Below are 113583 nucleotides of genomic sequence, written 5' to 3'. Positions count from 1 at the left end.
TCGCGCCCGGCTTAAACATCCAGTCGTAGCTGTAGTTCACCCACTTCCCGTCCGGCTGTTTTTCCTGAGTTTCATTCCAGTCGGTATAGGCAATCAGCTGCACCAGATTGAGATCCATCCCCATCTTCGGCTCCAGCTCAGTTTTGATGCGCTTCAGTTCCGCGGCATCGAAACATTGCAGGAAAACCTTATCCTGCTTGCTGGTGTAGCCGTACTTTTTCAGTACCTCCAGCGTCTTCGCGGCAATGTCCTTCCCTTCCTGATGGTGGAACCATGGGGCTTTGATTTCCGGGTAGATGCCGATGTTTTTACCGGTGGAGTGGTTCAGTCCCTGAACAAACTCAATCTCTTCCTGGAAGGTATGGATCCGGAAGTCAGATTTGCCCATCGGGAAACGTCCCGGATAGACCTGCACCTTCTTGCCGTTTTCAATCTCGAAGCCTTCGGTGAACTTCAGGGAGCGGATCTCCGCCAGCGTGAAGTCGATAGCGTAGTAGCGACCATCTTTACGGGCGCGATCCGGGAAACGCTCCGCCACGTCCGTGACGCGGTCAAGATAATGGTCGTGCAGGACGACCAGCTGGTCGTCCTTCGTCATCACCAGATCCTGCTCCAGATAATCCGCGCCCTGGGCATAGGCCATCGCTTTTGCCGGCAGCGTATGCTCCGGCAGATAACCGCTGGCGCCACGGTGGGCGATCACGATCTTATCTGCCGCCAGCGCGGAGCCTGTCATCAGGCCCGCCAGCAGCAGGCCGGTTGCTAACTGAGTTAATTTCATCGCAATGCTCCTTATTGACGACGCGCCAGCACTTCGGCGTGGTGACGTTTTTCACCAATCATCACAACAACCAGCAGCAGTACCGCCAGCACGCTTCCGCCGATCATCACCATAAAGCCGCCGTCCCAGCCGAAGAAGTCAACGGTATAGCCCACAATGGCGCTCGCCGCGACCGAACCGCCGAGATAGCCGAACAGACCGGTAAAGCCCGCAGCCGTGCCTGCCGCTTTCTTCGGTGCCAGCTCCAGCGCGTGCAGGCCGATCAGCATAACCGGACCATAAATCAGGAAGCCGATGACGATCATACAGGCCATATCCACACCCGGATTACCCGGCGGGTTGAGCCAGTACACTACCGTCGCGATAGTCACCAGGGTCATAAAGAAGACGCCCGTCGCACCGCGGTTGCCCTTAAACACCTTGTCCGACATCCAGCCGCAAATCAGGGTGCCCGGGATACCGGCGTATTCATACAGGAAGTACGCCCAGGAGGATTTATCCAGCGCGAAGTGCTTCACCTCTTTCAGGTAGGTCGGAGACCAGTCCAGAATGCCGTAGCGCAGGAGATAAACGAACACGTTGGCGACCGCGATGTACCACAGCAGCTTGTTCGGCAGGACGTACTTCATGAAGATTTGCTTCGCGGTCAGCTCTTCTTCGTGCTTCTCGCTGTAATCATCCGGATAGTCATTTTTGTACTCTTCAATCGGCGGCAGGCCGCAGGACTGCGGCGTATCGCGCATCAGGGCGAAAGCAATAATCGCCACCAGAATGGCACCAAAGGCAGGCATATAGAGCGCCGCGTGCCAGTCGTTGAACCAGGCCATCCCCAGCAGGAACAGCAGCGGCGGAATACCGCCGCCCACGTTATGGGCGCAGTTCCACACCGACACGATGCCGCCGCGCTCTTTCTGCGACCACCAGTGCACCATGGTGCGTCCGCACGGCGGCCACCCCATTCCCTGGAACCAGCCGCAGAGGAACAGCAGCACGAACATGATGGCAATGCTGGAGGTTGCCCATGGCACAAAGCCCATAAACAGCATCACCGCTGCCGCCAGGATCAGACCGGCAGGCAGGAACACGCGCGGATTCGAGCGATCCGACACGGAACCCATGATGAATTTGGAAAAACCGTAGGCGATGGATATCCCCGACAGCGCGAACCCCAGATCGCCGCGGGAGAAGCCCTGCTCTACCAGGTACGGCATGGCGAGCGCAAAGTTTTTACGTACCAGATAGTACGCCGCATACCCGAAGAAGATCCCGAGGAAGATTTGCCAACGCAGACGGCGGTAGAGAGGATCAATCTCTGCCTCTGGCAGTCGCGCCCGATGTGGCGCAGGTTTAAAGATACTGAGCATAACAGCCTCCGTGGCCTTTCAAAAAATGACCGGGCATCTCGCGCCCGGCTACAGAGGCGGCGATGTTAAGAAATCACGGTGAATGTTACTGTGAATCAACGCACAGATTGTTACAGAAATATGACAGAATGCGCAAAAAAGCGCATGAAATCACGTTTCACTTTCGAATTTCGCGCGTTTATGTTCGAAATCAAACAAACCACACGATCAATGTGGCTAAATGCAAAAAAACGAACATAGAGGAAAGGCAATGACAATTCACGATCCACGCTTCAGCGATGTGATTATCATTGGCGGTGGCGCGACGGGTGCCGGCATCGCACGCGACTGCGCCCTGCGGGGATTGAGCGTCACGCTTCTGGAACGCCACGATATCGCCACCGGCGCGACGGGACGTAACCACGGTCTGTTGCACAGCGGCGCCCGCTATGCGGTCACTGACGCTGAGTCAGCGCGCGAGTGTATCGCTGAAAACCAGATCCTCAGGCGCATCGCCCGCCACTGCGTTGAACCGACCAACGGTCTTTTTATCACCCTTCCAGAAGACGACCTCGGCTTTCAGCAAACCTTTATCACCGCCTGCACGGCGGCAGGCATTCAGGCCGAGGCGATCGATCCTGCGCAGGCGCGCCGTCTTGAACCCTCGGTAAACCCGGCGTTACTGGGCGCGGTAAAAGTACCGGACGGAACCGTTGATCCTTTCCGCCTGACCGCCGCCAATATGCTCGACGCGCGGGAACATGGCGCCCAGATCCTGACCGGGCATCACGTCACCGGGCTTATTCGCGAAGGGAATACCGTGCGCGGAGTGCGCGTGTTTGATGCGCAGTACAACGAACACCGCGAGCTGTATGCCGCCGTCGTGGTCAACGCGGCGGGGATCTGGGGCCAGCGCATCGCGGAATACGCGGACCTGTCGGTGCGCATGTTCCCGGCGAAAGGCTCGCTGCTGATCCTCGACCACCGCATCAATAACCATGTCATCAACCGCTGCCGTAAACCGTCTGACGCCGATATCCTCGTGCCGGGGGACACCATTTCGTTAATCGGCACGACCTCAATGCATGTGGACTACAGCGAAATTGATTACAACCGCGTCACCGCTGAAGAGGTGGATATCCTGCTGCGCGAAGGGGAAAAGCTGGCCCCGGTGATGGCGCAGACGCGTATTCTGCGTGCCTACGCGGGCGTGCGTCCCCTCGTCGCCAGCGATAACGATCCGAGCGGGCGTAACGTCAGCCGCGGCATCGTACTGCTCGATCACGCCGAACGTGACGGCATGGACGGATTTATCACCATTACCGGCGGCAAGCTGATGACCTACCGGCTGATGGCCCAGTGGGCCACCGATGCCGTCTGCCGTAAGCTCGGCAACACCGCGCCGTGCGTGACGGCGGAACAGGCCCTGCCCGGCTCGCAGCAATCGACAGAAAAAACGCTGCACAAAATCATTTCACTCCCTGCCCCGCTTCGCGGTTCGGCTATTTACCGCCACGGCGACCGCACCCCGACCTGGCTCGGTGAAGGGCGACTCAGCCGCAGCCTGGTGTGCGAATGCGAAGCCGTGACCGCAGGCGAGGTGCAGTATGCCGTGGAAAACCTGACGGTGAACAACCTGCTCGATTTACGCCGCCGCACGCGCGTCGGGATGGGCACCTGTCAGGGGGAGCTGTGCGCCTGCCGTGCCGCCGGGCTGCTGCAACGTTTTCACGCCACCACGTCAACCCAGTCGCTTGCCCAACTCAGCGATTTTTTAAACGAGCGCTGGAAAGGCATTCAGCCCGTCGCCTGGGGCGATGCCCTGCGCGAAAGCGAATTTACCCGCTGGGTCTATCAGGGGCTTTGCGGTCTGGAGAAGGAGCACAACCATGAAATTTGATACCGTGATTGTGGGTGGGGGGCTGGCGGGCCTGCTGTGCGGCCTCAAACTGACGCAGCGGGGTCTGCGCTGCGCCATTGTCACTCGCGGTCAGAGTGCTCTGCACTTCTCCTCCGGCTCGCTGGATTTACTGGGCGCGCTATCGTTCGCCGATCTGCCGCCTGAACATCCCTACCGCCTGACGGGCGCAGAGAATATGGCCCGCTTTGCCTGCGAAACCGAACACCTGCTCACTGCCTGCGGCGCACGCATGCAGGGTGACGCCGAGCAAAACCATCAGCGCGTCACGCCACTCGGCACCCTGCGCGCCGCCTGGCTTAGCCCGGAAGAGGTGCCTGTCGCTCCCATCGCTGCCGAGCGCGTGCGGGTGGTGGGGATCAGCGGTTTCCTTGATTTCCAGCCACATCTGGCCGCCGCGTCTCTCAGACAGCAGGGTGTTCAGGTGGATACGGCGGAGATTGATCTCCCCGAACTCGACGTGCTGCGCGAAAACCCCAGCGAGTTTCGTGCGGTGAACATTGCCCGCCTGCTGGATAATGAAAGTTACTGGCCGCAGCTGTACGCGGCGCTTCAACCGCTCGGCGAGACCTGCGACGCCCTGTTTATGCCCGCCTGTTTTGGCTTAACGGACAACCGGCTCTGGCGCTGGCTCTCGGCGCGCCTGCCCTGTACGCTCGGTTTACTGCCGACGCTCCCCCCTTCCGTGCCCGGCATTCGTCTGCATACCCAGCTTCAGCGTCAGTTTGTCGCCCAGGGTGGCGTCTGGATGGCAGGCGACGAAGTGAAAAAAATCACCCTGGCTGAGGGCGCGGTAAGCGATATCTGGACCCGCAACCACGGCGACATCCCGCTTCGCGCACGCTATACGGTGCTGGCAAGCGGCAGTTTCTTCAGTAACGGTCTGCTAAGCAGCCGGGATGGCGTGCGTGAGGCAATACTCGGGCTGGATGTCCGGCAAAGCGCTTCCCGCGCGGACTGGTATCAAAGCGATTTCTTCACCCCGCAGCCCTGGCAGCAGTTCGGCGTGATCGTCGACAGCCAACTGCGCCCGCGGCTGGGCGGGGAACCGGTTGAAAATCTTTACGCCATCGGCTCGGTTCTGGGCGGGTACGATCCCGTGGCGCAGGGCTGCGGTGGCGGCGTCTGCGCCGTCACCGCGCTGCATGTCGCGGAGCAGATTATCCAGCGCAGGGAGAGAGCACAATGAACGACACCCGATTTGAAAGCTGTATCAAATGCACGGTCTGCACCACGGTTTGCCCGGTCAGCGGCGTCGATCCGCGCTATCCCGGCCCGAAACAGGCCGGTCCCGACGGGGAGCGTCTGCGCCTGAAGGATGGCGCGCTCTACGACGAGGCGCTGAAATACTGCATCAACTGCAAACGCTGCGAAGTTGCCTGCCCGTCGGACGTGAAAATAGGCGATATCATCCAGCGCGCCCGCGCCCGCTACAGTACGAAAAAACCGACGCTGCGTGACGCGATACTGAGCCACACCGATCTAATGGGCAGCCTCTCGACGCCTTTCGCACCGGTCGTCAATGCCGCCACCGCCCTGAAGCCGGTGCGCAGGCTGCTGGATGCGACGCTCAAAATCGACCATCACCGCAGTCTGCCGAAATATTCTCACGGCACCTTCCGCCGCTGGTATAAATCCGTGGCGGCAGAACAGGCGCAGTTCGCTGAGCAGGTCGCCTTCTTCCACGGCTGCTACGTGAACTACAACCATCCGCAGCTGGGGAAAGACCTGCTGAAAGTGCTTAACGCCATGGGGACGGGCGTTCAGCTGCTGAGCAAAGAGAAGTGCTGCGGCGTTCCGCTGATTGCCAACGGTTTTACCGACAAAGCGCGCAGGCAGGCGAAAAGCAACGTCACCTCTTTACGCGAGGCGATCGTCGACAAAGGGATACCGGTACTGGCGACGTCGTCAACCTGTACCTTCACGCTGCGCGATGAATATCCGCATCTGCTGGATGTGGATAACACCGGCCTGCGCGAGCACATTGAGCTGGCGACCCGTTTTCTCTGGCGCAAGCTGGACAGCGGGCAGACGTTACCGCTGGGCAAATTGCCGCTGAAGGTGGTGTATCACACGCCATGTCATATGGAGAAGATGGGCTGGTCGATCTATACGCTTGAGCTGCTGCGGCTGATCCCGGGGCTGGAGCTGACGGTGCTGGACTCACGCTGCTGCGGCATCGCTGGCACCTACGGATTCAAGCGTGAAAACTACCCAACGTCACAGGCCATTGGCGCGCCGCTGTTCCGGCAGATTGAAGAGAGCGGCGCAGATATCGTGGTGACGGACTGTGAAACCTGCAAGTGGCAGATCGAGATGTCCACCAGCAAACGCTGTGAACATCCCATTACCTTGCTGGCAAAAGCGCTGGCGTAACCGTTGCCGGGGACACTGCCCCGGCACACTCTCACTCTACGAACAGCGATTCCACGACGTTGATCCAGCCGTGCTCACTGGCGACCTCTTTCCCGTTCAGCCAGCGGCGCAGCATGTTCAGCGCCATCATCGCGCACACCTCCTGACGTACGGCCAGGCTGTGGCGGGTAATGCTCATCCTGACGCGCAGGGCGTGCGTTCCTTCCGGCGTTGCCAGGGCAAAGTTGAGGTGCTCCTCATCCAGCCCGCCCACAAACAGCGCCAGTCCGGCGAAATGCTTCACTCTGCGCTCGGATGCCCAGCGCGCCGTCTGCGCCAGCGTCTCCTGCTGGAACGGCACCACTTCACTGGCCAGCAGCGGCGCACCCGCCCGGGTAAGCTGAAGCGCCAGAAGCCCACCGGTAAACTGCTCGCTTAACGTCACGCTCAGCTGGCGGGACTGCAAATGCGCTGCGATCTGCGCCGGCAGCCCTTCCGTTCCTTCGAAAATCAGGCTTTCCCCGGCGACGCGCCGCACTTCCGGCCACAGTGCCAGCATAGCGGCTTTCTCTGACGCCGGTCCGGTCAGCTTCAGTTCAATAATCGGCATGGAGGAGCGATAGCCCATCGACACGCCGGGAGGCAGTTGCAGGTGATCGAGGCTCTGAGCCAGATCGCTTTCCGAGCGACCAAAGGTGGTCAGACGCAGGCACAGCGGCGGTTCAGGCAGCGTAAAGCGCGCGCGCAGGCGCGGCAGGATCTGCTGCTCGACCATCACTTTAAATTCCGACGGCACACCCGGAGTGAAGAACATCAGGCAGCGGTTCAACTGAACGGCAAACCCGCAGGCGGTGCCGACCGGGTTATCAATCAGTTCCGCGCTGGCGGGAATTTCAGCCTGCTTGCGGTTGCTGGGGGCCATCACGCGGCCACGCCCGGAGAAAAAGCGCTCCATCTGCGCCAGCCACGCCTCGTGCAGGACCAGGCCTTCGCCTTTGGCCGTGGCGGCGGCCAGCGCGCTGAGATCGTCGCTGGTGGGTCCCAGCCCGCCGTTCACAATCAGCACGTCGCAGCGTTCGCTGCGCTCGCGCAGAACGTTGACCAGCGACTCAAGGTTGTCACCTACGGTGTTGCGGCGCGTTAACGGTAATCCTTGCTCAAAGAAGAGATCGGCGAGCCAGGCGGCATTGGTATCAATGATTTGCCCATGAAGCACTTCGTCGCCAGTGGATAACATTTCCACGTTTATCATTGTGTTCTCCCATTTCAATGGTCAAAACACTATAGCGCAATCAAAGACTGGGGGAAGAGAGAAACTGGCGCGACTGAACGCCGCGCCGAGAGGATTAGAAACCGGCGCTAACGCCAACGTACGGGCCGTCTGCCAGGGCGTTGTCGCGGTTGCCGTCTTTACCGGCCAGGTTCAGATAGCGATAACCCGCTTCGATGGTGATTGGACGCACGATGGTCCAGCGCGCGCCGGCGTTAGCTTCCTGATAGCTGTCGATGCCGCTGGAGAGGGAATCAGGAGAGTAGTAGTACTCACCGAACAGGCCAAAGCTGTCGCCAATTTTCCACTGCAAGCCGCCGCCCACTGCCGCCGCGTAGCCTTCGTCGCCGTCGTTCGGGTTGGTGTAAATGCCTTTACCGCCGACGGTCGCCAGGAAGGGACCCAACGGCACGTTGAAGCCGAGGCCCAGGCTTGCCGCATCGCCGTCGTCGTCGTTATGCGTCCAGCCGCCGGTCATTGCCAGGCCTGCGCTGTCCGTGCCAAGACCGAAGCCCAGATGGGTATAATCTTGTCCCGCCGAGCCGTTGAAGGAAATTGCGTTTGCCGCTGCTGAAACAAACATCAGGCCGCTTAAGCCCATTAATGCCACTTTTTTCATTGTCGTGATCCCGCACAATTTATTCAGAGATGTCCAAAAACCGCGAGATTTTAACCTGCCTGCCTGTGTGATCAATGGACTCCGCGTGCGGCAGGCAATTAGTTTGTAACGATTTGATAATAACGGCATTTATATCAGCATCAGAAAGCGCATTTTCACGCTCAGCCCACCCAGATTTTCACTGGGCATCAGCTGAAGATGGCTGCGGTGCAGGCGGGCAATATCGTTAGCCAGCGCCAGGCCAATGCCGGACCCGGCGGCATCACCCACGTTTTCCAGACGATGAAACGGCAGCATGGCCTGGGAGATTTGGTCTTCAGCAATACCCGGTCCGCTGTCCTCCACGCTCAGCTCAACGGCATCGTTAGCCGTGCGCAGGTACACCGTCACGATGCCCTGCTCCGGCGTGTATTTGATCGCGTTCTCCAGCAGGTTGGCGCAGAGTTCACCCAGCAGCACGTCATCACCCTCAATCATTACCGGCTGCTGTACGCCGTCATAACCGAGATCGATACCCTTGCTGCGCGCCTGCGCCAGCCGGGAAAAGCAGCAGTTTTGCACCACCTGCACCAGATCGACAGGGGCAAACTGTCGCTCCCCCTGCTCTTTTCGCTTCACCGCTGAAAGCTGCAACAGCCTTTCCGTCAGCACGATGGTGTTATCCAGCGTGACGTTCATCGCCCGTAAGCTCTCCTGCCACAGGGCCGGATCGTTACGCGTCAGGGCAACCGATACCTGGGTTTTCAGCACCGCCAGCGGCGTTTTGAGCTGGTGTGAGGCGTCAGCATTAAAGCGCGCCTGTCGCGAAAGCACGCCGCGTAACCTGTCGATATAGCGGTTAAATGCCACAATCAGCAGCCGCGTTTCCGACCAGGGCAGCAGCTCCGGCAGCGGGGCCAGTAGCCCGGGCTCACGGCGCACCATCAGCGAAGAGAGCTGCCGCATCGGGCGCAGCACGCGACGCAGCAGCCACGCGGTCAGGACCAGCGTCAGCAGCACCAGCAGCCCCTGCGACACGAGCGAGGAAAACAGCAGCTGAGTGGCCAGATAGCGCCGCGACTGCAACGTTTCGGCGACGTAGATTTCCGCCATGCCGAACACACTCTCCTCGTTAACCGGCTGGAGCAGCTTCGCCACGCGGATCGCCTGCCCGCGATACTCGGTATGATAAAACCACGCCAGCGCCGGATAGTGGGAGGTCCGCGACGTGGAGGGGGGCATATTCGGCAGATCGTCATAGCCGGAGATCGTCCGCCCGTCAGGGTCCACGACCTTGTAGTAGAGGCGATCGTTCATGTTCAGCTCGAAGCTGTCGAGCACGACCCACGGCACGTTCACCTGGAGCTTGCCGTTGTGCACCACCAGCCGCTCTGACACCGTGCGCGCCGAGGATAACAGCGTGCGGTCATAGGCCTGCGTCGCCGCCTGTAGCGCGCTAACGTAGCTGTTAAAGGCTGACAGCCCCCATAACAGCAGCAGCGGCAAACCCAGAAAAAGCAAAAGTTGCAGGTAAAGCGACTGCGGCTTAACCCACTTCATCGCCGCACTCCAGCACGTAGCCCAGCCCCCGGAGGGTGGTGATCCGCACGCCGTTGCCGGTCAGCTTCTTACGCAGGCGGTGAATATAGAGATCGATGCTCTCGGGGCTGACGTCGTCGTTCAGGCTGAACACCTGGTCGAAAAGCTGTTGCCGGGAGACGGGACGGGTCCGGCGGTGCATCAGCACCTTCAGCAAAGAGAGTTCGCGCGGCGTGAGGGAAAGGGGTTCATCGCGCAGCAGAAAAAAGCCTTCATCATCGTACTCCAGCTCTCCCAGCCGCTGGCGCTCCTGGGTTCGCCCTTCACTGCGGCGCAGCAGCGCACGCAGGCGGGCATCAAGCTCCTCCAGCTCGAACGGTTTCGGCAGGTAGTCATCCGCCCCGGCATTCAGCCCCTTAACCCTGTCTGCCACGTTGCTGCGGGCGGTAAGAAACAGCACGGGCAACGTCTGCCCGCGCTTTCTCAGCCGATGCACCACCTCCAGCCCGTCGAAACCGGGCATGCCGATATCAAGGATCGCGACGGCATAGTTTTCTCCCTGCAAAAGATGATCGGCCGCCCGTCCATCGTTGACGCAATCCACGGCAAATCCGTTTTGTACCAGCGCTTTTTCCAGCCAGTGAGCCAGCTCACGATTATCTTCCGCGAGTAAGAGACGCATATCACATCCTGTAAAGTTGGTGTCGCAGTGAAAGGGAAATGAAAGGTTATTGTTTTAACAATCACGCAACGGAACCGCTACAAGGTGGTTCACATAATCAGAAAAAAGACACCCGTACCCGTACTCCCGGTTCTCCGGCGTGAGGATAAACGATGAAAAAACAATTACTTTCTACCCTTGCTGCAAGCGTATTGCTGTTGAGTGCCTCTGTCGTCCAGGCGCAGGACGCGCCATCCCGTACCGAATGTATCGCCCCGGCCAAACCCGGCGGCGGCTTCGACCTGACCTGTAAGCTGATTCAGGTCAGCCTGCTGGAGACGAAGGCCATTGAGAAACCGATGCGCGTTACCTACATGCCCGGCGGCGTGGGCGCGGTAGCCTATAACGCCATCGTCGCCCAGCGCCCTGCCGAAGCGGGCACCGTGGTGGCGTTCTCCGGCGGTTCGCTGCTGAACCTGTCACAGGGGAAATTTGGTCGTTATGACGTGAATGACGTGCGCTGGCTCGCCACCGTAGGCACCGATTACGGCATGATCGCCGTGCGCGCGGACTCTCCGTGGAAATCCCTCAAAGATCTGCTTACCGCCATGGAAAAAGATCCGAACAGCGTGGTCATTGGCGCGGGCGCCTCTATTGGCAGCCAGGACTGGATGAAAGCCGCGCTGCTGGCGCAGCAGGCCAAAGTGGATCCGCACAAGATGCGTTACGTGGCCTTTGAAGGCGGCGGCGAGCCGGTGACGGCGCTGATGGGCAATCACGTCCAGGCGGTATCGGGCGATCTCAGCGAAATGGTGCCCTACCTGAGCGGGGATAAGATCCGCGTGCTGGCGGTCTTCTCAGAAAACCGTCTGCCGGGCCAGCTGGCAGACGTCCCAACCGCCAAAGAGCAGGGTTATAACCTGGTCTGGCCGATCATCCGCGGCTTCTTCGTCGGGCCAAAAGTGACCGACGCCGAATACCAGTGGTGGGTGGATACCTTCGCAAAACTTCAGCAAACCGAGGAGTTCAAAAAACAGCGCGATCTGCGCGGGCTGTTTGAGTTCAACCTGAACGGCAAGCAGCTGGACGAGTATGTCAAAAAACAGGTGAATGACTACCGCGTACAGGCGAAAGCCTTTGGTCTGGCGAAATAACCGGAGGCGCTATGAGCGATCGCATTTTTGCCGGGATATGGCTGCTGCTCTGCATTGGCGGCATGTTCGTCGCCTGGCAGATCCACAGCGAATACAGCTATGAACCCGTGGGGCCACGCCCCTTTCCCGTCGGCATTGTCGGCCTGATGCTGCTCTGCTCGGTAGCGCTGCTGCTGCGCCATCCGGATACCGTGGAGTGGCCGCCACGCCGAACGCTGCAACGTCTGCTGGTAATGGTGATTGTCCTGCTGATGTACGCGTGGGGCTTTGAATGGCTCGGCTTCCCGATTGCCACCGCCCTGCTGACGATGGTGATTGGCATACTATTTAACGCCTCGCTGCCTGCGGCGGGGATCTCCGGGGTCGTACTGGGCATTTTACTCTGGTACGCCTTCGACCGCCTGCTGGACGTGACCCTGCCGCTTGGCGCATGGTTTAACTAACGGAGCACGCTATGGATACCTGGATCTATCTCTCTCAGGGGTTCGCGGTAGCGATGACCCCGGAAAACCTGGTGATCGCCCTGATCGGCTGTTTCGTCGGGACCATCGTCGGCCTGCTGCCGGGCCTTGGACCTATCAACGGCGTGGCGATTTTACTGCCGCTGGCCTTTGCGCTGCACCTGCCTGCGGAATCGGCGCTGATCCTGCTGGCGACGGTTTATATCGGCTGCGAATACGGGGGGCGTATTTCCTCGATTCTGCTTAACGTGCCCGGCGATGCCGCCGCCATTATGACCGCGCTGGATGGCTATCCAATGGCGCAGCAGGGACGCGGCGGCGTGGCGCTCTCTATTTCCGCCGTCAGCTCGTTCTTTGGCTCCCTGATCGCCATTGGCGGCATCATCCTCTTCGCCCCGGCGCTGGCCCAGTGGTCGCTGGCGTTTGGTCCGGCCGAGTATTTTGCCCTGATGGTGTTCGCCATCGCCTGTCTCGGCAGCATGATGGCGCAGAATCCGCTGAAGTCGTTTTTGTCTGCGTTGATTGGCCTCAGTCTGGCCACCGTCGGCGTGGATGCCAACACCGGGGTTTATCGTTTTACCTTCGACAGCGTTCATCTCTCCGACGGCGTGCAGTTTATCGTCGTGGTGATTGGTCTGTTCTCTGTCTCAGAAATCTTACTGATGCTGGAACATACCAGCAGCGGGCAGACGCTGGTGCGTAAAACCGGACGTATGCTCTTTAATGCCAAAGAGGGGGCGCAGTGTGTGGGTGCCACCCTGCGTTCGTCGGTGATCGGTTTCTTCGTCGGCATTCTGCCCGGCGCGGGGGCTACTATCGCCAGCGCCATCACCTACATGACCGAGAAAAAGCTGAGCGGTAACAGCGACAGCTTCGGCAAAGGCGATATCCGCGGCGTGGCGGCGCCGGAGGCGGCGAATAACGCCTCGGCCTGCGGCTCGTTTATCCCGATGCTGACCCTCGGCGTGCCGGGCTCCGGCACCACGGCGGTAATGATGGGCGCGCTGACGCTCTATAACATCACCCCGGGTCCGGCGATGTTTACCGAGCAGCCCGATATCGTCTGGGGTTTAATTGCCGCCCTGCTGATCGCCAACGTGATGTTGCTGGTAATGAACATCCCGCTGATCGGCCTGTTCACCCGCATGCTGACCATTCCCCTGTGGTTCCTGGTCCCGGCCATCGCCGCCGTCTCTGCGGTTGGGGTGTACGCGGTGCACAGCACCACCTTCGACCTGGTGTTGATGGTGCTGCTCGGCGTGCTGGGCTACATTCTGCGCAAGATGCACTTCCCGATGTCGCCGCTGATTTTAGGGTTTGTGCTGGGGGAAATGCTGGAGCAGAACCTGCGCCGCGCCCTCTCCATCAGCAACGGCAACATGGGGATCCTGTGGGAGAGCAGCGTAACGAAGATCCTGCTGGCAATGGCGATTATGGTGATTGTCGTGCCGCCGGTGCTGCGCTGGATCCGCCGACGCCAGCACAAACCGCAGCCGGATATCGGCTGATTAGCCCCTCAACAGGGCATTGACCCACTGCTTTAACGCCTGGCGGGAGATTTTAATCCCGCCATTTTTCAGTTCTGACGGCAGCGCTAGCCAGTGTACCGGCTGCTCAAAGCGCGCCAGCCTGCGCTGAACCCACTCCGGCAGCAGCGTGATATCCGTGCCCGGCTCGCATTCCACTACCGCCACCGGACGTTGCCCGTACTCAGCATCATCCAGCGGAACGACAAACGCCTGGCTTACCTGCGGATGCGTGGCGATAACGCGCTCCAGCGCTTCCGGCTGGATCCCTTCTCCGCCGCTGAAAAAGAGATTGTCCATTCGGCCCAGAATGGTCAGGCGTCCGTCATGCCACTCGCCGCGATCGCGGGTGGCGAACCAGCCCTGCGCATTGACCAGCGGCAATAATGCGCCGTCTCGCCAGTAGCCCGCCGCCATGCTTTCCGCCCGGATCCAGACTTCACCGTTTACCACCTGAACGTCTCTGCCCGGCAGCGCGCTGCCCACGTCCGGCGCGCCGTCGGCCTCTTTGGCGCAGACGGTGGAGGCGAACTCGGTCAGACCGTAGCCGCAGAATGTACGGATCCTCTGCTCGCGCGCCTGTTCGGTCAGCGCAACGGGGATTTCCGCCCCGCCGAGCAGCACGGCTTTCAGCGCGACGGGATGGTGTGAATTAAGCAGCCGCCACAGCTGCGTTGGCACCAGCGAGGCGTGGGTACAGCCCTGTAGCGCCTGCTCAAGCGGCTGTTTTTCGCGTACGGTGAGACGGCCTCCGCCCTGTAACCAGCGCCACAAAATCCCCTGACCGGAGACGTGAAACAGCGGCAGAGAGAGCAGCCAGTCGTCGCTTTCGCCGTAAGGCATCAGCGCCAGCACCCCTTTTGCGCTGGCAAGGTGGGCGGCACAGGTGTGCACCGCCGCTTTTGGCAAACCGGTGGAGCCGGAGGTGAGCGTCATTGAGGCCAGTCGTTCTGCCCGCCACGTCACGCCCCCCTGCCCCTCGCCCTCTCTTAATGCCAGCGCGGGCAGACCGTCATACTCACCGTTAAGCACCAGCGCAAAACGCAGGGTCATCTGCGGCAGGAGGACGTCCAGCAGCGGACGGGGAAGCTGAGGGTTCACCGGCAAAATGCGGGCGCCGCACTGAAGCAGAGCCAGCCAGGCCAGCAGGGTCTGCGGGTGGTTGTGGGCGAGCAGCATGACGCCGTCACCGTCAGCAACGCCCTGAGACTGAAAACCGGCTGCCAGACGATCGATACGCTTGCCCAGCTGAGTCCAACTGAGCGTTACATCGTCTAAACGCAGCGCGGGTTTATCGGCACGCCGGGTGCGCCAGTGCCGCCACGGCCAGTCGGTAAAACTCATCGCAATGGCTCCAGCGCCCCGACGTCGAGGCACGGCAAGGTGCTGCCAGGCCACTGGCGAATCAGCTGGGCCTGCATCAGGTTTAGCGTATCGAGACCGGGAACGGTGTCCGGCGTTAACCATGCAGCGATGCGCGCCAGCTGCGTCAGGCCGAGGCTGGATTCGATGGATGAACTGATCACCGCCGTCAGCCCTGCGGCATGGGCCGCCGCAACCTGCTCGCGCACCTTGTCGAGGCTGCCGGTCAGCGTTGGCTTAATCACCACGGCCCTGACGCCCGGCTCGGCGGCAAACGCGAAATCGGCTTCGCGCAGGCTCTCATCCCAGGCGATGGCGATGCCGGTTTCCCGGGCGAAGGCGCGAGAGTCGTCGCGCGTTTTGCACGGCTCTTCGAGAAACGCGATGCGGCTGCGGTACGCCGGGTTGACGTACTTCGCAAACTGCTGCGCCCTGAGCGGTGTCCAGGCGCGGTTGGCGTCCAGGCGCAGGTGCAGATCGGGAATGGCTTCCAGTAACAGATTAACCACCATCCCGTCGCGCACCGCTTCGTACAGGCCGACCTTTATTTTCGCCACCTTCTCGCCAGGCATCGCGGAAAGGAGCGCGAAAAGTTCATCCGGATCGCCAGTACAGAGCGGCGCGGCGCGATAGTTCGCCGCCTCCGGCAAACTGCCGTCCAGCTCTGCCAGCGCGCAGCTGATGCCGAACGCGACGGAAGGAACGTCCGGCAGCGCCGGATCTTCTCCCTCGCGCCAGGGGTGCGTCCAGGCCATCAGCGCGGCCTGCGCCTCGTCGAGCGTTTCCAGGCTAAAGCCCGGAAGCGGGGCGATTTCGCCCCACCCTTCCCGCTCGCCCTGCCGGAGATGCATGAAAAAGCCGTCACGGGTTTTTAACCGCCGTTCACGCAGCACCACGCCCGCGTCCATCGGTATCTGCCAGCGGTAAACCTGCGCTCGACGCATTACGGGTTCCGTTTGTATTTGCTGAAGTCCGGCTGGCGTTTTTCGTTGAACGCGTTGCGCCCTTCCTGACCCTCTTCGGTCATATAGAACAGCATGGTGGCGTTACCTGCCAGCTCCTGAAGGCCCGCCTGACCGTCACAGTCGGCGTTGAGGGCCGCTTTCAGGCAGCGCAGCGCCATTGGGCTGTTTTGCAGCATTTCGCGACACCAGCGCACGGTCTCTTTTTCCAGATCGGCGATCGGCACCACGGTGTTAACCAGCCCCATATCCAGCGCTTCCTGCGCATTGTACTGACGGCACAGGAACCAGATTTCGCGGGCTTTTTTCTGGCCGACAATGCGCGCCATATAGGACGCGCCCCAGCCGCCGTCGAAAGAGCCGACTTTCGGGCCAGTCTGACCGAAAATGGCATTTTCCGCCGCGATCGTCAGGTCACACATCATGTGCAGCACGTGACCGCCGCCGATGGAATACCCTGCCACCATCGCGACCACCGGTTTTGGACAGGTGCGGATCTGGCGCTGGAAATCCAGCACGTTCAGGTGGTGCGTGCCCGCATCATCCTGGTATCCGCCGTAGTCACCGCGGACTTTCTGATCGCCGCCGGAGCAGAAGGCTTTCTCCCCTTCCCCGGTGAGGATGATGACGCCGACAGTGTCGTCATAGCGGGCATCCGCCAGCGCCTGGATCATCTCTTTTACGGTCAACGGACGAAACGCGTTGCGCACCTGTGGACGGTTGATGGTGATTTTGGCGATACCATCGGCGGATTTGTGGTAACGAATGTCGGTATAGCCTTCGGAGCAGTCCTGCCATTCAACCGGCGCGTAAAGCATGTGTTCATCAGGATAGATCATAGCGTGTCCTTTGTTCGATAACGCAGTATCTGAGCCAGACTCGCGGCAACCGCTTCCGGGTTGTCCCGGTGGGCGTTGTGTCCGGCGTGAGGGATAGCATGACGCGTGGCGTTAAGTTCAGCGGCGATAGCTGCAAACTTCCCGTCACGTTCGCCATAGAGATAGTCAAAAGAAAAATCACGCGCGGTGAGCGCGGGACGTAAATCAGGCTGAACGGCAAGCGAGGTGGCTTCCAGCATCTCTGCCAGCCTCGGGCCGTTGTTCCGGCTGCGCAGCGCGATCAGCGCCTTGCGCTGTTCATCAGTAAGGGAGGCAAAGACCGGCTGTTGATACCAGTCGGCAAAGACGGCCTCCAGCGGCTCACTGCGTAAACGTGATGCCCAGCGGCGGTCAGAGGTCAGCCGCGCCTGGCGCGCATCGGGGTCTTGCAGGCCCGGGTGTCCACCTTCCACAATAACCCCGTCTAACCCCGCTGGATGCTGGCAGGCATGGAACATCGCAATGCGGCCGCCGAGGGAGTACCCTATCAGCCAGCACTTTAGTATGTTGTAACTAAAAAGGGTATGCGTGAGCAAATCGCTCACCTCTGCAAACCCCGTCACGTCAGTATCCGCTGAACCACCGTGCCCGGGCAGGTCAAGGTAGAGCCGGGGGTAGTCATGCAGCGACGCCCCGACAGCCTGCCACTCGCGACAGTCGCCGGAAAAACCATGCAGGAAAACCAGCCAGGGGTAGCCTGGATTTCCTGGCTGGGTGACGCCTGCGAGGATCACAGGTGACTCACCTGCGCCAGCAGATGTTGCAGCTTCTGCGCGCCGTCAGCATCGTTTACCACCAGCTCAATGAGCGTCGCGCCAGGCTGCCGCCAGGCGGTGCTCAGCGCCGTTTCCAGATCGTCCCAGCTTTCCGGGCGATGGTATTTAAGGCTGAACATGGCGGCGGCGTGTTCGAACTGCACGTTTTGCGGCATCAGATAGAAGCGCTCACGTTCGCTTTGCGGCGTCGGCAGCAACGAGAAAATCTGCCCGCCGTTATTGTTCACAACAATCAGCACGAACGGGGCCGACGCCTGACGCAGGAGCGCCAGCGCGTTGAGATCGTAGAGGGCTGAGAGATCCCCCACAATCGCCAGCGTGGATTTCGCGCTGGCCCTCTGTACGCCAGCGGCGGTGGAGATCAGGCCGTCAATGCCGCTCGCGCCCCGGTTGCTGTACACCGGATAACCCGCCGGCAGCTGCGAAAAGGCGTCAATCAGGCGCACCACCAGGCTGTTACCGACAAAAAGTTGTCCCTGCTCGGGAAGATATTTGCGGATATGGTGCGCCAGCCCGGCTTCACTGAACGCCTCGCACTGCGCTTTGGTGAGTTCCCACGCCTGACGTGACAGCGCCGGGATCTCCACCGCCCAGGGTTTGCGTTTTTCCGCCGGATGCAATTCCAGCCAGCTGTTAATATCGCTCACCAGGCGGCGGCCACGATGGTGCGCCGGGTCAAGGCGTCCTTCGAGCGGGTCCACCAGCCAGTACTCTTCAGGCGTACAGGTGGCCTGCCACTGGAGCAGACGCTTCCCCGTCAGGCTCGATCCCAGCTGGACGACAATCTGCGCCTGCGCCAGCTCGGTGACCGCTTTCGCGTTCCCCAGCCAGAGGTCGGCGCAGGGCAGCGGCTGGCCCGTCTGGGAAAGCACGTCACCAATCAGCGGCCAGCCAAGCGTTTGTGCCCACTCCGCCGCAAGCTTACCTTCCGCCGCACTCATCCGCCCGGCTATCACCACGCCGCGCTTCTGACGCCAGAAGAACCAGTCGCGCTGTTTAGCGCTTTCCAGATGCGTCTGCTCGCGCAGCCAGGTTTTTTCGCTCTCCCACCAGTCTCCCAGCTGCTGTTGCCAGACGAGGCCAGTATCGTTCATTTCACCGTACAGCGGCTCGGCAAACGGGCAGTTAATGTGTAGCCCGCCGCTGCGCAGTGCGTTCATGGCGTGGTCGAGGGTTGAGACCAGCCAGCTGGCGGGAATGTCCTGGGTGGGGCGCGGCAACGAGACCGTCTGTGAAGGATGCGAGGCAAAAATGCCAGGCTGACGAATAGCCTGGTTAGCGCCGCAGTCGATAAGTTCCGGGGGACGGTCGGCGGTGAGTAAAATCAGCTTTTCACCGGTTAATCCCGCTTCAATCAGCGCCGGATAGAGGTTCGCCACCGCCGTGCCGGAGGTGACGATCACCGCCACGGGCGCTTTACTGACTTTCGCCAGCCCGAGCGCCAGATGGCCCAGACCACGCTCATCAAAATGGGTGTGGTGAATAAAAGCCCGGTTTTCCGCGGCAGCAAGGGTGAGCGGCGTGGAGCGAGAGCCCGGGGCAATACACACATGCCTGACACCATGACGGGTCAGGGCTTCAAGGATCACCGCCGCCCAGCGTCGGTTAAAAGAACTTACTGACATGAGATTGTCCAGTATCAAGAATGCGACACAGTATAAATAATAGAAAAAGTCAGAATTTTGATATGAATCGGGATTGCACGAATCAGTATTAATCCCTTAGGAGAAGGGAACGCAGCCCGGCGGCCTTGTTTTCGATCTCCTGCCACTCCTGCTCAGGATCGGAGCCGCTGACGATGCCCGCCCCCGCATAAAGACGCAGCGCAGCGTTGTGAACGCGGGCGGAGCGTAATGCCACACAGAATTCGCTCTGATCGCGCGATAAATAGCCCGCCGAACCGGCGTACCACTCCCGGTCAAACGGCTCGACTTTCGCAATAAATTCTCGGGCCGCCTGTCGCGGCAGCCCGGCCACCGCCGCCGTCGGTTGCAAAATATGCAGACACTGTTCGTCGTCAGGCTGTTTAAGTTCGGTCCAGATACAGCGGCGTAAATGCTGCACCTTGCGCAGACGCAGCACCTGCGCCGGCAGGATCTCCAGCGTCCGGGTATGGTGCTGAAGACGCTGGCAGATATCTTCCACCACCAGCATATTTTCCCGCTGATTTTTATCGTCGTTCATCAGCCAGTCGCCCAGACGCTGGGCCTGCTTATCGTCAGAATGGCTGGCGACGGTGCCTGCCAGCGCTTCAGTGCGCAGCAGCGTGCCGCGTCGCCGCCACAGCCGCTCGGGCGTCGAGCCGAGGAAGGCATTGCTGGCGTCAAAGACCATACAAAAATGATAGCAGTTGAGGTTTAGCGCGCGGCTGGCAGCCATCAGCGCGATGGCGTTCACGGGCTGCTGGCACTGAACGTCTGTAGCACGTGCGAGCACCACTTTCTCAAAATCACCGCGAGCAAGGGTATCCGTCGCCTGACGAATCAACGCCAGCCAGTCCGGTTTTTCCGGATGATGGGTTTCCTGCACAATCTGCACGGACAACGGGCGGATCGGCGCGGCGTCGCGCAGGTTATCGACAAAATTCAGCGCCTCACGGGCATCTTCCCGCAGCGACGTTTCGCTCCACAGTTGCAGACGCAGCGTGGCGACCCCGCCAGACCGTCGCCAGAGAAGGCGCGGTAAAAACAGCTTGCCCTGCGCCGGGTTGAAGGCGTTCAGGCCGCAGATACGGGTGTCATTGGCTACGTCATGGGCATGCAAAAACCGCGAGGCCGAAGCCAGAGAATCAAACTGGGCGAGGCTTCCGAGCGCGGCAAGTTCTTCATCGCCGCTGCGCTGTTGCCAGTAAAACTGAGGATAGCATCGCTGCACACCCAGCCAGGCCAGCGGATCGAAGGCGTCGTTTAACGGGAAAGAGACATCGAAATGGCGTAAACCGGGTATAGCAGGCAATGCTTGCGCAAGCTGAGTGCGCAGGCTTTGCAGCGCGAGGAAAATCGAGTGCACGCGAACCTCTCCCTGTTAAAGCCTTATATTATACGGGGTACTGACGATAAATAGCAGTACCCACGTGTAGGGAGTGGTTTACCGGCTTAACGACGGGCTAACAGCAGACCCAGCACCAGCCCTACGGCCGCACCGACCCCAATGCCCTGCCACGGTTTTTCATGCACATAATCGTCGGCACGATAAACCGCCTGTTTGGCGCGGTAGTAATAATTGTCGGAGGCGTTACTGACGCGGTTTTTCACGTCATGCAGCGCCTGCTCGGCGCGGGCTTTGAGCTCAATGTACTTCTGATCGGCAGGATCGCCTGAAGAGCGCAGCACTTCTTCCAGCGTTTCGCTTAGCAGCGTCAGGTCGTCGTCGACTCGGGTATCCCAGGATTGAAATGACATATTTTTCTCCATGTTAGTACACCAGTCCGGTAACTATAGACAACGTATTGCTATTGCGCCTGTTTCGCTTCGCGTGCCATGCCGATGTGTGGGATGCCGTCTTCGTCGTAAATGTCCGTGACCGGGGTAAAACCAAAATGGCCATAGAATGATTGCAAATGCGCCTGCGCGCCCAGGTATAACGCCTTGTCCGGCCACTGTTTCTGGCATGCGTCCAGCGTTTTTTCCATCAGCTGATAGCCCAGCTTTTCACCGCGCGCGCGGCCACTGATAATGACGCGCCCAATGACGACAGGGTCAAATTCCTCTTCGCTTTTCAGAATCCTCGCATACGCCACCAGCTCGTTATCGCGCCAGCCGAGGATGTGCCGGTTCTCGCCGACCAGGTCATCGCCGTCGATATCCTGATACGGGCAGGTTTGTTCAACCACGAAGACTTCACAGCGCAGTTTGAGCAGGGCGTAGAGTGACTGCACGGTCAGTTCGCTGTGGTGTAGATCTTGCCACTGGATCATGTGTTTCTCCTTCCTGGGGTTCATCACGTTATACTAAACCCCTTCCCATTCGGCAAAGGGCTGATTGCGTTATGGAACTGATTTTTCTGGGTACGTCCGCCGGGGTGCCAACCCGCTCACGAAACGTGACGGCGATTCTGCTGGATCTTAAGCATCCTACCCGCGGTGGGCTGTGGCTGTTTGACTGCGGCGAGGGTACGCAGCATCAGATGCTGCATACTTCATACCACCCGGGGAAAGTGGATAAAATATTTATCACCCATCTGCACGGCGACCATCTGTTTGGCCTGCCGGGCCTGCTGTGCAGCCGTTCGATGGCCGGTAACGCTAACCCGCTGACCATTTATGGCCCTGCGGGTATTCAGGAATTTGTTGAAACCACGCTGCGCCTGAGCGGCTCGTGGACCGATTATCCGCTGGAGGTGGTGGAGATCGGCGAAGGTCTGGTGTTCGACGACGGAGATTATCAGGTGCGCGCTTACCCGCTTAACCATCCGGTGGAATGTTACGGCTATCGCGTTGAGGAGCATGACAAGCCCGGTGCGCTGAACGCCGCCGCGTTGCAGGCCGATGGGGTGAAACCTGGCCCGCTGTTCCAGCGTCTGAAGCACGGCGAGACCGTCACGCTGGAAGACGGGCGCGTCATCAACGGTCAGGATTACCTCGCGCCGCCGCAGCCAGGCAAAAAACTGGCTATTTTTGGGGATACCGCCCCCTGCCCTTCGGCGCTCAGGCTTGCCGGGGGTGTGGATGTGATGGTGCATGAGGCGACGCTGGAAGCGGCGATGGAAGAAAAAGCCAACAGCCGGGGGCACAGCTCAACGCGTCAGGCGGCGCAGCTGGCGCGTGAGGCTGGCGTCCGGAAACTGATTGTTACTCACGTCAGCTCACGCTATGACGTCCGCGGCGCTGAAAGCCTGCTGGCAGAGTGTCGGGAAGTATTTCCGGCATGCGAGCTGGCGGAAGATTTTGCTCAGGTCAGCGTTTAGTCCTTCATTTTTCCCTCAGCGTGCCGATAACGATTAAAAGGCCAGCATTTCTCTTGAGGGTAGAATGGATAATTTCCAGAAAGATATTGATGACAGGGCGAACCTGACCCTGTCCAACCGTTTTGAACTGTTGCTGTTCCGTCTTGGCACTTCTCTGAACGAAAATAAATCCGAGCTGTTCGGCATCAACGTGTTCAAATTGCGCGAAATTGTGCCGATGCCGACCTTCACCAAACCGGCGGGAATGAAGTCTCCACTGATGGGGATGGTGAACATTCGCGACCAGGTGATCCCGGTGATCGATCTGGCCGCCGTCGCCGGCTGCAAGCCAGCCACCGGGCTGAACATCCTGCTGATCACCGAGTATGCCCGCAGCGTGCAGGCGTTTGCTGTGGAATCGGTGGAAAACATCATGCGTCTGGACTGGAAGCAGGTGCATGCTGCGGAAACTGCCGTCAGCGGTCGCTACATTACCAGCATTGCCTGCCTGGACGAGAAGACGGATACCAACGATCTGGCGATGGTGCTGGACGTGGAGCAGATCCTGTACGACATCACCCCGGCGAACCACGATCTGCACGCCACCCATCTGGAAACCACCAAATTCAACATCAAGCCTGGCTCTGTCGCGATTGTTGCAGAAGATTCGAAAGTGGCGCGCTCAATGTTGGAGAAGGGATTGCAGGCGATGGAGATCCCGGCCCAGCTGCATATCACCGGCAAAGACGCGTGGGAGAAAATCACTCAGTTGGCCGCGCAGGCTCAGGCTGAGGGCGTCCCCGTTACCGATAAGATTGCCCTGGTATTGACCGACCTCGAAATGCCGGAGATGGACGGCTTTACGCTGACGCGCAAAATCAAAACCGACCCGGTACTGAAAGATATTCCGGTGGTGATCCACTCGTCTCTTTCCGGCAACGCGAACGAAGATCATATTCGCAAAGTGAAGGCGGACGGCTATGTGGCGAAGTTTGAGCTAAATGAGCTATCGTCGGTGATTGAAGAGGTGCTGGACCGCTCGATGAAGAAGATTGAAGGGCCGCTTATAAGCAGGAAGCAGTTAGCTTAGTCGGGTGACGCTTCGCTTACCCGACCTACAAGACCCGTATGCCCTGCAAGCGTAGCGCCCTGGGCATGTTTTACTCTATGCGGGCTGGTGCCCTCACCCCGGCCCTCTCCCACGGGGAGAGGGAGAAAACAATAAAAAACCCGCCGAGGCGGGTTTTTTGTTTTTACATCAGCGGCATCGCTCGCTGCACGATATCAATCAGCGGCTGCGGATAGATACCGAAGATCAGCACCAGCAGCGCGGAGATTAGCACCACGATACCGCCGGCGCTGTACTGCCAGTTGGACGGCGCATCGCGGTTGAGCTGCTGAGGCGCGCTCAGGTACAGGCTCACGGCAACGCGCAGGTAGTAGTAGAGACCAATCGCGGAGCCGATAACGACACCCGCCGTCAGCCACCACAGACCCGCCTGCACACCGACGGCCAGCACGTAGAACTTACCGATAAAGCCCAGCGTCATTGGGATACCCGCCAGAGAGAGCATCATCACGGTCATTACCGCAGACAGAATCGGACGGTGCCAGAACAGTCCACGGTAGGAGAACAGGGAATCTGCATCCGGACCACGGTACGGACTGGACATCAGGCTCACCACGCCGAACGCGCCGAGGCTGCTGAACAGGTAACCGGCCAGATACACACCCACGGTTTCCATCGACATTTCACCGCTTTGCAGCGCAATCAGCGCCACCAGCAGGTAACCCAGATGGGAGATAGAGGAGTAGCCCAGCAGACGCTTGATGTTGGTCTGGCTCAGCGCCATCAGGTTACCGAAGATGATAGAAACGAACGCGATAATGCCCAGCACCACGCGAACCGCTTCGCTGTCACCCACCGGGGCGTACAGGAACAGACGCATAACCACGCCGAAGATAGCGATTTTACTCGCCGTCGCCAGGAAGGTAGAGACCGGTGCAGGCGCACCCTGGTAGACGTCTGGCGTCCACAGGTGGAACGGAACCAGAGAGAGTTTAAAGCCAAGGCCAACAATCATCATGCCCAGACCCGCCAGCAGCAGCGGCTCATGCATCATGCCGTCGCCGAGGCTCTTACCGATGGCCAGGAAGGAGAGGTTACCCGTCTGTGCATACAGCAGCGCGATACCGAACAGCAGGAACGACGACGCGGCAGCAGACAGAATGGTGTACTTGATAGCCGCTTCCAGAGAGCGCTTCTGACGGAAGGCGTAACCAATCAGGCCGAACAGCGGCAGTGAGATCAACTCAATACCAAGGAACAGCGCGGCCATGTGGTTCGCGTTCGCCAGCAGAATGCCGCCCAGTGCAGCAATCAGTACCAGCAGGTAAAACTCTTCTTTGTTGTCGTTGTATCCTTCGAGCCACGGGTACGCAAAGGTACAGGTTGCCAGGCTCGCCAGCAGCACCAGACCGGTGTAGAGCATGGCGTAGCCGTCAACGCGCATCAGCGGCGTGACGTCCATCGCTCCCGCCTGGCCAACAAACCAGAGGGAGACTAACGCAGCGTTCAGACCCAGAACGGACAGGGTCGCATTCAGGAAGTGATTGCGTCGCCACGCAATGGAGAGCATCACAACCACCACCGTCAATCCGACGATCAGCAGCGGTAGCAGCGCGATCAGTTGTTGTGGAGTTATTGTCATGGCGAATTACGGCCTTGTAGTAGAAGCAGAATTAACAAACCACTGCTGGATGTTACCCATCGCGGAGTGCGAGGTATCCAGAATCGGCTGCGGATAGAAGCCCAACAGCACCAGCAGTACGACCAGCAGCAGGATGATGAACAGCTCTCGCAGCGACATCCCCGGCAATTCTTGTGCAGCAATTTCACTCTTCGCTTTACCGAAGTAAGCGCGGTGCAGCATCGCCAGCGAGTACACGGAGGCAAACACCAGACCAAAGGTGGAGATGACGGTGATCGTCGGTACCACGTTGAAGCTGCCGAACAGGATCATAAACTCGCCGACGAAGTTACCGGTACCCGGCATACCCAGAGTCGCCACCGCGAAGAACATGGAGAGCGCCGGCAGCCATTTCATTTTGCCCCACAGACCGCCCATCATACGCATGTCGCGGGTATGGAGACGTTCGTACAGCTGACCACACAGGATGAAGAGACCGGCAGCGGACAGGCCGTGCGCAATCATCTGGATCACCGCGCCCTGGTACGCCAGCTGGCTGCCGGTGTAGATGGCAATCAGCACGAAGCCCATGTGGGAAACGGAGGTGTAAGCAATCAGACGTTTGATGTCGTACTGCGTGAAGGCCATCCATGCACCGTAGAAGATACCGATCACGCCCAGCCACATGGCAATCGGCGCGAACTCTGCGGAGGCGTTCGGGAACAGCGGCAGGGAGAAACGCAGCAGACCGTAAGCCGCGGTTTTCAGCAAGATGCCCGCCAGGTCAACGGAACCTGCCGTTGGCGCCTGAGAGTGCGCGTCTGGCAGCCAGCCATGCAGCGGAACCACCGGCATTTTAACCGCGAAGGCGATAAAGAAGCCCAGCATCAGCAGGTATTCCACGCCGTGGGACATCGGGGTCTTCAGCAGGTCTTCGTAGTTGAAGGTCCAGACACCGGTCGCGTTGTAATGCACAAACACCAGCGCCAGGATGGCAATCAGCATCACCAGACCACTCGCCTGGGTATAGATGAAGAACTTGGTGGCCGCCGTGATACGCGTTTTACCGTCGGATGCCTTGTGACCCCACAGCGCGATCAGGAAGTACATCGGCACCAGCATCATCTCCCAGAAGAAGAAGAACAGGAACATGTCGATGGCCAGGAACACGCCGATCACGCCGCCCAGGATCCACATCAGGTTCAGGTGGAAGAAGCCCTGGTATTTTTCGATTTCTCGCCAGGAGCAAAGTACCGCCAGAACGCCGAGCAGACCGGTCAGCACCACCATCAGCAGCGACAGACCGTCAATCGCGAGGTGGATCGTGATACCGAAACGTGGGATCCACGGCAGGATAAACTCAGACTGCCACTGCGGAAGGCCCGCAGACTGGGTCAGTGAGTAGCCACCCTGCAACCACAGTTGCAGGCCAAGCGCGAGCGTCAATCCCATGGTGATCAGCGCGATCCAGCGCGGCATCTTCACGCCAAAGCGTTCGGTCTGCCAGCACAGGAAGCCGCCGATGAAGGGAATTAATATTAGCCAGGGTAGTAACATGGCGATTTACATTCCTTTTTAAGGCCCCCAGCAGGGGCCTGATTTTCAACGAATTCGAATAAAATTCACTTTACGATCAACGCAACACCATCAGCAGCGCCAGCACGACAACCGCACCGATGCTCATGGACGCCACATACCAGCGCAGATAACCGTTCTCGCTAAACAGCAGGCCTTTACCTGCAAAGCGAGAGAGGATCGCCGGGATATTCATCAGGCTGTTCAGTGGATCGCGCTTCAGCAGCCACGCAATGCCCAGGAACGGCTTCACGAAGATCATGTCGTACAGCCAGTCGAAGCCCCACGCGTTGTACCACCAGGTGCCCAGCAGACGGCCCGGCGCGCTGTTGGCAACGGCAGTTACCAGCGTGCGTTTGCCCAGCCACAGCCATGCGGCAATCAGGATGCCCGCTATAGCCACTACGCCGGAGGTGATTTCAAGCGTCAGAACGCGACCGTGCTCAAGCTCGGTTGTTGCCGGCAGTACACCCTGCAACGGTGGCACAATCATCGCGCCAACGAAGGTGGACAGGACCAGCAGCACAATCAGCGGCAGGTGGTGGGTAATCCCCTTCCCTGCGTGAGCGTGAATTTGTTCTTTACCGTGGAAGACGATGAAAATCATACGGAAGGTGTACAGGGAGGTCATGAACGCACCGACCAGACCCGCAACCATCAGATTGATATGACCATTCGCCATGGCGCCCGCAAGGATTTCGTCCTTACTGAAGAAGCCCGCGGTAATCAGCGGCAGTGCCGCCAGCGCCGCGCCGCCCACCAGGAAGCAGACATAGACCAGCGGGATGGACTTACGCAGTCCGCCCATTTTGAAGATGTTCTGCTCGTGGTGGCAGGCCAGGATCACCGAACCGGATGAGAGGAACAGCAGCGCTTTAAAGAACGCGTGCGTCATCAGGTGGAAAATGGCTGCGTCCCACGCCTGAACGCCCAGCGCCAGGAACATGTAACCAATCTGGCTCATGGTGGAGTACGCGAGAACGCGTTTGATGTCGGTCTGCACCAGCGCGGCAAAGCCTGCCAGCACCAGCGTAACCGCACCGACAATACCCACCAGATGCAGAATTTCCGGGGTCATCAGGAACAGGCCATGGGTACGCGCAATCAGGTAGACACCGGCGGTAACCATGGTCGCGGCGTGGATCAGCGCGGAGACAGGGGTTGGACCCGCCATCGCGTCGGCCAGCCATGTCTGCAACGGCAGCTGCGCGGATTTACCCACGGCGCCACCCAGCAGCATCAGCGTTGCCCACCACAGCATGTTGTTGCCTGCTTCGAAGTGCGCCGGCGCCAGTTCCACCATTTCGCGGAAGTTCAGCGTGCCCAGTTCGTTGTAGAGAATGAACAGCGCGAAAGCGAGGAAGACGTCACCCACGCGGGTCACGACGAACGCTTTCATGGCCGCTGCGCCATTCTTCGGATCGGTGTAGTAGAAACCGATCAGCAGGTAAGAGCACAGACCCACGCCTTCCCAGCCCAGATACATCAGCAGCAGGTTATCGGCCAGCACCAGAACCACCATGCTGGCGATAAACAGGTTGGTGTAGGCGAAGAAGCGGGAGTATCCCTCTTCACCGCGCATGTACCAGGAGGCGAACATGTGGATCAGGAAGCCGACGCCGGTGACCACGGAGAGCATGGTCAGAGACAGACCATCCAGCACCAGGTTGAAACCGATGTTGAAGTTACCGACCGACATCCAGTTCCACAGCGGTACGCTGTAGGCCTGACGTCCATTGTTAAAGAAGTCGATACCCGCATACGCTGTGACCAGCGCAGCCAGGCCGATAGAGCCAATGCCCACGGTGGCAGACAGATTCTCAGACCAGCGGCCGCGAGAAAACGCCAGCAGCACGAAGCCAATCAGCGGAAAAATAATGGTTAAGGCAAGCATGTTCATCCACGCAACTCACTTACTGAATCGATGTTCAGGTTCTGGCGGCGACGATGGAGCTGTAGCAACAGCGCCAGGCCAATACTCGCTTCAGCAGCCGCGAGGCTGATGGCGAGAATGTACATCACCTGACCATCGGTCTGGCCCCAGTAGCTGCCGGCGACCACAAAGGCCAGCGCGGAAGCGTTGATCATGATTTCCAGACCGATCAGCATAAACAGCAGATTGCGGCGGATAACCAGACCGGTTAAGCCCAGAACGAATAAAATCGCAGCGAGGATCAGTCCATGTGTTAAGGGGATCATGCGCGTTCCTCCGTTTTTCTTTTCGCGCGGTCGTCAGTGCGGTTGCTCAGCACCTCGCCGACACGCTCTTCGCGGCCAACGTGGAAGGCCACAACCAGACCCGCCAGCAGCAGCATCGAGGCCAGCTCAACCGCCAGAACGTACGGACCAAACAGGGTGATACCCACGGCTTTCGCGCTGATTGGCGTCCCGTCGATACCCTGGTCGTTGACGCCCAGAATGGCGTAAACAATCACCGCCAGCATGATGGCCGACAGAATCGCCGGGCCAATCCACACCTGCGGTTTTAACCACTGACGTTCCTGCTCAATTTCAGAGCCGCCCAGGTTGAGCATCATCACCACGAACACGAACAGCACCATGATGGCCCCGGCGTAGACGATGATTTCCAGCGCACCGGCGAAGTGCGCGCCCAGCGCAAAGAACACCCCGGAAATAGCCAGCAGCGAGATGATTAAATACAGCAGCGCATGCACCGGATTGGTGTGCGTGATCACTCGCAGCGTAGCCAGGATGGCGATAAGGCCACAGATATAAAAAGCGAATTCCATTGCCCTCTCCTTACGGTAACAGGCTCTTGACGTCGATAGGCTTAGCTTCGTTCTCTGCTTCGCCTTTATCTTTGCCGTCGATTGCCATACCCGCCATCCGGTAGAAGTTATATTCCGGGTATTTGCCCGGACCGGAAATCAGCAGATCCTCTTTCTCGTACACCAGATCCTGACGCTTGTACTCACCCAGCTCAAAGTCTGGAGTCAGCTGAATCGCCGTGGTTGGGCACGCTTCTTCACACAGACCGCAGAAAATGCAGCGTGAGAAGTTGATGCGGAAGAACTCAGGATACCAGCGGCCGTCTACCGTCTCTGCTTTTTGCAGAGAGATACAGCCCACCGGACACGCTACCGCACACAGGTTACAGGCAACGCAACGCTCGGAACCGTCCGGGTCGCGCGTCAGCACGATACGTCCACGGTAGCGCGGCGGCAGATATACCGGCTCTTCCGGGTACATCCGGGTTTCGCGTTTGGCAAACGCATGCAGGCCGATCATCCAGATACTGCGTACCTGGGTGCCGAAACCTACCAATAATTCTTTTAAGGTCATGATCTCAAAGCCCCTTATGGCTGCTGCCAGAGAATGACAGCCGCCGTTACCAACAAGTTGACGAGCGTCAGCGGCAGGCACACTTTCCAGCCGAAGGACATTACCTGGTCATAACGCGGACGCGGTAACGCTGCGCGAATCAAAATGAACATCATCATGAAGAACGCGGTTTTCAGCGCGAACCAGATGAACGGCGGTAAGAACGGGCCATGCCAGCCACCGAAGAACAGCGTTACCATCAACGCCGAAATGGTGACGATACCGATGTACTCGCCCACGAAGAACAGACCGAACTTCATACCGGAATATTCAATGTGGTAACCGTCGGCCAGTTCCTGTTCGGCTTCTGGCTGGTCAAACGGGTGACGGTGACACACCGCCACGCCCGCGATGGCAAAGGTAATAAACCCAAAGAACTGCGGGATAACGTTCCAGATGTCGGCCTGGTTGTTGACGATGTCGGTCATGTTAAATGAACCGGCCTGCGCCACCACGCCCATCAGGGAGAGACCCAGGAACACTTCGTAGCTCAGCGTCTGCGCGGAAGCACGCATCGCACCCAGCAGCGAGTATTTGTTGTTACTGGACCAGCCTGCGAACAGCACCGCGTAAACCGCGAGGCCTGCCATCATCAGGAAGAACAGAATGCCGATGTTCAGGTCAGCGACCACCCAGGTCGGGCTGACCGGAACGATAGCAAACGCCAGCAGCAGCGAGGTGAAGGCGATCATCGGCGCCAGCGTAAAGATCACGCGGTCCGAGAAGCGCGGAACCCAGTCCTCTTTAAAGAACATCTTGATCATGTCCGCGACCAGCTGGAGTGAACCACCCCAGCCCACGCGGTTCGGTCCGTAACGGTTCTGGAACAGACCGAGCAGACGACGTTCACCAAAGCTCATGAACGCGCCGCAGGTGACGACCACCAGCAGAATCACAACCGCTTTCAGAATGCTCAGCAGGATGTCGATAAGATCCGGCGTTAACCAACTCATGCTTTTGCCTCCTGAAGGTTATCAAGATGCGCACCCGCCAGGACCGGCGCGATGCCAGGCATACCCATCGGCAGACCCACCTGCCCTGCTGACAGGCGTTCAGAAATAATCAGCGGCAGGCTGATCGTCTGGCCGTCGTAGCTAAAGGCAATGTTCGCACCCGCGTTAACGCCAAGCTTCGCGGCATCCGCCGGGTTGAGCTTGATGTACGGCTGCGGCATACGCTGCTGGAATACCGGAGAACGCTGGGACATTTCGTCGCTACCGAACAGATGGTAGTACGGTGCAATGCGCCAGTGACCTTCCTGCGCCTGGAAGCTCGCCGGAACGGTGGTGAAGAAGTCCAGACCGGTTTCGGAGGCTTCAATCAGACGCACGCCCGGATCGCCGTGGCGCAGGTGACCGCCCACTTCAGCCTGGAATTTGTTCCATGCCTGCGGGGAGTTCCAGCCCGGTGCCCATGCAAACGGGATTTGCGAACGCGGCGCAGACGGCTGGTTGTTCCCTTCCATCGAGAAGGCGAACATGGTGTCTTTATCCTGCGGCTGACGCGGTTCGTGCACGCTGATGTTGGCGCGCATCGCGGTACGACCGCTGTAGCGGTGCGGCTCACGCGCCAGTTTCTGGCCGCGAATGCGGAAGCTTGCATCCGGCGCGGCATCTTTAATACCCGCCAGCTGAGGCAGTTTCTCAACAACCGCGTCGATAACGTGGTCGAGCTGCGTCCAGTCAACTTCACGGCTCTGCACGGTGCTGTGCAGAGAGTGCAGCCAGCGCCAGCTTTCCAGCATCACGGTGTTGCTGTCGTAGTAGGCCGGGTCATAAACCTGGAAGAAACGCTGTGCGCGGCCTTCGTTGTTGATCACCGTCCCGTCGCTTTCTGCGAAGCTTGCCGCAGAGAGTACGAGATGCGCTTTGTCCATGATCGCGGTGCGCTGATGGTCGATAACCATCACCAGCGGCGCTCTGGAGAGCGCGGCGTCAACGCGAGCGGCAGAAGCGTGGCGATGCAGGTCATTTTCCAGCACCACAACGGCGTCAGCGGCACCGGATTCCAGTTCGCTTAACGCGTCTTCCAGCGAGCCGCCGCCAATCATACCCAGACCGATGCTGTTCACCGCACGGGCAATCATGGTCACACCAACGTCAGCGCCGCGGCCCTTCAGGGCTTTGGCAACGTTCGCTGCGGCCTGAATGATTTCAGCGCTACCGGCGTTGGTACCGGAAATAATCAGCGGTTTCTTCGCCCCCGCCAGCGCCTGAACAATCACGTCGACCTTGTTTTGCAGATCGCGATCCAGTTCAACGGCCGGCGAGTTGCTGTCCAGCGCGTGGGCAATGGCAAATCCGAGGCGCGCCTGATCTTCAACCGGCGCGCAGTAGGTCCACGCTGCGATATCGTCCAGACGGGTGTTGTCGACGTTAGTCACAAACAGAGGATGCTTCGCGCGCTGACCGATGTTGAGAATGGCCGCAATCTGCCAGTCAGCCACTTTCTGCGCCGCTGCCATTTCACGTGCTTTGCCTTTCACCGCCTGACGAACCGCCAGGGCCGCGCGTGCGCCGGTCTGCGTCAGGTCTTCACCCAGCACCAGAACCGCATCATAAGATTCGATTTCGCGCAGCGCAGGCGTGTGAATGCCGCCTTCACGCAGCACTTTCAGCACCAGCTGGAGACGTTCCTGCTCGCCCTGGGCGATACCGGTGTAGAAGTTTTCCGCCCCAACCAGCTCGCGCAGCGCGAAGTTGCTTTCGATGCTGGCGCGCGGGGAGCCAATGCCGATCACTTTCTTCGACTGACGCAGAATATCTGCCGCGCCCTGCATCGCCTGCTCAGCGTTGAGGGTAATGACGTCATCGCCACGGCGCTGAACCGGCTGACGCGGACGGTCTTTCAGGTTCACATAGCCATAGCCGAAACGACCGCGGTCGCAGAGGAAGTAGTGGTTAACGGTACCGTTGTAACGGTTTTCGATACGACGCAGTTCGCCGTAACGTTCACCCGGGCTGGTGTTACAGCCGAGGGAGCACTGCTGGCAGATGCTTGGCGCAAACTGCATGTCCCATTTACGGTTGTAACGTTCAGAGTGGGTTTTATCCGTGAATACGCCGGTCGGACAGATTTCTACCAGGTTACCGGAGAATTCGCTTTCAAGGGTACCGTCTTCCGGACGACCGAAGTAGACGTTGTCATGCGCGCCATATACGCCCAGATCCTGACCGTCTGCATAATCTTTGTAGTAACGCACGCAGCGGTAGCAGGCGATGCAGCGGTTCATTTCGTGAGAGATGAACGGCCCCAGATCCTGGTTACGGTGGGTACGCTTGGTAAAGCGATAGCGACGGAAGCTGTGACCGGTCATGACGGTCATATCCTGAAGGTGGCAGTTACCGCCCTCCTCACACACCGGACAGTCGTGCGGGTGGTTGGTCATCAACCACTCCACCACGCTTTCACGGAACTGTTTGGCTTCTTCGTCATCAATCGAAATAAAGGTGCCTTCGGCGGCTGGCGTCATACAGGACATCACCAGGCGACCACGCGTGTCTTCCGCGTTTTGATATTGCTTCACCGCACACTGGCGGCAAGCACCGACGCTGCCCAGCGCCGGATGCCAGCAAAAGTACGGAATATCGAGGCCAAGAGACAGACAAGCTTCCAGCAGGTTGTCCGCCCCGTTGACTTCGTATTCTTTGCCGTCTACATGAATCGTAGCCATTAGCATGCTTCCAGTTGGCTCGGCCGAAACCGAGCGTTAATCAAAATTCTGTTTTTACCAGCGCGCTTTCAGCAGGTTCGGCTGAATACCATTGATCGAATGGGTATTGCTGAACGGCTGCTTGATGCCTGCTTCGAATTCGTCGCGGAAATATTTAATCGCGCTTTGCAGCGGCTCGACGGCGCCCGGTGCGTGGGCACAGAAGGTTTTACCCGGTCCTAAGAATCGACACAGTTGCTCAAGTGTCTCGATATCGCCAGGCTGGCCTTCGCCACGTTCGATAGCACGCAGGATCTTCACGCTCCACGGCAGACCATCACGGCACGGTGTGCACCAGCCGCAGGACTCGCGGGCGAAGAACTCTTCCAGGTTACGCACCAGGGATACCATGCCGATCTCGTGGTCGACGGCCATCGCCAGCGCGGTACCCAGACGGCTACCTGCTTTACCAATGCTTTCGAACTCCATTGGCAGGTCAAGGTGGGCTTCGGTCAGGAAGTCCGTCCCTGCCCCACCCGGCTGCCAGGCTTTGAATTTCAGGCCATCGCGCATGCCGCCGGCGTAGTCTTCAAGAATTTCGCGGGCGGTGGTACCGAACGGCAGTTCCCAGACGCCAGGATTTTTCACGCGGCCGGAGAAGCCCATCAGCTTGGTACCGGCATCTTTACTTGAGGAGATGCCCTGATACCACTCCACGCCGTTGGCGAGGATAGCCGGAACGTTACACAGGGTTTCGACGTTGTTCACACAGGTCGGTTTACCCCACACGCCGGAGCTTGCCGGGAACGGCGGCTTGGAACGCGGGTTCGCACGGCGGCCTTCCAGGGAGTTAATCAGCGCGGTCTCTTCACCGCAGATATAACGCCCTGCACCGGTGTGCACGAACAGCTCGAAGTCAAACCCGGTGCCGAGAATGTTTTTGCCAAGCAGGCCCGCTTCGGTCGCTTCGGCAATCGCGCGACGCAGGTTTTCCGCCGCTTCGATGTACTCACCGCGCAGGAAGATGTAACCACGGTATGCTTTCAGCGCGAACGCGGAGATCAACATGCCTTCCACCAGCAGGTGCGGCAGTTGCTCCATCAGCAGACGGTCTTTATAAGTACCCGGCTCCATTTCATCCGCGTTACACAGCAGGTAACGGATGTTCATGGATTCATCTTTCGGCATCAGGCTCCACTTCAGACCGGTGGAGAAGCCCGCACCACCGCGGCCTTTCAGGCCAGACTCTTTCACCGCGTTAACGATGTCGTCCGGCGCCATGCCGCCAAGGGCTTTACGCGCACCGGCATAGCCGTTTTTGCTCTGATATTCGTCGAGCCATACCGGCTGTTTGTCATCACGCAGACGCCAGGTCAGCGGATGCGTCTCAGCAGTACGAATTACAGTTTTCATTTGTACTGCTCCAGCAGGTCAGGAATCGCTTCCGGCGTCAGATGGCTGTGAGTGTCCTCATCAATCATCATGGTCGGCCCCTTGTCGCAGTTACCCAGGCAGCAGGTTGGCAGCAGAGTAAAACGTCCGTCGAACGTGGTCTGGCCAGGCTTAATATTGAGTTTCTTCTCAATCGCAGCCTGAATGCCCTGATAACCGGTGATGTGGCAGACCACGCTGTCACAGTAGCGGATCACATGGCGGCCTACCGGCTGACGGAAGATCTGGCTGTAGAACGTGGCTACGCCTTCTACGTCACTTGCCGGAATGCCCAGCACTTCTGCGATCGCATAGATCGCCCCATCCGGCACCCAACCACGCTGTTTCTGTACGATTTTCAGCGCTTCAATGGACGCCGCACGCGGGTCTTCGTAGTGGTGCATCTCGTGCTCAATGGCGGCACGCTCTGCTTCACTCAGCTCAAAAGCCTCGGTTTGTGGTTGTTGATTCTCGTGCATAATTAGCGGTCCACATCTGACATAACAAAATCGATACTACCCAGATACACAATCAGGTCGGAGACCAGACTGCCGCGAATGGCGGCCGGGATCTGCTGCAAGTGCGCGAAGCTTGGCGTACGCACGCGGGTGCGGTAGCTCATGGTGCTGCCGTCGCTGGTGAGGTAGTAGCTGTTGATACCCTTGGTCGCTTCAATCATCTGGAAGGATTCCTGTGCCGGCATGACCGGGCCCCAGGAAACTTGCAGGAAGTGGGTGATCAGGGTCTCGATATGTTGCAGCGTGCGCTCTTTCGGTGGCGGCGTCGTCAGCGGGTGATCCGCCTTGAACGGGCCTTCCGGCATGTTGTTGAGGCACTGCTCAAGGATGCGCAGGCTCTGGCGCAGCTCTTCCACTTTCAGCATCACGCGGGTGTAGCAGTCGGAAACACCGCCGCCAACCGGGACTTCAAAGTCGAAGTTCTCGTAACCAGAGTAAGGACGCGCTTTACGCACGTCGAAATCAATCCCGGTCGCACGCAGGCCAGCACCGGTAGTCCCCCACTCCAGCGCTTCTTTCGCGCCGTAGGCAGCAACGCCCTGGGAACGGCCTTTCAGGATGGAGTTACGCAGCGCAGCTTTCTCGTAAGACGCCAGACGTTTCGGCATCCAGTCGAGGAATTCACGCAGCAGACGGTCCCAACCGCGCGGCAGATCGTGCGCCACACCACCGATGCGGAACCAGGCTGGGTGCATACGGAAACCGGTAATCGCTTCTACCAGATCGTAGATTTTCTGACGGTCGGTAAAGGCGAAGAAGACCGGCGTCATCGCGCCGACGTCCTGAATGAACGTGGAGATGTACAGCAGGTGGCTGTTAATACGGAACAGTTCAGACAGCATTACGCGAATCACGTTAACGCGATCCGGGACGGTGATGCCTGCCAGTTTCTCAACGGCCAGCACGTATGGCATTTCGTTCACGCAGCCGCCGAGGTATTCGATACGGTCGGTATACGGAATGTAGCTGTGCCAGGACTGACGCTCGCCCATCTTCTCGGCACCACGGTGGTGGTAGCCGATGTCAGGCACGCAGTCGACAATCTCTTCGCCGTCAAGCTGAAGGATAATACGGAAAGCACCGTGCGCAGACGGGTGGTTCGGACCGAGGTTGAGGAACATGAAGTCCTCGTTTTCGGTGCCGCGCTTCATGCCCCAGTCTTCCGGCTTGAAGGTCAGCGCTTCCATCTCCAGATCCTGCTTGGCTTTGGTTAGCTCAAACGGGTCGAATTCGGTGGCGCGTGCCGGGTAGTCTTTACGCAGCGGGTGGCCGGTCCAGGTCTGCGGCATCATGATGCGCGTCAGATGCGGGTGGCCGTCGAAGGTCATGCCGAACATTTCCCAGGTTTCACGCTCGTACCAGTTGGCGTTCGGGAAAAGTTTGGTGATCGTCGGCAGATGCATGTCGTTTTCAGACAATGCCACCTTGAGCATGATATCCGTGTTGCGGTCTATTGAGATCAGGTGGTAGAAAACGGAAAAATCCGCGGCAGGGAGACCCTGGCGGTGCGTTCTCAGACGTTCGTCCATGCCGTGTAAGTCAAACAGCATGACGTAAGGTTTTGGCAATTTCTTGAGGAAATCGACAACTTCCAGTAATTGCTCACGCTTCACCCAAACAACGGGTACCCCGGTGCGGGTGGCCTGAACAGTAAAGGCATCCGGCCCAAAACGGTTGCGCAGTTCGCCAATGACCGGGTCATCGAGATGATCCCGAGTCTGCCAGGCGGCTTCTTGCGCGGTTAAGTCGGTCATATTGTTCACCATTGCAAATGGTCCGTGGTGACTGTTAAGCCTGGCTTCGCGCTATTTGAGTAGTGATATGCGAAGGTGTTCTCCAGGCCCACAGGCGCAAATTAAATTTCGTCAGGCGTACGCAGGTTGGTGACGGCAATACGTTCACCACGTTTACGCTCGCGCTCAGACTGCATGTTCGCGCGATAGACACCCTGATCGCCAACAACCCATGAAAGCGGGCGGCGTTCTTTACCAATTGACTCCTGGAGCAGCATCAGCGCCTGCATATAGGCCTCTGGACGCGGCGGGCAACCCGGGATGTACACATCCACCGGAATGAACTTATCAACGCCCTGCACAACGGAATAAATGTCGTACATACCGCCGGAGTTTGCACATGCGCCCATGGAGATAACCCATTTTGGCTCCAGCATCTGGTCATAAAGACGCTGAATAACCGGTGCCATCTTGGTAAAGCAGGTCCCTGCCACCACCATCAGGTCAGCCTGACGCGGAGAAGCACGCAGTACCTCGGCCCCAAAACGCGCAACGTCATGCACCGCAGTGAATGACGTCACCATTTCAACGTAGCAGCAAGAAAGGCCAAAGTTGTATGGCCAGATGGAGTTCTTACGACCCCAGTTGACCATGTCGTGCATGGCATGTTCGAGCTTGCCCATGTACACGCTTTTGTTGACTTCTTGCTCCAGGGGGTCGGTTACGATCTCCTGTTTTTGCAGGGGGTAACGGTCATTCTCACCGTTAGGATCTATGCGGGTGAGCGTATAATCCATCTTATTGCCTCGCTGTTACTGCTGACGATTAGAGATACTGTTTTCCGGGTTGATGTGTTCACGGCGTGAACGCACAGGTGTCCAGTCCAGCGCGCCAATACGCACCAGATAAACCAGACCGGCCAGTAACACTAAAATGAAAATTGCGGCCTCGACAAAGCCCACCCAACCACTTTCGCGAATGGAGGTAGACCACGCGAAGAGGTAAAGCGCTTCCACGTCAAAAATGACGAAGAACATGGCTACCAGGTAAAACTTGGCAGACAGGCGTAAGCGAGCGGTACCTACTGAATCAATACCTGATTCGAAAGGTGTGTTTTTGTGCCTTGCGCGGGCGCGACCGCCCAGGAACCAGCCGCCGACTAACATCAGGCAGCACAGGCCAATGGCTACAATAAGAAAGATTGCGAATGCCCAGTGATGAGCGATGACTTCTGTGGATGTTGACATACTCATTGCTTACTCATCAAAAGTGATACCGACGACACTGCTCTTGCTGGCAGATGGGCATCACATCGATTCATGGGGAGGAACAAAATAACCTTACACTAACTGTCAGAAATGAGACATAGACAGCAAAATGATGGGGTTTTTTACTCCTTTCTATAACCTTTTGTCAACTTTAACAAAGGTTTCTTCACATTAAATTACAACGTGCGATTCTCATTAACATTTGGTGCCCTTTAACCCTGGTGGGTACATGACTTTCCGTCAAATGCATCTTGTTGAATCGTGTCCGTTTTGGAAGTAAAAAAAATAACCCTCCTATTTTGACAGGATTTGCCAACGATTCCTCCCCCCAAATGGGAGTATTTTCTTGATCTGAGACACGCTTTTGTTAATTCAATCAAAAAAAACAGCAACATATTTCCTGTTTTTTTAACATCGGTGGGGTATGAGGTAAGTTAGAACAGGTCTTGTTTACATCTTAATCAAAAGCATTTTCTGCATTGATAAATAAGCGGTATTTGCTTTATCCCTGCTCCGCACGCGGTTATGAATAGCAAAAAAAACCACTCGCAGGAAAAAATCATGCGAGTGGCTCTTTTTTGCACTTACATTTTGTTACGAGAATTTTGAGGGAATGATCACTCAAAATCCCCTTCCACAATCAGGGAGTCATCCCCTCCTTCGGGAGTAACAGCCGCGTACTGCCATGGATTGTGGTAGTTTTCCATTGCCTCGAATACCACTTTTGCCAGCTCGTTGGTGCTGGCGGCGTTATGGCACAGCAGGTACTCCGTATCCGGCAACGACGGGAGTCCCTCGGATTGACCCAGCACACGCAGATCGGGGCTCATCATTTCCACCGGACGGGCCGTTACGCCAAGCCCAGCCTTCACCGCCGCTCGCACTGCGGGCAAGGTTGACGCCACGTACGCCAGGCGCCATGGAATACTGGCTTCGTTGAGTGCTGCCAGCACCATATCGCGGAACGGACTGGGATCATCCAGCAGGACCAGGGGTATCGGCTCACCTTTCTGCAATACATACTCCGCGGCACAGTACCAGTGCGTTGGAGAAGTACGCAGCGTCAGGCTGTCAAACTGGCCAGGTCGATGCGTGGTGACCACCAGGTCAACCTCGTTTTCTGTCAGCATCTCAACCATGAAGGCATTGCGTTTAACGCTAACGTCCAGGGCAAGCTTCGGATAAACCGAGCTAATTCGGTTGAGAAGGAAGGGTAAAATGGTATCTGCTGATTCATCTGACGCCCCTAATGTTAACACTCCCTGAAGGTTGCTAAACATTAATGACATACAGGCTTCATCATTAAAGCGCAGTATCTTTCTGGCATAACCCAGAAGCTGAATACCATGTTCTGTTAAAAGCTTATTACGCCCATGACGCGCAAAAAGCTCTTTACCAACCAGTTGTTCCAGCCGCTGCATTTGCTGACTCACGGCGGACTGGGTACGGCAAACGGCGGCAGCAGCTGCTGCAAAAGTGTTGAGATCGGCGACCGCAACAAACGTTCTCAGCAGATCGAGGTCGAGATTCATTATCGGACGATTTGCATTTATCATATCTTTTCACTTTCAGGTTGCTCGTGCGGAGCTGCCCGGGTTGAAGCTGTGTGTAACAGTTAAGCAATTCCTTCTGAAGAGTTTCCCTCGCATCCCGGCCCGGCAGACTGCCTGACAGATAGTTATTGTACTGCGGTATATCACCAGTCAGAAATCACGTTTCATGACGTTATTTTTATTCTCTTGCGTCCAGGATATTTCTTTGTTTGCAGGTCGATGTAAATACCATAAAGAGTAAGACATGTTTTCTGCCATCTATATCGCAGCGTTGCCAGCGTAGCAAGATGTGACTTACCCAATCAGCCAGAGATAACTTTAACAATAACAATCGATTAATACAGAAAAGCAGAAGCCGATATACGTAACAGGCCTATCGCTATGCTGCATTCCCGAAACACATCTTAACCCAAATCCACTATATTTATAAGTCTTATTGCAATATTAAGGAGTTACCGCCAATGATAAGCAACTACACTCTTTTTATTAAAATTAACGAAAGTTGCATTTTCGTCGTTAATAATAAATAAAGTTTAATTTAGATTCAGGCCATTCATTAATAACCCTTAACATTAATTTCACATGAGTAACTTTTAGCCTGGCTTTGCTAATATGGCAATCGGTATCTCAGCATTCAGGTTTTACGAATGATCACTCAGGGGACTAATGCATCAGCCCGAATCGTCTTTTTATTTACACCAGAATAAAATTCCTAGTTACATGCAATTTTTAGCATAAAAAACCCATTAATAACCTTTATTACGATAAATTCAGGCACAAAATCACTCCCTCGTTAGAGTAAGCGATCACAGCGACATTCCCCGGTGGAACGAAATCTTCTTCTGTGCGCCCTTCAAAACGAAGCGCGGGGGGAGTACATTGTTCTGTGCACACTTCCACGGCAGGAAGTTGCAATAATAGCGAAAAGGTTAAAGGTTCATGTCCCCTATCGAAAAATCCAGCAAGCTCGACAACGTCTGTTACGACATCCGTGGCCCGGTACTCAAAGAGGCAAAACGCCTTGAAGAGGAAGGCAATAAGGTTCTGAAACTCAACATCGGCAACCCCGCGCCATTTGGTTTTGAAGCGCCGGATGAGATCCTGGTGGATGTGATCCGTAACCTGCCCACTGCACAAGGCTACTGCGATTCAAAAGGGCTTTACTCCGCCCGTAAAGCCATCATGCAGCACTATCAGGCTCGCGGTATGCGCGACGTCACCGTTGAAGATATCTACATTGGCAACGGTGTCTCGGAGCTGATCGTTCAGGCGATGCAGGCGCTCCTGAACAGCGGCGATGAAATGCTGGTTCCTGCCCCAGATTATCCGCTGTGGACGGCTGCGGTGTCCCTGTCCAGCGGTAAAGCGGTGCACTACCTGTGCGACGAATCCTCTGACTGGTTCCCGGATCTGGATGATATTCGCGCCAAAATTACCCCGCGCACCCGGGGTATCGTGATCATTAACCCGAATAACCCGACGGGCGCGGTCTATTCAAAAGAGCTGCTGATGGAGATCGTCGAGATCGCCCGCCAGCACAACCTGATCATCTTTGCCGACGAGATTTACGACAAGATCCTGTACGACGCGGCGCAGCACCACTCTATCGCCGCGCTAGCACCCGATCTGCTAACGGTCACCTTTAACGGACTGTCTAAAACTTACCGCGTTGCCGGTTTCCGTCAGGGCTGGATGGTACTGAACGGTCCGAAAAAACATGCGAAAGGCTACATTGAAGGGCTGGAGATGCTGGCATCCATGCGTCTGTGCGCCAACGTACCGGCGCAACATGCGATCCAGACAGCACTCGGCGGCTATCAAAGCATCAGCGAGTTTATCGTCCCAGGCGGCCGCCTGTATGAACAGCGCAACCGTGCATGGGAATTGATTAATGATATTCCGGGCGTCTCCTGCGTGAAGCCTAACGGCGCGCTGTACATGTTCCCGAAAATCGACGCGAAGCGCTTTAATATTCACGACGACCAGAAAATGGTGCTCGACTTCCTGTTGCAGGAAAAAGTGCTGCTGGTTCAGGGTACGGCGTTTAACTGGCCGTGGCCGGATCACGTGCGTATCGTCACCCTGCCGCGCGAAGACGATCTCGAAATGGCCATCAGCCGCTTCGGGCGCTTCCTCTCCGGGTACCATCAGTAGCGCTGACTATCCGCCGGGTAGCACTGCGCTTACCCGGCCTGCAACATCCGCAAATTTGCATCTTCCCTCCCCTCCCCGCACAATGAAGTCTGTCGCAGTGAAGACATAAGGTAACCTATGAGTCAGAGTCATTTCTTTGCCCACCTCTCCCGCCTGAAACTCATCAACCGCTGGCCGCTGATGCGCAACGTGCGCACTGAAAATGTGTCTGAGCACAGTTTACAGGTTGCCATGGTCGCGCACGCGCTGGCCGCGATTAAAAACCGCAAATTCAACGGGCAGGTGAATGCCGAACGTATCGCCCTGCTGGCGATGTACCACGATGCATCGGAAGTGCTGACCGGGGATCTGCCTACGCCGGTGAAATATTTCAACTCGCAGATTGCCCAGGAATATAAAGCTATTGAGAAGATTGCCCAGCAGAAGCTGATCGACATGGTGCCTGAAGAGCTGCGCGATATCTTCGGGCCGCTCATCGACGAGCATCAGTATACGGAAGAGGAGAAATCCCTGGTTAAGCAGGCCGATGCGCTGTGCGCCTACCTGAAGTGTCTGGAAGAGCTGTCCGCCGGGAATAACGAATTTTTACTGGCAAAAACGCGTCTGGAAAAAACGCTGGAATCTCGTCGCAGCGAAGAGATGGACTACTTTATGCGCGTGTTTGTGCCGAGCTTCCATTTGTCACTGGATGAGATTAGCCAGGATTCGCCGCTGTAGTTTTTTGCCGGGTGGCGGCTCCGCCTTACCCGGCCTACGTTTCTGCACTCACGCTAAAACGGGAATAACACCGGAATTAACACCACGCACACCACCATCACCAGCACGGTGAACGGCACACCCAGCTTCACGAAATCACTGAACCTATAATTCCCGGGCCCCAGCACCAGCGTATTGACCGGGGAAGAGACCGGCGTCATAAATGCCGCGGACGCCGCCATCGCAACCATCATCGCAAACGGATACGGCGAAACACCCATCGATTTTGCCATCGCCAGTGCAATGGGCGCCATCAGCACCGCCGTTGCGGTATTGGAGATGAACAAACCAATGGTGGCGCACATGACGAACAGGCAAACCATCATCAGGTACGGACCATATCCCCCGCCCGCGTCCATTAAGCCTTTTACGATCAAATCCACCCCGCCGGTTTTCTGTAGCGCCAGGGCGAAGGGCATCATCCCGACGATGAGAATAATGCTCGGCCAGTGAATCGCTTTGTAAGCGCTTTCGGCGTCGATACAGCGGAATTTGCCCATTAACAGACAGGCGATTATTGCCGCCACCGGGTTAGGGATCTCGTCCGTCAGCATCAGGGCAACCATCAATACCAGGCAAAAAATTGCATGGGGCGCCTGGCTGTGCGCCGGTGATGCATCGCTCTCTTCAATCGGCATATTTAGCACCACAAAATCGCGGCCTTTCTGCCCGAGCTGGCTAATCAGTTTCCAGTTGCCGACCACGAGGAAGATATCCCCCAGCAGGATCGGCTCATCCACCACCGCCCCTTCAAGGGCTACGCCATCGCGCTTCAGGCCTACCACGTTGAGGCCATAGCGGGTACGAAAGCCGATTTCACGCACGGTTTTGCCCAATAACTCCGATTCCGGGATCAGCGACACCTCGGCCATTCCCACATCCAGCGCCTGGTCAGAGAAATACTCGCCGCGCAGGACCATCGGCTCCAGCAGCTGCTCACTACAAAACTCCCGCAGATCCACGTCTGCGGTGGACATATCAATCAGCAGGACGTCACGCGCGCGAAACTCTGACACCCCGTTCACGTTAACGATCACCCGACGAAAACGACGCCAGCGCTCAACCCCGATGACGTTCGCGCCATAGCGTTCGCGTAGCTTAAGGTCATCCAGCCTCTGCCCCACCATAGGCGACCCCGGGCGGATAGCCAGACGTCGGGCACGCCCGGTCAGACGATACTCTTTAATCAGATCGCGGAAAGAGCGCCGCTTCCAGCCCTCTTTGGCTTTATCCTGCTTCTCCCCTTTCAGCGCAAAACGGGTCAATAGCATATAGATAATGCCCATCACCAGTACCACCAGCCCGATCGGCGTAACGCTGAAAAAGCTAAACCCCTCAAGCCCCTCACGGATCAGTTCGCTGTTCACGACGAGGTTCGGCGGCGTCGCGACCAGCGTCATCATGCCGCTGATGAGCCCGGCGAAGCTCAACGGCATCATCAGCCGCGAAGGGGAGATCTGCATCCTCATGCAGACGCTCAGCACGACCGGAATAAAGATGGCCACGACGCCCGTAGAGCTCATAAACGCGCCCAGCCCGGCGACCGTCAGCATCAGGTAAATCAGCATTTTGGTTTCGCTGCTGCCCGCCACTTTCACCAGCCACGACCCCATCATCGTCGCCACGCCGGTGCGTACCAGCCCGTCGCCAATAATAAACAGAGCGGCAATCAAAATAACGTTGGGATCGCTAAACCCGGAAAAGGCTTCCGGCAGGGAAAGGGTACCGCTCAGAACGAATGCGACAATCACAAACAGGGCGACGGCATCCATGCGCACCTTGCCCGTGGCAAAAAGAATGATGGCGATTAACAGCAGGCTCAGGACCCAAATCAGTTCACCGTTCACAACATGTCCTTGTCAGTGGAGGAGAAGCAATTCTGCCATAAAAAAGCCCCGGTAATGCGGGGCTATATCATGGGATTACATTTTTAGCGAGACGGTTACAACTCCGTCTGACGCCTTCGAGACGTCGATGGCGGTCAGGGTGTTAAGCACGAAATCCGCCTCCTCCAGCCGGGGGGAACCCGCCGGGACGTTAACGGCAATGACGTGGCTGCCGGCGTTCAGCCCGGCCAGCACGCCTGCCGCCGCGTCTTCCACCACCACGCACTCTGCTGGCGCAAGGCCGAGCAGTTCAGCGCCGAGCAGGAACGCATCCGGTTCAGGCTTGCCGCGCTTCACGCGCTCAGCGGTAATGAAGACGTCCGGCGTCGGCAAACCTGTCGCCTTATGGCGTGCATGCGCGACGGGAACCGAGCCGGAGGTGACGATAGCCCACGGGATCTGCGCTTCATTCAGGTGCTCAAGCAGTTCGCGCGCACCGGGCAGCGCGGTGATACCCTCGGTATCGGTAGCTTCAATCTGCTCAAGATAGCGGAACTCCGCCTGAATCTCTTCCTCAGAACGTCCCGCAAGGAAGTGCCGCAATGAGGTAATGGCCTGTTTGCCATGGATGAAATTTAGTACGTCCTGATGGTCAATGCCGTGCCGGTCGGCCCAGTGGCACCACGAGCGCTCCACCACCGGCAGCGAATCCACCAGCGTACCGTCCAGATCAAACAGAAAACCTTTACACTGCACACGCACCTCCGTCAGGCATTAATGATTTGTTGAATTTCGTTGCTGCTTAAATGGTACTGGCGCGGACAGGCGTGCCACGCGCTCAGCATACGTTGATACTTATCCCACATCGGGGTCTGGGCGTTGAAGCCGTGCGTACCCGCATCAAAATGGGTGTAGCGCCCTTCGGTATTCACCATAAAGCGTACATAGCTCAGATAGCGCGCTTCCGTCGCAGCATCAAAGCCCAGGAACGTCACGCGGCGCTCGTCAATGGTCTGCTGGTCCTTCAGATTGGTCCAGGACACATGCAGCGCATGGTACATCTCCATGATGTCGATAACGATACGGCAGGTTTCCTCTTTCAGTTCGCCAAATTCGCGATCCAGTTCGCGCATCTGCAAGCCAAAACCACGTTCAACAATGGTTTGCAGGCGGCTGTAGCGCGCAGCGTTATCGGGATCAAGCATAGTCATCATCTTGTACTGGTTAGACAAAATCAGACGTTGAGCATGGGTCATTTCCATCTTTCGACTCCTGTAGCGCATTGCACTGTAAAAAAAAGACACGGTAACTGATTGTTACTGTGCCTTCTTTTGGTCGTCGTTTCGATGATCAATCACAAGTCATCGAGGAATGTTTTATCAAGCTGTTTAAACGCACGCTTGAGGGTATCCGCCAGCGCCTGATAGTCCGGCTTACCTTCAACCGGTGCCAGCGCCTGGCCAGCCTCTTCCAGTTTTCCACGCACTTCATAAAACCAGTGTAAAATAGAAGGCGGAAGTGGCGTGACGGAACGTTTACCTAACCACCATAGCCCCTGCATCGGCAGGCTTAACGCAAAGAGCGCCGTCGCGACGGCAGGGCCAAGCTGTCCACCTAACGCTATCTGCCAGCACAGGGTAAAAACGGCAATCGGGGGCATAAAGCGAATCGCATAGCGCGTGGCGCGAATAGTGCGATTTTCAATAAACATGGGCGCGAGGCGCTTTTCCATCGGCCATGTCTTTGCGTAATGCTGTCCCCGACGAAACAGACTAAAAAAGTTCACGGACGGGATTTCGGGTGTCGACATGGCTGTACCTCAACTTCACGTATAAAAATTAAAATTTTCGTGCAAAACCACAACAGGCTATGACAACGTTCAAAATATTTTGTCATCGCTACCCCGTATCGGGTATCCTGTGCCAGCCTGATACGGCCGTAGACGATAAGCGTTAACTCGTCAAATTATCGCATATTATGCCATTGTCTGAAAAATGTTCAAAATGGCTTAAAATCATAGGTATTTCTTTCATCCTGCCAGAATGTTCGTTTGGCATGATGTTAATCATAAATGTCTGGGTCAGCATGCGTTACGCTTTTAGACTCACTGACGTTTTTTTAGCCACGTATCAATAATAGGTACTTCCATGTCGAGTAAGTTAGTACTGGTTCTGAACTGCGGTAGCTCCTCACTGAAATTCGCCATCATCGATGCGCTCAACGGTGACGAGTACCTCTCTGGTTTGGCCGAATGTTTCCATCTGCCTGAAGCACGTATCAAGTGGAAGATGGACGGCAGCAAACAAGAAGCGGCTTTAGGTGCAGGCGCCGCTCACAGTGAAGCGCTGAACTTTATCGTTAACACTATTCTGGCACAAAAACCAGAACTGTCTGCTCAGCTGACCGCAATTGGTCACCGTATCGTCCACGGCGGCGAAAAATACACCAGTTCCGTGGTAATCGACGACTCCGTGATTCAGGGTATCAAAGACTCTGCGTCTTTCGCACCGCTGCATAACCCGGCTCACCTGATCGGTATCGCTGAAGCACTGAAATCCTTCCCGAGTCTGAAAGACAAAAACGTGGCCGTGTTTGATACTGCGTTCCATCAGACCATGCCGGAAGAGTCTTACCTCTATGCCCTGCCATACAGCCTGTACAAAGAGCACGGCGTCCGTCGTTACGGCGCTCACGGTACCAGCCACTTCTATGTGACTCAGGAAGCCGCAAAAGTGCTGAACAAGCCGGTTGAAGAAGTCAACATTATCACCTGCCACCTGGGCAACGGTGGTTCTGTTTCCGCTATCCGCAACGGTAAGTGTGTTGACACCTCTATGGGTCTGACCCCGCTGGAAGGTCTGGTGATGGGTACCCGTTCCGGTGATATCGACCCGGCGATCATCTTCCACCTGCACGACACCCTGGGCATGAGCGTTGACGACATCAACAAAATGCTGACCAAAGAGTCTGGCCTGCTGGGCCTGACCGAGGTCACCAGCGACTGCCGTTACGTTGAAGACAACTACGCAGAAAAAGCTGACGCTAAACGTGCAATGGACGTTTATTGCCACCGCCTGGCGAAGTACATCGGTTCTTACACCGCGCTGATGGAAGGCCGTCTGGATGCTGTTATCTTCACCGGTGGTATCGGTGAGAACGCGGCAATGGTACGTGAACTGTCCCTGGGCAAACTGGGCGTTCTGGGCTTCGAAGTTGATCATGAGCGTAACCTGGCTGCCCGCTTCGGCAAGTCTGGCTTCATCAACAAAGAAGGCACCCGCCCTGCTATCGTTATTCCAACTAACGAAGAGCTGGTCATCGCGCAAGACGCACACCGCCTGACTGCCTGATTCCACACCGCCAGCAATGCTGGCGGTGCTGTTTTGTAACCCGCCCAACGCGGCGGTAACGAAAGAGGATAAACCGTGTCCCGTACTATTATGCTGATCCCTACCGGAACCAGCGTCGGCCTGACCAGCGTCAGCCTCGGCGTGATCCGCGCTATGGAACGCAAAGGCGTTCGTCTGAGCGTCTTTAAGCCTATCGCCCAGCCACGTGCCGGTGGCGATGCGCCAGACCAGACCACCACCATCGTTCGCAAGAACTCCAATCTGCCAGCGGCTGAACCGCTGAAGATGAGCCACGTTGAATCTCTGCTCTCCAGCAACCAGAAAGACGTGCTGATGGAAGAGATCATTGCCAACTACCACGCAAACGCGCAGGACGCGGAAGTGGTGCTGGTTGAAGGCCTGGTCCCGACCCGTAAACACCAGTTTGCCCAGTCTCTGAACTTTGAAATCGCGAAAACCCTGAACGCAGAGATCGTTTTTGTAATGTCTCAGGGCACGGATACCCCAGAGCAGCTGAAAGAGCGTATCGAACTGACGCGCAGCAGCTTCGGCGGTGCGAAAAACACCAGCATCACCGGCGTGATTGTTAACAAGCTGAACGCGCCAGTAGATGAGCAGGGCCGTACGCGTCCTGACCTGTCCGAAATTTTTGACGACTCCTCCAAAGCGAAAGTCATCAAAGTTGACCCGGCTAAGTTGCAGGATTCCAGCCCGCTGCCTGTTCTGGGCGCGGTGCCATGGAGCTTCGATCTGATTGCCACCCGTGCAATCGATATGGCGCGTCACCTGAACGCCACCGTGATCAACGAAGGCGATATCAACACCCGCCGCGTGAAGTCCGTAACCTTCTGCGCACGTAGCATTCCACACATGCTGGAACACTTCCGCGCAGGTTCCCTGCTGGTGACCTCTGCTGACCGTCCAGACGTGCTGGTTGCAGCGTGCCTGGCTGCGATGAACGGCGTGGAAATCGGTGCAATTCTGCTGACCGGCGGCTATGAAATGGACGCGCGTATCAGCAAGCTGTGCGAACGTGCGTTCGCCACTGGCCTGCCAGTCTTCATGGTGAACACCAACACCTGGCAGACCTCCCTGAGCCTGCAAAGCTTCAACCTCGAAGTGCCGGTTGATGACCACGAGCGTATCGAGAAAGTTCAGGAATACGTTGCGGGCTACATCAATGCGGACTGGATCGAATCCCTGACGGCGACCTCCGAGCGCAGCCGTCGTCTGTCTCCTCCAGCCTTCCGTTACCAGCTGACCGAGCTGGCGCGTAAAGCGGGCAAACGCGTGGTTCTGCCAGAAGGCGACGAACCACGTACCGTTAAAGCGGCAGCCATCTGTGCAGAACGCGGTATCGCGACCTGTGTGCTGCTGGGTAACCCGGATGAGATCAACCGCGTTGCGGCGTCTCAGGGCGTTGAGCTGGGCGCTGGCATTGAGATCGTTGACCCGGAAGTGGTTCGCGAAAGCTACGTTGCTCGCCTGGTTGAACTGCGTAAGAACAAGGGCATGACCGAAGCCGTTGCGCGCGAGCAGCTGGAAGACAACGTCGTGCTGGGTACGCTGATGCTGGAGCAGGACGAAGTTGACGGTCTGGTTTCCGGTGCGGTTCACACCACCGCGAACACCATCCGTCCACCGTTGCAGTTGATCAAAACCGCACCGGGCAGCTCTCTGGTCTCCTCCGTGTTCTTCATGCTGCTGCCTGAACAGGTTTATGTTTACGGCGACTGCGCGATCAACCCGGATCCAACCGCAGAGCAGCTGGCAGAAATCGCTATCCAGTCTGCGGACTCCGCGATTGCCTTCGGTATCGAACCGCGCGTCGCGATGCTCTCATACTCCACCGGTACCTCTGGTGCAGGCAGTGACGTAGAGAAAGTCCGTGAAGCGACCCGCATTGCGCAGGAAAAACGTCCGGATCTGATGATCGACGGCCCGCTCCAGTACGATGCCGCGGTAATGGCTGACGTGGCGAAATCCAAAGCGCCGAACTCGCCGGTTGCAGGTCGCGCTACCGTGTTCATCTTCCCGGATCTGAACACCGGTAACACCACCTATAAAGCGGTACAGCGTTCAGCAGACCTGATCTCCATCGGGCCAATGCTGCAAGGCATGCGCAAACCTGTGAACGACCTGTCCCGTGGTGCGCTGGTAGACGATATCGTCTACACCATCGCGCTGACGGCGATCCAGTCTTCGCAGCAGCAGTAATGTTTTGCCGGATGGCGCTTCGCTTATCCGGCCTACAGGACCGTAGGCCCGGTAAGCGCCAGCGCCACCGGGCAACAAAAAGGCGACCACACGGTCGCCTTTTTTTATTACAACAGCTCCCGCGCCGCCGACACAATGTCATGTGCCGTCAGGCCATACTCCTTTTGCAAGAAGTCCTGCGTGCCCACCTGACCATATCGTTCCTTCACCCCCACCCGACGCAGGGGCACCGGACAGGTTTCCACCAGCACTTCCGCCACCGCCGACCCCAGCCCGTTGTGAATGCTGTGGTTTTCGCAGGTCACAATACGCCCGGTTTTCTCGGCATAGTTTTTCACCAGCATCCGATCGATAGGCTTCAGGGTAAACATGTCGATGACCGCTGCGCTTACCCCCTCCTGCTCCAGCTGGCGCGCCGCCTCCAGCGCTTCCGCCACCATAATGCCGTTAGCAATCAAGGTAATATCGGTTCCCTCGCGCAGCACGTTGCCCTTGCCGATGGTGAAGGTTGACCCCGGGGCATACACGCTCGGGGCCTGTTTACGGATGGTCCTCACCCAGTAGAAGCCTTCCAGGTCGATAAGCTGACGCAGCACATCTTCGAACATCACCGCATCGGTCACCTCCAGCACCACTGAATGCGCCAGACCGCGCACGATGCCCATGTCCTCGAACGACATATGCGTCCCGCCGTTGTGGCAGGCCGTCACGCCGGCATCCGAGGCAATCACCTTCACGTTATTGCGCTGGTAGTCCAGGGACATAAACAGCTGGTCGAAGCAGCGACGGCTGGCAAAGGCGGTAAAGGTATGGACGAACGGCTTACGTCCGGTGAGCGACAGCCCGGCGGCCGTCCCAATCACGTTAGCCTCCATAATGCCACAGTTGATGACGTGCTGTGGATAATCACGCGCTACGCCGTCCATCGCCATCGAACTCATCAGATCCGCTTCGAGCGCAATAATCTCGCTCCCGGCCTCAATCTGTTTTGCCACAAAACCCGCGTAGACCTTACGCATCTCAACGGCATCTTTCTGTCCTGTCGGTGCAACCTTAATCATGTGAAGCCTCCAGTTGGCGAATCGTCTCGTTGAGCGCCGCTTTGCTCTCCTCAGTTAATCGCAGGTGATGCGAGTTGCTGAGCTGTTCCAGGTATGGCACCCCCTGCCCTTTGATGCTGTCGAGGATCACCACCCGCGGACGCGCATCGGCCGCAGGGATCGGCGCGGTCACCTCCAGCAGCGCCGGAATGTCATCCCCTTTCACCGTCACCACGTCAAAACCAAAGGCGCGGAATTTGCCTTCCAGGTCGAAGGCGCTGATGATTTCGTCCAGCTCGCCGTCGAGCTGCTGTTTGTTCCAGTCCACGAATACCGTCAGGTTGTTCAGTCGATGGTGAGCAATAAACTGGAAGGCTTCCCAGCACTGTCCTTCGTTCAGCTCCCCGTCACCGACGATGCAGAACACCCGGTTTGGCCTTCCTGCCAGCTTGTGCGACAGCGCCATGCCGCCAGCGATGGAGATCCCCTGCCCCAGTGATCCGGTGGTGGCATCCACGCCGCGTGTTTTCAGGCGATCCGGGTGACTTGGCAGACGCGTCCCGTTCTGGTTCAGCGTGCTCAGCTCTTCAATCGGGAAGTAGCCCTTAATCGCCAGCGTACTGTACAGCGCCGGGCCCGCATGGCCTTTCGACAGCACAAAGTAATCGCGCTCTGGCCAGTCCGGATCGGCCGGGTCAATTTTCATCACCGCGCCGTACAGCACCGCCAGCGTTTCAACGACTGACATGCTGCCGCCGTAGTGCCCAAAACCCAGCTGCGTAAGGGATTTCAGCGTCTCAAGGCGAATCTGACGCGCCAGTTCGGTTATTTCATTCTCATTCATGATTTGGCTCCGGGGTTTTCCTGCGCGTTACCGCTGGCAGGTTTGTTTTTAGCGAAGACGTTGTAGGCCACCAGCAGCGCGAACAACACAACAACCAGTCCGGTGATGGCAAACGGCGACAGGAAGCGCGCCAGGTTGCCCAGCACAATCCCGACCGCACCAAAATCAGCGTCCGAGAAGGTCGTATTCGCAAAGCCAATTGCGCCCAGAACAGGCAGTAGCAGGACCGGGAGGAAGGTGATCAGCAGGCCATTAGCAAAGGCGCCAATCATTGCCCCGCGGCGTCCACCGGTGGCGTTACCAAACACGCCCGCCGTTGCACCGGTGAAGAAATGCGGCACGACGCCCGGCAGGATCAGCACCCAGCTAAACTGACCGCAGATGAACAAGCCCACAATCCCGCCGAGGAAACTAAACAGGAAGCCAATCAGCACCGCGTTTGGCGCATACGGGTAGACTACCGGACAGTCCAGCGCAGGCCGCGCATTGGGCACCAGTTTTTCCGAGAAGCCAGTAAAGGCCGGGACGATTTCCGCCAGAATCAGGCGCACGCCCTGCAAGATGATGAACACGCCTGCCGCGAAGGTGATGGCCATAATGATGGCGTACACCAGGTAGTTCTGGCCGCCGCTGAAGGTGGCCTCCACGTACTCACGTCCGGCGCTCACCGCCATGATCAGGTAGATAATCATCATGGTCAGGGAGATGGAGATTGAACTGTCACGCAGGAAGCTAAGGTTCTTCGGCAGGTTCATCTCTTCGGTGGAGCGCGAACCTTTACCGACCTTGCTGCCAATCCAGCCGGACAGCACGTAGCCCAGCGTGCCGAAATGACCGAAGGCGATCTCATCGTTGCCGGTAATACGCTTCATATAGCGCTGCGCAATCGCCGGGAAGAAGGCCATAATCAGGCCGAGGATCAACGAGCCGGTAAAGACCAGCCCGACCCCCTCGAAGCCTGCAACCGTCAGGATCACGCCAATCATGCATGCCATGTAGAAGGTGTGATGCCCGGTGAGGAAGATGTATTTCAGGCGGGTAAAGCGCGCAACAATAATATTCGCCACCATCCCGAAGGCCATAATGAGCGCGGTGGAAGCGCCATATTTTTCCAGGGCAATCGACACAATAGCTTCATTGTTGGGAATAATGCCCTGAATATTAAAGGCGTGCTCAAACATACCGCCGAGCGGATTTAATGAGCCCACCAGCACGGTTGCGCCGCCGCCCAGTACAATAAAGCCGAGAATGGTTTTAATTGTGCCTTTTACCACATCCGAAAAGGCTTTTTTCTGCGCCACAAGACCAATCAGGGCAATTAAACCGACCAGCACTGAAGGGACTTTTAAAATATCAACAACGAAGTTCAGCGTTTCAAGGATAAACATATCCACCTCGCCTTATCAGGATTATTGTCTTTCGAACCAGGCGCGCAGCTGCGCTTCGAGTTCGTTAATATCGATGATATTGTTGATCACCACCAGCTGGCTTTCCGGCACGCTGGCGCTTGCGGCAATGTCTTTCGCCATTACAAACAGGTCCGCCGCGCCCGGCGTAGCCGAGGAGAGATCGGAGTGTTCAACCTCGGCCTCAATTTCCAGTTTTTTGAGCACCTTTTTAATATTCATTTCGACCATAAAACTGCTGCCCAGGCCGGAGCCGCAAATAGCCATGATTTTCATTGTTATCCCCTTTTTTGAGTAGAGTACGCCCCATCACGCTGATGCGTAATGTTGAGATGAATCGGATTAAATAATTAAATCAGAAGCGATCGATGATGGTTTTTATCTCCTCCAGCGTATTCGCCCGATGTAATTCAGCCATATCTTCGTCGCTGGAAAATAATTCCGCTAAGGCTGAGATCATTTCGATATGGCTATGCTTGTCCGGCGCCGCCAGCATCACAATCACATCGACGGGGTCAAACTCACCGGCACCAAAAGAGACACCCTGTTTCAGTTTTAATAATGACAGGCCAAGTCCTTTCGCCCCTTCTTCCGGTCGCGCATGGGGCATTGCCAGCCCTGGAGCCAGCACATAGTAGGGACCTAACGTGTGATGCTGCTCGATGATAGCCGTGACATATTCCGGCGCAATGACCTGCAAATCCAGCAGCGGTTTCGCGCACAGTTCCAGCGCCTGGGGCCAGCTTTCAACGCTATCCTGTAGGATGATGGTTGTATCATATATCCACTTTTTGAGCATTTTTCACTCCCGCTAAAGACCAGACATGGGCAAACTCTATTCAACCCATCAATTAATGACTGCGATCGCGATCACAAAGATAGCGCTACCAACAACTAACATGCAGAACTGTGATAGCGCTATCAAATTACTATCATGGTGCGAAATCACAGCAAAAAAAGGGATTTAAGGCGTATACTGCCTGTCACGTAAAATGAAGGATGAAACTGAATCGCGTCCTGTCAGCAGGAAGATGTATGTCTTTAACCCGAAAACGGCGCAGTACCGGAAAAGTAACGCTCGCGGATGTCGCGCAGCTTGCCGGCGTCGGCACGATGACTGTTTCCCGTGCCCTCCGCACGCCCGAACAGGTTTCCGATAAACTGCGTGAAAAAATTGAAGCCGCGGTGCAGGAGCTGGGATACATGCCCAATCTTGCCGCCAGCGCACTGGCATCGGCATCGTCATGGACGATTGCGATGGTTGTACCCAATCTTTCCGAAGCTGGCTGTTCCGAGATGTTCGCCGGGCTACAGCAGGTGCTCCAGCCAGCCGGATATCAGATCATGCTGGCGGAATCTCAGCATCGTCTTGAACAGGAAGAGAAACTGCTTGAAACGCTGTTGGCCTCGAACATCGCCGCGGCGATACTGCTCAGCGTCGAGCACTCTGATACCGTGCGACACTGGCTAAAAAACGCCTCTATCCCGGTGATGGAAATGGGTGCAATGCGTGCCGATCCGATTGATATGAATATCGGGATTGATAACGTCGCCGCCATGTATGAACTTACCGAGATGGTGATTCAGCGCGGCTACCAGAATATCGGCCTGCTGTGCGCTAACCAGGAACAGTGGATTTTTCAGCAGCATTTGCAGGGCTGGTACAAGGCGATGCTGCGCCACCACCTGGCGCCGAACAGAGTGATTAATGCCGCCATGCCGCCGAACTTCTCCACCGGCGCGGCACAATTGCCAGAGTTCCTGCTGGCGTGGCCGGAGCTGGATGCGCTGGTGTGCGTGTCAGATGAACTGGCCTGCGGCGCGCTGTATGAGTGCCAGCGTCGGCGCATCAAGGTGCCGGACGATTTAGCGGTCGTAGGTTTTGGCGACAGCGACGTCAGTCGCGTCTGTCAGCCGCCGCTGACGACGATGGCAGTACCGCATCGCAAGATTGGGATTGAAGCCGGGAAAGCGTTACTGGAACGTCTTAATGACGGAGACTGGCGCGACCATAAACCCATCGCGTCCAGCCTGTGTCTGCGGGAAAGCTGTTAAGGCTTACTCAGCCTCTTCCTCTTTTTCCGCCTTATTTTCCGGTTTAGCGGATTCGTTTTTGGCGTTGCGGGTCATCCACAGCGCCAGTGCTTTAAGGGAATCCGGCGTGAATTCGTCGCAACGCGCGGTGATCTCTTCCGGCGTCATCCAGCTGACTTCGCTCACTTCCTCTTCCTGCAAGGCGAAAGGCCCATGGGAAACGCAGCTAAACAGCCCGCCCCAGACGCGGCAATGCTCATCTTCAAAATAAAACTGGCCGTGCTCGGCAAACGGCACGCCAGCGATACCTAACTCTTCTTCCGCTTCACGACGCGCGGAATCCAGCAGCACTTCATCGGCCTGCACGACGCCACCCGCTGTGGCATCCAGCATACCAGGAAGAAAATCTTTGGTGTCGGTGCGACGCTGGACCAGAATCTTGCCCATGCCGTCATGAACAACGATGTACGTCGCGCGGTGACGCAGACGCTCCGCACGCATTTGTTCGCGGCTGGCCTGCGCGATCACTTCATTTTCTTCGCTGACAATGTCAACCCATTCAGTACTTGCCAAATGATTCTGCTCCACCATCGGGAAACCTTCTCGTCTAAGCGCTCTTTCGGCGCGTTTGCAGTTGTGGTGTAACTTACGGATTAATCGCTATCTGCGCAATAACTTGCTGATCATTAAGTGCGATAACGCTTAATGTCCCGTCTTCATACATGCCGTAGCTTGCCGGGTTGCCGCCTTTAGGAATGCTGACAGACCCGGGGTTAAAGTGATAAAACGCCCCGCGCTTTTCCGCCACCGGAATATGAGTATGACCATAAACCAGGACATCGCCAGCGGCGAGTGACGGCAGGTTATCCGGGCCGAACAGGTGCCCGTGGGTCAGGAACAAACGGCTGTTTTCCATCAACACCTGTTGCCAGGGAGCGGTAATGGGAAAATGCAGCAGCATCTGGTCAACTTCACTGTCACAGTTGCCGCGAACGGCGATAATGCGCGAGGCAAAATGATTAAGTTTTTCCGCCACCTGCGCGGGAGCATAGCCTTCCGGCAACGCATTGCGTGGGCCGTGATTTAACACATCGCCCAGGATCACCAGCCATTGCGCCCCGCTTTGGGCGAACAGAGAAAGCACGCGTTCGGTCGCGGGCAGCGATCCATGAATATCCGACGCAAACATCAGTTTCATCAGTTACTCCTCGGGAATACAGACTGCCCCTATCATACCTCAAGCGTCCCGTCTTATCAGCCCGCGCGCTTAGCAGAGAGTGCCAGATAGCGCTGTACCGACGCGCGTTGCCACTGGAATGTGGCGTAATCCACCAGCAGTTGTGGGACGTCATCCCCGTTGAGGATCAGGCGATTGAGCATCAGCGCCAGATCGATGTCGGCAATACACCACTCGCCAAACAGGTTGGGGTTACCCTGCGCCAGCAGCGATGACGCAGTTTCAATCAGCTTCCGGGCGCTGGATAAGCCTTCCTCACTGAGGGCGGGCTTTTTGACGCTAGCGAACACCACGTCCGTGGAGCGTTCTGTGCGAATCGGCACCAGGTCGCTACGCAGCCACGCCTGGATCTGGCGGGCGCGGGCGCGCTTTTGCAGATCGTGAGGATAGATGCGTTCCCACTCAGGCGGGGCAAATCGGTCCTCAAGGTACTCGTCAATCGCCGAAGATTCACTCAACTCAAAACCGTCGATCTCCAGCACAGGGACACGGCGGGTGAGCGCGTAGCCCTGCCACTGAGGCTTCAGGTGTTCGCCGCTGTCCAGGTCAACGGTTTTCAGAGTAAAAGTAAGCCCCTTTTCTGCCAGCGCCACATAAACGCTCATGACATAAGGAGAAAAAAAGTTCGCATCGGACCACAACGTTATTACAGGCTGGCTCATAACATCCTCTTCGGCTGATCGGTTTTCACTCAACATATAATCTCTTTGCCTCGCTGTCACTTGATGAAAACTCACGATTTACAACAAGCACCTATACTGATTTTTCATGGCAACACTATTCGCACTGACAGGAGTTGAGAATGATAGATCTCTATTATGCCCCCACCCCTAATGGCCATAAGATCACACTCTTTCTTGAAGAAGCCGAAGTGGACTACCGGATCATTCGCGTGGATATCAGTAAAGGCGACCAGTTCCGCCCCGTTTTTCTGGCCATCTCGCCCAACAATAAAATTCCGGCCATCATTGATAACCTGCCCTCTGACGGCGGCAAACCGTTAAGCCTGTTTGAGTCCGGAGAGATTTTGCTCTATCTGGCAGAGAAAACCGGCAAGCTCCTGAGCGGTGAGTTGCGCGAGCGTCATCACACGCTGCAATGGTTATTCTGGCAGTCGAGCGGCCTCGGGCCGATGCTGGGGCAGAATCACCACTTTACGGCCTATGCGCCGCAGACGATCCCTTACGCCATTGAGCGATATCAGGTCGAAACCCAGCGCCTGTACGGGGTACTGAACCGTCGGCTGGAAAAATCACCGTGGCTGGGAGGTGAGCATTACAGCATCGCAGATATCGCCTGCTGGCCGTGGGTCAACACCCATGAACGCCACCGGATCGACCTGGCCACTTATCCGGCGGTGAACAACTGGTTTGAGCGCATCCGGACCCGCCCGGCCACCGAACGCGCCATGCAAAAAATCCATCAGATTTGATCCTGCGCCCCGTTGGGTGCAGGTGTTCTCCTCATGTATGATGAGGTGAAAATACTGACACGGAGAAGACCTGCAATGTCCCAGCATGACGCTATTATTCGTATAAAAAACTTACGCTTACGCACGTTCATTGGTATCAAAGAGGAGGAGATCGCGAATCGCCAGGATATCGTGGTGAATGTGGTGATCCACTACCCGGCAGACAAGGCGCGCGCCAGTGAAGACATCAATGACGCGTTGAACTATCGCACGATCACCAAAAGCATCATCCAGTACGTAGAGAACAACCGTTTTGCGCTACTGGAAAAATTAACTCAGGATGTGCTCGACATCGCACGCGAACACCACTGGGTCACTTATGCTGAAGTGGAGATCGATAAACTTCACGCCCTGCGCTACGCCGACTCCGTCTCCATGACGTTAAGCTGGCAGCGCCAGGCGTAAACCTGGAGGTTGTATGAAGATCCTGCTCACCGGCGGTACGGGCCTGATTGGTCGCCATCTCATTCCACGTTTGCAGGCGTTGCATCACGACATTACCGTGGTCACGCGCAGCCCGGAGAAAGCGCGCCAGGTGCTGGGCACCGGCGTTGAGGTCTGGAAAGGCCTGGCGGAAAGGCAGGATCTGAACGGCTTTGACGCCGTCATCAACCTTGCAGGCGAACCAATCGCCGATAAACGCTGGACCGAAGAGCAAAAACAGCGTTTATGCAGCAGTCGCTGGAATATGACCGAAAGGCTGGTTGAGCTGATTCGCAACAGCGAGACGCCGCCCTCGGTGCTGATTTCAGGCTCTGCTACAGGCTACTATGGCGATCTTGGTGAAGTGGTGGTGACCGAAGAAGAGCCGCCGCACAACGAGTTTACCCATAAACTCTGCGCCCAATGGGAGCGTATCGCCTGCGGGGCGCAGAGCGATAACACCCGCGTCTGCCTGCTGCGCACCGGCGTGGTGCTTGCTCCGAAAGGCGGTATTCTCGGTAAAATGTTGCCGCCGTTTAAAATGGGGCTTGGCGGGCCCATCGGAAACGGTCGTCAGTATCTGGCGTGGATCCATATCGACGATATGGTCAACGGTATTCTCTGGCTGCTGGATAACGACCTGCGCGGGCCGTTTAACATGGTGTCTCCGTATCCGGTACGTAATGAGCAATTTGCTCATGCCCTGGGTCATGCCCTGCATCGCCCGGCGGTGCTGCGCGTGCCTGCGACGGCGATTCGTCTGCTGATGGGTGAGTCTTCGGTGCTGGTACTGGGCGGGCAGCGCGCGCTGCCAAAACGGCTGGAAGCGGCCGGGTTTACGTTCCGCTGGTATGACCTGGAAGAGGCGCTGGGGGATGTGGTGCAGTGAATATGTTAGAGTTATACGCCATGTCTGGATGATATGGCGTAACTATGGCAACCATCACCACAACCCGGCTTAACCTCACCCCTTTCGAACCTTCTGACTGGGCATTCTTCCGCTCTCTGCGCGAAGACCCCGCCATCATGCGCTATATGGCCGCTATTACACCGGAAAAAGAGACGCGCCGCGTATTTGCCGCACGCCTGATGGCGGAGCATGTCTTTGTGATCCGTCTGCATAACGACGTTACGCCGCTCGGGGATATCGGCCTGCAAATCAGTGCGGCGAACCGTGAAGAGGCGGATATTGGCTACACGGTTGTGCCTGCCGCGCAGGGAAAAGGCATTGCCAGCGAAGCGCTGCGCGCGGTGTGTGAGTATGCATTTAACCAGACGGGCGTGAAGGCGATAAACGCGTACGTGCTGGCGGATAACGTCGGGTCGGTGCGGGTCCTTGAGAAAGCGGGTTTTGTGCGCACGCAGGTGCTGGAGAAGGCGTACGAGATTAACGGCGTACGGTATGACGACTGGGTGTATCGGCTCGAGTGTTGAATGCCGGGCGGCACTGCGTTTGCCCGGCCTACGGTTTTTGTAGGCCCGGTAATCGAAGCGCCACCGGGCAATTGGGCGGCTCTGCGGCCTGATGCCCTCACCCCGGCCCTCTCCCACAGGGAGAGGGAGAAAGGCCAAACCTACTTCAACGAGCCTTTCAGGAACTGCTGCAAACGCGGGCTTTGCGGGTTCGCCAGCACCTCGTCCGGATGACCCTGCTCTTCAATCTTGCCCTGATGCAGGAAGATAACGTGGTTAGAAACGTTACGGGCGAAGCCCATCTCGTGCGTCACCACCACCATTGTTTTGCCCTCTTCCGCCAGCTTCTGCATGATGCGCAGCACTTCGCCAACGAGTTCAGGATCCAGCGCGGAAGTCGGTTCGTCAAACAGCAACACTTCCGGCTCCATCGCCAGCGCACGGGCGATAGAAACACGCTGCTGCTGCCCCCCTGACAGGTGCACCGGATATTTGATCTGCTGCCGCTCGTCGATACCCACTTTCGCCAGGTATTTGACCGCACGCTCGCGGGCTTCCTGCTTGCTTAAGCCGAGCACCTGAACCGGCGCTTCCATCACGTTCTCCAGCACCGTCATGTGGCTCCAGAGATTGAAGTGCTGGAACACCATTGTCAGACGCGTACGCAGCAGGCGTAGCTGATTTTTATCCGCCACTTTAAGCTGGCCGTCTTTATCACGGACCATGTTGATGTTCTGTCCGCTCACCACAATCGACCCTTCGCTCGGCTTTTCGAGGAAGTTGATGCAGCGCAGGAAGGTACTTTTACCCGAACCTGATGAGCCGATAATACTGATCACGTCGCCCGCGTTAGCCTCCAGCGACACCCCTTTCAGCACTTCATGTTCGCCGTAGCGCTTGTGCAAATCAATTACGTTTAATTTGTTCTCAGCCATCATAAATTCTCAGTGCGTCGACGGTTTTATATGCTGCAACCAGCGTTTTTCAGCCTTACGGAACAGGCTGATCAGGACGTAAGAAATGATCAAATAGAGCACTGCCGCAATGCCAAACGCCGTAAACGGCTGGTAGGTGGCAGAGTTAATATCGCGGGCAATCTTTAACAGATCCGGTACCGTGGCGGTAAACGCCAGTGCCGTCGAATGCAGCATTAAAATCACTTCGTTGCTGTACGCCGGCAGCGCAATACGCAGCGCCGAAGGCAGAATAATACAGCGGTAGAGCTTCACGGACGAGAAGCCGTACGCGCGCGCCGCCTCGATCTCACCGTGCGGCACAGAACGGATGGCCCCGGCGAAGATCTCGGTGGTATAGGCGCAGGTATTGAGGGTCAGCGCCAGCACCGTACAGTTCAGACCGCTGCGGAAGAACGCATTCAGCATTTCAGTGCCTTTTACGATCTCAAGCGTGTACATCCCGGAATAGAACACCAGCAGCTGTACGTACAGCGGCGTACCGCGAAACACGTAGGTGAACAGACAGATAGGGAACTGAATAAATTTATTGTTCGACACGCGGCCAATGGCGAGAAACACCGCCAGAATGCCGCCCATTACCACCGAGGAGATCAGCAGCCACAGCGTGATCGCCACGCCAGTAAAGCGGTAGCCATCCGTCCAAAGCAGGGATTTCCAGTACTCCTGAATAATCTCAATCACAGGTCAGCCCTCTTCACACCCACGGAGTAGCGACGTTCGAGCAGAAGCAGCACACCATTGGAGACGGTCGTAAAGACCAGATAGATTACGCCGCAAACCACCGCAAAATAGAACGGTTCCCAGGTGCTTTTACCTGCCAGCTGCGTGGCCTTCACCACATCTTCCAGACCCAGCAGGGAGACCAGCGCCGTTGCCTTGAGAATAACCTGCCAGTTGTTCCCGATGCCCGGCAGCGCGTAGCGCATCATGGCCGGGAACATGATCCGGCGAAACGTTTGTGAGGAGGTAAAACCGTAGGCGGTCGCCGCTTCAATATGCCCTTTCGGCACGGCCATGTAAGCGCCGCGGAAAGTCTCAGTGAAATAGGCACCGTAGATAAAACCAAGGGTAATAATACCGGCCACCATCGGGTCGATATCGATCTGCTCCATGCCGATGGCATCCGTTACGCCGTTAAGTGCGATTTGCAGGCCGTAAAAGATCAGCAGCATCAGCACCAGGTCAGGCACGCCGCGAATCAGCGTGGTATAGCCTTCAAATATCAGCGCCAGCGGTCTGTTGGCGGATAATTTTGCCCCCGCGCCCGCCAGGCCTATCAGCACCGCCAGCACCACGGAGCTGATAGCCAGCTCAAGGGTGACAAGCGCGCCCTGTAAAATAACGCCAGAAAATCCGTACAGCATACCGCGTGCCCTGTCGTCTCGTGAGTGGTGGAACCGTGTCTTTTCCCCTCCCGGAACGGGAGGGGCCGCACGTTATCAGACGGGGCGATTAGCCGCCGTAAACATTAAAATCGAAGTACTTTTTCGCCAGCTTGTCGTAGGTGCCGTCCGCGCGCATCTCGGCGAACGCTTTGTTCAGGGCTTCACGCAGTTCGTTGTCTTCTTTACGCAGGCCCATACCGGTGCCAACGCCAAAGAGTTTTTCGTCCTTAATGGACGGACCGCCGAACTTGTAATCTTTACCCACAGGCTGTTTCAGGAAGCCTTCGCTTGCTGCCACTTCATCCTGGAATGCTGCATCAATGCGGCCTGCCGTCAGGTCTGCGTAGATGTTTTCCTGGCCCTGGTAAGAGACAATTTCAATCCCCTTTGGCGCCCAGTGCTCGTTGCCGTAGGTTTCCTGCGTAGTACCCTGCAACACGCCCACGCGTTTGCCTTTCAGAGATTCAAGGGTTGGCTGAATGTCAGAGGATTTCGCCACCACCAGACGTGAGTCCGCCGCGTAGAGTTTGTCCGTGAAGGCAATCTCCTGCTGACGTTTTTCTGTGATGGACAGGGAGGACATGATCACGTCAATTTTCTTCGCTTTCAGAGACGGGATTAGCGCATCCAGCGGGTTTTCAACGTAGGTACATTGCGCTTTAATGCGTTTGCACAGCTCGTTAGCCAGATCGATGTCAAAACCGACCAGTTCCCCCTTCGCATTCTTCGATTCGAAAGGTGCATAGGTTGGGTCAGTTCCAATACGAATTTTCTGCGGAATTGCTGCGAATGCCGCGGTGGCGCTGGAAAAAGCCAGTACCAGAGAAAGTGACAACACCAGTTTTTTCATATCTGTCCTCAACAAACTGTCTTAATACGAGATTTTTACGACGACGGGGTGTTGCTAATGTGCCATTAATCCCCTCATTCAGGCAAAGATTAATGCCTTTGAACGGGAATTTTTGCATTATAAATGCTTAACTATGCACACAGCGATCCAGCATGGTGCATGCGTTGCACCATACTGGAACACAACCCCGCAGAGATGCACCACTTCAGGGCATCTCATTCAGGCATTAATCACCGTAGACGTTGAAATCGAAGTATTTCTTCGCCAGTTTGTCGTAGGTACCGTCTTTACGCAGCTCATTAAACGCTTTGTCGAAGGCGGCTTTCAGCTCGGTATCATCCTTACGCAGGCCAATACCGGTACCGTCGCCAAAGTATTTTTTGTCTTTTACCGACGGGCCGGCAAAGGCGTACTCTTTACCCGCAGGCTGTTTCAGGAAGCCTTCGCTCGCGGCGACTTCATCCTGAAACGCGGCATCCAGACGGCCTGCCGCCAGGTCAGAGTAGATCAGATCCTGGTTCTGGTAAGCCACCACATCGACGCCCTTCTCGCGCCAGTTTGCATTGGCGAAACCTTCCTGGGTCGAGCCCTGAAGCACGCCAACATGTTTGCCTTTCAGCGAGTCGATGGTCGGCTGGATTGGCGAGCCTTTCGCGGCAATCAGACGTGAGTCGGCAGCGTAGAGCTTCTCAGAGAAGGCAATCTCCTGCTGACGTTTTTCCGTGATGGAGAGAGAAGAGATAATGGCATCAATTTTCTTGGCTTTCAGCGACGGGATCAGCGCGTCAAAGTCACTGCCCACCCATGTGCATTTCACTTCCATGCGTTTGCACATCTCATTTCCCAGATCGATATCAAACCCCACGAAGTCGCCTTTCGCATCCTTGGAGGAGAATGGCGCGTAGGTTGCGTCTGTACCGATACGAACTGTCTGTGGAAGCGCTGCATAGCTACTTGTTGCCGCACTCAAGCCCACGAGCAAAGACAGAGCCAGAACCGTCTTCTTCATACATTTACCCTCAAGAACCGTGATTTTATTATGGTTTATGTTGTGTGTTGTGTTGCAGGCTGCTCTTGCAGGTCTTATGCCACATTGTCGTCGGGATAAAACTACGACGTTAAATATGTTAATAAAACGTTGCGATACTGCCTTAATGGTGAAAGATAGCAGGTCTGCCGAACGAACCGGAAAGAGAAAAAAAGAAAAAGCGAATTAAATGTCGAGGATATGATCGCGGTTGCAGTTTTGCCCTGAAACAGGGCAAATTGTCTTTTCATGCACCTTGTTTGTGCACAGCTTCACGCCCCCTGCCAGCGGGTAAAGAGATCTTCCGGCAGGTCGATATCGAACTGATCCAGCACGCGGTTAACGGTCTGGTTGATGACATCGTCCAGCGTTTGCGGACGATGATAGAACGCGGGGACCGGCGGCATAATCACGGCCCCCAGTTCGGCTGCCTGCGTCATTAAACGCAGATGTCCCAGGTGCAGCGGCGTTTCCCGCACGCAGAGCACCAGAGGACGACGCTCTTTCAGCACCACATCCGCTGCACGCGTCACCAGCGTATCGGTATAGCTGTTTACAATGCCGGAAAGGGTTTTAATCGAACAGGGCAAAATAACCATGCCAGCCGTTTTAAACGAGCCCGAAGAGATGCTGGCGGCGATATCGCGGGCATCGTGGACAACGTCAGACAGGGCCTGAACGTCGCGCAGAGAGAGATCGGTTTCAAGAGAGAGGGTCTGACGCGCCGCCTGGCTCATCACCAGATGGGTTTCTACGCCTGCAACGTCACGCAGCACCTGTAACAGCCGGACGCCATAAATCGCGCCGCTGGCACCGCTGATCCCTACAATGAGTCGTTTCATGATTTTCGCCCTTGCTGATTTCAGGGCAGACTGTGCAGGATTTTACTGGGAGTTGCAAGTGAGGGCGAGCGCCCTCACCTGCATACGCATCAACCTTCGTTGTGCATCTCTAAGCTTTCGAGATCGTTTTGCAGCTGGACGGCTTTCGCATCGTCGTTACGCAGAGAATCCAGATAGTCGAGATACTGCTGGTCAACGTCTTTCGTCACGTAGATCCCATTGAATACTGAGCATTCGAACTGCTGAATATCCGGGTTCTCGGCGCGCACCGCGTCGATCAGATCGTTCAGATCCTGGAAAATCAGACCGTCGGCACCGATGATCTGCCGGATTTCGTCTACTTCACGACCGTGAGCAATCAGCTCGTTAGCGGTTGGCATATCAATGCCATACACGTTCGGGAAGCGAATTTCCGGCGCTGCGGAGGCAAGATACACTTTCTTCGCCCCGGCCTCACGCGCCATCTCGATGATCTGCTCAGACGTCGTGCCGCGCACAATGGAGTCGTCCACCAGCAGCACGTTCTTGTCGCGGAACTCGGCGCGGTTAGCGTTCAGCTTACGACGTACTGACTTACGACGCAGCTGCTGGCCCGGCATGATAAAGGTGCGGCCCACGTAGCGGTTTTTCACGAAGCCCTGACGGTACGGCTTGTCCAGAATACGGGCAATCTCCAGCGCGATATCACAGGAGGTTTCAGGGATTGGGATGACGACGTCGATGTCGAGATCGTCCCACTCGCGGGCAATCTTCTCGCCCAGCTTCGTCCCCATATTGACGCGCGCGCTGTAAACGGAAATCTTGTCGATGAACGAGTCCGGACGCGCGAAGTAAACGTATTCGAACAGGCACGGGTTGCTCACCGGATTGTCGGCGCACTGACGGGTAAACAGCTGGCCCTTCTCAGTGATGTAGACCGCTTCGCCTGGCGCGACATCACGCAGGAATTCGAAGCCCAGAGTATCCAGCGCCACGCTTTCGGAGGCAACCATGTACTCGGAACGGCCATCGCCGAGATCACGTTTACCGAGCACCAGCGGGCGAATGCCGTTTGGATCGCGGAAGGCTACCATGCCGTGACCGATGATCATCGCCACGCAAGCATACGCGCCACGGATCTGGCGATTAGTCGCGGCAACGGCAGCAAAAATGTTGTCTGCTTCCAGCGGATAATGGCGGAAGTTATCCAGCTCGCTGGCAAAGATATTGAGCAGGATTTCAGAATCAGAGGTGGTGTTAATGTGGCGACGTTTCTCTTCAAACAGCTTTTTACGCAGCTCGTGGGCATTGGTCAGATTGCCATTGTGGGCAAGCGTGATGCCATACGGGGAGTTAACGTAAAAAGGCTGAGCCTCAGAGGCGCTGGAACTGCCAGCAGTAGGATAACGAACGTGACCGATCCCCATATTACCTTGCAGACGCTGCATATGGCGGGCTTCAAATACATCGTTTACCAGGCCGTTCGCCTTGCGTAAACGGAAGCAGTTGTTAGCATCAATGGTGATGATACCCGCAGCATCCTGCCCACGGTGCTGAAGCACCGTTAACGCGTCATAAATCGACTGGTTTACCGGCATGAAACCGGCGATACCGACAATACCGCACATTCGTCTTTTCCTCGTTAAGCCACATCTCAGGGTTTATGCCCTGGGCAAGAAACTCGACGAGCTTTGCAGATAGTCAAAGAACCATCTGATGATGAAGCTGAACTCCGGAATGAGCTGCGATTTTTGCCAGTCTTCACTTTTGGAGAACCCGGTAAAGGTATCCAGGAAGAACAGGATCGCGGCCACAATGAGCACGCCTCGCAACGCGCCGAAACAGATGCCGAGCACCCTGTCCGTTCCTGACAGACCGGTTTTCTCGACCAGCTGACCTATCACGTAATTGACGATAGCGCCGACAATCAGCGTCGCGATAAACAGCACCGCGATGGCGATTCCGTTTCGGACCAGTTCATCTTCAAAGCCCGTGAACCAGACAGACAGGTAAGTGTAGTAATGACTGGCAACAAAGAAAGCACAACCCCAGGTTACCAGCGATAACGCTTCACGAACAAAGCCACGGATCAGGCTAACCAGACAGGAAAAACCAATCACCGCAATGATGGCGTAATCAATCCAGACCATATGTGTCCCACGATTTAACGCCCTGTCATCCAGTTCGGGGCGAATTCTAACAGAAAAAGAAAACGTTTGCGTAGGGATTTCCTTCCCACGCGTAAATAAAAAAGGCGCTGAAAAAATGCTCAACGCCCCGCACCTTTGACGTTTCTGTGAACGTCTGCCTCCCCCTCACCTCGGCCCTCTCCCTCAAGGGAGAGGGAGTAAACCGACCCCTCGCCCCTTTGGGGAGAGGGCCAGGGTGAGGGGATAATTTCTATCAGTTGGCGCTGTAGTTCATCACCACACCGCTCAGGCCGGAGATTTGCTTCAGCTCGCCAAGCGAACCTTTGAGCTTATCTTTCGACGCATCCGGCCCCACGAGGATACGCGTAATTTTACCCTGTACCGGCGTGGTGGGTGAAGTATAAACACGGTATCCCGCGCCGCGCAGTTTACTCACGATCTCATTGACCTTATCTGCATTTTTCAACGCACCGAGCTGAACGACATAGGCTTTGCCGGTAGGGGCCGCGTCCTGTTTTGCCTGCGGTGGCGTTTCTGAAGCGGCTGCCAGTTGCTCGGCCGCTTTATCCCGCTGCGGTTTCGGCTGCGGCTTCTCCACCGGTTTCGGCTTCTCAACAGGCTTAGGCTGTTCTACCGGCACCGGATCAATCTCGATGTTATTGTTCGTCGCCAGGCGCGAGGGATCGAGCGACGGCGCGGCTGCATCACCTGCGCGCACCTCTTCCGCTGCGCCTTCTGGCGGCTGGGCAGGCAGCGCCTGCGTTGCCGCTGGCAGCATATCGGGCTCGTCGCGATCGCCCGGTTTGGGTACCAGCGGAATGGCCGCAAATTCATCCTGGTAATGCTTTTTCTGCCCGTCGAGCAATCCCGGGAGAATAATCACCCCGAGCGCGACCAGCACAATGGTTCCTGTTAAACGGTTCTGAAACTTACTCGCCACCGGTTCTCCCCGCGTCCATCACTTCCATGACATGTGCCACCGTGTGGAATGACCCACACACCAGCACGGTATCTTCTGGTTTAGCCTCCGCCATCGCGGCACGCCAGGCCGAAACCACACTGCTGTAGATTTCGCCTTTGCCGAGATGTTCCATCAACTGCTCAGCAGTCGCGCCGCGCGGCCCTTCCAGAGGAGCACAATACCAGCTATCGACCACACTCTCCATGCAGGCCAGCGTGCCGCCGATATCTTTATCATGAAGCATACCGATAACCGCCAGCACGCGCCCGGTTTTTGGTAACGATTTGAGACGTCCTGCGAGGTACGCCGCCGCATGCGGGTTATGTGCAACATCCAGAATCAGACGCGGTGACTCACTCACAATCTGAAAACGTCCCGGTAACAGTGCGTTCTGAATGCCATCGCGGATTGCCTGCTCGCTTACCGCTAATCCGCTGGCGCGCAGTGCCGCCAGCGCGGTCGCCGCGTTAGGCTGTGGCACCTGCGGTAGGGGCAGACTCTCCAGCACGCCCTGCGCATCGCTGAAGCGCCAGCCGTTGTCCTGCACCTCATACTGCCAGTCCACGCCGCGACGCAGCAGACGAGCGCCCTTCTCTTTCGCTACCTCAGCGATGGTATGTGGCATGTCCGGTTCGCCTACCACGGCAGGCTTATTGGCCCGGAAAATACCGGCCTTCTCACGGCCAATGCTCTCGCGGTCCGGGCCCAGCCAGTCGGTGTGATCCAGCGCGATGCTGGTGACGACGGCGACATCCGCATCCACCATATTGGTGGCATCCAGACGCCCACCCAGCCCCACTTCCAGGATCACCACGTCCAGCTGCGCCTGCTTAAACAGCCACAGCGCCGACAGGGTGCCGTATTCGAAATAGGTTAATGAGGTTTCGCCGCGCGCCGCTTCGATAGCGGCAAACGACGCCGTATGGGCCGATTCCGCCAGCTCGGTGTTTTGCACCCGCACGCGCTCGGTATAGCGCACCAGATGCGGCGAGCTGTAAACGCCAACTTTGTACCCCGCCGCCATCAGGACAGATTCCAGCGTGCGGCAGGTGGTGCCTTTACCGTTAGTGCCGGCGACGGTAAACACGAAAGGCGCGGGTTTCAGCACGTCAAGACGCGCGGCAACCTGGCTTACGCGCTCAAGGCCCATGTCGATAGTTTTACTGTGCAGGTTTTCCAGATAAGAAAGCCACGCGGCCAGGGGCGACGTGGCTTGAGGAATGCTTTTATTTTCCATGATGCCCGGTTGTCATTAACGGTTTAGAAAGCAAAAGGGCAGCGCCATTCGGCCCTGCCCTTTTCAGTTATCAGGCCTCGGGTTCCTGATCCGGTACCACCACGCCTTCGCGCGGCTCGTCCGGGTTAGGCGCTGGCAGATTCATCAGCTTCGCCAGAATGCTGGCCAGTTTCAGGCGCATTTCCGGACGGCGGACGATCATATCGATAGCGCCTTTCTCAATGAGGAACTCACTGCGCTGGAAGCCCGGCGGCAGTTTCTCACGTACGGTCTGCTCGATAACGCGAGGACCGGCAAAGCCGATCAGCGCTTTTGGCTCCGCGATGTTCAGGTCGCCCAGCATGGCGAAGCTTGCAGAAACGCCGCCCATGGTTGGGTCGGTCAGTACCGAAATGTACGGCAGACCGCGCTCCTGCATTTTCGCCAGCGCCGCAGAGGTTTTCGCCATCTGCATCAGGGACATCAGCGCTTCCTGCATACGTGCGCCACCGGAGGCGGAGAAGCAGATCAGCGGGCAGTTGTCTTCCAGCGCCTGCTCAACGGCACGCACGAAACGCGCGCCGACCACGGAGCCCATTGAGCCGCCCATAAAGGAGAACTCAAACGCGGCGGCAACCACCGGCATTTCATGCAGGGTGCCCTTCATGACGATTAGCGCGTCTTTCTCGCCGGTCTCTTTCTGCGCAGAGGCCAGACGATCTTTGTATTTTTTGGAGTCGCGGAACTTGAGCACATCTTTTGGCTCCAGTTCGCTGCCCAGTTCTACCAGAGAACCTTCGTCCAGCAGGCTATGCAGGCGGTTGCGCGCCGACATACGCATATGGTGGTCACACTTCGGACACACCTCAAGATTGCGTTCCAGCTCTGCGCGATACAGAACCTGGCCGCAGCTATCACACTTCGTCCATACCCCTTCAGGAATGCTCGCTTTACGCGTTGGGGTAATGTTGCTTTTAATTCGTTCAATCCAGCTCATTGATAACCTTTCTGCCTGAACCTGGTCGTATGCCAGTTTTGCTGTAAGAGGCGAATAATGCCATTTTTGCCTCCAACAGACCATGAATGTTGCACATTAAAACATAACAGCCCGAAACTTTGGATAAAAAAGTGGTCGAACCGCCAGCGTGCATTTACTTCGCTTGCTTTGCCGCCGCGCGTTTGTGACGGATAATTTCGATGACGCCAGGCAGTACGGAAAGCACAATAATCGCTACAATCAGTAACTTAAGGTTTTCCTGAACCACCGGCAGATCGCCAAACAGGTAGCCTGCATAGGTAAACAGCAGCACCCACAGCAGCGCGCCCACCACGTTGTACATGGCAAAATGACGATAGGACATGTGACCCATTCCCGCCACAAACGGTGCAAATGTACGCACAATAGGCACAAAACGGGCAAGGATAATGGTCTTACCGCCATGGCGCTCATAGAACGCATGGGTCTTATCTAAATAACTGCGGCGGAAAATCTTCGAGTCCGGATTACTGAACAACCGCTCGCCAAACACCCGCCCGATGGTGTAGTTGACCGCATCACCAACAATCGCGGCGATGATCATCAGGACGACCATCAGATGGACATTCAGGTCATTCGTTGGCAGTGCGGATAACGCGCCCGCCACGAACAGCAGTGAATCTCCAGGCAGGAACGGCGTAACCACAAGGCCGGTTTCACAGAACAGAATGAGGAACAGAATGGCGTAAACCCAGACGCCGTACTGCGCGACCAGCTCCGCCAGGTGAACATCAATATGCAGGATGAAATCAATCAGAAAACGTATTACGTCCATATTGTCTAAGCCCTAATTGCACCTTTGTTTAGTCCGCTAAAAACAGCGGGCCCATTGGCGGTTTTGGCAGATCGAACCGGTCCGGATAATCCACCGAAACCAGATACAGCCCTTCCGCTTTCGCCGTTGCTGCCGCAAGCGTTCTGTCCTTCGCTGCAAGCAGTTCTGCAATCCAGCTCTCCGGCTGGTGTCCGGCGCCCACTTCCATCAGGCTGCCCACAATATTCCGCACCATATGATGTACAAAGGCATTGGCTTTGATATCCACCACCACATACGCGCCATACCGACTGACGTTAATGTGCATGACGTTACGCCACGGCGTACGGGACTGACACTGCACCGCACGAAACGACGTAAAATCATTCTCTCCAATCAGACACTGCGCCGCACGCTGCATACGTTCTGCATCCAGCGGTTCATAAAAATGCGTCACGCCCTGGCTTAACACCGCCGGGCGCAGGCGCTGGTTATAGATGACATAACGGTAGCGCCGCGCCGTCGCGCTGAAACGCGCGTGAAAATCATCCGGCACAGCTTTCACCCAACGCACGGCAATGTCACCAGGCAAATTCGCATTTACACCCAGCGTCCAGGCCGCGTCTTTGCGCACGGCGGTGGTGTCAAAATGCACCACCTGCCCCGTGCCGTGAACGCCGGCATCGGTGCGGCCCGCGCAGAAGACGCTTATCGGTTCATTCGCTACCTGAGAGAGCGCTTTCTCCAGCTTCTCCTGGACGCTGCGCACCTCATTCTGCCGCTGCCAGCCATAGTATTTACTGCCATCGTATTCAATGCCGAGGGCAATTCTGTGGACCGGCTTTTGTTCCACATCTGACATCAGTACAGATACTCCTGCACCAGTTTTTCCGCGATTTTGACCGCCATCAGCGCGCCGCCGAAACGCACGTTGTCGGCAACAGACCAGAACTGCACCTGCTCAGGCATACCGTAATCGTTACGCACACAGCCCACAGAGAGATGCGCGCTGCCGGTGGCGTCGCCCACCTGCGTCGGGAATTCGCTCTCTTCGGACAGGACAATGTCCTCTCCGCGGCCAAACGCGTCGCGGGCTTCTTCAGCCGCCAGCGGACGCAGGGCTTCAAACCCGACCATCTGCGCGTGGCCGTAAAAGACCGGAGACTGCACGACATTCGCGGAGATCATCAGCCCGTCATCCTGCAAAATTTTGCGTGCTTCATCGACGATACGACGCTCTTCCCGCACCGAACCTTCACGATCCGGCAGTAGCGGCAGCATGTTGAACGCCAGCTGGCGGCCAAAGAAATCATCTTCGTCGATCGGGATACCGTTCAGCAGCTTCGCGCTCTGCCCTGCCAGTGCGTCTACGGCTTTTTTGCCGTTAGCGGAGGCTGACAGCAGGCTGGTCACGGAAATACGCGACAGGCCACCGTCGTCGATCAGCGGCTTCAGCGCGGTCAGCAGCTGGCTGGTGAGGCTGTTCGGTACTGCAATGATGTTGCGGTTGCGGTAGTCAGCCAGCACAAACGGGTTGACGTCCGGCACCACCAGCGGCACATCCGGCTCCAGGGAGAACAGGCCGCTCAGGTCGATCACCAGACAGCCTGAATTTGTCGCTTCTTCAATGTAAGACGCCGTGGCTTGCGCACCTGCGGCAAAAAACGCCAGCTGAGCCTGCGTCCAGTCAAACGCGGCGGCGTCCTGCACCATCAAGGATTTCCCGCCGAAACGCAGCTGTTCTCCTGCGCTGTCGGTACGCGCCAGTGCGTAAATCTCACCCACCGGGAACTGACGCTCAGCAAGGGTTTCAAGCAGGGCTTCGCCCACGGCGCCAGTGGCACCCAAAATGGCAATGTTCCAGCCTTCAGACATGGTGGTTTACTCCAGAAATAAAAAGCGTCCCTGCCGGAACATCCGACAGGGAGCATTAAGAAGACATTAACGTGCCGGGTGGTGAACGGCGTTAAATCCCAGTTTATGCAGCAGCCCCGCCGCTGACGCGTCATCGCACATGACATACAGGGAAGACCACTCGCGGCGCTCAAGGTAATTTTTGCGTAGCTTGTCAAACTCACCCGGAATACCCGCCACTTTACGCAGCAGCGCGTCATCGCGGCGCACATCATACACCAAATGCACCAGTCTTTTCAGCGTTGCCTCATCCAGCAGGCCATGAAGGGTAATGCGGCCAAATTCCGGGGCGGGCAGCAGCGTATCCAGCGCTACCTGCTGCGGATGGCCGATAAAGGCGCTGTAAGCCTCAAACACCTGGGTTGTGCCACGCGCTTTGCCTTCAAGGGTATAACCCGCGATATGTGCGGTACCTACGTCTACCTTATCCAGCAATGCGACGTTGAGATCCGGCTCTGGCTCCCAGACGTCCAGCACGACGCTAAGCTCTTGTTCTTCGTCGAGACATGCCAGCAGCGCCGCGTTATCCACCACCGGTCCCCGGCAGGCATTTATCAGAATAGTGCCAGCCTTCAGACGGCGGATCAGCTTTTCGTCGGCCAGGTGCAGGGTCTTATACGGCCCCTCTTTAAAGAGCGGCGTATGGAAGGTGATGACGTCGCACTCGTCGACCAGCTCATCCAGTGTGCGGAAGACGCCTTCATCACCGTTATCCTTACGCGGCGGATCGCACAGCAGGGTGCGGATTCCCCAGGCTTCCAGACGCTTTTGCAGACGTCCGCCCACGTTGCCCACACCCACAATCCCGACGGTGCGATCTTTCAGCGTAAAACCATCGCGCTCGGCCAGCATCAATAGCGAGGAGAAAACATATTCCACGACGGCAATGGCGTTACAGCCTGGCGCCGCGGAAAAACCAATCCCCGCCTGCTTAAGCCACTGGTCATCCACATGATCGGTCCCGGCCGTTGCCGTCCCGACAAATTTAACCCTTTTGCCGGTGAGCAGCGCCTCATTTACTTTAGTCACCGAGCGCACCATCAGGGCGTCTGCATCGTCCAGTTCGCTGACCGGAATCGGGCGACCAGGGACAGCCTTAACCTCACCCAGGCGGCTGAACAGCTCACGGGCGTAAGGCATATTTTCATCAACGAGGATTTTCACGTCTGAGTACCTGTTTGAGAGGAAGTAAACCTGCCAAGTGTGCCATAATCTCGCCGCCGGGCATATATCTCCGCCCGGTTACGCAGAGTTTGACTTTAAGGATTTTTGACGATGCAGCCCATTTCAGGTACGCCTCCGCGCCCTCCGGGTGAAGGCCCCGTAACGCCCAACACGCCAGGCGAACAACCGCTCTCCACGCAGCAACGCACCGTACTGGAGCGTCTGATCACGCGTCTTATTGCGTTGACCTCACAGCAAAACGCAGAGGTGTGGGCCGGCGTGAAGCACGATTTGGGCGTCAGAAACGATGCGCCGCTACAGTCGCGCCATTTCCCTGCCGCCGAACAAAACCTGAACCAGCGTCTTACCAGCGCACAGCAGCAACATACCACCCGCCAGATTATCTCGCAGCTGACCGAGCTGTTGGGCCAGGGGAATAATCGCCAGGCGGTGAGTGATTTTATCCGTCAACAGTACGGTCATACCGCCCTGAGCCAGCTTTCGCCGGAACAGCTGAAAACCGTGTTGACCCTGCTGCAAAGCAATCAGCTTTCTATCCCGCAGCCGCAACAGCGCCCGTCTACAGAACGGCCATTGCAGCCTGCGGAGCATAATACGCTCAAGCAGATGGTCACTAAGCTGGCTGCCGCAACCGGCGAACCAACAAAGCTTATCTGGCAATCCATGCTGGAACTTTCCGGTGTGAAAGCGGGCGAGATGATCCCGGCAAAACAGTTTACCCATCTGGTCACCTGGCTCCAGGCGCGTCAGACGCTCAGCACCCAGAGCGCCCCGACCCTGCACAGCGTACAGGCGGCGCTGAAACAACCGCTGGAACCGCACGAGTTCGATACGATCCGGGATTACGCTCAGCAGAGCTGGCAGGCTACGCCGCAAACGGTGCTGACCACCGCCCAGGTGCAGGATGTGCTCAATCAGATCTTCGTTCGCCGCGCCGAGCGGGAAGGCGGCGTGCCGGAGGTAAGAAACATTCAGCCGATCTACAACCCGCTGTTTGCCCCCGTAGTTGATACGTTCAAAACGCTTTCTGCCCGTCCGGGATTGATGTTGATCGCGTTGGTGATTGCGCTGGCGATTTTCTGGCTGGTTGCGTGAGGATTTGCCCGGTGGCGCTTCGCTTACCGGGTCTACAACGGCTCGAACCGTAGGCCGGGTAAGGCGAAGCCGCCACCCGGCAACATACTACCGCTTGCGAAACGCCACCAGCGTCACCACAATCCCCACCACCGCTGACACCGCACCGGCGAGAAATACGGAAGGATAGCCAAACGACGTTGCAAGCAGCCCCGCCAGCGGCCCGGTGATGCCGTATGAGATATCCTGAAACGCCGCATAGCCGCCCAGCGCCGTGCCGCGCACCTGCGGAGCCACGCGCTTCACCACTTCAACGCCCAGCGCCGGGAAGATCAGCGAGCAGCCGCAGCCGGTTAACGCCGCACCCAGCAGCGCAACGGATGCGGACGGCGCCTGCCAGAGCAGTACCAGCCCCACGGTCTCAATGACAAGTGACGCCACGGCCACCTTCACGCCGCCAAAGCGATCCGGCATCCAGCCAAACAGCACGCGCATCAATACAAACGCGCCGCCAAAGGCCGTCAGCGTAAAGCCCGCCATCGCCCAGCCGCGGCTCATGAAATAGAGGGAGACAAAGGTACCAATAACCGCGAAGCCCACCCCCTGAAGCGCCAGCCCGAGCCCCGGCTGCCAGATTTGCCCCACCACGCTCCACAGCGAAGGACGCTCGCCTTTATGGGCGGGCACCTTACGCACCGAACCGTTAAACGCCCACGCCAGCAGCGGCAATACCATGGTGGTGCCTGCCAGCGCCGCAAAACCAAACTGGCTGTGGATCAGCAGCCCCAGCGGCGCGCCTGCCGCCAGCGCGCCGTAAATCGCCATCCCGTTCCAGGACATCACTTTTCCGGAACGCGCAGGTCCCACCAGCCCCATTCCCCAGGTCAGGGTGCCGGTCAGCAGCTGGCTTTCGCCAAAGCCGAGGATCAGGCGCCCTACCACCAGCAGCGCGAATTTATACGCTGCATCTATTGGCAACAGCGCCGCCAGCAGCCAGGCTCCCCCCGCCAGCCCGCAGGCAAACATGCCCTGCAACGCCGAGCGTTTTGCGCCGTGCTGATCCGCCAGGCGACCGGCGTAGCCCCGGGTTAATACCGTCGCTAAAAACTGAATGCCCACCGCAATGCCGACCATGGTGTTGCCATAGCCCAGCTCCTGGTGAACGAACAAGGGGATCACCGGCAGCGGCAGGCCAACGGTCATATAGGTCAGAAACACCGCAAAGGCGATGCGGAAAAGGGAAAGGTTCCCGGAAGGAGCGCTCTTCTCAGGGGTAACAGCCTTCATGCATAACTCCGTGTTCAGGCATAAAAAAAGGGAGCCGCGCGGCTCCCTTCTACTATACCTTCAAACGCTTACGCTTTCAGCTTACGCATCACCAGCGTGGCGTTGGTGCCGCCGAAACCGAAGCTGTTGGACATAACGGTCGTCAGCTCACGTTCGGTGGTTTCAGTCACGATGTTCAGGCCAGCCGCCTGCTCGTCCATCTCTTCGATGTTGATGCTTGGCGCGATAAAGCCGTTTTCCAGCATCAGCAGAGAGTAGATCGCTTCCTGCACGCCCGCCGCACCCAGAGAGTGACCGGTCATGGCTTTGGTTGCAGAGATAGCCGGGCTGTTGTCGCCGAACACTTCACGGATCGCACCCAGCTCTTTCACGTCGCCTACCGGCGTTGAGGTGCCGTGGGAGTTCAGGTAGTCGATTGGAGTATCAACACCGTGCATCGCCATCTTCATGCAGCGCACCGCGCCTTCACCGGATGGAGCAACCATGTCAGCGCCGTCAGACGTTGCGCCGTAGCCCACGATCTCAGCATAGATGTGCGCGCCACGCGCCAGCGCGTGTTCCAGCTCTTCAACCACAACCATACCGCCGCCGCCAGCGATAACAAAACCGTCGCGGTGTGCATCATAAGTACGGGACGCTTTGTCTGGCGTTTCGTTGTATTTGGTGGACAGTGCGCCCATCGCGTCGAACTCACAGGCCATTTCCCAGCCCAGCTCTTCGCCGCCGCCAGCAAATACGATGTCCTGTTTGCCCAGTTGGATCTGCTCAACCGCATTACCGATACAGTGTGCGGAGGTCGCACATGCGGAGCTGATGGAGTAGTTCACACCGTGGATTTTGAACGGCGTTGCCAGGCACGCGGAAACCGCTGAACCCATGGCTTTGGTCACAACATATGGACCGACCGCTTTCAGGCCGCGCGGGCTGCGCATGGCGTCAGCACCGAACACCTGAGCTTTAGAAGAACCGCCGGAACCTGCAATCAGGCCCACGCGTGGGTTGTTCTGGTAAACGTCTTCGCTCAGACCAGAATCCTTGATCGCTTCCTGCATGGAAAGATAGGCGTAGATAGAGGCATCGTTCATGAAACGAACCACTTTACGGTCAATTAAACCGGTGGTGTCCAGTTTAACGTTACCCCATACGTGGCTACGCATTCCAGAATCTTTAAACTCTTCAGAGAAAGTGATCCCGGAGCGTCCTTCACGCAGAGATGCCAGGACTTCCTGCTGGTTATTACCGATGCTGGAAACGATGCCCAGGCCAGTAATCACTGCACGTTTCATTCAATACCTCTGTAAGTCGCACTATAAAAAGTTTCGAGTCGCACAATAGCGTACACTTGTACGCCGAACAAGTCCGATCAGCCATTTTCTGTGGAAATTTGCACCGATGGGCTCACATCGCTAAGATCGTGCCACTGCCTGTCGGACGAGTAACTTACGTGAAACAAAACGCCATACAACCTGCCAACCTCGAATTCAACGCTGAGGGTACACCTGTTTCCCGAGATTTTGATGACGTCTACTTTTCTAATGATAACGGACTGGAAGAGACGCGCTATGTCTTCCTCGAAGGAAATCATCTCAGCACCCGCTTCCCTGAACATCCGCGCAGGCTGTTTGTCGTAGCGGAGAGCGGTTTCGGCACCGGGCTGAATTTTCTGACCCTCTGGCAGGCGTTCGATCAGTATCGCGCTGCATACCCCGAGGCTACCTTACAAAGATTACATTTCATCAGTTTCGAAAAATTTCCGCTTACCGCGCACGATCTGCGGCTTGCCCATCAGAGCTGGCCGGAGCTTGCCCACTGGGCGGAACAGCTTCAGACCCAGTGGCCACCGGCTATCGGCGGCTGTCATCGTCTGATTCTGGATGACGGACGCGTCACCCTCGACCTGTGGCTGGGCGATATTAACGACCTGACCGATAAGCTTGATGACTCAATGAATCAGAAAGTGGACGCCTGGTTCCTGGACGGTTTTGCGCCCGCTAAAAACCCGGACATGTGGAGCCCGCACCTGTTCAGCGCCATGGCACGTCTGGCGCGCCCGGGCGCGACGCTTGCTACCTTCACCTCCGCGGGCTTTGTCCGTCGTGGGTTGCAGGAGGCGGGGTTTACCATGCGGAAAACCAAAGGCTTTGGCCGCAAACGCGACATGCTGGTCGGGGTGATGGAACAGGATCTGGCGATCCCGGCGCAGGCCCCCTGGTTTGCCCGCCGCGCCAGCACCTCGCGTGAGGTCGCTATTGTGGGCGGGGGTATTGCCAGCGCCCTGCTCTCGCTGGCGCTGCTGCACCGTGGCTGGCAGGTGACGCTCTACTGCGCTGACGAGGCGCCGGCGACGGGCGCATCAGGCAACCGTCAGGGCGCGCTTTATCCCTTATTAAGTTCACACGATCCGGCACTGTTCCAGTTATTCCCGGCGGCGTTTACGTTTGCTCGCCGCCTTTACGATAGCCTGCCGGTTGCGTTCGACCACGACTGGTGCGGCGTGACGCAGCTCGGCTGGGACGAGAAGAGCCAGCAGAAAATCACCCAAATGCTGTCGCTGGGGCTGCCGGAGGACATCGCCCATGCAGTGACGGCACAGCAGGTTACAGAGACCACTGGCGTCGACACCGGCTGCGGGGGTATTCAGTATCCACTCGGCGGCTGGCTGTGTCCGGCTGAACTGACTTATGCGGCGATAGCCCTCGGGCAGTCGCGTGGGTTGACGGTGTATTATGCCCATAAGGTTCAATCGCTAAGCCGCACTGCACACTGGAAGCTGCGTTTCGCTGACGGCAAAGAGGCCCAGCATGCCAGCGTTGTGCTGGCCAACGGACATCATATCACTCAGTTTACCCAGACAGCATCATTGCCGGTTTATCCAGTCGGCGGCCAGGTGAGCCATATCCCGACCGCGCCCGAACTGAGCAAACTGCGTCAGGTGCTGTGTTACGACGGCTACCTGACGCCGCAAAATCCCTCCAACGGCCATCACTGCATCGGCGCCAGCTACCATCGCGGTGAAACAGATATGCAGTACAGCGAAGCGGATCAGCAGCAAAACCGACAGCGCCTGGTCGACTGTTTTCCGGATGCGTCGTGGGCGAAAGAGGTTGATGTCAGTGAGGGTCAGGCGCGCTGCGGCGTACGCTGCGCGACCCGCGATCACCTGCCGATGGCGGGAAACGTGCCGGACTATGACGCCACGCTTGAAGTCTATCAGGATCTTGCAGACAGCAAAGAAACGGCGGTAAGTGCGCCCGTTCACCCCGAGCTGTTTATGCTGGGTGGCTTAGGCTCGCGGGGATTGTGCTCCGCGCCGCTGCTGGCTGAAGCGTTAGCCGCGCAAATGAGCGACGAGCCGGTTCCGCTGGACAGGGTTACGCTCGCGGGGCTGAATCCAAACCGACTGTGGGTGCGGAAATTGCTGAAGGGGAAAATGGTCAAGTAGGGTGCGGTCTGGTGCCCTCACCCCGGCCCTCTCCCTGTGGGAGAGGGCGGTGATACACTTACTTCGCTTTCGCCTGCTGGAACAAATTATCCCACATGCCCAGCACTAAAGACTGGTCGCGCGGAGAGAGTTCCCCGGCCTGAATAGCGTTTTCCAGGCTGCGAGTGACTTCCGCGTGAACGGCGTCGGCAGAGTGATCGTCCCCGGCTTCCAGCGCGGCTACCGCCAGCGTCAGGTGACCACGCAGATAACCGCTGGCGAACAGCTCATCATCACTGGCGTGTTCCACCATGTCATCAATTAACGCCAGAATGCGTGATTCAAATTCTGCGATCATCTTCTTTCCTCTGTTAAAGATCTTCCGGCCACGGGAAGCATTCCGCCGTGATCTCCGGCGTGTGGTAATAATTCTGTAAAGCCTCGATCAGGCGTGCCGGACGTGCCGGGATGCCTTTCTCAAGATATTCCATCACCTGCGCATGAACGCGGCGCTGGAAGACGATACGGTCTGGCTCGAAGTCGCCTTCGAGGTTGTCACAGCTCACGTTGAACGGGAAACCCGCCGCCACGCAGAACAGCCATTCCAGCGCCTGGGGTTTCACCTCCACATCTTCAAACTGCCCCTGGGTGGCGGCGTCGCGCCCGTCCGGGCAGTACCAGTAACCAAAGTCCACCAGCTCGCGACGCGCTTTCCCGGCGATACACCAGTGCGAAATTTCGTGCAAACCGCTGGCGTAAAAGCCGTGGGCAAAGATGATGCGGTTATACGGAACCTCGTCATCAGCAGGAAGATAGATCGGTTCGTCGTCGCCTTTAATCAGACGGGTATTAAAATCATCAGCAAAACAGCTATCGAAGATCTCAATCAGCTGTTCGTAGTTATGCGTACTGTTCATTAGTTCATCCCCAACCAGGTGAGGATCTCCTGTCCATGGCTGTCATAAAGAAGTTTGGCGCTCATCACCGCCGAGACGACAACAATCATTGGGCGGATCAGCTTTTGCCCTTTGCTTAATACCAGACGCGAGCCTGCGCGCGCGCCCAAAAACTGCCCTGCCATCATCACAAACCCGGTTGCCCAGATAACCTTGCCGCCAATGATAAACAACAGCAGACCGCCAACGTTGGAGGTCGCGTTGAGGACTTTGGCGTGGGCGGTGGATTTGGCGAGGTTGAACCCGGCCAGCGTCACGAATGCCAGCGCGTAAAACGAGCCTGCCCCCGGGCCAAAGAAGCCATCGTAAAAACCGACGCAGCCACCGGCGATCAGCGCAAACGGCAGGCCGTGAAGGCGACGCTGTCGATCTTCTTCCCCGAGCTTTGGCATGAGTAAGAAATAGAGGCCGATACAGATAACCAGCAGCGGCAGGATCTGTCGCAGAATGTCGGACTGTACGTGCTGGACCAGCAGCGCGCCCGCCGTTGAGCCAATAAACGTCATCAGGATATTGAGCTTCTGATCGGCGAGATTCACAACTTTACGCCGAATGAAATAGAGCGACGAGGAGAGCGAACCGCCGCATGCCTGGAGTTTGTTGGTGGCAAGCGCCTGGGCAGGGCTCATGCCTGCCGCCAGCAACGCCGGAACGGTGAGCAACCCGCCGCCGCCCGCCAGGGCATCGATAAATCCGGCTAACATTGCAACAAAAAAGAGCACCGCCAGAAGCAGCGGTGACACCATGAACAGATCGACGAAATTATCCATTAAAGTACATGCTCATCCAGTAGCGCCTGGCAGGAAGGCGGCAACGGAGGCGGTGTCTTCTTCTCAGGCTTAGAGGTTCCAGGCTTGGCTGGTTCAAACCAGCTTTGCAGTTCGTAACCACAACCATCGCCAGGCGGTGGCAGCGGCTGATCTTCACATTCCAGGCTGTTCGCCGGGCAGCGCAGGCGAACATGCATATGGGCACGATGCTGGAACCACGGGCGCACTTTACGCAACCAGTCGCGATCCGTTCCCGCATCCAGGCAAAGCTGCTGCTTGATGGCCGGATTAACAAAGATCCGCGTGACGTCGTTATCCTCTGCCGCCAGCTTAATCATGCTGGAAATTTCCGGCGACCATCGTGAGGCGACGACCCGTTTACCGTCGGCCGAGACCAGATCCAGCGCCTGCGGTTTCAGCAGCTGCGCTGAGCTCCAGCGCGTTTTCGGCAATTGCAGGAAGATATCCACATCCAGTCCGGTCTGGTGGCTGGCGTGACCGCCGTTAAAGCGGCCACCGGCAGGCATCCCCATATCGCCAATCAGCATCGTGCCCAGCCCCAGATTATTCACCTGGTTGCCAAGACGCTGAATAAAAAGCACCAGGTCAGGATGGCCGAAATAACGGCGCTGGTCGGTGCGCATCACCTGATAGGTATCCGATTGCAGCGGAAGTTCCTGCGCGCCGACGATACACCCGTTGGAGAAAGCGCCAATGGACTGCGCGCTCCCCGCTACCGGGTGGGTGATTTTCTGCCACGGCGTAGCGGCCAGGCTTGCTCCACTGGCCAGCAGCGCCAGCAGAGCGATTGCGGTTTTTTTCATAGTTACCAGCGTGGAATGGTGGTCGTCACATCCGCATTCTGCGCGCGCTGGCGCAGGAAGTGATCCATCAGCACGATCGCCAGCATCGCTTCTGCGATCGGTACCGCGCGGATCCCCACGCACGGATCGTGACGCCCTTTGGTGATCATCTCAACTTCATCGCCAGCGCGGTTAATCGTGTGGCCCGGCACGGTAATGCTGGACGTTGGCTTCAGCGCGATATTGGCAATAATTTGCTGCCCGCTGCTGATGCCGCCCAGAATGCCGCCCGCATGGTTGCTCTGGAAACCCGCCTTCGTGATTTCGTCGCGGTTCTGGCTGCCGCGAAGCTTAACCACGTCAAAACCGTCGCCGATTTCAACGCCTTTCACCGCGTTGATGCTCATCAGCGCGTGGGCGATGTCGGCGTCAAGGCGGTCAAATACCGGCTCGCCCCAGCCAGCCGGCACGCCGTCGGCTACCACGGTGACTTTCGCACCAATGGAATCGCCCTCTTTTTTCAGGCCACGCATCAGCTCATCCAGCGCGTCCAGCTTGTCGGCATCGGCGCAGAAGAACGGGTTAAGTTCTACCTGCTCCCAGTCTTTGATGGCCAGCGGAATGTCGCCCATCTGGGTCAGACAGCCGCGGATAACGATGCCGAATTTCTGCTGGAGATATTTTTTGGCAATCGCCCCTGCCGCCACGCGCATCGCGGTTTCACGTGCGGAAGAACGTCCGCCGCCGCGATAGTCGCGAAAGCCATATTTTTGTTCGTAGGTGTAATCAGCGTGGCCCGGACGGAAGACGTCTTTAATCGCGCCGTAGTCCTGAGAACGCTGATCGGTGTTTTCAATCAGCAGACCAATGCTGGTCCCGGTGGTACGGCCTTCAAATACGCCGGAGAGAATTTTGACCTGGTCCGGCTCGCGACGCTGCGTGGTGTAGCGAGAGGTACCCGGACGCCGGCGGTCAAGGTCATGCTGTAAATCGGCTTCGGTCAGTTCGATGCCTGGCGGGACGCCATCAACGATACAACCCAGTGCCAGACCGTGCGACTCGCCAAAGGTGGTCACACGGAATACCTGTCCAATACTGTTTCCTGCCATCACGGCTCCGATGTTGTTGTTTGTGTTTGAGCGTTGTGAAACGGGCCGAAGCCCGCTGGATTAATCTTTGTAAATACTGAAGTATTCGCGTGCATCAAGCAGCTGCGCCTTGGTCAGCATAAAGACGCCGTCACCGCCGTTGTCGAACTCAAGCCAGGTGAACGGCACATCCGGGTACTGCTCTATCAGATGTACCATGCTGTTGCCCACTTCACAAATCAGAACGCCGTCGTCGGTCAGATAATCCGGCGCGCAGGCCAGGATGCGGCGGGTCAGCTTCAGCCCGTCAGAGCCGGACGCCAGACCCAGCTCCGGCTCGTGACGGTACTCGTTCGGCAGGTCGGACATGTCTTCTGCATCCACGTACGGCGGATTGGTGACGATCAGGTCGTATTGCAGCGTCGGCAGGTCGCGGAACAGGTCAGAGCGGATAGGCGTGACGTGATGAATCAGCCCGTGCTCTTCAATGTTGTGTTCGGTGACGGCCAGCGCGTCGGTGGAGATATCGACGGCGTCCACTTCCGCTTCCGGGAAGGCGTACGCGCAGGCAATGGCGATGCAGCCGCTGCCGGTGCACATATCAAGAATGTGCTGCGGCTGATGGTTAATCAGGCCGTCAAAGTGGTTGTTGATCAGCTCGCCAATCGGCGAGCGCGGCACCAGCACGCGTTCATCAACATAGAACTCATGGCCGCAGAACCAGGCTTTGTTGGTCAGGTAAGCCACCGGAATGCGCTCGTTCACGCGACGGATCACGCGCTCAACGATGCGGTGTTTTTCGCTGGAGGTCAGGCGCGCGGTGCGCATGTCTTCCGGAATATCCAGCGGCAGATAGAGAGACGGCAGCACCAGCTGAACGGCCTCATCCCACGGGTTATCCGTACCGTGGCCGTACCAGATATTGGCGGCGCTGAAGCGGCTAACCGACCAGCGCAACATGTCCTGTATGGTATGCAGCTCGTTTACTGCTTCATCGACAAAAATTTTATCCACTCTTTCCTCCAGGGCATGCTCGCATAATTTTCGGCGGCTAGTTTGCCATGAAGACGGCGATAAATCAGCAATGACGCGTGTCGCTTGAGGTTAAAAAATGCGTTTAGTCGGGTACACTATCGGAAATACGAGATGAGAATGACGAATGAAAAAGAAAACATCGCTCAGCGAGGAGGATCAGGCTCTCTTCCGCCAGCTGATGACCGGGACGCGTCAAATCACGCACGACACCATTGTCCATCGCCCGCAGCGTAAAAAAGTCAGCGAGGTTCCGGTCAAACGTCTGCTCCAGGAGCAGGCCGATAACAGCCACTATTTTTCAGATGAGTTTCAGCCGCTGCTCAATACTCAGGGTGCGGTGAAATACGTGCGCGAAGACGTCAGCCATTTTGAACTGAAAAAATTACGCCGGGGAGATTACTCGCCGGAGCTGTTCCTCGATCTGCATGGGTTGACCCAGATGCAGGCGAAACAGGAGCTGGGGGCGTTGATCGCGGCATGTCGTCGCGAGCATGTTTTTTGCGCCTGCGTAATGCACGGCCACGGCAAACATATTCTTAAGCAACAGACACCGCTGTGGCTGGCTCAGCACCCGCACGTGATGGCGTTTCATCAGGCACCCAAAGAGTACGGCGGAGATGCCGCATTGCTGGTATTGATTGAAGTGGAGGAGTGGCAGCCGCCAGAGTTGCCCTGACAGGATGGCGGGAGGCACGCTGCACCCCGCCATATCGCACGTCACGTCAGATGGCTTTTGCCATCTTCAGGTTGCACGGACTCATTTGCCAGTTAAAGACCCCTTTGCCGGTTTCGTCGAGGGTGACGTTGGCAATGGCGGACGTAGTGAACATCGGTGGCGTTTCGCCCGGGCACAGCTCAGATACCAGATAGCCGACCAGCGGCAGGTGGGAAATGACCAGTGCGGAAGCGACACCTTCATTGCACAGCGCCTGAAGATAAGCACTGACAAGGCCAACATCGCCACACGGCGTAAGTTCAGGGAGCACATCCACACTGGATGGCAGGTTCATACACTCCCCTACCACATCCAGCGTCTGTTCTGCCCGCAGGAACGGACTCACCAGAACGCGTTCAATGTCCACTTTTTGACCTTTAAGCCATGTCGCCATCTGACGGGATTCGTCGCAGCCACAGACGGTTAAAGGACGTACTGAGTCACTGGCGGCATCGAGTGCCGCGTCGCCGTGACGCATGATAAAAACTTGCATATTGCACCGCTTTTGTTAACCAGAATCACCGGCGTTAACTACCCGCGATTAATGCTCTGAGGTAGAAAACCCGATGGCCGGGCATTGTGCCTGATCCATTCGGTGAATGAAACGCTGTTTTTTACCTCAATGGCGTAAGTATAGTCAATCTCTGTTTACAATTTCGCCAGAACAGGTTCCATCACCTCAGGATTTACCCTTCTTTGACTTCAGTTTACGCAATCAGTTTCCCTTACGGGCCAGAATGTCTGACCCCGTTCCGCCATCTGCAATAATTCGTCACAAGGTGTAAACCGTGGACCATATTGCGAGGCCAGACGTTGCAGAATCGCAACCACTTCACCCGCCCCGAGGGTATCCATATACCGGAACGGACCGCCTAGGAATGGCGGAAAACCGATACCAAACACGGCGCCGATATCGCCGTCGCGCGCGCTTTTGATCACCTGCTCACCAAAGCAGCGCGCCGCTTCATTGAGCATCATCATTACGCAGCGCTCAGCACACTGAACCGCCGACAATTTTGCCTGACCCGTGACAGGAATAAGCGCATAAACCGAAGGGTCGACCTGTTTCTTGCTTTTACGCCCTTTCGCGGCGTAAAGATAGAAACCGCGTTCATTTTTTCTGCCTTTGCGATCGTCCTTCAAAATTGCAGAAACAAAGTTTGCAGGCGGCGCAAAACGATCGCCATAAGCCGCTTCCAGCACAGGGATAATTTTAGTCCCCGTATCAATTCCTACCTCATCCAAAAGTTGGATTGGGCCGACGGGGAAACCAAACTTCACCAGAGCGTCATCGACGTGCTCAATTTTCTCCCCTTCCGTCAGCAACCGCATCGCTTCGTTAATGTACGGCGCCAGAATGCGGTTGACGTAGAAGCCGGCTTTGTCCGCGACCACAATCGGGGTTTTGCCCTGTTTTTTCGCCAGCTTCACCACGGTGGCAATAGCTTGCGGGCTGGTTGTGGCATGTGGGATAACCTCCACCAGCGGCATTTTTTCGACAGGGCTGAAATAGTGCAGCCCTATCACCTGCTCCGGGCGCACGGCTTTCGCCGCGATGTCGCCGATCGGCAAAGACGAGGTATTTGACGCGAAAATGGTGTGCGGCGCGCAGTGCTGTTCAACATCCGCCACCATCTGCTGCTTAAGGGCCAGATCTTCGAACACGGCTTCAATCACCAGATCGCGGTGTGCAAACCCACTGTAGTCGGTGGCGCCAGTGATCATCGCGAGGGTTTTATCGCGCTCACTGGCCTTGATATGGCGGCGTTTCACTTTGCGATCAAGGTTCTGCCAGCTGTACTGCAACGCATGGTTGATACCCTTAGGGTTGATATCTTTGATACGTACGGGCAATTTGCCTTTGCTGGCGGTGACAAATGCGATGCCGCCGCCCATCAGCCCACCCCCCAGAACGCCAACGGCGCGCAGCGGAGCCGGTTCAGCTTCACTGCCCGGATCTTTTTTAACCTCCGTGCTGGCAAAGAAAATGCCGCGCAGCGCCTGCGACTGCGGCGTCATCGCCAGCTCGCCAAAGGCTTTCGCTTCCGCAGCATAACCGCTGCTGCTGCCCTGCGATAAACCGGTTTCAATCACCTTCAGAATGCGCGTCGCTGCCGGATAGTTCCCTTTGGTTTTTTGCTCGGTTTTTTTACCCACCATATTGAACAGCAGCGTGCGCCCCAGCGGCCCGGCGAGGATACGCTCGCGCACCGGCAGAGGGCGTTTCGCCTGACGACCTTTCAGCGCCCGCTCAACGGCGGCCTCAAGCAAGATGGCGTGCGGAACGACCTCATCAACCAGACCCGCCTTTAACGCCTGACGGGCGCGCAGCTGTTTACCGGTTAAAATCATCTCCAGCGCCGTACTGACGCCCACCAGACGCGGCAGGCGCTGCGTGCCACCTGAACCGGGCAGCAATCCAAGCTGTACCTCCGGCAGTCCGAGTACCGTTTTCGCATCGTCGGTACAAATGCGGCTGTGACAGGCCAGCGCCAGCTCAAGCCCACCGCCCAGGCAGGCCCCGTGGATCGCAGCGACAACGGGTATCGACAGCGCATGGATCTCCGCCATTACCTGCTGCCCCTGACGCGCCAGGTCTTCTGCTTCCTGAGCGCTTTTCGCCCGGGCAATCATGTTGATATCGGCCCCGGCAATAAAGTTATCCGGCTTTGCCGAGATAAATACCAGGCCACGTATCGCTTTGTTTTCGCGGATCTGTCTGAGCATCGCACGCACCTGAACGCCGAACTCGGCCTTCAGGGTGTTCATCTTTTCGTCGGGTACATCAATGGTGATAACAGCCACGTTATCAAGGCGAACAGCCAGGTTAAATGCAGATGTCGTTTCCATTATTCAGCCTCCAGAACCATTGCTGCACCCAGGCCGCCCGCCGCACAGGCGGTAACGAGACCAAAACCGCCGCCGCGGCGACGCAGCTCGTGCAAAGTCTGGGTTATCATTCTCGCGCCGGTCGCCGCAAATGGATGGCCGTAGGCGATGGATCCGCCAAGCACGTTAAACTTACTCTGATCCACTTCGCCGGTCGCGTGGGCGCGGCCCAGTACATCGCGCGCGAAGCGCTCGCTTGCCAGCAGCTGAATGTTTGCCAGGGTTTGTGCGGCAAAGGCTTCGTGCATATCGATCAGGGTTAAGTCAGCCAGCGTCAACCCCGCGCGCTCCAGCGCCAGCGGCGTGGACCAGGCCGGACCGAGCAGCATGTCCTGCCAGACATCAATGGCGGTAAAGGCGTAGCTACGCAAATAGCCCAGCGGTGTGATGCCAAGCTCTTTCGCCCGGGATTCCGTCATCAGGATCACGGCGGCGGCACCGTCCGTCAGTGGCGTACTGTTGGCCGCCGTAACGGTGCCATGTTTACGATCAAACGCCGGGCGCAGTTTTGCGTAATCCTCCAGCGTCGAGGTGCCACGGATATTGTTATCTTCCACCAGCGGTTCGCGGAAAGGCGGGATATAAGCCGTCATAACCTCGTCGGCAAGTTTGCCTTCCGACCAGGCCTTCGCAGCGAGCTGATGCGAGCGATGCGCCAGTGCATCCTGCTGTTCGCGGGTAATACCGTAGGTTTTTGCCATCTGCTCGGCTGTATCGCCCATGCGCAGGCCGGTGGAGTATTCAGCAACGGCAGGTGGCACGGGCATGAGGTCGCGCAGGCGTAAACGCGAGAAGAGTTTAAGCTTTGCACCGGTAGTGCGAGCTTTGTTGGCATCCACGAGGATGCGGGCCAGCTGTTTGCTGACGCCGATGGGCAGCACGGAGGAGGAATCCGCGCCGCCGGCGATCCCCGCGCGAATGGTCCCCGCCATCAGGCTTTCCGCCACGTTCGCCACCGCCTGGAAACTGGTGGCGCAGGCGCGGCTGACGCTGTAGGCGTCGGTATGAACATTCATGCCGGTACCCAGCACGATTTCACGCGCGATATTGGGTGCTTCCGGCATCTGCACCACTTGGCCGAAAACCAGTTGCTCAATAACCTCTGGCGGGATCTCGCTGCGAGCCAGCATCTCCCCCACCACTATTTTTCCCAGATCGACAGCCGGTATACCGTGAAACGCGGTTGCCTGACGCGCAAACGGCGTACGTAACCCGCTGATAATGGCAATGCGGTCACCGTGTCGGGTGATAAGCGGTAATGCCTGACTCATAACACTCCCCTGTAAAAAAATTTTGCGCGCACATTAAGTGGTCTGACCTGATAATAGTCTTAACTATTTTTTTACATTGAGCCAATCGGGGAAGCGAAAAATTGCGAGCTAAGGCACAGAGAAGAAAAAGAAAATGCCCCTGCATAGCAGAGGCATTTGTGAGATTTGTTGCCGGGTTGCGGCGTTGCCTTACCCGGCCTACACGATCATAGGCCCGTGCAAAAAGTATTAACGCAGGCCTAACTGGAAGATCAGCGTTTCTGCTTCGCAGGCGAACACAAAGTCGATATCCAGCCGCACGCCGCCTTCCACTTCCGTGAAGGTGGATTTGATTTCACACGGATCGGATTCGACTTCACGCGCGCGCTGGCTCAGCGCGGCCAGCGTCTCTTCCGCTTCAGCACGGTTAGGGAATACGCGGCTGTAAGAGGCGGTGCAATCGGTGTTGTCCATAATGGTGCCAACATCCATACAGCAGCAAACCGGGGTTTCATCAGCACTGCATTTACTCATAGCTCAATTTCCTCTGTATTCGCGCAGGGCGCGAGATAAACACGATGCGTCTATTTTACGCCCCCGGACGAGCCCCCTCCAGCCGTTAATGGCGCAAAATCGGATAAGTGAGCAATATCACACTAAAAAATGATCTAAAACAAAATTCCCCTTTTCAGAGGAATCGCACTGGTCACAATTTTGCCAACCAGATCTCGTTTCAAGAAACATATCTGAAAATATTAATAAACAAACTTGCAACATCCCAGCTGGTCAGACCTATACTCTCGCCACTGGTCTGATTTGTAAGTCATACCTCAGACCCTACACTTCGCGCTCCTGTTACGGTATGTAACAATTATTGAATAAAAATAACTCAATGAGGTTATGGTCATGAGCCAGAAAACCCTGTTCAAACAAACTGCTTTAGCAGTTGCAGTGGCAATCGTCTCAACGTCCGCCTGGTCAGCGGGCTTCCAGTTAAACGAATTTTCTTCCTCTGGCCTTGGCCGTGCGTATTCCGGGGAAGGTGCGATTGCCGATGACGCAGGCAACGCGAGCCGTAACCCGGCGCTGATCATGATGTTTGATCGCCCTACCTTCTCTGCCGGTGCGGTTTACATCGATCCTGATGTCAATATTTCTGGCAAATCTCAGTTCACCGGCGCAGATCTGAAGGCGGATAACATTGCGCCGACCGCGTGGGTGCCTAACCTGCACTTTGTTGCGCCAATCAATGAACAGTTTGGTTGGGGTGCCTCTGTCACCTCTAACTATGGCCTGGCAACGGAGTTCAATAACAACTATCCGGCCGGGGAATACGGCGGTAAAACCGACCTGACGACCCTGAACCTTAACCTGAGCGGCGCATATCGTCTGAACGATAACTGGAGCTTTGGTCTGGGCTTTGATGCTGTCTACGCTGATGCAAAAATCGAGCGTTATTCCGGGGAGCAAACTGCTGCGCTGCCGAAAAACAGCAATAAAATTGCCAGCCTGAAAGGTGATGAATGGGGTTACGGCTGGAACGCCGGTATCCTGTATGAACTTGATAAAAACAACCGCTGGGGTCTGACCTATCGCTCAGAAGTGAAAATTGATTTCGATGGCGATTACAAAAGCGGCATCCTGAGCCCAGTCAACGGTATGGTACCGGGCGCAGGCACCACCATTCCATGGGGTACCTCGAATCAAACCGTACCGGGTTCACTGTCACTGCATCTGCCAGAAATGTGGGAAGTGTCAGGTTATAACCGCGTTGCGCCGCAGTGGGCTATTCACTATAGCCTCGCGTATACCAGCTGGAGCCAGTTCCAGGAGCTGAAAGCCACCGGCAGCAACGGCCAGACGCTGTTCTATAAAGACGAAAGCTTCCACGATGCTTACCGTATCGCACTTGGTACGACCTATTATATGGATGACAACTGGACGTTCCGTACCGGCGTGGCATTTGATGACAGCCCGGTACCGGCAGATAAGCGTTCTATCTCCATTCCGGATCAGGACCGTTTCTGGGTGAGTGCGGGGGCAACCTACGCGTTCAACGAGAATGCCTCTATCGACGCGGGCGTGTCGTACATGCATGGACAGAAAGTGACCTTCCAGGAAGGCCCTTACGAGTTTACCTCTGAAGGTAAAGCCTGGCTGTTTGGTACCAACTTCAACTACGCGTTCTAATTCCAACACGATTAAAAAAGGTGAGCATCGCTCACCTTTTTTATTTATTCCGAATCGATATCTTTTAATTCGTTCTCGATGGCTTTCGCGTTCGGATTATCTTCCGGCTTCAGCTTACCGCCGTTGGCAATAAAGTCATGGTTCTGGAAGTAGGCCTCGCGGACCATGATGTACGGATCGGAAGACTGACGCAGCAGACCGTCAGAGTCCAGCAGTTGCGCACGTGTTTCAATTCCTTCCACGGTCCATTTACCAATCGACAGCGGCCAGGTGAGCCATGACAGCACCGGATACAACGTATCCACCATGTCGCCGCCATCATCACGCACGGTAAAGCTGCCGTAGAATGGCAGGTGCACATACGGCCCATAACCTACGCCATAATGCCCCAGCGTGCTGCCGAAACGGTGCGACTGTTCACGCTGTAATTTCGGGTTCGCCATGCCCGCGACATCAATTAAGCCGCCCATACCCAGCAGGGAGTTCAGGAAGAAGCGGGTGAAATGCACCATCCCCTGATACGGGTCGCCCTGGAGGAAGTAGTTGACCATAACCGCTGGCTCTTCCAGGTTACTGGTAAAGTTGCTCAGCCCGTTACGCGCCGGCTGCGGAACGTAGTCACGCCATGCCACGGCAACCGGACGAACCAGATACGGATCCAGCACATTATAGTTAAAGCTGTACATTGAACGGTTAAATCCTTCGAGAGGATCGGAGCGTCCCGTTTGCTCGCCAGAGCTGGCGCAGCCCACAAGCATTGTTACGCCCAGCGCAAGCGCCGACAGCCGAAGCTTCATAAATTTCTCCCTGTTCAATATGGCTATCGTTGAATGCCATCTGTGACGGAGCCGGTGATGCTCCGCCTGAAACGTGCAAGTGATTGTAACAGCACGCTTACCGATGTCTACGAGGACAATGACGACCCGCTCGCGTCATCACGCTAATTTCAGCATAGCCTGTCTTTCAGAATTCGTTTCGCTGGCAATTTTATATTGGCTTTGAAAGAGATGTCTCACCTTTATTGCCATTTACAGCAATTTAAGAGCATCCCCACGGGCAAGGCGCTAAAAGCCGCTACGCTTAAATGAGCAATTACCCCGAAGGAGCTGTTATGAAAGACATTAACGAAGAAAAAATTGGCGAGAACAATGAAGAACTTGAGATTGAAAGTGAGGAGAAAGACCGGGGAGAAGAGATAGAAGTCGATGAAGATCGCCTGCCGTCACGCGCCATGGCTATTCATGAGCATATTCGCCAGGACGGGGAAAAAGAGATGGAGCGCGACGCGATGGCCCTGCTGTGGTCAGCCATTGCAGCCGGTCTGTCAATGGGCGCCTCTTTGCTCGCCAAAGGGATATTTCACGTTCAGCTGGAAGGCGTACCGGGCGGGTTTTTGCTGGAAAATTTAGGCTACACGTTCGGCTTTATTATCGTCATTATGGCGAGACAGCAGCTTTTTACGGAGAATACCGTCACTGCCGTACTGCCCGTCATGCAAAATCCGACCCTCGGTAATTTCGGTTTACTGATGCGCCTGTGGAGCGTCGTGCTGCTGGGGAACCTCATCGGTACGGGTATAGCCGCCTGGGCGTTCGAGTATATGCCAATATTTGATGAACCGACCCGCGACGCATTTGTGAAAATTGGCATGGATGTGATGAAAAACACGCCGGTTGAAATGTTTTCTAATGCTATAATTTCCGGCTGGATCATCGCCACTATGGTGTGGATGTTCCCCTCAGCGGGCAGCGCGAAAATCGTGGTGATTATCCTGATGACCTGGCTTATCGCACTCGCCGATACCACGCACATTGTTGTCGGAACCGTTGAAATCCTTTATCTGGTATTTAACGGCACACTCCACTGGAGCGACTTTTTCTGGCCGTTCGCCCTGCCAACCCTCGCAGGCAACATTTGTGGCGGGACCTTTATCTTTGCGCTGTTGAGCCATGCGCAAATCCGTAACGACATGTCCAACAAGCGTAAGGCCGAGCTTAAGGCTCAGGAAAAAAAGGATAAAACTGCCGAAAAATCGGCGTGAACGGTGACTCTTTGACCAGTCAGGCGGCAATGCGCTTAACGAAAAGTGTAAATAACGCTATACTCTTGCCGCTTCGTCCCCTTAGTTAAATGGATATAACGAGCCCCTCCTAAGGGCTAGTTGCAGGTTCGATTCCTGCAGGGGACACTTCTGTCTTTCCTTACGCCCCCTTCCAAAGCTCCACGCAGTTTCGACCACGCCGTTTCGCGCCGTATAAGGCTTCATCCGCCGCCTGAATCAATCGCTCGTAATCGGGATGCCCGTTGAACATCGCCACGCCTATCGAGAGGGAGAGCGGGATAATATCGCCGGTTGGGGAGTTAACCTTGATTTTTTCCACCCGCCTGCGGATACGCTCGGCGATTCGCAGCGCGTCCACCTCTGAGATTTCCGTTAGCACAATCAGAAATTCATCGCCGCCGTAGCGAAAAACGTAATCACAGGTTCGCACGTTGTCGTAGAACGCGCCGGAGACTTTTCGCAGGATCTCGTCCCCGGTATTGTGCCCCCAGGTATCGTTGATTTGTTTAAATTTGTCGACGTCAATCAGCAGCGTCGAGAGCTTTGTTCCCGCCCGGGTGGCGTGCAGGATTTCGCGTTTGAAGATGGTTGGCAGGAAACGGCGATTCAACAGGCGGGTCAGGACATCAACCCCCACCTCGTGTCGCGACACTTCGTCAAACAGTTCGCGCAAAAGCGTGATGATTTGCGAGAGCGTATTACGCATTCGCTGCAAGAATTTATCCCGCTGCGCTTTATCACTCAGACCCTGCCCTGAAAGACGGACCTCGTTAAAAAGGTCATCGAATTCCTGAATCAGACGAGAGATATGACCAGCCTCAGCGATCCCGCTGAAATAGTGCCGACCTTTATGGCTAAACCACAGTCCAAATTCAGACTGCCCCAGCGGCAGACTGTTGCCGATACTGGAATTAAGCGTGATCTTATACAGAAGCACCATTTCCCATGACAGCAGCGCCGCGGTCTGTCTCTCCTTCTCCTCTTCTGCGTTCTCCATTAAGGAAAAGATGCGGTAATTTTCGTCCTCTTTCGCCGCATTGTTCTCGCTAAATACATAGGCCCGCGACATCACTTCCATGGCCAGATCGATACTGTTAATCGCGTAGTGATAAATATGCAGCTTCACCTCAGGCGAATGGGTGCTGGTAGTAATGACAGGTAACAGCAGCTTTTTCAGAACACGGAAGCCCATTTCAACTAAATCAACCGAAATACCAATACGGGCATGAACATCCGCAGCGCGCTGCTGCGCCCGCATCTGCTCTTCAACCTGCTCCACACGGCATGAGAGCACATCAATAAGCCAGCGACGAAGCGCCTCCTGAAGCTGCCTCTCCACCTGTTCGGTGGTCAGGAATTCAGCTGCCGACGGATCTGCCAGCACAACACGATAGAATTCAGCGACCAGGGGCGTTGCGTTGTCCCTGGCAAGCTCAGTCGCAAGCCGATGCACATCGGGATCGGTTTCATTAATTAGCTTCACCCACTCTTCTTTCACCGTTTGCAGGTAGGTTTCCATGGTCTGCACCTTCAGGAGGCATGCGGGAACGCAGATTTAACAATAGCAAAATCAAACCACTCCGCAATTGCCGCTTTTTTAAACAAAAACGAGTGATAGCTCATAATGTATAACGGTGCTACATTATGCCGCCCACCCAAGTCAGCAATGGCCAGGCAACGTCGTAAAGAACGGTAAAGCCTGCAACCATGACCTCGTCCTACGGTCTTAATGGCACGTGGTATCGCGAAGTCTGCGCTACCTTCACAGGCTTTACATAGGTTCCACTATTTTGTCTCAATCCAAATTTCAGCGGGCGTTTCTGCACCCGCGCTACTGGTTTACGTGGTTTGGCCTTGGCGTACTTTGGCTGCTGGTTCAACTTCCTTATCCCGTGATCCGTTTCCTGGGTTCGAAGCTCGGCAGCGCATCGCGTCACTTCCTTAAGCGTCGTGAGTCCATTGCCCGAAAAAATCTCGAGCTTTGCTTTCCGCATTACAATGCGCAGCAGCGCGAAACGCTGATTGCGGAAAACTTTAAATCTATCGGTATGGCGCTGCTTGAAACCGGTATGGCCTGGTTCTGGCCAGACGAGCGTGTCCGTAAATGGTTTGACGTGGAAGGTCTGGATAACCTGAAACGTGCCCAGATGCTAAACCGCGGCGTGATGGTTGTGGGTGTGCATTTTATGTCGCTTGAGCTGGGTGGCCGCGTTATGGGCCTTTGTCAGCCGATGATGGCAACCTATCGCCCGCATAACAGCGCGCTGATGGAATGGGTACAAACGCGGGGCCGCATGCGTTCAAATAAGGCGATGATCAGCCGTAACAATTTGCGCGGTATGGTTGGCGCCCTGAAAAAAGGTGAAGCCGTCTGGTTTGCCCCGGACCAGGACTACGGTCCTAAAGGGAGCAGCTTTGCCCCTTTCTTTGCGGTTAAAGATGTCGCTACGACGAACGGTACCTTTGTGATTTCACGTCTCTCAGGCGCCGCGATGTTGACGGTGACCATGGTCAGAAAAGCGGATAAGTCAGGCTATCGTCTGCATATCTCCCCAGAGATGGCGAACTATCCTGAAGATGAGAGTGAAGCCGCGACCTTTATCAATAAGGTGATTGAGTTTGAGATTATGCGTGCGCCTGAGCAGTATCTGTGGATGCACCGCCGCTTTAAAACCCGTCCCCTGGGCGAAGCCTCACTCTATATCTGACCCCTTTCGAAGGTTAGTTTCGCTAAGAAACTAACCTTTTCAAACACCTGTAATCACAGTGCGTAACGGCTTTTTTCGACCGTCGCTCAACAGGCATTTATTGCGTACCGAAATCAAACTGTCGCCGTTCCACGACACTCGTAAGTGTAGGAAATTATTTAAAAAAATGCCTCTTGTCACTCCTGAAATTTAGGCGTACATTAGCGCCGTCTGGCGACAGGAAAGCACAGAATTCAGAGCTGAAGTTAGCGACGTAACGGGATAATTCCGATTTCCCCTTTCGCATGATTTCAACTCTCTATACTCAGTTGGACTCTGTTTTTTTAATGCGTACCGGAAGATACGCGGAGCGATGAAACGTGAAATATTTCTTTATGGGCATTTCGGTTATTGTTTTAGTTTGGGCCGGAACGTTTGCTCTGATGATCTAGTTAAGAAAATGCAGTCAAAAAAACAGGCGCCGTTGGCGCCTGTTTTTTTTGGTGTCCGTTACGACTCGGGTTGTTCCGCAACGCTCTTCGCTGCAAGCAGGCCATCCGCACGGAACATGCTTTTAATGCCCCGCACTGCCTGACGGATACGGTCGCTGTTTTCAATCAGCGCGAAACGCACATGCGTGTCACCGTAGTCACCAAAGCCAATGCCTGGAGAGACGCAAACCTTCGCATCCTGAAGCAGTTTTTTGGCAAATTCCAGAGAACCCATCGCCGCATACGGCTCGGGGATTTTCGCCCAGACGTACATGGAGGCTTTAGGCATTTCCACCATCCAGCCTGCTTCATGAAGCCCTTTTACCAGCACATCTCGGCGGCGTTTATACTGAGCGGCAATATCGAGCACGCATTGCTGATCCCCTTCCAGCGCCGCGATGGCCGCGACCTGTAACGGCGTAAAGGTGCCATAGTCATGGTAGCTTTTAATACGCGCCAGGGCACTCACCAGCGTTTTGTTTCCCACCATAAAACCAATTCGCCAGCCCGCCATGTTGTAGCTTTTCGACAGGGTGAAAAACTCAACCGCCACATCACGGGCACCCGGTACCTGCATAATTGACGGCGCTTTCCAGCCATCATAAACGATATCGGCGTAGGCGAGATCGTGTACCACCAGCACGTCGTAACGCTTAGCCAGCGCGACCACTTTCTCGAAGAATTCGAGTTCAACGCATTGTGCCGTTGGGTTTGACGGGAAACCGAGGATCATCATTTTCGGCTTCGGATAGCTTTCACGAATCGCCCGTTCCAGCTCGTTAAAGAAGTCGACGCCTTCCACCAGCGGGACAGAACGCACCTGCGCCCCGGCAATCACCGCCCCATAGATGTGAATCGGGTAGCTCGGATTCGGCACCAGTACGGTATCGCCGTGATCCAGCGTCGCCAGCATCAGGTGGGCCAGCCCCTCTTTGGAGCCAATGGTCACAATCGCTTCACTTTCAGGATCGATATCGACCTGATAACGATCCTGATACCAGCGGGAGATCGCCCGACGTAAGCGTGGAATGCCGCGTGAGGTGGAATACCCATGGGTATCGGGACGCTGGGCAACCGTGCAGAGTTTCTCAACAATGTGCGGCGGCGTTGGGCCGTCAGGGTTACCCATACTGAAATCGATAATGTCTTCGCCGCGCCGACGCGCAGCCATTTTCAGTTCAGCAGTGATATTGAAAACATAAGGGGGGAGACGATCGATACGCGTAAAACGGCGTTCAGGACTGAATTCAGCCATAGATTCCTCAGAGTCACGTTAGCGCCCGGACCGTCCGAGCGACGCTGCCACCCGTGTGGCATGCTTAGAAAATAACCTGAAGAAAAAGACGCTGTCGAGAGGATAACGGCAAAACAATATTTTGCTCTAAAACGGGAATGCGATTGCAGTGAAAAGCGGAACTCCTATCGCGAACAGGCAGTTTTAAGCTCTACAATTTAACACAATATTTTCAGTATCGTTACCTGACGTTTCTCCCCAAACGGAAAAGCGCCGGCTTTCAGTCAAAAGCCAGCAATCCCCTTTGAGAATTATGGTTTTTCCCCATTTGATAAATCTGATGGATAGCTGGTCATCAGGCCCTATGTTTTCTATCATAGATTTTTCCCGTTTTCCCAGGCCTGACCGTGCACGAAATCTTCAATATGCTCCTCGCGGTGTTCGACCGCGCGGCATTAATGCTGATCTGTCTCTTTTTCCTTATCCGCATCCGCTTGTTCCGCGAACTGTTGCATAAATCTGCCCATTCGCCAAAAGAGCTGCTGGCCGTCACGTTTATCTTTTCGATGTTTGCCCTGTTCAGCACCTGGTCCGGGGTGCCGGTAGAAGGCTCGCTGGTGAACGTGCGCATCATCGCCGTCATGTCGGGCGGGATCCTCTTTGGTCCCTGGGTCGGGATTATCACAGGCATTATCGCTGGCACCCATCGATACCTGATTGATATTGGCGGCGTGACGGCAGTTCCCTGCTTTATCACCAGCATTATTGCCGGGCTGCTCTCGGGCTGGATTAACCGCAAAATCCCGAAAAAGCAGCACTGGCGTGCGGGGATTATCGCGGGGATGGTCTGCGAAACGCTGACCATGATCCTGGTCATCGTCTGGGCGCCAACCGTTGCGCTGGGGCTGGATATCGTCTCGAAGATCGGTATTCCGATGATCCTCGGGAGCGTCTGTATCGGTTTTATCGTGCTGCTGGTGCAAAGCGTGGAAGGCGAAAAAGAGGCCAGCGCCGCGCGTCAGGCCAAGCTGGCGCTGGATATCGCCAACAAGACGCTGCCGCTTTTCCGGCACGTTAACGCCGAATCTTTACGTCAGGTTTGCGATATCATCCGCCGTGATATTCATGCCGATGCGGTCGCTATCACCAATATTGATCACGTGCTGGCTTACGTTGGCGTCGGTGAGCACAATTATCGCGACAGCGACGACACCATCAGCCCAACCACCAGACAGGCGATTAACTACGGAAAAATCATCATTAAAAACAATGACGAAGCCCACCGGACGCCAGAGATCCACTCAATGCTGGTGATCCCGCTGTGGGAAAAAGGCGTGGTCACGGGGACGCTGAAAATTTACTACTGTCATGCGCACCAAATCACCTCCTCGCTCCAGGAGATGGCGATTGGCCTGTCGCAGATCATCTCCACTCAACTAGAGGTTTCGCGTGCAGAGCAGCTGCGCGAGATGGCAAATAAGGCAGAGCTGCGCGCCCTGCAAAGCAAGATCAATCCCCATTTTCTGTTTAACGCGCTGAACGCTATCTCCTCTTCCATCCGTCTGAATCCGGACACCGCGCGGCAGCTGATATTTAATCTGTCGCGCTATCTTCGCTACAACATTGAGCTAAAAGACGACGAGCAGATCGACATCAAAAAAGAGCTGTATCAAATCAAGGATTACATCGCGATCGAGCAGGCTCGCTTTGGCGATAAGCTGACGGTCATTTACGATATTGATGAAGAGGTCAACTGCGTGATCCCAAGCCTGCTGATCCAGCCTCTGGTGGAAAACGCCATTGTTCACGGTATTCAGCCGTGTAAAGGCAAAGGCGTGGTAACAATTAGCGTAACGGAAAGCGGTAACCGCGTGCGTATCGCCGTGCGCGATACCGGGCACGGCATCGATCCGAAAGTTATCGAACGCGTCAAATCAAACGAAATGCCAGGCAACAAGATCGGACTGCTGAATGTGCATCACCGGGTCAAACTGCTGTACGGTGACGGGCTGCATATTCACCGCCTTGAGCCGGGCACCGAAATTGCCTTTTATGTTCCGAATGAGCGAACGCCCGTGAATGCCCCCATATCCTTGTTGCCGTAGGCCGGAGTAACAGATGAAAGTCATCATCGTAGAAGATGAATTTCTGGCTCAACAGGAGTTGAGCTGGCTTATCAAAACCCACAGCCAGATGGAGATTGTTGGCTGTTTTGAGGATGGTCTGGACGTGCTGAAATTTTTACAGCATAACCGGGTCGACGCGATATTCCTCGATATTAATATTCCGTTGCTGGACGGCGTCCTGCTGGCGCAAAATATCAATCAGTTCGCCCACAAGCCGTTTATTGTGTTTGTCACCGCGTGGAAAGAGCATGCCGTGGAGGCCTTCGAGCTTGAGGCGTTTGACTATATTCTCAAGCCGTACCAGGAGTCGCGTATTATCAGCATGCTGCATAAGCTGGAAGCCGCGTGGCAGCAGCAGGCATTACCCGCCAGTGCCAGCCCGGTAGCGCGGGAAAACGACACGATTAATCTGGTGAAGGACGAACGGATCATCGTCACGCCTGTCGACGATATTTACTATGCCGAAGCGCATGAAAAAATGACGTTTGTCTATACGCGGCGTGAATCCTACGTCATGGCGATGAACATCACCGAATTCTGCAATAAACTCCCGGCCGCCCACTTCTTCCGCTGCCACCGCTCGTTCTGCGTCAACCTGAACAAGATCCGCGAAATCGAACCCTGGTTTAACAACACCTATATATTGCGGCTGAAGGATCTGGATTTTCAGGTGCCGGTAAGCCGCAGCAGAGTGAAAGAGTTCCGCCAGCTCATGCACCTGTAGCACGTTCCCTCTCCCGCAGGAGAGGGAAATGAGCGTCAGAGGATCTGACCAAGAACCTGACGCAGATGCGCGCCGGATCCCAGTAAGCCTGGGTTGTCGTGGACAATCAGGTAAACAGGAATGTCCTGGACATAGCTCCTGAAGCGGCCTTTGTCTTCGAAGCCGCCACGGAAGCCGGAGGCGGTAAAGAAATCGAGGAAGCGCGGCACGATCCCGCCCGCAATATAGACCCCGCCAAAGGTGCCAAGGTTCAGCGCCAGGTTGCCGCCAAAACGCCCCATGATGACGCAGAACAGCGACAAAGCACGGCGGCAGTCAATACAGCTGTCGGCCAGCGCGCGTTCGGTCACATCTTTCGGTTGCAGATTTTCCGGCAGACGACCGTCTGATTTGACAATCGCCCGATACAGGTTCACCAGGCCCGGGCCAGAAAGCACCCGCTCGGCCGACACGTGCCCAATCTCGGCGCGTAGCTCCTCCAGAATAATGCCCTCTTCTTCGCTGTTCGGCGCAAAATCCACGTGACCGCCCTCGCCCGGAAGGCTGACCCAGCGTTTGTCGACGTGGACCAGGTGCGCCACCCCCAGACCGGTTCCCGCGCCGTAAACGGCAATCGGTTTGCCTTCAACCGGGGCCGTACCGCCGAACTGAATCAGATGCTCTGGTTTAAGCATTGGGATAGCCATGGAAACCGCAGTGAAGTCGTTGATAATTTCAAGGTGCGAGAAGCCGAGGTTTTTCCGCATTTCGGCAATTGAGAAGGCCCACGTGTGGTTGGTCATCGCCACCCAGTCGCCGGTGATCGGACAGGCGATGGCGATACAACCGTCTTCAACGCTCACTTTATGCTCTTCCAGATAGACGCGAACCACCGCTTCCAGGCTTGGGTAATCCAGCCCTGAATAGGTTTTCGCCTGAGAAATTTCACCGCTGTTCACATCGCACAGGGCAAGGCGCGCGTTGGTGCCGCCTACATCACCTACCAAAGCATACTTTGTCATTCTTCTACTGCTCCGCTAAAGTCAGAATAAATCTTTGGGACACTGTAAATTCAAGGCGTGTTAACAACAACGACCAGAAGGTGACTGCCCATGGATTATCGATCTTCGTCACATAATAACTTTACCGTTTCAGCACCTTTTGCACTATTGCCACAATGCTGATTGTGCAAAGTAACGTTAAGCCGTTTTGTACAAGGAAATCATCATGCTCCATCCGCGAGCCAGAACCATGCTGTTATTGGCTGTCCCGGCGCTGATTATTGGCGTGGCGTCGAGCCTGGTGCTCATCGTCGTCATGAAAGTGGCGGCGGTGCTGCAAACGATTTTATGGACCGCGCTTCCGGTAAAACTCGGCATCAGCATTGACTCGCCGGGCTGGATCATGGTGATGCTGACCCTGACCGGGATTGCCGTAGGGCTGGTGATCCGCTATAGCCCGGGCCATGCCGGGCCGGACCCGGCACTGGAACCCTTGATTGGCGCGCCTGTCTCCCCCTCGGCTCTGCCGGGGCTTATCATCGCGCTGATAATCGGTCTTGCGGGCGGCGTAAGCCTCGGGCCTGAACATCCCATTATGGCGGTGAATATCGCGCTGGCGGTCTTTCTGGGGGCGCGTCTTTCCCCGCGCGTTGGCGCGCTGGACTGGACGATCCTGGCCTCCGCCGGCACCATCGGGGCGCTGTTTGGCACTCCGGTCGCGGCTGCGCTCATTTTTTCGCAAACGCTCAGCAGTGATCATGAGGTGCCGCTTTGGGATAAACTCTTCGCGCCGCTAATGGCCGCCGCTGCGGGAGCCCTCACCACCAGCCTGTTTTTCCATCCCCATTTTTCACTCTCCATTCCCCACTACGGCCAGATGCAACTCACCGATATTTTCAGCGGCGCCGTCGTCGTCGCGATCGCCATTGCGTTGGGGATGGTCGCGGTGTGGTGTCTTCCTCGCCTGCATCGCCTGATGCACAGGCTGAAGCATCCGGTGCTGATTCTGGGCATGGGGGGTTTTATTCTGGGCGTTTTAGGCGCTATCGGCGGGACGGTTACGCTGTTTAAGGGTCTGGACGAGATGCAGCAGCTGGCCTTCAGCCAGGTCTTCAGCGTCTCAGATTATCTGCTGTTCGCGCTGGTGAAACTGGCGGCGCTGGTGGTCGCGGCGGCCTGTGGTTTCCGGGGAGGTCGTATCTTCCCGGCGGTATTTGTTGGCGTCGCGCTGGGGCTGATGCTGCATGAGCACGTTGACGCTGTCCCTGCGGCGATTACCGTCTCCTGCTCCATTCTGGGGCTGGTACTGGTGGTCACGCGCGATGCGTGGCTGAGCCTGTTTATGGCGGCCGTTGTCGTGCCGGATACCACGCTTCTGCCGCTGCTCTGTATCGTGATGTTGCCCGCCTGGCTCCTGCTGGCGGGCAAACCGATGCTGATGGCATGGCGAAACGACAGGTAATCAGGCGTTATTGCGCGCCTCCAGCGCTTTGGTCAGCGCGCTCAGCAGCGGCGGAATATCGGCTTTCGGCAGCATGACCTCGATCAGCGAAAGCCGCTCATGGTGTGCCACTTTATCCAGCACCTCCGCCAGCGCTTCCGCTTCGCTGACGCGCCAGCACTCTGCCTGAGGCGCCAGGCTCAGCGCCTGCGGTATCTGCGTCCAGTTCCAGAGGGCAATATCGTTATAGCGCTGCTCCGGCCCGTGGATGGCCCTTTCCACCGTGTATCCTTCGTTGTTAAGCACCAGAATAATCGGGCGCTGCTTGTCGCGCAGCATGGATCCCAGCTCCTGAATGGTCAACTGCGCGGCGCCGTCGCCCGTCAGGACAATCACGCGTCGGTTCGGACACGCCGTTTGCGCGCCAAACGCCGCCGCCAGCGTGTAGCCAATCGATCCCCACAGCGGCTGGACGATAAAGTTCACGTCCGCCGGTAAACGCAGATCGATAGCGCCGAAAGCAGACGTCCCCTGGTCAGCCAGAATAATGTCTCCGGGGCGAATAAACGTTTGCAGGGTACGCCAGAAGCTCTCCTGAGTCAGCGCCCCTTCAATAGTCGGGAACGAAAAGCCGCTGTGATCCGATGGCGCTCGCGTATCACGAACATAGGTTTTACACAGCGCTGTCAGCGTTTCAATGGCCTCCCTCATCGGGATACCCGTAAACCAGACGTCGCCGACGCGGGACGCGTGGGGCTGAACCTCTATCGTCTGGTCTGGCGTAAGCTGGTGGGTAAATCCGGCAGTGAGCGTATCGGTAAAGCGCGTGCCAATGCACAGCACCGTATCAGCACCCTCGATGGCCTCTTTGACCGGCGCGGCGCTCGCCGATCCGCTGTAGGTGCCGTAAAAACCGCTCTGTCGTTCGTCAAAAATGCCCTTGCCCATCAGCATGGTGGCGTGTGCCATCGGCACCTCTTTCACCCACGTCTGAAGGGCCGCGCGCAGACCGTGGCGGAGTACCAGGAAGTCCGCTAACAGCGCGGTGCGTTTGCTCGTAGACAAGCGCTTTTCGGCAGCCTCACGGAACGCCTGCAAGCAGGCTGAATCGGCCGGTGCGGGGTTAACAGTGAGAGCGCTTACAGGAGGTGTAGCGGCTTTTTTCGCCACATCGGCGGGCAGCATCAGATAGCCCGGACGGCGCTCCCGCAGCATGGTGGTCAGGACTCTGTCAATTTCATAGCAGGCGTTTTGTTCCGTAAGCACCGCCTGCGCAACGGTGATGGGTTCGCTCATATGATAGAAGTGGCGGAACTCGCCGTCGCCCAACGTATGGTGCAGTAACTCTCCTCGCTGCTGCGCCGCCATACCCGGGGCCCCTACAATATGGAGGACGGGAACATGTTCGGCAAAGCTGCCCGCCACACCGTTCATGGCGCTTAACTCCCCAACGCCGAATGTCGTCAGGAGTGCGGCAAAGCCCTTACAGCGGGCATAGCCGTCTGCGGCGTAAGACGCGTTCAGTTCGTTGGCACAGCCCACCCAGCAGATGTCCGGGCTGTCTATCACGTGATCGAGAAATTGCAGGTTATAGTCGCCCGGCACGCCAAACAGATGATCGGCACCACAATCTGTTAGTCGGTCCAGCAGGTAATCGGCGACGCAATAGGGGGTACGCATATTATAAGTGTCCTTCTGACGTTGACCTCACTCTGAGTATTAAATAAGCGTGAAGCGTGTCCAGAATTGACGACAATCAGGGGCTGGAAAGAATGCTTTACGAAAAAAGCTGCGCTATGCTCATTTTCTTCAGATTAGTGTAAACGTATACACGGATGTTTCTTTCCAGCGCCAGAGGTCTCACAAATGGGTTATCAACCTGACAAAAATCGTTATCAGACAATGCAATATCGCCGCTGTGGGCAAAGCGGTCTTAAGCTTCCCGCCATCTCGTTGGGGCTGTGGCATAATTTTGGCGACGCGACGTTGCTCGAAAACAGCCGTCAACTTTTACAGCGTGCTTTCAATTTGGGTATTACGCATTTTGACCTTGCCAATAATTACGGCCCGCCTCCTGGTTCGGCCGAACGTAATTTTGGGCGCATTTTGCAGGAGGATTTCCTGCCCTGGCGCGATGAGCTGATCATCTCCACTAAAGCGGGCTACACCATGTGGGACGGGCCTTACGGTGACTGGGGCTCGCGTAAATATCTGATCGCAAGCCTGGACCAGAGCCTCAAGCGTATGGGGCTGGAGTATGTCGATATCTTCTATCACCACCGCCCGGATCCACACACGCCGCTACGTGAAACCATGAAAGCGCTTGACCATGTGGTGCGTCAGGGCAAAGCGCTGTACATCGGTCTGTCCAACTACCCGGCAGAAATGGCACGGCAGGCGATTGAAATAATGGAGGATCTGGGCACGCCATGTTTGATCCACCAGCCGAAGTACTCCATGTTTGAACGTGCGCCTGAAGAGGGGTTGCTGGACGAGTTGCAGCAAAAAGGGGTGGGATGTATCCCCTTCTCTCCACTGGCGGGCGGACAGTTGACCGATCGCTATCTGAACGGCATCCCGGCGGATTCTCGCGCAGCAAGCGGCAGTAAGTTCCTTAATCCGGAACAGATCACCGACAAAAAGCTGGAAAAGGTACGTAAGCTGAATGCGCTGGCGGAAAAACGGGGGCAAAAGCTGTCGCAAATGGCACTGGCCTGGATCCTGCGCCACGATGCGGTGACATCCGTGCTCATCGGCGCAAGCAAGACCGGACAAATTGATGATGCAGCAGGCGTGCTTGAAAATTGTCGGTTCACGGCAGAAGAGCTCAAGACGATAGATACGATCCTGTCCAGTTCAGATTAAAAACACTTTTAGCAAAAAGTGCTCTCGTTCATGATTTAGGAGTTGAGGCGATGAAACGAATGTTTACCAACTCGTAAAATTGCGTTAACAGGTCGCACAGCGGCCCCGATCGTGAAGGAGAAGAGTATGTTCAGGTCACTGATTCTTGCAGCGGTATTACTGGCTTCGGCCCCGCTGGTCGCCAATGCGGGCGAAATCACCCTGTTGCCATCGATTAAATTACAAATTGGCGATCGTGATGACTACGGCAGATACTGGGACGGTGGCTACTGGCGCGACCGTGACTACTGGCATCGCCATTATGAATGGCGTCAAAACCGCTGGTGGAAACACGATAACGGCTATCACCGTGGCTGGGATAAGCGTAAGGCTTACGAACGCGGCTACCGCGAAGGCTGGAAAGATCGTGACGACCGCCGTGGCGGCTGGGGTCACGGAAAAGGCAGAGGCCACGGTCACGGCCATCACCATTAACAACAAAAAGGAGCCTTCCGGCTCCTTTTTCTTTTACAGGCCTGCGGCTGTGCCTATCAGCAACCACAAGTTTAACGCCACCACCACGACCACAATGGCCCACCCGGCGCGTTTCACCCACGTCGAATTCACCAGATCGCCCATCAGTGATTTGTTGCTGGTGAAGATCAGCAGCGGCACCAGCGCCAGCGCAATCCCGAAACTCAGCAGCACCTGACTCATCACCAGAATGCGGGTCGGATCCAGTCCCATCAGGATCACAACAAAGGAAGGCAGCATCGTGACCGAGCGGCGAACCCACAGCGGAATATGGAAACGTACGAACCCCTGCATCACCACCTGCCCGGCCAGTGTCCCCACAACCGTAGATGAAAGGCCCGCAGCAACCAGGCTTAAACCAAAAATAGTGGCAGCGGCATGACTCAGCAACGGCTCCAGCGTCAGGTAAGCCTGGTCAAGATCGGCAACCCCGGTATGCCCGTTGAAGTGGAACGCGGCGGCGGCGGTCGCCATCATCGCCAGATTCACAAATCCGGCAATGGTCATCGCGATAGCCACATCCCATTTCGAGGCGGAGTAGCGCTCTTTACTCGTCCCGCCATGCAGATTTTGGGTTAATGAAGAGTGTAGATAAATGACGTGCGGCATAATGGTCGCCCCCAGCACCCCGGCAGCCAGAAAAACGGCTTCAGAAGTAGGTAACGACGGGATCACCATCCCTTTCGTCAGCTGCGCCAGATTCGGCTGGGAGAAAATCAGCTCAACAATATAGGCGGCAGCGACGAACAGCAGCAGGCCGCCGATGACTTTCTCCAGCGGTTTTTGCCCCCGCCGCTGGAGCATCAGAATCAGGAAAGTGGCGATACCGGTCAGCACGGCCCCCTGAAGCAGAGAGACGCCCAGAATAAGCTTAAAGCCGATCGCCGCCCCGATAAACTCGGCGAGATCGGTGGCCATGGCGATAATTTCCGCCTGAACCCAGTAAAACCAAACTGCCGGACGTGGATAATGATCGCGGATTTGCTCCGCCAGGTTTTTTCCGGTAGCAATACCCAGCTTCGCGGAGAGCATCTGAATCAGCATCGCCATCAGATTGGCCCAGACCACAACCCACAGCAGTTTATAGCCGAAACTGGCCCCGGCCTGAATGTTGGTCGCAAAATTACCCGGATCGATGTAGCCAATCGCGGCAATGAATGCCGGTCCCATTAATGCGAGCCGCAGCTTGCGTGCCGCTCTGCCGCTGCTACTCTCTACGCGACTATTCGTCATTTCTGCCTCTGGAAATATAGCCTTTGCTATGTTTTATGCTATCAAAATGAGAATGATTATCAAGTTCATTTGAAATGGTTAACATGATTTCTCTGATAGCCAGGAACGATAGACAGGCAGGTGGAGCAAGGTCACAGAATGTGAAAATGCGCAGACATTTGTGAAGCGTAGCACACAAACTTAACTTTTCACTCATTTACCTAACATAACAAAAATGTATTGTTGATCACTATTTTTGAGACTCGTCACAGGATGTAACTATAGTGTGGGCTTGATCTCGTTTTCTTTGTGCTTGTTACATAGAATGTGCACGGAAATTAAACCTGCCTCATATTTGGAGCAAATATGGACCGCGTCCTTCATTTTGTCCTGGCACTTGTTGTCGTTACTGCACTTGCATTGCTGGTCAGCACAGACCGCAAAAAAATTCGTATTCGCTATGTTGTCCAGCTGCTGGTCATTGAAGTTTTACTTGCGTGGTTCTTCCTGAACTCCAACGTAGGCCTCGGCTTCGTGAAAGGCTTCTCCGAAATGTTCGAAAAACTGCTCGGATTTGCCAACGAAGGGACAAACTTCGTCTTTGGCAGCATGAACGATCAGGGTCTGGCCTTCTTCTTCCTGAAGGTACTCTGCCCTATCGTCTTCATCTCTGCCCTGATCGGTATCCTTCAGCACATCCGCGTTCTGCCGGTGGTTATCCGTGCGATCGGCTTCCTGTTATCGAAAGTTAACGGCATGGGTAAACTGGAATCCTTTAACGCAGTCAGCTCACTGATCCTCGGTCAGTCTGAGAACTTCATTGCGTATAAAGATATCCTCGGCAAGATGTCCCGTAACCGCATGTACACCATGGCGGCGACAGCAATGTCTACCGTTTCCATGTCTATCGTGGGCGCGTATATGACTATGCTGGAACCTAAATACGTGGTTGCGGCCCTGGTTCTGAATATGTTCAGCACCTTTATCGTTCTTTCGCTGATTAACCCGTACCGCGTGGATGCCAGCGAAGAGAACATTCAGATGTCTAACCTGCACGAGGGACAGAGCTTCTTCGAAATGCTGGGTGAATACATTCTGGCGGGTTTCAAGGTTGCAATTATCGTTGCCGCGATGCTGATTGGCTTTATCGCGCTGATCGCTGCGCTGAACGCCCTGTTTGCGGCCGTACTCGGTATCTCCTTCCAGGGCATTCTGGGCTATATCTTCTACCCGGTTGCCTGGGTGATGGGTGTACCGGCTCACGAAGCGTTGCAGGTGGGCAGCATCATGGCAACGAAACTGGTATCCAACGAATTCGTGGCGATGATGGATCTCCAGAAGATTGCCAGCACACTCTCCCCACGTGCGGAAGGGATCCTGTCCGTCTTCCTGGTCTCCTTCGCGAACTTCTCTTCCATCGGTATCATCGCTGGCGCGATTAAAGGCCTGAACGAAGAGCAGGGTAACGTGGTTTCTCGCTTTGGCCTGAAGCTGGTTTACGGTTCAACGCTGGTGAGCGTCCTGTCTGCCTCTATTGCAGCACTGGTTCTGTAATTCATACCGCGTAATAAAAACCGGGAGTCCTCGCTCCCGGTTTTTTTATGCTTCCAGCGCCGTCAGAGGCTGGGGTTTACCAATCAAATAGCCCTGCAAATAATCTACGCCAAATCGCAACAACATCTCGCGTTGTTCAGCCGTTTCCACATATTCAGCCACCACACACAGCGATTTCGTTTTTGCCATGTTGCAAATGGACTGCACGATCATCGCATCCATGCTGTCGGTGCAGATATCTTTCACGAAGCAACCATCGATCTTAATGATATCGGCCTCCAGCCGCTTCAGGCGCTCAAAGTTGGCATAGCCGGTACCAAAGTCGTCTATGGCAATGCGGAAGCCGTAATCACGCAGCTGCTGAATATTTTTGATGCTGCTTCCCGAGTCTGAGAAAGCCTGTTCCTCGGTGATCTCAATGATGATATTTTGCGGCGCAATGGCGTAGCGTTCAAAAAGCGCGATGATCTCAGCCGCAATCTCATTTTGCATCAGCGTCAGCGGCATTAGATTGACGGAGAAGCGCGTTCCTGCACGTCCGGACGGATGGCTGCGCATCCACATCAGCAATTTTTCCAACACGTTCAGGTCAAACCGGTGGCTCAGGTTAAACTGAGCAATCAGCGGAATAAAGCGGTCAGGGGTGATGATCTCGCCATCGCTTTCCAGCCTGGAGAGGATTTCAAAGTACCCTTCTCCGCGCGCGTTGTGAATTGGCTGGGCGTAAAGGTGAAGACCGCCGATATCAAGGGCGCGTTTTATGCGGGCCAGCATTAGCACCCTGTCCGTCGTCTGACCAGAGACATCATCCAGACTGTTGGTTAACGCCAGAACGTTATGCCCGCCACAGGATTGCTCGGACAGCCAGCTCAGCTGACCCAGCGTGTGGTGCAGGCTTTCCCCATCCGGCACTTCGCCCCAGGAGGCGCCAAACTCAATGTCGAGCTCAGTCTTGTTCCAGACAATCTTACGGCTGTTCAGATGATCAACCATATATTGCAGACGTTCAGCCGTGCCCGGACCCAACAAGACCACCACCAGCTCACTGCCTGGCAACTGAAAGAGCTTCTCGTCTTTTTGCAATAACGGTTGCAGCGACGCGGTGATCATCTTTTTACAGTGTACACGCATGAGGATGCCGTAATGACGGCTCAGAAATTCCAGATTATCCAGGCGCAGGCAGCAGATTTTGGCTTCGGGATGGTGCTGTAAAAACACTTCCAGCGCACGAATGTTAGGCAGACCGGTGAGCGGATCGGTAAGCGCCCTCTCCTGCCACCCCTGTTTCAGCCATTCACTTTTCTGATAGATCCGCGACATGTAAAGCAGGCAGATGGCGAAAGAGATCAGTACCGACAAGATAAAGGAGAGCGAGTGGCCCGATTCAACGCCATTAAGAAAATTATAATTGTAGGTCAACAGCATGAGCGCCGAGGCCGCCCAGAGTAAAGAGATGAGCGCATAGCTCAGACGACCAATCCCCAGGGTAAAAAGAATAAAAACGATTGGCATCAAATAACCAGCAATAAACTGTGACTCGAAAGGCGCGCACAAAATAGCGATCATCGAGACCAACAGCATCAGCCACACAACGATAAATAACACTTTTTTGTGACAAAAGAGGGGCTTCACGCTTCGCCGCCAGAATGTTCGGGCATACCGGGGATTAATTATCATTCTTAACGGGTAGTAGAACATCATGGTGAAAATCAGGGCGGCACAAATCAGGCTTTGAATATCGATAACGTTATAAATTGCAGAGCCTTCGCCGAAATAGGAGGAGATTGTCACCGGAAAATCAAATAAATATCCCGCCAGATACATCGATAATTTGATGCCTACAGGAACCACAAATCCGAGCCAGAAAATACGTATACCGATGTACTTATTCGGGATGCTGTGTCGCCAGCGTTTGCCCAGCATCAGACGGATGACGCCACAGGCAGCGAAGACGGCAAACGTCTGACAAATTAATAACACGGAAGATTGTAGTAATGCTAAATCAAAGTAATAAATGTTAGTAACACTAAATCCAATCAGTAAAGGAATGATTGCCCGACGTCCAAATAACAATACGATGGCGAGTATGGCGCTTAAGGGCAACCACGCTAAATAAACATCATTTTCGTTGACGATAGCGCGCGGGGAGATATAACGGGAAAAGGGGATCGTAATCAGGCTTAACGCCAGGACAATCATAAATATTTTTACATTATTGTAAATTTTTCTATTCATTAATCCGTGTGATCTATTTAACCATCGTCTTATTGACCGGATGGATAATAGGTTTATTAATTGCACGAATCAAGTTCAGGTCTATTTATAGACTTGTTTATTGATTTGGATTGAGGTGATGTATAGAAAACGACATTGCTGGCAACAAAAAGAGTCTAAACATTTTACAAGATATAAAAAAACCCCCGTCTTGCGACGAGGGTTTAAATTTTGGTGGAGCTAAGCGGGATCGAACCGCTGACCTCTTGCATGCCATGCAAGCGCTCTCCCAGCTGAGCTATAGCCCCACATGTTACTTTACCTACCGCACTCTGTTGGGTTCAGAGTTTGGTGGAGCTAAGCGGGATCGAACCGCTGACCTCCTGCATGCCATGCAGGCGCTCTCCCAGCTGAGCTATAGCCCCGTCGTAAAGCTGTCATGTTGACGGGCGGCATAATATGAATTCCGCCGCAGAGTGTCAACGGCAAATTCAACCTCCGCCTTTCAATCGCCGAAAAATCATGCAAATGAATCACTTTGCGAGCCTGCTCGCAGCCAGGAGTTAAGCTTGTCACGTTTTCACGTAAAACGGTGCTATAAAATGAACCACTAATTAACCCCACAGATATTCAGGAAATTGTATGATCAAGGAACGAATGACGCCAGAAGAGTTAGCCCTGCTGACTGGCTATAGCCGACAGACCATCAATAAATGGGTACGCAAAGAGGGTTGGATTACATCGCCAAAGCCAGGCGTTCAGGGTGGCAAGGCGCGTCTGGTACACGTCAATGAAAAAGTGCGCGACTTTATTCGCAGCGCGCGCAGGGCTACAGAGACGCCGGAACTGCCAGATACGTACCACGAGGGCTCGCTTCATGCCCTGCTCCTGACGCTGGCGAATGAAATGACGCCGGAAGAGCAAAAGCAGATGACATCGCTGTTACTGCGGGAAGGGATTACCGGCTTGTTACAACGTTTAGGGATTCGCGACCAACGCTGATATGAAAAGATTACGCAGCAAAATGACCACGGAAGAGCTGGCGGACAGTCTGGGCGTAGCCCGACAAACCGTTAATCGCTGGATACGACAGAAGGGATGGAAAACGGAAGGTATCAACGGTGTAAAAGGCGGAAGAGCGAGGGTGATATGTATTGATGCGCACGTTAAGGAGCACATCATTAGCCTTCCTGCCATTCGTAACCGTCGGGCTGTTTACCATGTGGCGGAAAGCCCTTCCCACTACGGCGTGGCAACCTCATCCAGCCTGCTTCCACAAATTATCGACTCGCTGGAAAACATGACGACTGTCGAACAGGAACGTT

The 113583-nt window shown here is 56.2% G+C and carries 106 protein-coding genes and 3 tRNA genes (2 of these 109 running past the window's edge); 33 read left to right on the top strand and 76 right to left on the bottom strand.

Annotation, left to right across the window (positions count from 1 at the left end; translation table 11 throughout):
- Together glpQ and glpT are read right to left on the bottom strand one after the other, a co-directional pair.
- Window positions 1–781, bottom strand: partial view of a glycerophosphodiester phosphodiesterase gene (gene glpQ / locus ACOTXD_RS04405; RefSeq protein WP_126296724.1) — the 5' portion only. Its footprint begins 272 nt before the window's first position; the window shows 781 of its 1053 coding nt (coding positions 1–781); it begins with the start codon at window positions 779–781; the stop codon falls past the left edge of the window.
- Window positions 782–792: 11 nt separating this feature from the next.
- The gene (gene glpT / locus ACOTXD_RS04400; RefSeq protein ID WP_021241541.1) at window positions 793–2145 is read right to left on the bottom strand and encodes a glycerol-3-phosphate transporter; all 1353 of its coding nucleotides are present in this window, start codon (window positions 2143–2145) and stop codon (window positions 793–795) included.
- Window positions 2146–2395: 250 nt separating this feature from the next.
- Here glpT and glpA point away from each other — a divergent pair, with 250 nt between their 5' ends.
- The 3 genes from glpA to glpC are packed head-to-tail and all read left to right on the top strand — an operon-like array spanning window position 2396 to window position 6418.
- Complete coding sequence (gene glpA / locus ACOTXD_RS04395) at window positions 2396–4024, top strand: anaerobic glycerol-3-phosphate dehydrogenase subunit A (RefSeq protein WP_015572285.1); 1629 nt, start codon at window positions 2396–2398, stop codon at window positions 4022–4024.
- The gene (glpB, locus tag ACOTXD_RS04390) at window positions 4014–5231 is read left to right on the top strand and encodes a glycerol-3-phosphate dehydrogenase subunit GlpB (RefSeq protein WP_003859428.1); all 1218 of its coding nucleotides are present in this window, start codon (window positions 4014–4016) and stop codon (window positions 5229–5231) included. Before glpA ends, glpB begins: the two co-directional genes overlap by 11 nt.
- Window positions 5228–6418 carry an anaerobic glycerol-3-phosphate dehydrogenase subunit GlpC gene (gene glpC, locus ACOTXD_RS04385; protein ID WP_047653838.1) on the top strand — a complete coding sequence of 397 codons (1191 nt, stop codon included), beginning with the start codon at window positions 5228–5230 and terminating at the stop codon, window positions 6416–6418. The genes glpB and glpC overlap by 4 nt, the downstream gene beginning before the upstream one ends.
- A 31-nt stretch (window positions 6419–6449) precedes the next feature.
- Here glpC and ACOTXD_RS04380 read toward each other — a convergent pair whose 3' ends face one another.
- From ACOTXD_RS04380 to tctD, 4 genes are all read right to left on the bottom strand, one after another.
- Window positions 6450–7649 carry a nicotinamide mononucleotide deamidase-related protein YfaY gene (locus ACOTXD_RS04380; protein WP_032609731.1) on the bottom strand — a complete coding sequence of 400 codons (1200 nt, stop codon included), beginning with the start codon at window positions 7647–7649 and terminating at the stop codon, window positions 6450–6452.
- A gap of 94 nt (window positions 7650–7743) precedes the next feature.
- The gene (locus ACOTXD_RS04375; RefSeq protein WP_045331086.1) at window positions 7744–8286 is read right to left on the bottom strand and encodes a YfaZ family outer membrane protein; all 543 of its coding nucleotides are present in this window, start codon (window positions 8284–8286) and stop codon (window positions 7744–7746) included.
- Between the two features lie 129 nt (window positions 8287–8415).
- Window positions 8416–9825 carry a sensor histidine kinase gene (locus ACOTXD_RS04370; protein WP_023314574.1) on the bottom strand — a complete coding sequence of 470 codons (1410 nt, stop codon included), beginning with the start codon at window positions 9823–9825 and terminating at the stop codon, window positions 8416–8418.
- Window positions 9812–10486 (bottom strand): transcriptional regulator TctD, encoded by a 675-nt coding sequence (gene tctD / locus ACOTXD_RS04365; protein WP_061856631.1) that lies wholly within the window; start codon window positions 10484–10486, stop codon window positions 9812–9814. The genes ACOTXD_RS04370 and tctD overlap by 14 nt, the downstream gene beginning before the upstream one ends.
- A gap of 152 nt (window positions 10487–10638) precedes the next feature.
- Between tctD and ACOTXD_RS04360 the strand changes: the two genes are divergently transcribed.
- The 3 genes from ACOTXD_RS04360 to ACOTXD_RS04350 are packed head-to-tail and all read left to right on the top strand — an operon-like array spanning window position 10639 to window position 13588.
- A complete protein-coding gene (locus ACOTXD_RS04360; protein WP_023314576.1) occupies window positions 10639–11619 on the top strand; it encodes a Bug family tripartite tricarboxylate transporter substrate binding protein in 981 nt (326 codons plus the stop codon).
- 11 nt (window positions 11620–11630) lie between these two features.
- Window positions 11631–12062: a tripartite tricarboxylate transporter TctB family protein gene (locus ACOTXD_RS04355; RefSeq protein WP_003859443.1), complete on the top strand. Its 432-nt coding sequence runs from the start codon at window positions 11631–11633 to the stop codon at window positions 12060–12062.
- Window positions 12063–12073: 11 nt separating this feature from the next.
- Window positions 12074–13588 (top strand): tripartite tricarboxylate transporter permease, encoded by a 1515-nt coding sequence (locus ACOTXD_RS04350; protein WP_003859445.1) that lies wholly within the window; start codon window positions 12074–12076, stop codon window positions 13586–13588.
- On the opposite strand, the gene menE is transcribed toward ACOTXD_RS04350, so the two are convergent.
- From menE to ACOTXD_RS04310, 8 genes are all read right to left on the bottom strand, one after another.
- Window positions 13589–14950, bottom strand: coding sequence for an o-succinylbenzoate--CoA ligase (menE, locus tag ACOTXD_RS04345; RefSeq protein WP_421766374.1), 1362 nt, complete (start codon window positions 14948–14950; stop codon window positions 13589–13591).
- Complete coding sequence (menC, locus tag ACOTXD_RS04340) at window positions 14947–15912, bottom strand: o-succinylbenzoate synthase (protein WP_421766373.1); 966 nt, start codon at window positions 15910–15912, stop codon at window positions 14947–14949. The genes menE and menC overlap by 4 nt, the downstream gene beginning before the upstream one ends.
- The gene (gene menB, locus ACOTXD_RS04335; protein WP_023314580.1) at window positions 15912–16769 is read right to left on the bottom strand and encodes a 1,4-dihydroxy-2-naphthoyl-CoA synthase; all 858 of its coding nucleotides are present in this window, start codon (window positions 16767–16769) and stop codon (window positions 15912–15914) included. The genes menC and menB overlap by 1 nt, the downstream gene beginning before the upstream one ends.
- Window positions 16766–17542 carry a 2-succinyl-6-hydroxy-2,4-cyclohexadiene-1-carboxylate synthase gene (menH, locus tag ACOTXD_RS04330; RefSeq protein WP_061856633.1) on the bottom strand — a complete coding sequence of 259 codons (777 nt, stop codon included), beginning with the start codon at window positions 17540–17542 and terminating at the stop codon, window positions 16766–16768. The genes menB and menH overlap by 4 nt, the downstream gene beginning before the upstream one ends.
- Window positions 17539–19209 carry a 2-succinyl-5-enolpyruvyl-6-hydroxy-3-cyclohexene-1-carboxylic-acid synthase gene (gene menD / locus ACOTXD_RS04325; RefSeq protein WP_061856634.1) on the bottom strand — a complete coding sequence of 557 codons (1671 nt, stop codon included), beginning with the start codon at window positions 19207–19209 and terminating at the stop codon, window positions 17539–17541. The genes menH and menD overlap by 4 nt, the downstream gene beginning before the upstream one ends.
- Window positions 19210–19297: 88 nt before the next feature.
- Window positions 19298–20593, bottom strand: a complete 1296-nt coding sequence (gene menF, locus ACOTXD_RS04320; RefSeq protein ID WP_003859458.1) for an isochorismate synthase MenF — start codon at window positions 20591–20593, stop codon at window positions 19298–19300.
- 86 nt (window positions 20594–20679) lie between these two features.
- On the bottom strand, window positions 20680–20985 hold the full coding sequence (gene elaB, locus ACOTXD_RS04315) for a stress response protein ElaB (protein WP_017693006.1): 306 nt from the start codon (window positions 20983–20985) through the stop codon (window positions 20680–20682).
- Between the two features lie 50 nt (window positions 20986–21035).
- The gene (locus ACOTXD_RS04310; protein ID WP_023314583.1) at window positions 21036–21500 is read right to left on the bottom strand and encodes a GNAT family N-acetyltransferase; all 465 of its coding nucleotides are present in this window, start codon (window positions 21498–21500) and stop codon (window positions 21036–21038) included.
- A 71-nt stretch (window positions 21501–21571) separates the two neighbouring features.
- Here ACOTXD_RS04310 and rbn point away from each other — a divergent pair, with 71 nt between their 5' ends.
- A complete protein-coding gene (gene rbn / locus ACOTXD_RS04305) occupies window positions 21572–22489 on the top strand; it encodes a ribonuclease BN (protein ID WP_050871398.1) in 918 nt (305 codons plus the stop codon).
- 64 nt (window positions 22490–22553) lie between these two features.
- On the top strand, window positions 22554–23558 hold the full coding sequence (locus tag ACOTXD_RS04300) for a chemotaxis protein (RefSeq protein WP_003859465.1): 1005 nt from the start codon (window positions 22554–22556) through the stop codon (window positions 23556–23558).
- A gap of 163 nt (window positions 23559–23721) precedes the next feature.
- Here ACOTXD_RS04300 and nuoN read toward each other — a convergent pair whose 3' ends face one another.
- The 14 genes from nuoN to lrhA all read right to left on the bottom strand — a co-directional run bounded on the left by nuoN (window position 23722) and on the right by lrhA (window position 40233).
- The gene (gene nuoN, locus ACOTXD_RS04295; RefSeq protein ID WP_003861500.1) at window positions 23722–25179 is read right to left on the bottom strand and encodes an NADH-quinone oxidoreductase subunit NuoN; all 1458 of its coding nucleotides are present in this window, start codon (window positions 25177–25179) and stop codon (window positions 23722–23724) included.
- 6 nt (window positions 25180–25185) lie between these two features.
- Window positions 25186–26715, bottom strand: coding sequence for an NADH-quinone oxidoreductase subunit M (gene nuoM, locus ACOTXD_RS04290; protein ID WP_003861498.1), 1530 nt, complete (start codon window positions 26713–26715; stop codon window positions 25186–25188).
- A gap of 76 nt (window positions 26716–26791) precedes the next feature.
- Window positions 26792–28633, bottom strand: a complete 1842-nt coding sequence (nuoL, locus tag ACOTXD_RS04285; protein ID WP_003861497.1) for an NADH-quinone oxidoreductase subunit L — start codon at window positions 28631–28633, stop codon at window positions 26792–26794.
- Window positions 28630–28932 (bottom strand): NADH-quinone oxidoreductase subunit NuoK, encoded by a 303-nt coding sequence (gene nuoK / locus ACOTXD_RS04280; RefSeq protein WP_003861496.1) that lies wholly within the window; start codon window positions 28930–28932, stop codon window positions 28630–28632. The genes nuoL and nuoK overlap by 4 nt, the downstream gene beginning before the upstream one ends.
- Window positions 28929–29483: an NADH-quinone oxidoreductase subunit J gene (gene nuoJ, locus ACOTXD_RS04275; protein ID WP_003861493.1), complete on the bottom strand. Its 555-nt coding sequence runs from the start codon at window positions 29481–29483 to the stop codon at window positions 28929–28931. Before nuoJ ends, nuoK begins: the two co-directional genes overlap by 4 nt.
- Window positions 29484–29493: 10 nt before the next feature.
- Window positions 29494–30036, bottom strand: coding sequence for an NADH-quinone oxidoreductase subunit NuoI (gene nuoI, locus ACOTXD_RS04270; RefSeq protein ID WP_003861491.1), 543 nt, complete (start codon window positions 30034–30036; stop codon window positions 29494–29496).
- A gap of 14 nt (window positions 30037–30050) precedes the next feature.
- Window positions 30051–31028, bottom strand: a complete 978-nt coding sequence (nuoH, locus tag ACOTXD_RS04265; RefSeq protein ID WP_003861490.1) for an NADH-quinone oxidoreductase subunit NuoH — start codon at window positions 31026–31028, stop codon at window positions 30051–30053.
- Window positions 31025–33748 (bottom strand): NADH-quinone oxidoreductase subunit NuoG, encoded by a 2724-nt coding sequence (gene nuoG, locus ACOTXD_RS04260; RefSeq protein ID WP_003861488.1) that lies wholly within the window; start codon window positions 33746–33748, stop codon window positions 31025–31027. The genes nuoH and nuoG overlap by 4 nt, the downstream gene beginning before the upstream one ends.
- Window positions 33749–33802: 54 nt before the next feature.
- Window positions 33803–35140 (bottom strand): NADH-quinone oxidoreductase subunit NuoF, encoded by a 1338-nt coding sequence (gene nuoF / locus ACOTXD_RS04255; RefSeq protein ID WP_003861487.1) that lies wholly within the window; start codon window positions 35138–35140, stop codon window positions 33803–33805.
- A complete protein-coding gene (nuoE, locus tag ACOTXD_RS04250) occupies window positions 35137–35637 on the bottom strand; it encodes an NADH-quinone oxidoreductase subunit NuoE (protein ID WP_003861486.1) in 501 nt (166 codons plus the stop codon). The genes nuoF and nuoE overlap by 4 nt, the downstream gene beginning before the upstream one ends.
- Before the next feature lie 2 nt (window positions 35638–35639).
- Complete coding sequence (gene nuoC / locus ACOTXD_RS04245; RefSeq protein ID WP_003861484.1) at window positions 35640–37442, bottom strand: NADH-quinone oxidoreductase subunit C/D; 1803 nt, start codon at window positions 37440–37442, stop codon at window positions 35640–35642.
- A gap of 89 nt (window positions 37443–37531) precedes the next feature.
- Entirely contained in the window at window positions 37532–38206 is a 675-nt protein-coding gene (gene nuoB / locus ACOTXD_RS04240) for an NADH-quinone oxidoreductase subunit NuoB (protein WP_003861482.1), read from the bottom strand.
- A gap of 15 nt (window positions 38207–38221) precedes the next feature.
- Window positions 38222–38662, bottom strand: a complete 441-nt coding sequence (gene nuoA / locus ACOTXD_RS04235) for an NADH-quinone oxidoreductase subunit NuoA (protein WP_003861475.1) — start codon at window positions 38660–38662, stop codon at window positions 38222–38224.
- Window positions 38663–39294: 632 nt separating this feature from the next.
- Window positions 39295–40233: a transcriptional regulator LrhA gene (lrhA, locus tag ACOTXD_RS04230; RefSeq protein WP_126501125.1), complete on the bottom strand. Its 939-nt coding sequence runs from the start codon at window positions 40231–40233 to the stop codon at window positions 39295–39297.
- Between the two features lie 936 nt (window positions 40234–41169).
- Between lrhA and alaA the strand changes: the two genes are divergently transcribed.
- The gene (gene alaA / locus ACOTXD_RS04225; RefSeq protein ID WP_003861471.1) at window positions 41170–42384 is read left to right on the top strand and encodes an alanine transaminase AlaA; all 1215 of its coding nucleotides are present in this window, start codon (window positions 41170–41172) and stop codon (window positions 42382–42384) included.
- A 117-nt stretch (window positions 42385–42501) separates the two neighbouring features.
- Complete coding sequence (yfbR, locus tag ACOTXD_RS04220) at window positions 42502–43101, top strand: 5'-deoxynucleotidase (RefSeq protein WP_003861468.1); 600 nt, start codon at window positions 42502–42504, stop codon at window positions 43099–43101.
- A gap of 53 nt (window positions 43102–43154) precedes the next feature.
- Here yfbR and ACOTXD_RS04215 read toward each other — a convergent pair whose 3' ends face one another.
- The 4 genes from ACOTXD_RS04215 to yfbV form a co-directional block, all read right to left on the bottom strand.
- Complete coding sequence (locus ACOTXD_RS04215; RefSeq protein ID WP_045350222.1) at window positions 43155–44987, bottom strand: SLC13 family permease; 1833 nt, start codon at window positions 44985–44987, stop codon at window positions 43155–43157.
- 75 nt (window positions 44988–45062) lie between these two features.
- A complete protein-coding gene (locus tag ACOTXD_RS04210; protein ID WP_061856637.1) occupies window positions 45063–45722 on the bottom strand; it encodes a sugar phosphatase in 660 nt (219 codons plus the stop codon).
- 11 nt (window positions 45723–45733) lie between these two features.
- Window positions 45734–46228, bottom strand: a complete 495-nt coding sequence (locus ACOTXD_RS04205) for a YfbU family protein (RefSeq protein WP_003861461.1) — start codon at window positions 46226–46228, stop codon at window positions 45734–45736.
- 92 nt (window positions 46229–46320) lie between these two features.
- Window positions 46321–46776, bottom strand: coding sequence for a terminus macrodomain insulation protein YfbV (gene yfbV, locus ACOTXD_RS04200; RefSeq protein ID WP_003861459.1), 456 nt, complete (start codon window positions 46774–46776; stop codon window positions 46321–46323).
- 337 nt (window positions 46777–47113) lie between these two features.
- Between yfbV and ackA the strand changes: the two genes are divergently transcribed.
- Window positions 47114–48316 (top strand): acetate kinase, encoded by a 1203-nt coding sequence (gene ackA, locus ACOTXD_RS04195; RefSeq protein ID WP_015572267.1) that lies wholly within the window; start codon window positions 47114–47116, stop codon window positions 48314–48316.
- 75 nt (window positions 48317–48391) lie between these two features.
- Window positions 48392–50533: a phosphate acetyltransferase gene (gene pta / locus ACOTXD_RS04190; protein WP_022651538.1), complete on the top strand. Its 2142-nt coding sequence runs from the start codon at window positions 48392–48394 to the stop codon at window positions 50531–50533.
- Window positions 50534–50640: 107 nt separating this feature from the next.
- Here the strand turns inward: pta and ACOTXD_RS04185 are convergent, their stop codons facing one another.
- The 5 genes from ACOTXD_RS04185 to ACOTXD_RS04165 all read right to left on the bottom strand — a co-directional run bounded on the left by ACOTXD_RS04185 (window position 50641) and on the right by ACOTXD_RS04165 (window position 54622).
- On the bottom strand, window positions 50641–51594 hold the full coding sequence (locus tag ACOTXD_RS04185) for a transketolase family protein (protein WP_003861452.1): 954 nt from the start codon (window positions 51592–51594) through the stop codon (window positions 50641–50643).
- Window positions 51587–52417: a transketolase gene (locus ACOTXD_RS04180; protein ID WP_045308694.1), complete on the bottom strand. Its 831-nt coding sequence runs from the start codon at window positions 52415–52417 to the stop codon at window positions 51587–51589. Before ACOTXD_RS04180 ends, ACOTXD_RS04185 begins: the two co-directional genes overlap by 8 nt.
- On the bottom strand, window positions 52414–53805 hold the full coding sequence (locus ACOTXD_RS04175; RefSeq protein WP_022651540.1) for a PTS ascorbate transporter subunit IIC: 1392 nt from the start codon (window positions 53803–53805) through the stop codon (window positions 52414–52416). Before ACOTXD_RS04175 ends, ACOTXD_RS04180 begins: the two co-directional genes overlap by 4 nt.
- 21 nt (window positions 53806–53826) lie before the next feature.
- Window positions 53827–54099 carry a PTS sugar transporter subunit IIB gene (locus ACOTXD_RS04170; protein WP_003861447.1) on the bottom strand — a complete coding sequence of 91 codons (273 nt, stop codon included), beginning with the start codon at window positions 54097–54099 and terminating at the stop codon, window positions 53827–53829.
- A 79-nt stretch (window positions 54100–54178) separates the two neighbouring features.
- Entirely contained in the window at window positions 54179–54622 is a 444-nt protein-coding gene (locus ACOTXD_RS04165) for a PTS sugar transporter subunit IIA (protein WP_022651541.1), read from the bottom strand.
- 236 nt (window positions 54623–54858) lie between these two features.
- On the opposite strand from ACOTXD_RS04165, the gene ACOTXD_RS04160 reads away from it, so the two are divergent.
- Window positions 54859–55878, top strand: a complete 1020-nt coding sequence (locus tag ACOTXD_RS04160) for a LacI family DNA-binding transcriptional regulator (RefSeq protein ID WP_003861441.1) — start codon at window positions 54859–54861, stop codon at window positions 55876–55878.
- Window positions 55879–55881: 3 nt separating this feature from the next.
- Here the strand turns inward: ACOTXD_RS04160 and yfcD are convergent, their stop codons facing one another.
- The 3 genes from yfcD to yfcF are packed head-to-tail and all read right to left on the bottom strand — an operon-like array spanning window position 55882 to window position 57756.
- Window positions 55882–56448 carry an NUDIX hydrolase YfcD gene (yfcD, locus tag ACOTXD_RS04155; RefSeq protein ID WP_003861439.1) on the bottom strand — a complete coding sequence of 189 codons (567 nt, stop codon included), beginning with the start codon at window positions 56446–56448 and terminating at the stop codon, window positions 55882–55884.
- A gap of 55 nt (window positions 56449–56503) precedes the next feature.
- Window positions 56504–57055 (bottom strand): phosphodiesterase, encoded by a 552-nt coding sequence (yfcE, locus tag ACOTXD_RS04150; protein WP_017692997.1) that lies wholly within the window; start codon window positions 57053–57055, stop codon window positions 56504–56506.
- A gap of 56 nt (window positions 57056–57111) precedes the next feature.
- Window positions 57112–57756, bottom strand: a complete 645-nt coding sequence (gene yfcF, locus ACOTXD_RS04145; protein WP_061856639.1) for a glutathione transferase — start codon at window positions 57754–57756, stop codon at window positions 57112–57114.
- A 140-nt stretch (window positions 57757–57896) separates the two neighbouring features.
- Here yfcF and yfcG point away from each other — a divergent pair, with 140 nt between their 5' ends.
- The 4 genes from yfcG (at window position 57897) to ACOTXD_RS04125 (ending at window position 60422) form a co-directional block, all read left to right on the top strand.
- Window positions 57897–58526 carry a GSH-dependent disulfide bond oxidoreductase gene (gene yfcG / locus ACOTXD_RS04140; protein WP_045337677.1) on the top strand — a complete coding sequence of 210 codons (630 nt, stop codon included), beginning with the start codon at window positions 57897–57899 and terminating at the stop codon, window positions 58524–58526.
- A 75-nt stretch (window positions 58527–58601) separates the two neighbouring features.
- On the top strand, window positions 58602–58970 hold the full coding sequence (folX, locus tag ACOTXD_RS04135; RefSeq protein ID WP_003861432.1) for a dihydroneopterin triphosphate 2'-epimerase: 369 nt from the start codon (window positions 58602–58604) through the stop codon (window positions 58968–58970).
- A 13-nt stretch (window positions 58971–58983) separates the two neighbouring features.
- The gene (locus tag ACOTXD_RS04130) at window positions 58984–59877 is read left to right on the top strand and encodes a TIGR01777 family oxidoreductase (RefSeq protein WP_058675091.1); all 894 of its coding nucleotides are present in this window, start codon (window positions 58984–58986) and stop codon (window positions 59875–59877) included.
- A gap of 44 nt (window positions 59878–59921) precedes the next feature.
- Window positions 59922–60422 (top strand): GNAT family N-acetyltransferase, encoded by a 501-nt coding sequence (locus ACOTXD_RS04125; RefSeq protein WP_023325002.1) that lies wholly within the window; start codon window positions 59922–59924, stop codon window positions 60420–60422.
- Between the two features lie 140 nt (window positions 60423–60562).
- Here ACOTXD_RS04125 and hisP read toward each other — a convergent pair whose 3' ends face one another.
- From hisP to pdxB, 15 genes are all read right to left on the bottom strand, one after another.
- Window positions 60563–61336 (bottom strand): histidine ABC transporter ATP-binding protein HisP, encoded by a 774-nt coding sequence (gene hisP / locus ACOTXD_RS04120; protein WP_003861426.1) that lies wholly within the window; start codon window positions 61334–61336, stop codon window positions 60563–60565.
- Between the two features lie 9 nt (window positions 61337–61345).
- Entirely contained in the window at window positions 61346–62059 is a 714-nt protein-coding gene (locus ACOTXD_RS04115) for an ABC transporter permease (protein ID WP_061856641.1), read from the bottom strand.
- The gene (locus tag ACOTXD_RS04110; protein ID WP_015572256.1) at window positions 62056–62742 is read right to left on the bottom strand and encodes a histidine ABC transporter permease HisQ; all 687 of its coding nucleotides are present in this window, start codon (window positions 62740–62742) and stop codon (window positions 62056–62058) included. Before ACOTXD_RS04110 ends, ACOTXD_RS04115 begins: the two co-directional genes overlap by 4 nt.
- Window positions 62743–62830: 88 nt before the next feature.
- Window positions 62831–63613, bottom strand: coding sequence for a histidine ABC transporter substrate-binding protein HisJ (gene hisJ, locus ACOTXD_RS04105; RefSeq protein ID WP_003861421.1), 783 nt, complete (start codon window positions 63611–63613; stop codon window positions 62831–62833).
- Between the two features lie 226 nt (window positions 63614–63839).
- Entirely contained in the window at window positions 63840–64622 is a 783-nt protein-coding gene (argT, locus tag ACOTXD_RS04100) for a lysine/arginine/ornithine ABC transporter substrate-binding protein ArgT (RefSeq protein WP_048244586.1), read from the bottom strand.
- Window positions 64623–64912: 290 nt separating this feature from the next.
- Window positions 64913–65482 carry a UbiX family flavin prenyltransferase gene (locus tag ACOTXD_RS04095; protein WP_023314587.1) on the bottom strand — a complete coding sequence of 190 codons (570 nt, stop codon included), beginning with the start codon at window positions 65480–65482 and terminating at the stop codon, window positions 64913–64915.
- An 89-nt stretch (window positions 65483–65571) separates the two neighbouring features.
- Window positions 65572–67089: an amidophosphoribosyltransferase gene (gene purF / locus ACOTXD_RS04090; protein WP_008502595.1), complete on the bottom strand. Its 1518-nt coding sequence runs from the start codon at window positions 67087–67089 to the stop codon at window positions 65572–65574.
- Between the two features lie 33 nt (window positions 67090–67122).
- Complete coding sequence (gene cvpA / locus ACOTXD_RS04085) at window positions 67123–67611, bottom strand: colicin V production protein (protein ID WP_000262116.1); 489 nt, start codon at window positions 67609–67611, stop codon at window positions 67123–67125.
- A 253-nt stretch (window positions 67612–67864) separates the two neighbouring features.
- Entirely contained in the window at window positions 67865–68551 is a 687-nt protein-coding gene (dedD, locus tag ACOTXD_RS04080; protein ID WP_003861412.1) for a cell division protein DedD, read from the bottom strand.
- Complete coding sequence (gene folC, locus ACOTXD_RS04075) at window positions 68541–69809, bottom strand: bifunctional tetrahydrofolate synthase/dihydrofolate synthase (protein ID WP_017692992.1); 1269 nt, start codon at window positions 69807–69809, stop codon at window positions 68541–68543. Before folC ends, dedD begins: the two co-directional genes overlap by 11 nt.
- 70 nt (window positions 69810–69879) lie before the next feature.
- Entirely contained in the window at window positions 69880–70785 is a 906-nt protein-coding gene (gene accD, locus ACOTXD_RS04070; protein WP_003861408.1) for an acetyl-CoA carboxylase, carboxyltransferase subunit beta, read from the bottom strand.
- A 154-nt stretch (window positions 70786–70939) separates the two neighbouring features.
- The gene (locus ACOTXD_RS04065) at window positions 70940–71599 is read right to left on the bottom strand and encodes a DedA family protein (RefSeq protein WP_003861406.1); all 660 of its coding nucleotides are present in this window, start codon (window positions 71597–71599) and stop codon (window positions 70940–70942) included.
- A gap of 28 nt (window positions 71600–71627) precedes the next feature.
- The gene (truA, locus tag ACOTXD_RS04060; protein ID WP_001286071.1) at window positions 71628–72440 is read right to left on the bottom strand and encodes a tRNA pseudouridine(38-40) synthase TruA; all 813 of its coding nucleotides are present in this window, start codon (window positions 72438–72440) and stop codon (window positions 71628–71630) included.
- The gene (locus ACOTXD_RS04055; protein ID WP_003861403.1) at window positions 72440–73453 is read right to left on the bottom strand and encodes an aspartate-semialdehyde dehydrogenase; all 1014 of its coding nucleotides are present in this window, start codon (window positions 73451–73453) and stop codon (window positions 72440–72442) included. The genes truA and ACOTXD_RS04055 overlap by 1 nt, the downstream gene beginning before the upstream one ends.
- 66 nt (window positions 73454–73519) lie before the next feature.
- Window positions 73520–74656, bottom strand: coding sequence for a 4-phosphoerythronate dehydrogenase PdxB (gene pdxB, locus ACOTXD_RS04050; RefSeq protein WP_061856644.1), 1137 nt, complete (start codon window positions 74654–74656; stop codon window positions 73520–73522).
- A gap of 111 nt (window positions 74657–74767) precedes the next feature.
- Between pdxB and flk the strand changes: the two genes are divergently transcribed.
- On the top strand, window positions 74768–75772 hold the full coding sequence (flk, locus tag ACOTXD_RS04045; protein ID WP_003861399.1) for a flagella biosynthesis regulator Flk: 1005 nt from the start codon (window positions 74768–74770) through the stop codon (window positions 75770–75772).
- Window positions 75773–75859: 87 nt separating this feature from the next.
- On the opposite strand, the gene ACOTXD_RS04040 is transcribed toward flk, so the two are convergent.
- Complete coding sequence (locus tag ACOTXD_RS04040; RefSeq protein WP_061856645.1) at window positions 75860–77038, bottom strand: MFS transporter; 1179 nt, start codon at window positions 77036–77038, stop codon at window positions 75860–75862.
- Window positions 77039–77106: 68 nt separating this feature from the next.
- The gene (fabB, locus tag ACOTXD_RS04035; protein WP_003861395.1) at window positions 77107–78324 is read right to left on the bottom strand and encodes a beta-ketoacyl-ACP synthase I; all 1218 of its coding nucleotides are present in this window, start codon (window positions 78322–78324) and stop codon (window positions 77107–77109) included.
- 158 nt (window positions 78325–78482) lie between these two features.
- On the opposite strand from fabB, the gene mnmC reads away from it, so the two are divergent.
- Window positions 78483–80480, top strand: a complete 1998-nt coding sequence (mnmC, locus tag ACOTXD_RS04030; protein ID WP_061856646.1) for a bifunctional tRNA (5-methylaminomethyl-2-thiouridine)(34)-methyltransferase MnmD/FAD-dependent 5-carboxymethylaminomethyl-2-thiouridine(34) oxidoreductase MnmC — start codon at window positions 78483–78485, stop codon at window positions 80478–80480.
- A 58-nt stretch (window positions 80481–80538) separates the two neighbouring features.
- On the opposite strand, the gene ACOTXD_RS04025 is transcribed toward mnmC, so the two are convergent.
- The 6 genes from ACOTXD_RS04025 to prmB are packed head-to-tail and all read right to left on the bottom strand — an operon-like array spanning window position 80539 to window position 85090.
- Entirely contained in the window at window positions 80539–80817 is a 279-nt protein-coding gene (locus tag ACOTXD_RS04025; RefSeq protein ID WP_003861391.1) for a YfcL family protein, read from the bottom strand.
- Between the two features lie 13 nt (window positions 80818–80830).
- On the bottom strand, window positions 80831–81376 hold the full coding sequence (locus tag ACOTXD_RS04020) for an elongation factor P hydroxylase (protein ID WP_003861390.1): 546 nt from the start codon (window positions 81374–81376) through the stop codon (window positions 80831–80833).
- A complete protein-coding gene (locus ACOTXD_RS04015) occupies window positions 81376–82185 on the bottom strand; it encodes a sulfite exporter TauE/SafE family protein (RefSeq protein ID WP_003861386.1) in 810 nt (269 codons plus the stop codon). Before ACOTXD_RS04015 ends, ACOTXD_RS04020 begins: the two co-directional genes overlap by 1 nt.
- Window positions 82185–83009: a penicillin-insensitive murein endopeptidase gene (gene mepA / locus ACOTXD_RS04010; protein ID WP_061856648.1), complete on the bottom strand. Its 825-nt coding sequence runs from the start codon at window positions 83007–83009 to the stop codon at window positions 82185–82187. The genes ACOTXD_RS04015 and mepA overlap by 1 nt, the downstream gene beginning before the upstream one ends.
- Before the next feature lie 2 nt (window positions 83010–83011).
- Complete coding sequence (aroC, locus tag ACOTXD_RS04005) at window positions 83012–84097, bottom strand: chorismate synthase (RefSeq protein WP_023314595.1); 1086 nt, start codon at window positions 84095–84097, stop codon at window positions 83012–83014.
- Between the two features lie 60 nt (window positions 84098–84157).
- On the bottom strand, window positions 84158–85090 hold the full coding sequence (gene prmB / locus ACOTXD_RS04000) for a 50S ribosomal protein L3 N(5)-glutamine methyltransferase (RefSeq protein WP_003861381.1): 933 nt from the start codon (window positions 85088–85090) through the stop codon (window positions 84158–84160).
- A 145-nt stretch (window positions 85091–85235) separates the two neighbouring features.
- Between prmB and smrB the strand changes: the two genes are divergently transcribed.
- Window positions 85236–85787 carry an endonuclease SmrB gene (gene smrB / locus ACOTXD_RS03995; protein WP_015572246.1) on the top strand — a complete coding sequence of 184 codons (552 nt, stop codon included), beginning with the start codon at window positions 85236–85238 and terminating at the stop codon, window positions 85785–85787.
- Between the two features lie 46 nt (window positions 85788–85833).
- Here the strand turns inward: smrB and sixA are convergent, their stop codons facing one another.
- The 4 genes from sixA to ACOTXD_RS03975 form a co-directional block, all read right to left on the bottom strand.
- Complete coding sequence (gene sixA / locus ACOTXD_RS03990) at window positions 85834–86319, bottom strand: phosphohistidine phosphatase SixA (protein ID WP_003861375.1); 486 nt, start codon at window positions 86317–86319, stop codon at window positions 85834–85836.
- Window positions 86320–86528: 209 nt separating this feature from the next.
- The gene (gene fadJ, locus ACOTXD_RS03985) at window positions 86529–88676 is read right to left on the bottom strand and encodes a fatty acid oxidation complex subunit alpha FadJ (protein WP_061856650.1); all 2148 of its coding nucleotides are present in this window, start codon (window positions 88674–88676) and stop codon (window positions 86529–86531) included.
- Complete coding sequence (fadI, locus tag ACOTXD_RS03980; RefSeq protein ID WP_061856651.1) at window positions 88676–89986, bottom strand: acetyl-CoA C-acyltransferase FadI; 1311 nt, start codon at window positions 89984–89986, stop codon at window positions 88676–88678. Before fadI ends, fadJ begins: the two co-directional genes overlap by 1 nt.
- Before the next feature lie 228 nt (window positions 89987–90214).
- On the bottom strand, window positions 90215–90499 hold the full coding sequence (locus ACOTXD_RS03975; RefSeq protein WP_017383455.1) for a YfcZ/YiiS family protein: 285 nt from the start codon (window positions 90497–90499) through the stop codon (window positions 90215–90217).
- Between the two features lie 372 nt (window positions 90500–90871).
- Between ACOTXD_RS03975 and fadL the strand changes: the two genes are divergently transcribed.
- Window positions 90872–92155 carry a long-chain fatty acid transporter FadL gene (fadL, locus tag ACOTXD_RS03970; RefSeq protein ID WP_003861367.1) on the top strand — a complete coding sequence of 428 codons (1284 nt, stop codon included), beginning with the start codon at window positions 90872–90874 and terminating at the stop codon, window positions 92153–92155.
- A 44-nt stretch (window positions 92156–92199) separates the two neighbouring features.
- Here the strand turns inward: fadL and mlaA are convergent, their stop codons facing one another.
- Window positions 92200–92952 (bottom strand): phospholipid-binding lipoprotein MlaA, encoded by a 753-nt coding sequence (mlaA, locus tag ACOTXD_RS03965; protein ID WP_061856652.1) that lies wholly within the window; start codon window positions 92950–92952, stop codon window positions 92200–92202.
- A 314-nt stretch (window positions 92953–93266) separates the two neighbouring features.
- Here mlaA and ACOTXD_RS03960 point away from each other — a divergent pair, with 314 nt between their 5' ends.
- Both ACOTXD_RS03960 and ACOTXD_RS03955 read left to right on the top strand, forming a co-directional pair.
- On the top strand, window positions 93267–94196 hold the full coding sequence (locus ACOTXD_RS03960; protein ID WP_003861364.1) for a formate/nitrite transporter family protein: 930 nt from the start codon (window positions 93267–93269) through the stop codon (window positions 94194–94196).
- Between the two features lie 75 nt (window positions 94197–94271).
- Window positions 94272–94343: transfer RNA gene (locus ACOTXD_RS03955), tRNA-Arg, on the top strand.
- A gap of 13 nt (window positions 94344–94356) precedes the next feature.
- On the opposite strand, the gene ACOTXD_RS03950 is transcribed toward ACOTXD_RS03955, so the two are convergent.
- Window positions 94357–95736, bottom strand: coding sequence for a diguanylate cyclase (locus ACOTXD_RS03950; RefSeq protein ID WP_061856653.1), 1380 nt, complete (start codon window positions 95734–95736; stop codon window positions 94357–94359).
- Window positions 95737–96004: 268 nt separating this feature from the next.
- Between ACOTXD_RS03950 and lpxP the strand changes: the two genes are divergently transcribed.
- Both lpxP and ypdK read left to right on the top strand, forming a co-directional pair.
- Entirely contained in the window at window positions 96005–96925 is a 921-nt protein-coding gene (lpxP, locus tag ACOTXD_RS03945) for a kdo(2)-lipid IV(A) palmitoleoyltransferase (protein ID WP_102381219.1), read from the top strand.
- A 359-nt stretch (window positions 96926–97284) separates the two neighbouring features.
- Window positions 97285–97356: a membrane protein YpdK gene (gene ypdK, locus ACOTXD_RS03940; RefSeq protein ID WP_099458937.1), complete on the top strand. Its 72-nt coding sequence runs from the start codon at window positions 97285–97287 to the stop codon at window positions 97354–97356.
- A gap of 58 nt (window positions 97357–97414) precedes the next feature.
- On the opposite strand, the gene alaC is transcribed toward ypdK, so the two are convergent.
- Window positions 97415–98650: an alanine transaminase gene (gene alaC / locus ACOTXD_RS03935; RefSeq protein ID WP_017383460.1), complete on the bottom strand. Its 1236-nt coding sequence runs from the start codon at window positions 98648–98650 to the stop codon at window positions 97415–97417.
- 386 nt (window positions 98651–99036) lie between these two features.
- On the opposite strand from alaC, the gene ACOTXD_RS03930 reads away from it, so the two are divergent.
- A complete protein-coding gene (locus ACOTXD_RS03930; RefSeq protein WP_003861356.1) occupies window positions 99037–100734 on the top strand; it encodes a sensor histidine kinase in 1698 nt (565 codons plus the stop codon).
- Window positions 100735–100747: 13 nt separating this feature from the next.
- Complete coding sequence (locus ACOTXD_RS03925; protein ID WP_421766372.1) at window positions 100748–101479, top strand: LytR/AlgR family response regulator transcription factor; 732 nt, start codon at window positions 100748–100750, stop codon at window positions 101477–101479.
- A 35-nt stretch (window positions 101480–101514) separates the two neighbouring features.
- Here the strand turns inward: ACOTXD_RS03925 and glk are convergent, their stop codons facing one another.
- Window positions 101515–102480 (bottom strand): glucokinase, encoded by a 966-nt coding sequence (glk, locus tag ACOTXD_RS03920; protein WP_003861352.1) that lies wholly within the window; start codon window positions 102478–102480, stop codon window positions 101515–101517.
- A gap of 205 nt (window positions 102481–102685) precedes the next feature.
- On the opposite strand from glk, the gene ACOTXD_RS03915 reads away from it, so the two are divergent.
- A complete protein-coding gene (locus ACOTXD_RS03915; RefSeq protein WP_061856655.1) occupies window positions 102686–103921 on the top strand; it encodes an ion channel protein in 1236 nt (411 codons plus the stop codon).
- Here the strand turns inward: ACOTXD_RS03915 and ipdC are convergent, their stop codons facing one another.
- Window positions 103922–105580, bottom strand: a complete 1659-nt coding sequence (gene ipdC, locus ACOTXD_RS03910) for an indolepyruvate decarboxylase (RefSeq protein ID WP_022651551.1) — start codon at window positions 105578–105580, stop codon at window positions 103922–103924.
- 186 nt (window positions 105581–105766) lie between these two features.
- On the opposite strand from ipdC, the gene mgrA reads away from it, so the two are divergent.
- Together mgrA and ypeC are read left to right on the top strand one after the other, a co-directional pair.
- On the top strand, window positions 105767–106765 hold the full coding sequence (gene mgrA, locus ACOTXD_RS03905) for an L-glyceraldehyde 3-phosphate reductase (RefSeq protein ID WP_061856656.1): 999 nt from the start codon (window positions 105767–105769) through the stop codon (window positions 106763–106765).
- A gap of 126 nt (window positions 106766–106891) precedes the next feature.
- Window positions 106892–107239, top strand: coding sequence for a DUF2502 domain-containing protein YpeC (ypeC, locus tag ACOTXD_RS03900; RefSeq protein WP_003861345.1), 348 nt, complete (start codon window positions 106892–106894; stop codon window positions 107237–107239).
- Between the two features lie 33 nt (window positions 107240–107272).
- On the opposite strand, the gene ACOTXD_RS03895 is transcribed toward ypeC, so the two are convergent.
- Window positions 107273–108511, bottom strand: a complete 1239-nt coding sequence (locus ACOTXD_RS03895) for an Nramp family divalent metal transporter (RefSeq protein WP_003861343.1) — start codon at window positions 108509–108511, stop codon at window positions 107273–107275.
- Between the two features lie 345 nt (window positions 108512–108856).
- On the opposite strand from ACOTXD_RS03895, the gene nupC reads away from it, so the two are divergent.
- Window positions 108857–110044: a nucleoside permease NupC gene (gene nupC / locus ACOTXD_RS03890; RefSeq protein WP_003861341.1), complete on the top strand. Its 1188-nt coding sequence runs from the start codon at window positions 108857–108859 to the stop codon at window positions 110042–110044.
- Between the two features lie 45 nt (window positions 110045–110089).
- Here the strand turns inward: nupC and ACOTXD_RS03885 are convergent, their stop codons facing one another.
- The 3 genes from ACOTXD_RS03885 to ACOTXD_RS03875 form a co-directional block, all read right to left on the bottom strand.
- A complete protein-coding gene (locus ACOTXD_RS03885; protein WP_421766371.1) occupies window positions 110090–112279 on the bottom strand; it encodes an EAL domain-containing protein in 2190 nt (729 codons plus the stop codon).
- A 211-nt stretch (window positions 112280–112490) separates the two neighbouring features.
- Window positions 112491–112566, bottom strand: a tRNA-Ala gene (locus tag ACOTXD_RS03880).
- Between the two features lie 41 nt (window positions 112567–112607).
- A tRNA-Ala gene (locus tag ACOTXD_RS03875) sits at window positions 112608–112683 on the bottom strand.
- Window positions 112684–112900: 217 nt separating this feature from the next.
- On the opposite strand from ACOTXD_RS03875, the gene ACOTXD_RS03870 reads away from it, so the two are divergent.
- Entirely contained in the window at window positions 112901–113260 is a 360-nt protein-coding gene (locus ACOTXD_RS03870) for a YfeC-like transcriptional regulator (RefSeq protein ID WP_003861339.1), read from the top strand.
- A gap of 1 nt (window position 113261) precedes the next feature.
- A protein-coding gene (locus ACOTXD_RS03865; RefSeq protein ID WP_017383469.1) for a YfeC-like transcriptional regulator crosses the window boundary here: on the top strand, window positions 113262–113583 show its 5' portion. It continues 65 nt past the right edge of the window; only the first 322 of its 387 coding nucleotides appear in the window; the start codon lies at window positions 113262–113264; the stop codon falls past the right edge of the window.

The sequence above is a fragment of the Enterobacter cloacae complex sp. CDL013 genome, assembly GCF_049238805.1.
Taxonomy (GTDB): domain Bacteria; phylum Pseudomonadota; class Gammaproteobacteria; order Enterobacterales; family Enterobacteriaceae; genus Enterobacter; species Enterobacter hormaechei_C.
This window is presented reverse-complemented; position numbering and strand designations above follow the sequence as displayed.

What these genes read in the sequence shown, in the direction of transcription:
- glpT (WP_021241541.1), bottom strand. Translation starts at nt 2,145, where the DNA reads ATGCTCAGTATCTTTAAACCTGCGCCACATCGGGCGCGACTGCCAGAG.
- glpA (WP_015572285.1), top strand. Translation starts at nt 2,396, where the DNA reads ATGACAATTCACGATCCACGCTTCAGCGATGTGATTATCATTGGCGGT.
- glpB (WP_003859428.1), top strand. Translation starts at nt 4,014, where the DNA reads ATGAAATTTGATACCGTGATTGTGGGTGGGGGGCTGGCGGGCCTGCTG.
- glpC (WP_047653838.1), top strand. Translation starts at nt 5,228, where the DNA reads ATGAACGACACCCGATTTGAAAGCTGTATCAAATGCACGGTCTGCACC.
- ACOTXD_RS04380 (WP_032609731.1), bottom strand. Translation starts at nt 7,649, where the DNA reads ATGATAAACGTGGAAATGTTATCCACTGGCGACGAAGTGCTTCATGGG.
- ACOTXD_RS04375 (WP_045331086.1), bottom strand. Translation starts at nt 8,286, where the DNA reads ATGAAAAAAGTGGCATTAATGGGCTTAAGCGGCCTGATGTTTGTTTCA.
- ACOTXD_RS04370 (WP_023314574.1), bottom strand. Translation starts at nt 9,825, where the DNA reads ATGAAGTGGGTTAAGCCGCAGTCGCTTTACCTGCAACTTTTGCTTTTT.
- tctD (WP_061856631.1), bottom strand. Translation starts at nt 10,486, where the DNA reads ATGCGTCTCTTACTCGCGGAAGATAATCGTGAGCTGGCTCACTGGCTG.
- ACOTXD_RS04360 (WP_023314576.1), top strand. Translation starts at nt 10,639, where the DNA reads ATGAAAAAACAATTACTTTCTACCCTTGCTGCAAGCGTATTGCTGTTG.
- ACOTXD_RS04355 (WP_003859443.1), top strand. Translation starts at nt 11,631, where the DNA reads ATGAGCGATCGCATTTTTGCCGGGATATGGCTGCTGCTCTGCATTGGC.
- ACOTXD_RS04350 (WP_003859445.1), top strand. Translation starts at nt 12,074, where the DNA reads ATGGATACCTGGATCTATCTCTCTCAGGGGTTCGCGGTAGCGATGACC.
- menE (WP_421766374.1), bottom strand. Translation starts at nt 14,950, where the DNA reads ATGAGTTTTACCGACTGGCCGTGGCGGCACTGGCGCACCCGGCGTGCC.
- menC (WP_421766373.1), bottom strand. Translation starts at nt 15,912, where the DNA reads ATGCGTCGAGCGCAGGTTTACCGCTGGCAGATACCGATGGACGCGGGC.
- menB (WP_023314580.1), bottom strand. Translation starts at nt 16,769, where the DNA reads ATGATCTATCCTGATGAACACATGCTTTACGCGCCGGTTGAATGGCAG.
- menD (WP_061856634.1), bottom strand. Translation starts at nt 19,209, where the DNA reads ATGTCAGTAAGTTCTTTTAACCGACGCTGGGCGGCGGTGATCCTTGAA.
- elaB (WP_017693006.1), bottom strand. Translation starts at nt 20,985, where the DNA reads ATGTCATTTCAATCCTGGGATACCCGAGTCGACGACGACCTGACGCTG.
- ACOTXD_RS04310 (WP_023314583.1), bottom strand. Translation starts at nt 21,500, where the DNA reads ATGATCCAGTGGCAAGATCTACACCACAGCGAACTGACCGTGCAGTCA.
- rbn (WP_050871398.1), top strand. Translation starts at nt 21,572, where the DNA reads ATGGAACTGATTTTTCTGGGTACGTCCGCCGGGGTGCCAACCCGCTCA.
- ACOTXD_RS04300 (WP_003859465.1), top strand. Translation starts at nt 22,554, where the DNA reads ATGGATAATTTCCAGAAAGATATTGATGACAGGGCGAACCTGACCCTG.
- nuoN (WP_003861500.1), bottom strand. Translation starts at nt 25,179, where the DNA reads ATGACAATAACTCCACAACAACTGATCGCGCTGCTACCGCTGCTGATC.
- nuoM (WP_003861498.1), bottom strand. Translation starts at nt 26,715, where the DNA reads ATGTTACTACCCTGGCTAATATTAATTCCCTTCATCGGCGGCTTCCTG.
- nuoL (WP_003861497.1), bottom strand. Translation starts at nt 28,633, where the DNA reads ATGAACATGCTTGCCTTAACCATTATTTTTCCGCTGATTGGCTTCGTG.
- nuoK (WP_003861496.1), bottom strand. Translation starts at nt 28,932, where the DNA reads ATGATCCCCTTAACACATGGACTGATCCTCGCTGCGATTTTATTCGTT.
- nuoJ (WP_003861493.1), bottom strand. Translation starts at nt 29,483, where the DNA reads ATGGAATTCGCTTTTTATATCTGTGGCCTTATCGCCATCCTGGCTACG.
- nuoI (WP_003861491.1), bottom strand. Translation starts at nt 30,036, where the DNA reads ATGACCTTAAAAGAATTATTGGTAGGTTTCGGCACCCAGGTACGCAGT.
- nuoH (WP_003861490.1), bottom strand. Translation starts at nt 31,028, where the DNA reads ATGAGTTGGTTAACGCCGGATCTTATCGACATCCTGCTGAGCATTCTG.
- nuoG (WP_003861488.1), bottom strand. Translation starts at nt 33,748, where the DNA reads ATGGCTACGATTCATGTAGACGGCAAAGAATACGAAGTCAACGGGGCG.
- nuoF (WP_003861487.1), bottom strand. Translation starts at nt 35,140, where the DNA reads ATGAAAACTGTAATTCGTACTGCTGAGACGCATCCGCTGACCTGGCGT.
- nuoE (WP_003861486.1), bottom strand. Translation starts at nt 35,637, where the DNA reads ATGCACGAGAATCAACAACCACAAACCGAGGCTTTTGAGCTGAGTGAA.
- nuoC (WP_003861484.1), bottom strand. Translation starts at nt 37,442, where the DNA reads ATGGTGAACAATATGACCGACTTAACCGCGCAAGAAGCCGCCTGGCAG.
- nuoB (WP_003861482.1), bottom strand. Translation starts at nt 38,206, where the DNA reads ATGGATTATACGCTCACCCGCATAGATCCTAACGGTGAGAATGACCGT.
- nuoA (WP_003861475.1), bottom strand. Translation starts at nt 38,662, where the DNA reads ATGAGTATGTCAACATCCACAGAAGTCATCGCTCATCACTGGGCATTC.
- lrhA (WP_126501125.1), bottom strand. Translation starts at nt 40,233, where the DNA reads ATGATAAATGCAAATCGTCCGATAATGAATCTCGACCTCGATCTGCTG.
- alaA (WP_003861471.1), top strand. Translation starts at nt 41,170, where the DNA reads ATGTCCCCTATCGAAAAATCCAGCAAGCTCGACAACGTCTGTTACGAC.
- yfbR (WP_003861468.1), top strand. Translation starts at nt 42,502, where the DNA reads ATGAGTCAGAGTCATTTCTTTGCCCACCTCTCCCGCCTGAAACTCATC.
- ACOTXD_RS04205 (WP_003861461.1), bottom strand. Translation starts at nt 46,228, where the DNA reads ATGGAAATGACCCATGCTCAACGTCTGATTTTGTCTAACCAGTACAAG.
- yfbV (WP_003861459.1), bottom strand. Translation starts at nt 46,776, where the DNA reads ATGTCGACACCCGAAATCCCGTCCGTGAACTTTTTTAGTCTGTTTCGT.
- ackA (WP_015572267.1), top strand. Translation starts at nt 47,114, where the DNA reads ATGTCGAGTAAGTTAGTACTGGTTCTGAACTGCGGTAGCTCCTCACTG.
- ACOTXD_RS04185 (WP_003861452.1), bottom strand. Translation starts at nt 51,594, where the DNA reads ATGATTAAGGTTGCACCGACAGGACAGAAAGATGCCGTTGAGATGCGT.
- ACOTXD_RS04180 (WP_045308694.1), bottom strand. Translation starts at nt 52,417, where the DNA reads ATGAATGAGAATGAAATAACCGAACTGGCGCGTCAGATTCGCCTTGAG.
- ACOTXD_RS04175 (WP_022651540.1), bottom strand. Translation starts at nt 53,805, where the DNA reads ATGTTTATCCTTGAAACGCTGAACTTCGTTGTTGATATTTTAAAAGTC.
- ACOTXD_RS04170 (WP_003861447.1), bottom strand. Translation starts at nt 54,099, where the DNA reads ATGAAAATCATGGCTATTTGCGGCTCCGGCCTGGGCAGCAGTTTTATG.
- ACOTXD_RS04165 (WP_022651541.1), bottom strand. Translation starts at nt 54,622, where the DNA reads ATGCTCAAAAAGTGGATATATGATACAACCATCATCCTACAGGATAGC.
- ACOTXD_RS04160 (WP_003861441.1), top strand. Translation starts at nt 54,859, where the DNA reads ATGTCTTTAACCCGAAAACGGCGCAGTACCGGAAAAGTAACGCTCGCG.
- yfcD (WP_003861439.1), bottom strand. Translation starts at nt 56,448, where the DNA reads ATGGTGGAGCAGAATCATTTGGCAAGTACTGAATGGGTTGACATTGTC.
- yfcE (WP_017692997.1), bottom strand. Translation starts at nt 57,055, where the DNA reads ATGAAACTGATGTTTGCGTCGGATATTCATGGATCGCTGCCCGCGACC.
- yfcF (WP_061856639.1), bottom strand. Translation starts at nt 57,756, where the DNA reads ATGAGCCAGCCTGTAATAACGTTGTGGTCCGATGCGAACTTTTTTTCT.
- yfcG (WP_045337677.1), top strand. Translation starts at nt 57,897, where the DNA reads ATGATAGATCTCTATTATGCCCCCACCCCTAATGGCCATAAGATCACA.
- folX (WP_003861432.1), top strand. Translation starts at nt 58,602, where the DNA reads ATGTCCCAGCATGACGCTATTATTCGTATAAAAAACTTACGCTTACGC.
- ACOTXD_RS04130 (WP_058675091.1), top strand. Translation starts at nt 58,984, where the DNA reads ATGAAGATCCTGCTCACCGGCGGTACGGGCCTGATTGGTCGCCATCTC.
- ACOTXD_RS04125 (WP_023325002.1), top strand. Translation starts at nt 59,922, where the DNA reads ATGGCAACCATCACCACAACCCGGCTTAACCTCACCCCTTTCGAACCT.
- hisP (WP_003861426.1), bottom strand. Translation starts at nt 61,336, where the DNA reads ATGGCTGAGAACAAATTAAACGTAATTGATTTGCACAAGCGCTACGGC.
- ACOTXD_RS04110 (WP_015572256.1), bottom strand. Translation starts at nt 62,742, where the DNA reads ATGCTGTACGGATTTTCTGGCGTTATTTTACAGGGCGCGCTTGTCACC.
- hisJ (WP_003861421.1), bottom strand. Translation starts at nt 63,613, where the DNA reads ATGAAAAAACTGGTGTTGTCACTTTCTCTGGTACTGGCTTTTTCCAGC.
- argT (WP_048244586.1), bottom strand. Translation starts at nt 64,622, where the DNA reads ATGAAGAAGACGGTTCTGGCTCTGTCTTTGCTCGTGGGCTTGAGTGCG.
- ACOTXD_RS04095 (WP_023314587.1), bottom strand. Translation starts at nt 65,482, where the DNA reads ATGAAACGACTCATTGTAGGGATCAGCGGTGCCAGCGGCGCGATTTAT.
- purF (WP_008502595.1), bottom strand. Translation starts at nt 67,089, where the DNA reads ATGTGCGGTATTGTCGGTATCGCCGGTTTCATGCCGGTAAACCAGTCG.
- cvpA (WP_000262116.1), bottom strand. Translation starts at nt 67,611, where the DNA reads ATGGTCTGGATTGATTACGCCATCATTGCGGTGATTGGTTTTTCCTGT.
- folC (WP_017692992.1), bottom strand. Translation starts at nt 69,809, where the DNA reads ATGGAAAATAAAAGCATTCCTCAAGCCACGTCGCCCCTGGCCGCGTGG.
- accD (WP_003861408.1), bottom strand. Translation starts at nt 70,785, where the DNA reads ATGAGCTGGATTGAACGAATTAAAAGCAACATTACCCCAACGCGTAAA.
- ACOTXD_RS04065 (WP_003861406.1), bottom strand. Translation starts at nt 71,599, where the DNA reads ATGGACGTAATACGTTTTCTGATTGATTTCATCCTGCATATTGATGTT.
- truA (WP_001286071.1), bottom strand. Translation starts at nt 72,440, where the DNA reads ATGTCAGATGTGGAACAAAAGCCGGTCCACAGAATTGCCCTCGGCATT.
- ACOTXD_RS04055 (WP_003861403.1), bottom strand. Translation starts at nt 73,453, where the DNA reads ATGTCTGAAGGCTGGAACATTGCCATTTTGGGTGCCACTGGCGCCGTG.
- flk (WP_003861399.1), top strand. Translation starts at nt 74,768, where the DNA reads ATGCAGCCCATTTCAGGTACGCCTCCGCGCCCTCCGGGTGAAGGCCCC.
- ACOTXD_RS04040 (WP_061856645.1), bottom strand. Translation starts at nt 77,038, where the DNA reads ATGAAGGCTGTTACCCCTGAGAAGAGCGCTCCTTCCGGGAACCTTTCC.
- fabB (WP_003861395.1), bottom strand. Translation starts at nt 78,324, where the DNA reads ATGAAACGTGCAGTGATTACTGGCCTGGGCATCGTTTCCAGCATCGGT.
- ACOTXD_RS04025 (WP_003861391.1), bottom strand. Translation starts at nt 80,817, where the DNA reads ATGATCGCAGAATTTGAATCACGCATTCTGGCGTTAATTGATGACATG.
- ACOTXD_RS04020 (WP_003861390.1), bottom strand. Translation starts at nt 81,376, where the DNA reads ATGAACAGTACGCATAACTACGAACAGCTGATTGAGATCTTCGATAGC.
- ACOTXD_RS04015 (WP_003861386.1), bottom strand. Translation starts at nt 82,185, where the DNA reads ATGGATAATTTCGTCGATCTGTTCATGGTGTCACCGCTGCTTCTGGCG.
- mepA (WP_061856648.1), bottom strand. Translation starts at nt 83,009, where the DNA reads ATGAAAAAAACCGCAATCGCTCTGCTGGCGCTGCTGGCCAGTGGAGCA.
- aroC (WP_023314595.1), bottom strand. Translation starts at nt 84,097, where the DNA reads ATGGCAGGAAACAGTATTGGACAGGTATTCCGTGTGACCACCTTTGGC.
- smrB (WP_015572246.1), top strand. Translation starts at nt 85,236, where the DNA reads ATGAAAAAGAAAACATCGCTCAGCGAGGAGGATCAGGCTCTCTTCCGC.
- sixA (WP_003861375.1), bottom strand. Translation starts at nt 86,319, where the DNA reads ATGCAAGTTTTTATCATGCGTCACGGCGACGCGGCACTCGATGCCGCC.
- fadJ (WP_061856650.1), bottom strand. Translation starts at nt 88,676, where the DNA reads ATGGAAACGACATCTGCATTTAACCTGGCTGTTCGCCTTGATAACGTG.
- fadI (WP_061856651.1), bottom strand. Translation starts at nt 89,986, where the DNA reads ATGAGTCAGGCATTACCGCTTATCACCCGACACGGTGACCGCATTGCC.
- ACOTXD_RS03975 (WP_017383455.1), bottom strand. Translation starts at nt 90,499, where the DNA reads ATGAGTAAATGCAGTGCTGATGAAACCCCGGTTTGCTGCTGTATGGAT.
- fadL (WP_003861367.1), top strand. Translation starts at nt 90,872, where the DNA reads ATGAGCCAGAAAACCCTGTTCAAACAAACTGCTTTAGCAGTTGCAGTG.
- mlaA (WP_061856652.1), bottom strand. Translation starts at nt 92,952, where the DNA reads ATGAAGCTTCGGCTGTCGGCGCTTGCGCTGGGCGTAACAATGCTTGTG.
- ACOTXD_RS03960 (WP_003861364.1), top strand. Translation starts at nt 93,267, where the DNA reads ATGAAAGACATTAACGAAGAAAAAATTGGCGAGAACAATGAAGAACTT.
- ACOTXD_RS03950 (WP_061856653.1), bottom strand. Translation starts at nt 95,736, where the DNA reads ATGGAAACCTACCTGCAAACGGTGAAAGAAGAGTGGGTGAAGCTAATT.
- alaC (WP_017383460.1), bottom strand. Translation starts at nt 98,650, where the DNA reads ATGGCTGAATTCAGTCCTGAACGCCGTTTTACGCGTATCGATCGTCTC.
- ACOTXD_RS03925 (WP_421766372.1), top strand. Translation starts at nt 100,748, where the DNA reads ATGAAAGTCATCATCGTAGAAGATGAATTTCTGGCTCAACAGGAGTTG.
- glk (WP_003861352.1), bottom strand. Translation starts at nt 102,480, where the DNA reads ATGACAAAGTATGCTTTGGTAGGTGATGTAGGCGGCACCAACGCGCGC.
- ACOTXD_RS03915 (WP_061856655.1), top strand. Translation starts at nt 102,686, where the DNA reads ATGCTCCATCCGCGAGCCAGAACCATGCTGTTATTGGCTGTCCCGGCG.
- ipdC (WP_022651551.1), bottom strand. Translation starts at nt 105,580, where the DNA reads ATGCGTACCCCCTATTGCGTCGCCGATTACCTGCTGGACCGACTAACA.
- mgrA (WP_061856656.1), top strand. Translation starts at nt 105,767, where the DNA reads ATGGGTTATCAACCTGACAAAAATCGTTATCAGACAATGCAATATCGC.
- ypeC (WP_003861345.1), top strand. Translation starts at nt 106,892, where the DNA reads ATGTTCAGGTCACTGATTCTTGCAGCGGTATTACTGGCTTCGGCCCCG.
- ACOTXD_RS03895 (WP_003861343.1), bottom strand. Translation starts at nt 108,511, where the DNA reads ATGACGAATAGTCGCGTAGAGAGTAGCAGCGGCAGAGCGGCACGCAAG.
- nupC (WP_003861341.1), top strand. Translation starts at nt 108,857, where the DNA reads ATGGACCGCGTCCTTCATTTTGTCCTGGCACTTGTTGTCGTTACTGCA.
- ACOTXD_RS03885 (WP_421766371.1), bottom strand. Translation starts at nt 112,279, where the DNA reads ATGAATAGAAAAATTTACAATAATGTAAAAATATTTATGATTGTCCTG.
- ACOTXD_RS03870 (WP_003861339.1), top strand. Translation starts at nt 112,901, where the DNA reads ATGATCAAGGAACGAATGACGCCAGAAGAGTTAGCCCTGCTGACTGGC.